This window comes from Leucobacter chromiireducens subsp. solipictus (assembly GCF_016758195.1).
GTDB classification, from domain to species: Bacteria; Actinomycetota; Actinomycetes; order Actinomycetales; family Microbacteriaceae; genus Leucobacter; species Leucobacter solipictus.
Window position 1 is genome coordinate 501,947 of sequence record NZ_QYAC01000001.1, and the last position, 113,851, is coordinate 615,797.

The 113,851-nt window shown below is 70.1% G+C and carries 101 protein-coding genes, 1 tRNA gene and 1 other RNA gene (2 of these 103 cut by a window edge); 24 read left to right on the forward strand and 79 right to left on the reverse strand.

Going from position 1 to position 113,851, the window contains the following annotated elements; all coding sequences use genetic code 11:
* From hisH to D3230_RS02370, 6 genes are all read right to left on the reverse strand, one after another.
* On the reverse strand, window positions 1-388 hold the 5' portion of the coding sequence (hisH, locus tag D3230_RS02345; RefSeq protein ID WP_202343380.1) for an imidazole glycerol phosphate synthase subunit HisH. It extends 251 nt beyond the left edge of the window; 388 of the gene's 639 nt are visible here — the first part of the coding sequence; its start codon is at window positions 386-388; its stop codon lies off the left edge, out of view.
* Entirely contained in the window at window positions 385-993 is a 609-nt protein-coding gene (hisB, locus tag D3230_RS02350; RefSeq protein ID WP_202343381.1) for an imidazoleglycerol-phosphate dehydratase HisB, read from the reverse strand. Before hisB ends, hisH begins: the two co-directional genes overlap by 4 nt.
* Window positions 994-1,002: 9 nt before the next feature.
* Window positions 1,003-1,851 carry a cytochrome c biogenesis protein CcdA gene (locus D3230_RS02355; RefSeq protein ID WP_202343382.1) on the reverse strand — a complete coding sequence of 283 codons (849 nt, stop codon included), beginning with the start codon at window positions 1,849-1,851 and terminating at the stop codon, window positions 1,003-1,005.
* Window positions 1,852-1,863: 12 nt separating this feature from the next.
* Window positions 1,864-2,625, reverse strand: a complete 762-nt coding sequence (locus tag D3230_RS02360) for a DsbA family protein (RefSeq protein ID WP_272928968.1) — start codon at window positions 2,623-2,625, stop codon at window positions 1,864-1,866.
* 68 nt (window positions 2,626-2,693) lie between these two features.
* Window positions 2,694-3,782, reverse strand: coding sequence for a histidinol-phosphate transaminase (locus tag D3230_RS02365; RefSeq protein ID WP_202343383.1), 1,089 nt, complete (start codon window positions 3,780-3,782; stop codon window positions 2,694-2,696).
* Between the two features lie 63 nt (window positions 3,783-3,845).
* Window positions 3,846-4,307, reverse strand: coding sequence for a hypothetical protein (locus D3230_RS02370; RefSeq protein WP_237466659.1), 462 nt, complete (start codon window positions 4,305-4,307; stop codon window positions 3,846-3,848).
* A 257-nt stretch (window positions 4,308-4,564) separates the two neighbouring features.
* On the opposite strand from D3230_RS02370, the gene lexA reads away from it, so the two are divergent.
* From lexA to lipA, 3 genes are all read left to right on the forward strand, one after another.
* Entirely contained in the window at window positions 4,565-5,230 is a 666-nt protein-coding gene (gene lexA, locus D3230_RS02375; RefSeq protein WP_202343384.1) for a transcriptional repressor LexA, read from the forward strand.
* A gap of 103 nt (window positions 5,231-5,333) precedes the next feature.
* Complete coding sequence (gene lipB / locus D3230_RS02380) at window positions 5,334-6,050, forward strand: lipoyl(octanoyl) transferase LipB (protein ID WP_202343385.1); 717 nt, start codon at window positions 5,334-5,336, stop codon at window positions 6,048-6,050.
* Window positions 6,047-7,066 carry a lipoyl synthase gene (lipA, locus tag D3230_RS02385; RefSeq protein WP_202343386.1) on the forward strand — a complete coding sequence of 340 codons (1,020 nt, stop codon included), beginning with the start codon at window positions 6,047-6,049 and terminating at the stop codon, window positions 7,064-7,066. Before lipB ends, lipA begins: the two co-directional genes overlap by 4 nt.
* A 37-nt stretch (window positions 7,067-7,103) precedes the next feature.
* Here the strand turns inward: lipA and D3230_RS02390 are convergent, their stop codons facing one another.
* From D3230_RS02390 to hflX, 4 genes are all read right to left on the reverse strand, one after another.
* The gene (locus tag D3230_RS02390; RefSeq protein WP_202343387.1) at window positions 7,104-8,009 is read right to left on the reverse strand and encodes a methylenetetrahydrofolate reductase; all 906 of its coding nucleotides are present in this window, start codon (window positions 8,007-8,009) and stop codon (window positions 7,104-7,106) included.
* On the reverse strand, window positions 8,006-9,148 hold the full coding sequence (locus tag D3230_RS02395) for a uroporphyrinogen decarboxylase/cobalamine-independent methonine synthase family protein (RefSeq protein ID WP_202343388.1): 1,143 nt from the start codon (window positions 9,146-9,148) through the stop codon (window positions 8,006-8,008). The genes D3230_RS02390 and D3230_RS02395 overlap by 4 nt, the downstream gene beginning before the upstream one ends.
* Window positions 9,149-9,152: 4 nt before the next feature.
* On the reverse strand, window positions 9,153-11,516 hold the full coding sequence (gene metE, locus D3230_RS02400) for a 5-methyltetrahydropteroyltriglutamate--homocysteine S-methyltransferase (RefSeq protein ID WP_202343389.1): 2,364 nt from the start codon (window positions 11,514-11,516) through the stop codon (window positions 9,153-9,155).
* Between the two features lie 126 nt (window positions 11,517-11,642).
* On the reverse strand, window positions 11,643-13,217 hold the full coding sequence (gene hflX / locus D3230_RS02405; protein ID WP_202343390.1) for a GTPase HflX: 1,575 nt from the start codon (window positions 13,215-13,217) through the stop codon (window positions 11,643-11,645).
* A gap of 100 nt (window positions 13,218-13,317) precedes the next feature.
* On the opposite strand from hflX, the gene D3230_RS02410 reads away from it, so the two are divergent.
* The 5 genes from D3230_RS02410 (at window position 13,318) to D3230_RS02430 (ending at window position 20,156) form a co-directional block, all read left to right on the forward strand.
* Window positions 13,318-13,932 (forward strand): class I SAM-dependent methyltransferase, encoded by a 615-nt coding sequence (locus D3230_RS02410; RefSeq protein ID WP_337249052.1) that lies wholly within the window; start codon window positions 13,318-13,320, stop codon window positions 13,930-13,932.
* Window positions 13,929-15,542 carry a PucR family transcriptional regulator gene (locus D3230_RS02415; RefSeq protein WP_202343392.1) on the forward strand — a complete coding sequence of 538 codons (1,614 nt, stop codon included), beginning with the start codon at window positions 13,929-13,931 and terminating at the stop codon, window positions 15,540-15,542. Before D3230_RS02410 ends, D3230_RS02415 begins: the two co-directional genes overlap by 4 nt.
* Before the next feature lie 105 nt (window positions 15,543-15,647).
* Window positions 15,648-16,982 (forward strand): type III PLP-dependent enzyme domain-containing protein, encoded by a 1,335-nt coding sequence (locus tag D3230_RS02420; RefSeq protein WP_337249053.1) that lies wholly within the window; start codon window positions 15,648-15,650, stop codon window positions 16,980-16,982.
* Between the two features lie 91 nt (window positions 16,983-17,073).
* The gene (locus tag D3230_RS02425; protein WP_202343393.1) at window positions 17,074-18,549 is read left to right on the forward strand and encodes a Na+/H+ antiporter NhaC family protein; all 1,476 of its coding nucleotides are present in this window, start codon (window positions 17,074-17,076) and stop codon (window positions 18,547-18,549) included.
* A 5-nt stretch (window positions 18,550-18,554) separates the two neighbouring features.
* Window positions 18,555-20,156: an N-acyl-D-amino-acid deacylase family protein gene (locus D3230_RS02430; protein ID WP_202343394.1), complete on the forward strand. Its 1,602-nt coding sequence runs from the start codon at window positions 18,555-18,557 to the stop codon at window positions 20,154-20,156.
* A 34-nt stretch (window positions 20,157-20,190) separates the two neighbouring features.
* Here the strand turns inward: D3230_RS02430 and dapF are convergent, their stop codons facing one another.
* Window positions 20,191-21,072 carry a diaminopimelate epimerase gene (gene dapF / locus D3230_RS02435; protein WP_202343395.1) on the reverse strand — a complete coding sequence of 294 codons (882 nt, stop codon included), beginning with the start codon at window positions 21,070-21,072 and terminating at the stop codon, window positions 20,191-20,193.
* Between the two features lie 45 nt (window positions 21,073-21,117).
* Complete coding sequence (locus D3230_RS02440; protein ID WP_202343396.1) at window positions 21,118-21,537, reverse strand: GNAT family acetyltransferase; 420 nt, start codon at window positions 21,535-21,537, stop codon at window positions 21,118-21,120.
* A gap of 64 nt (window positions 21,538-21,601) precedes the next feature.
* Here D3230_RS02440 and D3230_RS02445 point away from each other — a divergent pair, with 64 nt between their 5' ends.
* The 3 genes from D3230_RS02445 to D3230_RS02455 all read left to right on the forward strand — a co-directional run bounded on the left by D3230_RS02445 (window position 21,602) and on the right by D3230_RS02455 (window position 23,634).
* Window positions 21,602-22,105, forward strand: coding sequence for a nucleoside deaminase (locus D3230_RS02445; protein ID WP_202343397.1), 504 nt, complete (start codon window positions 21,602-21,604; stop codon window positions 22,103-22,105).
* A 111-nt stretch (window positions 22,106-22,216) separates the two neighbouring features.
* Window positions 22,217-22,549 (forward strand): PadR family transcriptional regulator, encoded by a 333-nt coding sequence (locus tag D3230_RS02450; RefSeq protein WP_202343398.1) that lies wholly within the window; start codon window positions 22,217-22,219, stop codon window positions 22,547-22,549.
* Window positions 22,546-23,634: a permease prefix domain 1-containing protein gene (locus tag D3230_RS02455; RefSeq protein ID WP_202343399.1), complete on the forward strand. Its 1,089-nt coding sequence runs from the start codon at window positions 22,546-22,548 to the stop codon at window positions 23,632-23,634. The genes D3230_RS02450 and D3230_RS02455 overlap by 4 nt, the downstream gene beginning before the upstream one ends.
* Before the next feature lie 2 nt (window positions 23,635-23,636).
* Here D3230_RS02455 and miaA read toward each other — a convergent pair whose 3' ends face one another.
* The 23 genes from miaA to D3230_RS02570 all read right to left on the reverse strand — a co-directional run bounded on the left by miaA (window position 23,637) and on the right by D3230_RS02570 (window position 50,458).
* Entirely contained in the window at window positions 23,637-24,566 is a 930-nt protein-coding gene (gene miaA / locus D3230_RS02460) for a tRNA (adenosine(37)-N6)-dimethylallyltransferase MiaA (RefSeq protein ID WP_202343400.1), read from the reverse strand.
* Window positions 24,563-26,104 (reverse strand): tRNA (N6-isopentenyl adenosine(37)-C2)-methylthiotransferase MiaB, encoded by a 1,542-nt coding sequence (gene miaB / locus D3230_RS02465; RefSeq protein ID WP_202343401.1) that lies wholly within the window; start codon window positions 26,102-26,104, stop codon window positions 24,563-24,565. Before miaB ends, miaA begins: the two co-directional genes overlap by 4 nt.
* 109 nt (window positions 26,105-26,213) lie before the next feature.
* On the reverse strand, window positions 26,214-27,128 hold the full coding sequence (locus tag D3230_RS02470) for a regulatory protein RecX (RefSeq protein ID WP_202343402.1): 915 nt from the start codon (window positions 27,126-27,128) through the stop codon (window positions 26,214-26,216).
* A 5-nt stretch (window positions 27,129-27,133) separates the two neighbouring features.
* Window positions 27,134-28,252: a recombinase RecA gene (gene recA / locus D3230_RS02475; protein ID WP_202343403.1), complete on the reverse strand. Its 1,119-nt coding sequence runs from the start codon at window positions 28,250-28,252 to the stop codon at window positions 27,134-27,136.
* A gap of 241 nt (window positions 28,253-28,493) precedes the next feature.
* On the reverse strand, window positions 28,494-28,715 hold the full coding sequence (locus D3230_RS02480) for a DUF3046 domain-containing protein (protein WP_202343404.1): 222 nt from the start codon (window positions 28,713-28,715) through the stop codon (window positions 28,494-28,496).
* A 135-nt stretch (window positions 28,716-28,850) separates the two neighbouring features.
* On the reverse strand, window positions 28,851-29,171 hold the full coding sequence (locus D3230_RS02485) for a helix-turn-helix domain-containing protein (RefSeq protein ID WP_202343405.1): 321 nt from the start codon (window positions 29,169-29,171) through the stop codon (window positions 28,851-28,853).
* Window positions 29,172-29,346: 175 nt separating this feature from the next.
* Window positions 29,347-29,940, reverse strand: a complete 594-nt coding sequence (locus D3230_RS02490) for a nicotinamide-nucleotide amidohydrolase family protein (protein WP_202343406.1) — start codon at window positions 29,938-29,940, stop codon at window positions 29,347-29,349.
* A gap of 4 nt (window positions 29,941-29,944) precedes the next feature.
* Entirely contained in the window at window positions 29,945-30,550 is a 606-nt protein-coding gene (pgsA, locus tag D3230_RS02495; protein WP_202343407.1) for a CDP-diacylglycerol--glycerol-3-phosphate 3-phosphatidyltransferase, read from the reverse strand.
* A 4-nt stretch (window positions 30,551-30,554) separates the two neighbouring features.
* On the reverse strand, window positions 30,555-33,440 hold the full coding sequence (locus D3230_RS02500; RefSeq protein ID WP_202343408.1) for an FtsK/SpoIIIE family DNA translocase: 2,886 nt from the start codon (window positions 33,438-33,440) through the stop codon (window positions 30,555-30,557).
* Window positions 33,441-33,539: 99 nt separating this feature from the next.
* A complete protein-coding gene (locus tag D3230_RS16300; RefSeq protein WP_202343409.1) occupies window positions 33,540-34,595 on the reverse strand; it encodes a peptidoglycan bridge formation glycyltransferase FemA/FemB family protein in 1,056 nt (351 codons plus the stop codon).
* Window positions 34,592-36,214 carry a murein biosynthesis integral membrane protein MurJ gene (gene murJ, locus D3230_RS02510; protein WP_202343410.1) on the reverse strand — a complete coding sequence of 541 codons (1,623 nt, stop codon included), beginning with the start codon at window positions 36,212-36,214 and terminating at the stop codon, window positions 34,592-34,594. The genes D3230_RS16300 and murJ overlap by 4 nt, the downstream gene beginning before the upstream one ends.
* Window positions 36,214-37,314: a peptidoglycan bridge formation glycyltransferase FemA/FemB family protein gene (locus D3230_RS02515; protein WP_202343411.1), complete on the reverse strand. Its 1,101-nt coding sequence runs from the start codon at window positions 37,312-37,314 to the stop codon at window positions 36,214-36,216. Before D3230_RS02515 ends, murJ begins: the two co-directional genes overlap by 1 nt.
* A gap of 3 nt (window positions 37,315-37,317) precedes the next feature.
* Window positions 37,318-38,994: an RNase J family beta-CASP ribonuclease gene (locus D3230_RS02520; RefSeq protein WP_202343412.1), complete on the reverse strand. Its 1,677-nt coding sequence runs from the start codon at window positions 38,992-38,994 to the stop codon at window positions 37,318-37,320.
* Between the two features lie 15 nt (window positions 38,995-39,009).
* The gene (dapA, locus tag D3230_RS02525) at window positions 39,010-39,987 is read right to left on the reverse strand and encodes a 4-hydroxy-tetrahydrodipicolinate synthase (protein ID WP_202343413.1); all 978 of its coding nucleotides are present in this window, start codon (window positions 39,985-39,987) and stop codon (window positions 39,010-39,012) included.
* Window positions 39,988-40,091: 104 nt separating this feature from the next.
* On the reverse strand, window positions 40,092-40,619 hold the full coding sequence (locus D3230_RS02530; RefSeq protein WP_337249054.1) for a dihydrofolate reductase: 528 nt from the start codon (window positions 40,617-40,619) through the stop codon (window positions 40,092-40,094).
* On the reverse strand, window positions 40,616-41,425 hold the full coding sequence (locus tag D3230_RS02535) for a thymidylate synthase (RefSeq protein ID WP_202343414.1): 810 nt from the start codon (window positions 41,423-41,425) through the stop codon (window positions 40,616-40,618). The genes D3230_RS02530 and D3230_RS02535 overlap by 4 nt, the downstream gene beginning before the upstream one ends.
* A gap of 13 nt (window positions 41,426-41,438) precedes the next feature.
* A complete protein-coding gene (locus tag D3230_RS02540) occupies window positions 41,439-42,365 on the reverse strand; it encodes a GGDEF domain-containing protein (protein WP_202343415.1) in 927 nt (308 codons plus the stop codon).
* A gap of 166 nt (window positions 42,366-42,531) precedes the next feature.
* Window positions 42,532-44,127, reverse strand: coding sequence for an APC family permease (locus tag D3230_RS02545; RefSeq protein ID WP_202343656.1), 1,596 nt, complete (start codon window positions 44,125-44,127; stop codon window positions 42,532-42,534).
* Between the two features lie 135 nt (window positions 44,128-44,262).
* Window positions 44,263-44,739, reverse strand: coding sequence for a tetratricopeptide repeat protein (locus D3230_RS02550; RefSeq protein WP_202343416.1), 477 nt, complete (start codon window positions 44,737-44,739; stop codon window positions 44,263-44,265).
* Entirely contained in the window at window positions 44,736-45,494 is a 759-nt protein-coding gene (gene dapB / locus D3230_RS02555; RefSeq protein ID WP_202343417.1) for a 4-hydroxy-tetrahydrodipicolinate reductase, read from the reverse strand. The genes D3230_RS02550 and dapB overlap by 4 nt, the downstream gene beginning before the upstream one ends.
* 59 nt (window positions 45,495-45,553) lie before the next feature.
* Window positions 45,554-46,927: a M16 family metallopeptidase gene (locus D3230_RS02560; protein ID WP_202343418.1), complete on the reverse strand. Its 1,374-nt coding sequence runs from the start codon at window positions 46,925-46,927 to the stop codon at window positions 45,554-45,556.
* Between the two features lie 37 nt (window positions 46,928-46,964).
* The gene (locus D3230_RS02565; protein WP_202343419.1) at window positions 46,965-48,071 is read right to left on the reverse strand and encodes an NYN domain-containing protein; all 1,107 of its coding nucleotides are present in this window, start codon (window positions 48,069-48,071) and stop codon (window positions 46,965-46,967) included.
* Between the two features lie 119 nt (window positions 48,072-48,190).
* Complete coding sequence (locus D3230_RS02570; protein WP_202343420.1) at window positions 48,191-50,458, reverse strand: polyribonucleotide nucleotidyltransferase; 2,268 nt, start codon at window positions 50,456-50,458, stop codon at window positions 48,191-48,193.
* A 279-nt stretch (window positions 50,459-50,737) separates the two neighbouring features.
* Here D3230_RS02570 and D3230_RS02575 point away from each other — a divergent pair, with 279 nt between their 5' ends.
* Complete coding sequence (locus D3230_RS02575) at window positions 50,738-51,100, forward strand: hypothetical protein (RefSeq protein ID WP_202343421.1); 363 nt, start codon at window positions 50,738-50,740, stop codon at window positions 51,098-51,100.
* On the opposite strand, the gene efeB is transcribed toward D3230_RS02575, so the two are convergent.
* From efeB to D3230_RS02605, 6 genes are all read right to left on the reverse strand, one after another.
* Window positions 51,084-52,382 (reverse strand): iron uptake transporter deferrochelatase/peroxidase subunit, encoded by a 1,299-nt coding sequence (gene efeB / locus D3230_RS02580; protein WP_202343422.1) that lies wholly within the window; start codon window positions 52,380-52,382, stop codon window positions 51,084-51,086. The two genes, D3230_RS02575 and efeB, sit on opposite strands and share 17 nt — an antisense overlap.
* Window positions 52,372-53,592 (reverse strand): iron uptake system protein EfeO, encoded by a 1,221-nt coding sequence (efeO, locus tag D3230_RS02585; protein WP_202343423.1) that lies wholly within the window; start codon window positions 53,590-53,592, stop codon window positions 52,372-52,374. Before efeO ends, efeB begins: the two co-directional genes overlap by 11 nt.
* A gap of 32 nt (window positions 53,593-53,624) precedes the next feature.
* Complete coding sequence (efeU, locus tag D3230_RS02590) at window positions 53,625-54,566, reverse strand: iron uptake transporter permease EfeU (protein WP_202343424.1); 942 nt, start codon at window positions 54,564-54,566, stop codon at window positions 53,625-53,627.
* 221 nt (window positions 54,567-54,787) lie between these two features.
* Window positions 54,788-56,380, reverse strand: coding sequence for a phosphoglycerate dehydrogenase (serA, locus tag D3230_RS02595; RefSeq protein ID WP_202343425.1), 1,593 nt, complete (start codon window positions 56,378-56,380; stop codon window positions 54,788-54,790).
* Window positions 56,381-56,501: 121 nt separating this feature from the next.
* Window positions 56,502-56,825 (reverse strand): hypothetical protein, encoded by a 324-nt coding sequence (locus D3230_RS02600; protein ID WP_202343426.1) that lies wholly within the window; start codon window positions 56,823-56,825, stop codon window positions 56,502-56,504.
* A gap of 2 nt (window positions 56,826-56,827) precedes the next feature.
* On the reverse strand, window positions 56,828-57,325 hold the full coding sequence (locus D3230_RS02605; protein ID WP_202343427.1) for a hypothetical protein: 498 nt from the start codon (window positions 57,323-57,325) through the stop codon (window positions 56,828-56,830).
* Window positions 57,326-57,419: 94 nt separating this feature from the next.
* On the opposite strand from D3230_RS02605, the gene D3230_RS02610 reads away from it, so the two are divergent.
* Window positions 57,420-58,268, forward strand: coding sequence for a hypothetical protein (locus D3230_RS02610; RefSeq protein WP_202343428.1), 849 nt, complete (start codon window positions 57,420-57,422; stop codon window positions 58,266-58,268).
* A 260-nt stretch (window positions 58,269-58,528) separates the two neighbouring features.
* Entirely contained in the window at window positions 58,529-61,096 is a 2,568-nt protein-coding gene (gene hrpB, locus D3230_RS02615; protein WP_202343429.1) for an ATP-dependent helicase HrpB, read from the forward strand.
* A 76-nt stretch (window positions 61,097-61,172) separates the two neighbouring features.
* Here hrpB and ilvC read toward each other — a convergent pair whose 3' ends face one another.
* The 5 genes from ilvC to D3230_RS02640 all read right to left on the reverse strand — a co-directional run bounded on the left by ilvC (window position 61,173) and on the right by D3230_RS02640 (window position 66,729).
* A complete protein-coding gene (gene ilvC, locus D3230_RS02620; protein WP_237466849.1) occupies window positions 61,173-62,189 on the reverse strand; it encodes a ketol-acid reductoisomerase in 1,017 nt (338 codons plus the stop codon).
* An 89-nt stretch (window positions 62,190-62,278) separates the two neighbouring features.
* Window positions 62,279-62,788, reverse strand: coding sequence for an acetolactate synthase small subunit (ilvN, locus tag D3230_RS02625; protein WP_202343431.1), 510 nt, complete (start codon window positions 62,786-62,788; stop codon window positions 62,279-62,281).
* Window positions 62,789-62,790: 2 nt separating this feature from the next.
* On the reverse strand, window positions 62,791-64,590 hold the full coding sequence (locus tag D3230_RS02630) for an acetolactate synthase large subunit (RefSeq protein WP_202343432.1): 1,800 nt from the start codon (window positions 64,588-64,590) through the stop codon (window positions 62,791-62,793).
* A gap of 86 nt (window positions 64,591-64,676) precedes the next feature.
* Window positions 64,677-66,368 (reverse strand): dihydroxy-acid dehydratase, encoded by a 1,692-nt coding sequence (gene ilvD / locus D3230_RS02635; protein ID WP_202343433.1) that lies wholly within the window; start codon window positions 66,366-66,368, stop codon window positions 64,677-64,679.
* Between the two features lie 118 nt (window positions 66,369-66,486).
* Window positions 66,487-66,729, reverse strand: coding sequence for a hypothetical protein (locus D3230_RS02640; RefSeq protein WP_202343434.1), 243 nt, complete (start codon window positions 66,727-66,729; stop codon window positions 66,487-66,489).
* A gap of 156 nt (window positions 66,730-66,885) precedes the next feature.
* Here D3230_RS02640 and D3230_RS02645 point away from each other — a divergent pair, with 156 nt between their 5' ends.
* The 3 genes from D3230_RS02645 to D3230_RS02655 all read left to right on the forward strand — a co-directional run bounded on the left by D3230_RS02645 (window position 66,886) and on the right by D3230_RS02655 (window position 68,638).
* On the forward strand, window positions 66,886-67,095 hold the full coding sequence (locus D3230_RS02645) for a hypothetical protein (RefSeq protein WP_202343435.1): 210 nt from the start codon (window positions 66,886-66,888) through the stop codon (window positions 67,093-67,095).
* A 155-nt stretch (window positions 67,096-67,250) separates the two neighbouring features.
* On the forward strand, window positions 67,251-68,447 hold the full coding sequence (gene nhaA, locus D3230_RS02650) for a Na+/H+ antiporter NhaA (RefSeq protein ID WP_337249055.1): 1,197 nt from the start codon (window positions 67,251-67,253) through the stop codon (window positions 68,445-68,447).
* A gap of 119 nt (window positions 68,448-68,566) precedes the next feature.
* A tRNA-Lys gene (locus D3230_RS02655) sits at window positions 68,567-68,638 on the forward strand.
* Between the two features lie 100 nt (window positions 68,639-68,738).
* Here the strand turns inward: D3230_RS02655 and D3230_RS02660 are convergent.
* Window positions 68,739-71,324, reverse strand: a complete 2,586-nt coding sequence (locus D3230_RS02660; RefSeq protein WP_202343437.1) for a right-handed parallel beta-helix repeat-containing protein — start codon at window positions 71,322-71,324, stop codon at window positions 68,739-68,741.
* Between the two features lie 294 nt (window positions 71,325-71,618).
* On the opposite strand from D3230_RS02660, the gene D3230_RS02665 reads away from it, so the two are divergent.
* Window positions 71,619-72,437, forward strand: coding sequence for an inositol monophosphatase family protein (locus D3230_RS02665; RefSeq protein ID WP_202343438.1), 819 nt, complete (start codon window positions 71,619-71,621; stop codon window positions 72,435-72,437).
* Entirely contained in the window at window positions 72,434-72,835 is a 402-nt protein-coding gene (locus tag D3230_RS02670; RefSeq protein WP_202343439.1) for a DUF3054 family protein, read from the forward strand. Before D3230_RS02665 ends, D3230_RS02670 begins: the two co-directional genes overlap by 4 nt.
* 92 nt (window positions 72,836-72,927) lie before the next feature.
* Here the strand turns inward: D3230_RS02670 and gap are convergent, their stop codons facing one another.
* On the reverse strand, window positions 72,928-73,929 hold the full coding sequence (gap, locus tag D3230_RS02675) for a type I glyceraldehyde-3-phosphate dehydrogenase (protein WP_202343440.1): 1,002 nt from the start codon (window positions 73,927-73,929) through the stop codon (window positions 72,928-72,930).
* 167 nt (window positions 73,930-74,096) lie between these two features.
* Window positions 74,097-75,038 (reverse strand): GlxA family transcriptional regulator, encoded by a 942-nt coding sequence (locus D3230_RS02680; RefSeq protein ID WP_202343441.1) that lies wholly within the window; start codon window positions 75,036-75,038, stop codon window positions 74,097-74,099.
* Window positions 75,039-75,210: 172 nt separating this feature from the next.
* On the opposite strand from D3230_RS02680, the gene hutU reads away from it, so the two are divergent.
* Both hutU and hutI read left to right on the forward strand, forming a co-directional pair.
* Window positions 75,211-76,908 (forward strand): urocanate hydratase, encoded by a 1,698-nt coding sequence (hutU, locus tag D3230_RS02685; protein WP_202343442.1) that lies wholly within the window; start codon window positions 75,211-75,213, stop codon window positions 76,906-76,908.
* Window positions 76,909-76,934: 26 nt separating this feature from the next.
* Window positions 76,935-78,137, forward strand: a complete 1,203-nt coding sequence (gene hutI / locus D3230_RS02690) for an imidazolonepropionase (RefSeq protein ID WP_202343443.1) — start codon at window positions 76,935-76,937, stop codon at window positions 78,135-78,137.
* Here hutI and D3230_RS02695 read toward each other — a convergent pair.
* The 9 genes from D3230_RS02695 to hutH form a co-directional block, all read right to left on the reverse strand.
* Window positions 78,134-78,919: an ABC transporter ATP-binding protein gene (locus D3230_RS02695; RefSeq protein ID WP_202343444.1), complete on the reverse strand. Its 786-nt coding sequence runs from the start codon at window positions 78,917-78,919 to the stop codon at window positions 78,134-78,136. The two genes, hutI and D3230_RS02695, sit on opposite strands and share 4 nt — an antisense overlap.
* Complete coding sequence (locus D3230_RS02700) at window positions 78,916-79,779, reverse strand: ATP-binding cassette domain-containing protein (RefSeq protein ID WP_202343445.1); 864 nt, start codon at window positions 79,777-79,779, stop codon at window positions 78,916-78,918. The genes D3230_RS02695 and D3230_RS02700 overlap by 4 nt, the downstream gene beginning before the upstream one ends.
* Window positions 79,776-80,633 (reverse strand): ABC transporter permease, encoded by an 858-nt coding sequence (locus tag D3230_RS02705; protein ID WP_202343446.1) that lies wholly within the window; start codon window positions 80,631-80,633, stop codon window positions 79,776-79,778. Before D3230_RS02705 ends, D3230_RS02700 begins: the two co-directional genes overlap by 4 nt.
* On the reverse strand, window positions 80,630-81,592 hold the full coding sequence (locus D3230_RS02710; protein WP_202343447.1) for an ABC transporter permease: 963 nt from the start codon (window positions 81,590-81,592) through the stop codon (window positions 80,630-80,632). Before D3230_RS02710 ends, D3230_RS02705 begins: the two co-directional genes overlap by 4 nt.
* A 99-nt stretch (window positions 81,593-81,691) precedes the next feature.
* A complete protein-coding gene (locus D3230_RS02715; protein ID WP_202343448.1) occupies window positions 81,692-83,203 on the reverse strand; it encodes an ABC transporter substrate-binding protein in 1,512 nt (503 codons plus the stop codon).
* A gap of 51 nt (window positions 83,204-83,254) precedes the next feature.
* Complete coding sequence (locus D3230_RS02720) at window positions 83,255-84,013, reverse strand: DUF1684 domain-containing protein (protein ID WP_202343449.1); 759 nt, start codon at window positions 84,011-84,013, stop codon at window positions 83,255-83,257.
* A 103-nt stretch (window positions 84,014-84,116) separates the two neighbouring features.
* A complete protein-coding gene (locus D3230_RS02725; RefSeq protein ID WP_202343450.1) occupies window positions 84,117-84,899 on the reverse strand; it encodes an IclR family transcriptional regulator in 783 nt (260 codons plus the stop codon).
* 9 nt (window positions 84,900-84,908) lie between these two features.
* Complete coding sequence (locus D3230_RS02730) at window positions 84,909-86,378, reverse strand: purine-cytosine permease family protein (protein ID WP_202343451.1); 1,470 nt, start codon at window positions 86,376-86,378, stop codon at window positions 84,909-84,911.
* 102 nt (window positions 86,379-86,480) lie between these two features.
* On the reverse strand, window positions 86,481-88,082 hold the full coding sequence (gene hutH / locus D3230_RS02735) for a histidine ammonia-lyase (protein ID WP_202343452.1): 1,602 nt from the start codon (window positions 88,080-88,082) through the stop codon (window positions 86,481-86,483).
* A 123-nt stretch (window positions 88,083-88,205) separates the two neighbouring features.
* Between hutH and D3230_RS02740 the strand changes: the two genes are divergently transcribed.
* On the forward strand, window positions 88,206-89,150 hold the full coding sequence (locus tag D3230_RS02740; RefSeq protein ID WP_202343453.1) for an arginase family protein: 945 nt from the start codon (window positions 88,206-88,208) through the stop codon (window positions 89,148-89,150).
* A 209-nt stretch (window positions 89,151-89,359) separates the two neighbouring features.
* Here the strand turns inward: D3230_RS02740 and D3230_RS02745 are convergent, their stop codons facing one another.
* Genes D3230_RS02745 through hemE form a run of 6 tightly spaced genes read right to left on the reverse strand, consistent with a single transcriptional unit; the run spans window position 89,360 to window position 96,043 of the window.
* Complete coding sequence (locus D3230_RS02745) at window positions 89,360-90,691, reverse strand: glutamate-1-semialdehyde 2,1-aminomutase (RefSeq protein ID WP_202343454.1); 1,332 nt, start codon at window positions 90,689-90,691, stop codon at window positions 89,360-89,362.
* Window positions 90,688-91,665 carry a porphobilinogen synthase gene (gene hemB, locus D3230_RS02750; RefSeq protein ID WP_202343455.1) on the reverse strand — a complete coding sequence of 326 codons (978 nt, stop codon included), beginning with the start codon at window positions 91,663-91,665 and terminating at the stop codon, window positions 90,688-90,690. The genes D3230_RS02745 and hemB overlap by 4 nt, the downstream gene beginning before the upstream one ends.
* Entirely contained in the window at window positions 91,662-92,435 is a 774-nt protein-coding gene (locus tag D3230_RS02755) for a uroporphyrinogen-III synthase (RefSeq protein WP_237466856.1), read from the reverse strand. The genes hemB and D3230_RS02755 overlap by 4 nt, the downstream gene beginning before the upstream one ends.
* 5 nt (window positions 92,436-92,440) lie before the next feature.
* Window positions 92,441-93,442 (reverse strand): hydroxymethylbilane synthase, encoded by a 1,002-nt coding sequence (gene hemC, locus D3230_RS02760; protein ID WP_202343457.1) that lies wholly within the window; start codon window positions 93,440-93,442, stop codon window positions 92,441-92,443.
* A 5-nt stretch (window positions 93,443-93,447) separates the two neighbouring features.
* Window positions 93,448-94,911 (reverse strand): protoporphyrinogen/coproporphyrinogen oxidase, encoded by a 1,464-nt coding sequence (locus D3230_RS02765; protein ID WP_202343458.1) that lies wholly within the window; start codon window positions 94,909-94,911, stop codon window positions 93,448-93,450.
* Complete coding sequence (hemE, locus tag D3230_RS02770) at window positions 94,901-96,043, reverse strand: uroporphyrinogen decarboxylase (RefSeq protein ID WP_202343459.1); 1,143 nt, start codon at window positions 96,041-96,043, stop codon at window positions 94,901-94,903. The genes D3230_RS02765 and hemE overlap by 11 nt, the downstream gene beginning before the upstream one ends.
* 110 nt (window positions 96,044-96,153) lie before the next feature.
* Here hemE and D3230_RS02775 point away from each other — a divergent pair, with 110 nt between their 5' ends.
* A complete protein-coding gene (locus tag D3230_RS02775; RefSeq protein WP_202343460.1) occupies window positions 96,154-97,383 on the forward strand; it encodes a glutamyl-tRNA reductase in 1,230 nt (409 codons plus the stop codon).
* 15 nt (window positions 97,384-97,398) lie between these two features.
* On the opposite strand, the gene D3230_RS02780 is transcribed toward D3230_RS02775, so the two are convergent.
* The 10 genes from D3230_RS02780 to yczR form a co-directional block, all read right to left on the reverse strand.
* Window positions 97,399-99,063, reverse strand: coding sequence for an amidohydrolase (locus D3230_RS02780; RefSeq protein WP_202343461.1), 1,665 nt, complete (start codon window positions 99,061-99,063; stop codon window positions 97,399-97,401).
* Complete coding sequence (locus D3230_RS02785; protein ID WP_202343462.1) at window positions 99,060-100,376, reverse strand: MFS transporter; 1,317 nt, start codon at window positions 100,374-100,376, stop codon at window positions 99,060-99,062. The genes D3230_RS02780 and D3230_RS02785 overlap by 4 nt, the downstream gene beginning before the upstream one ends.
* Before the next feature lie 86 nt (window positions 100,377-100,462).
* The gene (locus D3230_RS02790) at window positions 100,463-101,077 is read right to left on the reverse strand and encodes a TetR/AcrR family transcriptional regulator (protein ID WP_202343463.1); all 615 of its coding nucleotides are present in this window, start codon (window positions 101,075-101,077) and stop codon (window positions 100,463-100,465) included.
* 148 nt (window positions 101,078-101,225) lie between these two features.
* Window positions 101,226-101,597, reverse strand: a transfer-messenger RNA (tmRNA) gene (gene ssrA, locus D3230_RS02795).
* Between the two features lie 158 nt (window positions 101,598-101,755).
* On the reverse strand, window positions 101,756-102,346 hold the full coding sequence (locus D3230_RS02800; protein WP_202343464.1) for a TetR family transcriptional regulator: 591 nt from the start codon (window positions 102,344-102,346) through the stop codon (window positions 101,756-101,758).
* 4 nt (window positions 102,347-102,350) lie between these two features.
* Window positions 102,351-102,827 carry an SsrA-binding protein SmpB gene (smpB, locus tag D3230_RS02805; protein ID WP_202343465.1) on the reverse strand — a complete coding sequence of 159 codons (477 nt, stop codon included), beginning with the start codon at window positions 102,825-102,827 and terminating at the stop codon, window positions 102,351-102,353.
* A 114-nt stretch (window positions 102,828-102,941) separates the two neighbouring features.
* Window positions 102,942-103,856 (reverse strand): permease-like cell division protein FtsX, encoded by a 915-nt coding sequence (ftsX, locus tag D3230_RS02810; RefSeq protein ID WP_202343466.1) that lies wholly within the window; start codon window positions 103,854-103,856, stop codon window positions 102,942-102,944.
* On the reverse strand, window positions 103,853-105,094 hold the full coding sequence (ftsE, locus tag D3230_RS02815) for a cell division ATP-binding protein FtsE (protein ID WP_202343467.1): 1,242 nt from the start codon (window positions 105,092-105,094) through the stop codon (window positions 103,853-103,855). Before ftsE ends, ftsX begins: the two co-directional genes overlap by 4 nt.
* Before the next feature lie 81 nt (window positions 105,095-105,175).
* A complete protein-coding gene (gene prfB / locus D3230_RS02820) occupies window positions 105,176-106,285 on the reverse strand; it encodes a peptide chain release factor 2 (protein WP_202343468.1) in 1,110 nt (369 codons plus the stop codon).
* A gap of 25 nt (window positions 106,286-106,310) precedes the next feature.
* Window positions 106,311-107,747, reverse strand: a complete 1,437-nt coding sequence (gene yczR / locus D3230_RS02825) for a MocR-like transcription factor YczR (RefSeq protein WP_202343469.1) — start codon at window positions 107,745-107,747, stop codon at window positions 106,311-106,313.
* A 62-nt stretch (window positions 107,748-107,809) separates the two neighbouring features.
* On the opposite strand from yczR, the gene yczE reads away from it, so the two are divergent.
* Window positions 107,810-108,442, forward strand: a complete 633-nt coding sequence (gene yczE, locus D3230_RS02830) for a membrane protein YczE (protein ID WP_202343470.1) — start codon at window positions 107,810-107,812, stop codon at window positions 108,440-108,442.
* Between the two features lie 18 nt (window positions 108,443-108,460).
* Here the strand turns inward: yczE and D3230_RS02835 are convergent, their stop codons facing one another.
* The 5 genes from D3230_RS02835 to D3230_RS02855 form a co-directional block, all read right to left on the reverse strand.
* A complete protein-coding gene (locus tag D3230_RS02835) occupies window positions 108,461-109,876 on the reverse strand; it encodes an APC family permease (RefSeq protein ID WP_202343471.1) in 1,416 nt (471 codons plus the stop codon).
* 200 nt (window positions 109,877-110,076) lie between these two features.
* Window positions 110,077-110,877, reverse strand: coding sequence for an ABC transporter permease subunit (locus D3230_RS02840; protein ID WP_202343472.1), 801 nt, complete (start codon window positions 110,875-110,877; stop codon window positions 110,077-110,079).
* Entirely contained in the window at window positions 110,874-111,737 is an 864-nt protein-coding gene (locus D3230_RS02845; protein ID WP_202343473.1) for an ABC transporter permease, read from the reverse strand. Before D3230_RS02845 ends, D3230_RS02840 begins: the two co-directional genes overlap by 4 nt.
* Before the next feature lie 11 nt (window positions 111,738-111,748).
* The gene (locus D3230_RS02850) at window positions 111,749-112,930 is read right to left on the reverse strand and encodes an ABC transporter ATP-binding protein (RefSeq protein WP_202343474.1); all 1,182 of its coding nucleotides are present in this window, start codon (window positions 112,928-112,930) and stop codon (window positions 111,749-111,751) included.
* Window positions 112,931-112,932: 2 nt separating this feature from the next.
* Window positions 112,933-113,851, reverse strand: the 3' portion of a protein-coding gene (locus D3230_RS02855; RefSeq protein WP_202343475.1) for an ABC transporter substrate-binding protein. It continues 287 nt past the right edge of the window; the window shows 919 of its 1,206 coding nt (coding positions 288-1,206); the start codon falls outside the window, past its right edge — the gene reads right to left on this strand; it ends in the stop codon at window positions 112,933-112,935.

The following is a 113,851-nucleotide window of genomic DNA, read 5'->3' on the forward strand; positions in this document are numbered from 1 at the left end:
CGTCGACGGTGTTCCATCCCATGTGCGGCAGCACCGTGGCCTCGAGCTCACGCACCGTCCCGGGCCACTGCTCCAGGCCAGCGGTTTCCTGCCCCCGCTCAATGCCCGAATCGAACATGATCTGGAGGCCCACGCAGATCCCGAGCACGGGGCGGCCCCCCGCGAGCCGCCGGTCGATCAGTTCGTCGCCGCGCACCGCGCGAAGCTGCTGCATGACGGCGTCGAACGCTCCGACTCCCGGCACCAGGAGGCCGTCCGCCTCCTGCACCGCCCGCGGATCGCGCGTGAGCTCGGGTTCCGCCCCGGCCGCGGCGAGGGCCTTCACGACCGAGTGGACATTGCCCGAGCCGTAGTCGAGCACCACCACCCGCGGCGCGGTTGCGCTCACAGCGCGCCCTTCGTGGACGGGATCCCGGTGACGAGGGGATCGAGCGCCTTGGCCTGGCGGAAGGCCCGGGCAAATGCCTTGAACTCGGCCTCGGCGATGTGGTGCGGGTCCCGCCCCTCGATGAGCTTCAGGTGCACCGTCAGCCGGGCGTTCAGCACGAGCGCCTCGAAGAAGTGGCGCACCATCGAGCCGGTGAAGTGCCCCCCGATGAGGTGGAACTCGAAGCCGGCCGGTTCGCCGGAGTGCACCAGGTAGGGCCGGCCCGAAATATCAACGACGGCCTGCGCCAGCGCCTCGTCGAGGGGAACGAACGCGTCACCGTAGCGGGAGATCCCCCGCTTGTCGCCGAGCGCCGCGAGCAGGGCCTGGCCCAGCAGAATCCCCGTGTCCTCAACCGTGTGGTGCACATCGATCTCGACATCCCCCGTCGCGCGGACGGTCAGGTCCGTGAGCGAGTGCCGGGCGAAGGCCGTGAGCATATGGTCGAAGAACGGCACACCGGTCTGAATGTCCGAGGCGCCCGTCCCGTCAAGGTCAAGGCTCAGGCTGATCTGCGACTCACTCGTGGAACGCTCGAGGGAGACGGTGCGTGTGGCTGCGGTCATGAAGCCAGTCTATCCGGCTTCGCTCAGCTCCCGCGGCCCGGTCGTGCGCTGCCGGTCCCGGCGCCGTCGCGCGAGGGCGACGGCGAGCCAGACCCCCGCGAGCAGGAGGAAGAGGACGAGAACGATCCAGTCCGGCACGTTGGCGGAGAACCGCATGACCGCCGACTCGAGCCGGGCCTGGTCCGTCGCTCCGAGGATTCCACCCAGGGACGTGGTGCCCTGCGTGACCAGCAACAGCACGCCGATCCCGATGGTGATGATGCCCCCGACGATGTTCGTCCAGGCGTTGCGCCAGCGGCCGATCACGAGCTCCCTGGGGCGCACCCAGCGCCGCACCGCGGGAACCCGATCCCACAGCAACGCGAGCAGGACCAGCGGCACCGTCATCCCGGCCGCAAACACGAGCAGCACGAGACCGCCCGCGAGCGCGCTCCCCCCGAAGGCGGCGAACGTCAGCGCCGCCCCGAGCATGGGGCCGGCGCACACGCCGGCAAGCCCGTAGACCGTCCCGAGGGCGAACACCGAGGCGATCGAGGCGCTCTCGGCCCCGCGTTGCGGCAGCAGGCCGGGAAGCCGCACGCCGACGAGCATCGCCGCCCCCAGGATGATCACGAGCACGGCGGCGATCGTGACCAGGGTGAAGCGGTGCTGATTGACCCACGCACCGAGCGTGCCCGCGAGCAACCCCAGGGGAACGAGCGCGGTCGCGAGCCCCAGGAAGAACACGCCGGTGCGCGCGAGCAGCGCCCCCGGGCTCGAGAACGCGTACGCGAAGAACGCCGGGAGCAGCATGACCGAGCACGGGCTCAGCAGCGTCAGCACGCCCCCGAGGAAGGCTCCCAGCAGGCTCAGGCTCACTCGGTTGCCCCGTTACTGCGCGGCGGCAACGGCGTCGTCGAGCAGGGCGCGGAACGACTCGATCGGCTGCGCACCACTCATCGCCTGGCCGTCAACGACAAAGAACGGGACGCCGGTGACCCCCAGCTGCTGCGCCTGGGCCGTGCTGTCGGCCACGGCCTGCGCATGCTCGGGCTTGTCCATGTCCTGTGCGAATCGTTCCAGATCCGCGACGCCGGCGGTCTTCGCGAACGCGACGAGCTCGTCCTTCGGGAGTTCCGGGTGCCCGCTTTCCGGGGCTGCGGCATACACCGCCGAGACGAACTCGGCGTACCGCCCCTGCTCCCCCGCCGCACGCGCAGCCGCGGCGGCACGCGTGGACTCCTCGCCGAAGAACGCAACATCGTGGAACTCGATGCGCACCTTGCCGCTGTCGACATACTCCTGCACGACGGTGGGGAGCGTGTCTCGGGAGAAGACGGCGCAGAACGGGCAGCGGAAGTCGACCCACTCGCTCAGCACCACCGGTGCGTCGAGGTCACCGATCGCCATGGGGTCGCCCTCAACGCGCCGCTCGACGTTCGGGGCCCCGCCCCCGGTCTCGGTGCCCGCCTCCGCCGTGGTTCCGCCCGCGTCGGCGGCCGGTGCACCCGCGGAGTTCCCCTGGAACAGCTGCACGCCGCCGAACACGAGGCCGAGCGCCGCAACCGCGGCGAGCACGACATTCAGCGTGCGCGAGCGGCGCAGCTTGCGCTCCAGTTCGTGGCGGGGCAGTGTCTCCGGAGGCTGAGTCATAGCTCCAGGCTAGCGGGGCCGTCGTCGCGTGAGCAGCGTGGGTTCACAGATTGAGTACCGCGGTCGCGTTACGCCGCGGCACCGCCCGGGCCCAGCGCCGCGATGGCGTCGATCACAGCGCTCGTCTCCGCTGCCGTGCCGGCGGTGATGCGGAGATGGCCGGGGACGCTCAGGTTCCGGATCAGGATGCCCTGCGCGCGCAGCGCCGCAAACGTGGCTTCCGGATCCGTGAAACCGCCGACGAGCAGGAAGTTCGAGCCCGACTCGTGGACGGTGTACCCGAGTTCGGTGAGCGCGACGCCGAGCCGGTCCCGTTCCGCACGGATGTCATCCACGGCGCGGAGCATCGCGCCCGAGTGCCGCAGCGCCGCGAGCGCCGCCGCCTGCGTGAGTGCGGACAGGTGATAGGGCAGCCGGACGAGGCGGAGCGCATCGATGATCGCGGGATCCGCGGCCAGATACCCGAGGCGCACGCCGGCAAAGGCGAAGGCCTTACTCATGGTCCGGGAGACCAGGAGGCGCGGCCGGCCGGGAAGCAGGGTGACGGCGCTCTCACGCTCGGCGTCGAACTCGTGGTAGGCCTCGTCAACGATCAGAATGCCGTCGAACGCATCATAGGCCGCGACGATGACCTCACGGTCGAGCGGCGTCCCCGTCGGATTGTTCGGTCCGCAGAGGATCGCGATGTCGGGGGCGTGCTCGCGCAGCGCCGCGGTCACGCCCGCGGCAGTCAGCGCGTAGTCGGCGGGGCGCGGGACATCGATCCACGCCGTGTCCGTACCGGAAGCGAGCAGGGGGTACATCGAGTACGTCGGCGTGAAGCTCAGGAGCGACCGGCCCGGGCCACCAAACGCCTGCAGCACCTGCTGCAGAACCTCGTTTGACCCGTTTGCGGCCCAGAGCTGCTCCGCCGTGAGGCCGTGACCGAGGTAGTGCGCCAGCGACTCGCGCAGCTCCAGGAAGTCTCGGTCGGGGTAGCGGTTCACGGAGCGCACCGCCGCGGCGAGCGACGCCACGATATCCGCGACGACCTCGTCGGGGATCGGGTGCGTATTCTCGTTCACGTTCAGACTCACGGGAACGGGGTCCTGCGGGGCGCCGTACGGCAGCTTCCCCACAAGGTTTGCGCGGAGGGGGAGATCACTCAGGCTAGTCACCGCACCAGTCTATGCTGCGGTGCGCCGACTCAGCGAAGCCTGCCCTCGGGGGCACACGGGGGCCTACAGGGGCAGACCGAGCTCCTCTGCGGAGATCGTCACGGGGTTCTCGGAGTAGCGCAGCGGCACGGCGAGCGGCTGCCCGGCGTCGACGCCCGAACCGCCCAGCTGGTTGAGGTGCACGATCTCGGCGACCAGATCCCGCGGGTCCATCGACGGGTCAAGCTCGGTCGCGACCGTCCAGAGGGACGCCCCCGGCTCGACCACGACGTAGTGGAACTCCTGGGTCCCCTGCTGCTCCCCCGCGGCACGCGCCTGCGGCGCCGCCAGGGTCGCCACGAAGGCCAGGACCGCCGCGACCAGCACCGTCGCCAAGCCGCCGAGCACCACACGGCCGCGCCGCGTCAACCGCAGCCGAGTCGCCGACGGCGCATCGCCGACGGGAGCCGCCGCGTCACGAACCACGCCGAGCTGCAGGACGCCCGACTGGCGAACGTCCGCTGACAGAACCGCTGCTGCACTCATGGGAACTTCCTCTCGTCGCGATGAACGCGAGCCGCGGCCTGTGCGAACATCTGTTTCGAATATATATTCGAAGAAGCTGTTTTGCAAGCGATTCTTCGAAACTGTCTTTCGCACCATTTCCGCGACACTCGAACACATGTTTGCCCGCGTTCGAGTACCAGCGTTAGGGTTTCGGACAACGAGATCACTGAATCAGGGACCACTGACATTCAGGATCCCCACCGCCGCAACCGCCTCCGGGCAGGGAAGGATCAGCGATGAGCGACGCCGCCACGCCCCAGTCCACGAAGCCGCTCAGCGCGAAGCAGCAGGCCATCCTGGAGTACATCTGCCACTCGGTCGAGTCCCGCGGGTACCCGCCGAGCATGCGCGAGATCGGCGATGCGGTCGGGCTCTCCTCCCTCTCCAGCGTCACCCACCAGCTCAGCCGCCTGGAGCTTGGCGGATACATTCGGCGCGACCCGAATCGCCCCCGGGCGCTCGAGATCCTGATCGAGGTTGCCTCGGAGCGGGCACCGCTCGACCCCGAGACCGCACTTCGCCCCGAGGAAGCCACCTACGTCCCCCTGGTCGGCCAGATCGCGGCCGGCGTCCCGATCACCGCGGACCAGCAGGTGGAGGAGATCGTGCCGCTCCCCCGCCAGCTCGTCGGCGAGGGCCAGCTCTTCATGCTGAAGGTGGTCGGCGAGTCCATGATCGACGCCGCGATCTGCGACGGCGACTTCGTGGTGGTGCGCCAGCAACGCGAGGCCGAGAATGGCGACATCGTCGCCGCGATGCTCGACGGCGAAGCGACCGTCAAGGTGTTCCGTCGGCGCGATGGCCACACCTGGCTCCTGCCCCGCAATAGCGCCTTCGAGCCCATCCTGGGCGACCACGCCGAGGTGCTCGGCCGCGTCGTCGCGGTCCTGCGCTCGGTGTAGCGCGCCGAACCCGCACTCGCACGAGGCCTGGTCACCACGTTGGCGACCAGGCCTTTCTGCGTCCCAGTTGATTTGTTGAACTCGGTCTATTTAAGATTGGGGCATGTTGCCTCAGACCGAGCCCCGCTCCGCGCCTCCCGCGGCCCCCGTGCCCGCCGCGGCCACCCCCGTCCCCGCACCGCCACGATTTGTCACCGCAGGCCTCGCCCCGCACCTCGTCCCATACACGGCAGGATTGGCCCTCCAAGAGCGGGCCGCCGATCGCGTGCAGCGCGGTGTCGACCGGGGCACGGTGTACCTGCTGGAGCATCCGCCGGTCTACACCGCGGGCCGCCGTTCGGACCCCGCCGAGTACCCGCAGGACGGCACCGAGGTCGTCGCCGTCGACCGGGGCGGCAAGGTGACCTGGCACGGGCCCGGACAACTCGTGGCCTACCCCGTGGTGCGGCTCGCTCAGGGCCGCGGCGTCGTTGACTTCGTGCGCGCCCTCGAACGCATGCTCATCGCGGTCATCGCGGAGCACGGCGTGCAGGGCGTCCAGGTGGCCGGCCGATCCGGCGTCTGGACCCACGCGGACCACGGCCCGCTCGCGAAAATTGCGCAGATCGGATTGCACGCGAGCGCCGGCATCATCACGCACGGCCTCGCGCTGAACTGCAGCAACGAGCTCGACGCGTTCGACACCTTCGTCCCCTGCGGGATCACCGATGCGGGGGTCACGTCGCTCTCCGCGCTCGCCGGTCGCACCATTTCTCCCGCGGACGTGGTCCAGGGGCTCGAACGCCACCTGGCCGCGACGCTCGCGGAGTTCGCCGCATGAGCGCCCGGATCCTGCCCTCCACCGGCACGCGCCCCGAACCCGAGGGGCGGAAGCTGCTCCGAATCGAGGCGCGCAACGCCGAAACCCCGATCGAGCGCAAGCCGCCGTGGATCAAAACCCGCGCGCGCTTCGGGCCCGAGTATCAGGAGGTCCGCGAGCTCGTGAAGGAGGGCGGGCTGCACACCGTCTGCCAGGAGGCCGGCTGCCCGAACATCTCCGAGTGCTGGGAGGACCGGGAGGCGACGTTCCTGATCGGCGGCTCGATCTGCACCCGGCGCTGCGACTTCTGCATGATCTCCTCCGGCAAGCCGCTCCCGCTCGATCTCGACGAGCCACGCCGGGTCGCCGAGTCGGTCCGCACGATGGGGCTGCGCTACGCGACGATCACCGGGGTCACCCGCGACGATCTCCCCGATACCGGGGCCTGGCTCTACGCGGAAACGATCCGGCAGATCCACGAGCTCAATCCGGGTTCCGGCGTCGAGGTGCTCGCCGACGACCTCGGCGGCCGCCCCGAGGACCTCGCCCAGGTGTTCGAGGCGGCGCCGCAGGTCTTTGCCCACAACCTCGAGACGGTGCCCCGCATCTTCCGGCAGATCCGGCCGGGCTTCCGCTACGAGCGCTCGCTCGGCGTCATCTCTCAGGCGCGCGCGGCGGGCATGGTCACAAAGTCCAACCTGATCCTCGGGATGGGCGAGACCCGGGCCGAAGTCACCGCGACCATGCGGGAGTTACGGGATGCCGGGTGTGACATCCTCACCCTCACGCAATACCTCCGGCCCACGCAGCTCCACCACCCGATCGACCGCTGGCTGCGCCCGGAGGAGTTCGTCGAGCTGAAGGCCGAGGCCGACGCGCTGGGCTTCGACGGGGTGCTCGCGGGGCCGCTCGTGCGCTCCTCGTACCGGGCCGGGCGGCTCTGGGCCGAGACCATGGCGAAGCAGGGCCGCGAGGTGCCCGAGGCGCTGCGCCATCTCAGCGAGCGCGCCGCCGCGGACTTCCCGCAGGCCGTGTAGGGGTTGCGTAGGGGGTGCGTCCGCACGCACGCACCCCCTACGCCACGGGGTCCGGGGTGAGGAGGTGGAGTTCCCGCAGCACCGCAAGCACCCGCTCGTGGCGGTTGAAGGTGTACAGGTGCAGGGAGGGCGCACCCCCGGCAAGGAGCTCCCGAGCGAGCTCGACCGTGTGCTCGACGCCCAGCTCGGGCGCGTACCCGCCGGCTTCGTCGAGCGCCCGCGTGAGCTCGGCCGGTGCCGGCCGCCCGGCGAGCTCCGCAACCTTCCGCAGCTGCGCGCTCGTCGCGACCGGCATGAGCCCGGGCAGCACGGGCATGCGCAGCCCCGCGTCCTGCGCATCGCTCACGAACGACAGATACTCCTCCGCGCGGAAGAACAGCTGCGTGATCGCGAACTGCGCCCCGGCTTCCTCCTTCGCGATCAGCCACTCGATATCGGCGGCGCGGGATCGCGCGAGCGGGTGCCCGTTCGGGTAGGCGGCGACCGCGGTGCGGCCCACGCTCGTGAGGGCCGGGCGTTCCGCTCGGGCCTCGGCGATCAGCTCCACCAGATCGCGCGCGGAGAGCGATCCCACGACCTCCGGCGACGCCTCGGTGAGGCCCCGCGGCGGATCGCCTCGGAGCGCGAGGAAGTCGTGGACCCCGGCGTCCATGATCCCGTGGATCGCGGCGCGCACGGCGTCGCGATCCTCGCCCACGGTCGTGAGGTGCGCGAGCGGGAGCGCATCGGTGTGATCCCGCAGATAGCGCAGCAGGTCCACGGAGGCGTCCCGGTTCGAGCCGTTCGCCCCGTACGTCACGGAGATGAAGTCCGGGCCGGCCGCGGACAGGTGCTGCACCGCGTGCCCGAGGGCGAGGGCCGCCGCCCCGCTGCGCGCGGGGAACACCTCGAAGGAGAAGCGGGCGCGCGTGGGGGCGCTGCCCGTGAGCAGGGTCGGGGTCATCGCGCCGCCCCCGCAAGCTCGGCCGAGGCGAGCGCCGTCCCTCGCACGCGCGCCGCGATCTTCGCGAAGGCCACATCCCGGGCGAAGTCCGGTGAACCGTGGCGCGGCTTCTCGTCGATCAGGTACGGCGAGAAGCCGCAGTCGTCGGTCGAGCCGAGCAGCTCGGGCGGGATGAACCGGGCGGCCCGCACCAGCTGGTCTCGGATCCCCTCCGCGGTTTCGAGCTTCGGGTTCGTGGGGTTCGTCACGCCGAGCAGCACGCGCGGTGCCGGACGCCCGGCGCGGCCGCGCGCCCGGAGCTCCCGGCCCACGAGGCGGGCCACCCGATCCGGCTCCCGTTCCCCCGCCGCCTGCACCAGGAAGTAGCCGGCCTCGATCTGGAACAGCTCCGGCAGCAGCTCCGCGTAGTCGACGTCGGCGCTGTGCGCGGAGTCGTTGTCGTTTCCGGGGCAGGTGTGCACGCCCACCGCGGCGCGCTGTTCGGCGCTCAGCCGATCCAGCACCCGATTGATCAGGGCGATGAAGCCGGCAAGCGCCGTGGGGCCGGCCCAGGGGGCGCGGAGGTCGCGGCGGAGCGCCAGCCGGCCCTCGGTGAAGTCGATCGACACCCGGGTCGCGCCCGCCGCGAAGCAGCGCCGGATGTCCTCGGCGCAGCCCGCGACGACGTCCTCCAGGAAGTCCTCACGCGAGTACTCCCCGAGTCCCGTCTCCGGCACCATCAGCGAGAGCATCGACGGCGAGATCACCGCCTGCTTCAGCGGCAGTTCGGTCAGGGTGCGGGCCGCCGCCACATCGGTGGCGGCCCAGTCCCGGAAGGCGAAGGGTCCCCGAGCGAGGCTCGGGATCACCCGGTGGTGTCCGTCCGCGAACACGGCGAACACGGGCCCGACCGACACATCGGCGCTGCCGAGCGGATAGCTCGCGAAGCTCTGCCGCCGCTGCTCGCCATCGCTCACGATCGGCGACCCGGTGGCGGCAAAGCGCTCCAGGGTGTCGGCGACCGCGTGCTCCTGCTCAGCGCGCAGTTCCGCGGCCGAGGCAAGCCCGGTCTCCGCGTCCAGCACGGCGCGCTGCAGCCGGGAGGGGCGGGGCAACGACCCCACCGCCTCCGTCGGCAGCTCGCCCGTCGGCCAGGCCATCGCGCTACGCTCCGCGGACGGTGCGCGCCGCCTGCACGAGGTTCGTGAGGCTCGCCACCGTTTCCTCGTAGCCGCGGGTCTTCAGGCCGCAGTCCGGGTTCACCCAGAGCTGCTCTCCCGGAATGCGCGCCGCGGCGATCCGGATCAGCTCGGCCTGCTCGTCCACGCTCGGCACGCGCGGCGAGTGGATGTCGTAGACGCCGGGGCCGATCCCGCGGGAATAGCCGTGATCCCCGAGGGGTGCCACGACATCCATCCGGCTGCGCGCGGCCTCGATGCTCGTCACGTCCGCGTCGAGCCCGTCGACCGCGTCGATGATCTCACCGAACTCCGAGTAGCAGAGGTGCGTGTGGATCTGGACCTCGTTTGCGGCCCCGCTCGTGGCGAGCCGGAAGGAGCCCACCGACCAGTCGAGGTAGTCCGCCTGACGGTCGGCGTCGAGCGGCAGCAGCTCGCGCAACGCGGGCTCGTCGACCTGCACGATCGAGATGCCCGCCTCGACGAGGTCGTCGATCTCGTCCCGCAGGGCGAGGGCCACCTGCTCGGCGGTGTCGGCGAGCGGCTGGTCGTCGCGCACAAACGACCAGGCGAGGATCGTGACGGGGCCCGTGAGCATGCCCTTCACCGGGCGCTCGGTGAGCGACTGCGCGTAGGAGGACCAGGCCACGGTCATCGGGGCGGGCCGCGACACATCGCCCCACAGGATCGACGGGCGCGTGGCGCGGGTCCCGTAGGACTGCACCCAGCCGTGCTCGGTCACCGCGAAGCCGTCGAGCAGCTCCGCAAAGTACTGCACCATGTCGTTGCGCTCGGCCTCGCCGTGCACCAAGACATCGAGGCCGATCTCCTCCTGCAGGCGGATCACCCGCTCGATCTCCGCGCGGAGGAAGCCGTCGTAGGCGTCCTGATCGATCTCGCCGCGGGTAAACGCGGCGCGCGCCTTGCGGATCTCGGTGGTCTGCGGGAACGACCCGATCGTGGTGGTGGCGAGCTGCGGGATCTCGAGGCCGCGCTGCGCCTCGCGGCGCTCCGCCTCGGCGGCACGGCTGCGATCAGCCTCGGTGACGCCCGCGGCGCGCTCGCGCACCGCACCGTCGCGCACCCCGGGGGCGGCGGCGCGATCCGCGAGCACGGCGTCGGCGGCGGCCAGCTCGGCCTCGACGGCGGCGGTACCGTCCTCCAGGCCGCGCGCCAGGATCGCGACCTGCTCGACCTTCTGATCCGCGAACGCGAGCCAGCTCCGCAGGCGGGCGTCGAGCTGCGTCTCGTCCGCGACGTCGTGCGGCACGTGCTGCAGGCTGTTGCTCGTGCCGATTCCCGTGGCGATCCCCGCGTCATGGAGACGGGTGGCCGTGGCGAGTGCGGCGCGGAGGTCCGTGCGCCAGATGTTCCGGCCATCGACGACGCCTGCGATCAGCTGGGTGCCGGCATAGGCGGTGGCGAGGGTGCCGTCGGCGAGCGCGGACTCGGGGAGGCTGCCGCGGACGAGGTCCGCGTGCACGGCCTCGACGGGCAGCGCCCCCAGGCGAGCGAGCGCCTGCGACGAGTCGCCGTACGGCGCGGTCAGGAGGATCGCGGGGCGCGCGGTGCCCCGGGCGGTCCCGCCGAGCGTGGCGTAGGCGCGCTCCACGAGCTTCAGCACCTCCGCGCGGGGCACGGGCAGCGAGTCGGACACGAGGGCGGGCTCGTCCAGCTGCACCCAGCTGGCCCCCGCTGCGGCGAGCGCGGCGAGGAGCTCTGCGTAGACGGCGACGACCTCGTCGAGGCGGTCGAGGGGACGGAAGCCCTCCCCGGCCTCGGCGGAGGCCTTCGCGAGGAGCAGGTAGGTCACCGGGCCGACGAGCACCGGGCGGGACTCGATGCCCTGCGCGCGCGCCTCTGTGACCTGCGCAACCAGGGCGGCGGGGTTCGCGGCGAGCGGGGTACGCTCGTCAAACTCGGGAACGCTGTAGTGATAGTTCGTATCGAACCACTTGGTCATCTCGAGCGGCTGGTGGTCCTTGTCGCCCCGGGCGAGGGCGAACAGCACGGCGAGATCGCTGCCGGCCGCATCGGCGACGGCACCGGCGAAGCGGTGCGGGATCGCGCCGAGCGCGATCGTCGCGTCCAGCACCTGGTCGTAGAAGCTGAAGCTCTCCGGCACGGCCCCGCCTGCGGCGGGCAGCCCGAGCTCGACGAGGCGAGCGCGCGTCGCGGCGCGCAGCTCGCGCGCGGTGTCCTGCAGCTGCGCTTCGGAGCTCGCGCCCTTCCAGAACGCCTCGATCGCGCGCTTGAGCTCGCGGCGACGGCCGATCCGCGGGTAGCCGAGGATCGTGGCGGGGGGCAGCGTGGGGGCCTCGGGTGCAGCGGCACTCGGGTTCGCGGTCATGGGGGATCCTCCGGTTCGGGCGGTGACTGCCCGGTGGGAACCCCGGGCAGTCACACGCTAACCGGCGGACGCCGCGCGGCGCCGCTGTGTTGCGCTATGTGAATGACGCCGTGTTACGGCGCGCGGTTATGCGAGGTACGGTTCGAGCTTCGCGAGCATCTCGGCCGTGACAAACGCACGCACCCGAGTCCCCGCTTCCACGTACTCGGTGTCCATGACGCGGTTGCGTTCGTGCAGCTCGGCGACAAGCTCGCCGTGGCTGTAGGGGATCACCACGATGACCTCCTGATCCGGCACCGGCAGCGCCGCGAACACGCGCCGCCCGAGCTCCTCGATGCCCTCGCCCGTGCGGGCCGACACGAAGACCGCGTCGGGAACCAGGCCGTGCAGCACGAGCCGCTGCGAGTCGTCGATCAGGTCGGACTTGTTGAAGGCGACGATCTCCGGGATGCCTTGCGCCCCCACCTCGGAGATCACCTCACGCACCGTGCGCAACTGGGCGCTCGGGTCCGGGTGCGAACCATCCACGACGTGCAGGATCACGTCCGCGTCGCCGACCTCCTCGAAGGTGGAGCGGAACGCCTCGACGAGCTGGTGCGGCAGCTCCCGCACGAAACCGACGGTGTCGGCGTAGGTGAACTGGCGGCCGTCGTCGGTTTCCGCGTGGCGGATCGCCGTGTCAAGGGTGGCGAAGAGCTGGTTCTGGACGAACTCCTGCGTCCCCGTGAGCCGGTTCAGCAGGCTCGATTTGCCCGCGTTGGTGTACCCGGCGATCGCGACCGATGGCACCTCGCCGCGCTTGCGGTTCGCTCGCTTCGCCTCGCGCGCGGGCGCCATCGCCTGAATCTGCTTGCGCAGCTTCGCCATGCGGGTGTGGATCTTGCGTCGATCCAGCTCCATCTTGGTCTCACCGGGGCCACGCGAGCCCATGCCGGCACCCGCGGAGCCGACCTGGCCGCCCGCCTGGCGGGACATCGACTCGCCCCACCCGCGCAGTCGCGGCAGGAGGTACTGCAGCTGCGCGAGCTCGACCTGGGCCTTGCCCTCGCGGCTCTTCGCGTGCTGGCTGAAGATGTCGAGGATCACGGCGGTGCGGTCGATGACCTTCACCTTCACGACGTCCTCCAGCGCACGGCGCTGCGACGGCGCGAGCTCCGTATCCGCGATCACCGTGTCCGCGCCGACCGCGGCGACGAGCTCCGCGAGCTCCTGCGCTTTGCCCTTCCCGAGGTAGGTCGCGGGATCCGGCTTCGCGCGACGCTGCAGCAGGCCGTCCAGTACCTCGGCCCCGGCGGTCTCCGCGAGCGCGGCCAGCTCGCGCAGCGAGTTCTCGGCGTCCTCCGTGGACTTCTCGGAGTAGATCCCGATCAGTACGACTTTCTCGAGGCGCAGCTGGCGGTACTCGACCTCCGTGACGTCCTCGAGCTCGGTGGAGAGGCTGCCCACGCGGCGCAGCGATGCGCGGTCCTCGCGCTCCATCCGGATCGCGTCGAGATCCGCGTCCAGATCGTGGGTCTCGGCGTCAAGCGCCTGCGCGCCGCCCGTGAGGTCACGAATCACGGTCGCGGATTCGGAGCGACCGGCGCGCGACAATACCCGATCGAGCGCATCGTCGATGCGCGATCGCGTCGCCACGGGCTGGTCCTGCACGTCTGCGTCGGAAAACACCTGGTCTGAGTCTGCGGGTACACGTTTCGTCATGTGGCTTCCAGTGTACTCCGGGCGCGTCGGATTGTGCTGGCGCGTTCGCCGTGGGCGTGTGGCGGCGGCGCGGGTGTGCGCAGCCTGGGATACTGGTGCGGTGACTGAGCACTACTTCTCCGAGACTCCCTCCGGCGACCTCCGGCCCCGCGACATCGAGGTGGTCCTCGCGGGGGCGCCGCGCCAGGTGCGCACCGCGGGCGGCGTGTTCAGCCCCGAGCATCTCGACCGCGGCACGGAGATCCTGCTCCGCACGCTCGACAAGCTCGGCGACACTCAGCCGGGGCCGGTGCTGGATCTCGGCTGCGGCTGGGGCCCGATCGCGCTCGCCGCAGCCCTCGAATCCCCCGAGCGGGAGGTCTGGGCGATCGACATCAACGAGCGCTCCCGCGAACTCACTCGCGGCAACGCCGCGGCGCTCGGGCTGCCCGGCATCCGCGTCGCCGCCCCCGAGGAGGTCCCCGCAGAGCTGCGCTTTGCCGAGATCCGCTCGAACCCGCCGATCCGGATCGGGAAGGACGCGCTGCACGCGATCCTGCGCCAGTGGCTGCCGCGCCTCGCCCCGGGCGGGATCGCGCACCTCGTCGTCGCCAAGCACCTCGGCGCCGACTCGCTGCAGCGCTGGATCGCCGCCGAGTTCCCCGAGCTCAGCGTCGAACGGATCGCCCGCGACAAGGGCTTCCACATCATCCGCGCCGCGCGAGAACCGGCATGACCGTGCCGGATCCCGAGGACATATCCCTCGCCGCGTTGCTCGCCCCGCTCGCGGATATGCTCGGTCCGATTCCGGACACAGCCGCCGGCGCGGTGCCCGTCACCGCGGTGGACATGTATGACCCCGCCAGCCCGCCGGGCGAGGCCGGCGCGCTCCTCCTGGCCGTGGGCGTGGCCGCTGGCACGCTCGAAGCCGAGCAGGCGCTCGACTTCGCACGACGCCACGGTGTCGCCGGCATCGTGTTCACCCCCGGACGCGCGGAACCCGAGCCGCAGTCTCCCGACGCCACCGGGCCCGCGGTGCTGCATCGCTCGCGCTGGGCGAGCTGGGCGGAGCTCTTTGTCCAGTTGCGGCGCGCGCTGAGCGATCACCGCGCCACGGCGGGCACCGAGACCGCCGCCGGATATCACTCGCTCTCGCACCTCGCGAATACGCTCGCCACGATGACGGGGGCGGCCATCACCATCGAGGATCTCGACAGCCGTGTGCTGGGGTTCTCGACCGTCGAGGGCCCGGTCGACAGTCTCCGCCAGGAAACGATCCTGGGCCAGCGCGTGCCCCGTTGGCGGGTCGACGAGCTGCGCCGCAGCGGCTTCCTCACCGAGCTCTGGGCCTCGACCGGGGTGATCTACCGCCCGGCGGACGGGGAGCGGCCCAGCCGGCTGGTCATCGCGGTGCGCAACGAGGACGAGGTCTTCGGCTCGATCTGGGCGGCCGAGACCGGGGTGCCATTCTCCCCCGCGAGCCACGAGGCGCTTCGGCTCGCCGCCCAGGTCGCGATCCCCCTGTTCATCGAAGCCGCTCGGGCGGGCGGCATCCGAGATCGCGCCCGCCAGGCGGCGCTGCACGCGTTGCTCTCCGGCGAGGCATCCGCCGCCGCCTCGGCGCGGGCCCTGGAGCTTGCGCCCGAGCAGTGCTCCCGGGTGCTGTGCTGCCGGCTCGGGCGTGAGCTCGACGCCCGGCGGGAGGACGCGCTCATGCTGCGCATTCTCGCCGAGCTTCCCGGGAGTCTCAGCCTGGCCCAGGACGGGACGCTCTCCGTGCTCGCACCCGCTGCTCCGGACGAGCCCGAGGCGACGCTGCTCGCGCGGCTCCGCGTTGCGCTCGGCGGGATCGCTCCCGCCGGCGAGGTCCTGTACGTCGCCGTCGGTCACATCGCCCCGCACCTCGGAGACGTGCCCGCGTCGGCCGCTGAGGCTCGGCTCGTCCTCCGCGCGCTTGAGGCGAGGCAGACACGCGGGGCGGACGACGTCCGGGTCGCGGCGCTTTCGGCGGTCGAGGACGACGTCCGGGTGCAGCAGCTCGTCGACCTGGTCCGAGCGGATCCGGAACCGTTCACACGGCGCGTGACCACGCTCCTGGAGTACGACCGAGAGCACAACGCGTCGCTGACCCGCACCCTCGCGGTGTACCTGCACACCCACGGCAGCATCGCCGAGACTGCGCGGCGGATGCACCTGCACAGCAACAGCCTGCGGTATCGCCTGCAGCGCCTGGCGGAGCTCAGCGGAATAGACCTCGCGGACCCGCACTCCCGGCTGGTGACGGAGCTCGGTCTGCGACTGCTCGGCGTCTCGGGTGCCGCGCCCGAGACCACCTCGGGTTCGTGATAATCACCACAAACCTGGGCTCATCTCCTCATTTTCTGCGTCGAAACGGGGGAAACAACCGAAATATGGTGGACGGGACCCATCCGCCCCACCCCGAAGGTTCCCGTGACCCAGCGCAGCGACCCCCGTTCCCTAGCCATTACCGCTCTCGTCTCCGATGGGCTGGTGACCGAGGACTCCCCGGTCGTCGGCCTCGTCGACACCGACGCCGTGCTCGAGCGCGTGCAGGCCCTGCACGCGGCGTTCCCCGCGGACGTCCGCGCCCTCCACACCGTCGCCGCGAAGGCCGCGAGCCTCACCCCCGTGCTCGGCCTCCTGGCCACCGCGGGGATGGGGTGCGAGGTCGCCAGCCCCGGCGAGCTCGCCCTGGCGGTGGGCGCGGGGTTCCCCGCTGACCGGATCGCCTTCGACTCCCCGGCGAAGACCCCGGCCGAGCTCCGGGAGGCGCTGCGCCTCGGGGTCGCGCTGAACATCGACAACCGCGAGGAGCTCGAGCGCGTTGTCGCCCTCGTGGGCGCGCAGCCCCCGACCTCCCCGATCGGATTCCGCATTAACCCGCAGGTGGGCGCGGGCGGGATCGGTGCGATGAGCACCGCGACCGACACCTCGAAGTTCGGCTTCCCGCTCCGCGACCCCGGGGCCCGCGCGGCCATCATCGACGCCTACCTCGCGCACCCCTGGCTCACGCAGATCCATTGCCACGTCGGCTCGCAGGGGTGCCCGCTCCCGCTCATGGCGACGGGTATCCGAGACACGTACCTGCTCGCCGAGGAGATCAACGCGGCTGCGGGCCGCGCGCAGATCACCCGCATCGACCTCGGCGGCGGGCTGCCTGTCAATTTCGACAGCGACGAGATCACCCCCGATTTCCCGGACTACGTCGCGGCCCTGACCGCCGCCGTGCCGGAGCTCTTCGACGGCCGCTATGAGCTCGTGACCGAGTTCGGGCGCTCGCTGCTCGCGAAGAGCGGGATGATGGTCAGCCGTGTCGAGTACGTCAAGGAGTCGGGCGGCCGCCCCATCGCGATCACTCACGCCGGGGCCCAGGTCGCGACGCGCACCGTGTTCATGCCCGAGTCCTGGCCGCTCCGGATCGGAGTGCGCAACCCGGACGGCTCCGAGAAAACAGGCCCCCGGGTGGTCCAGGACGTCGCCGGCCCCTGCTGCTTCGCCGGCGACGTGATCGCGCGCGGCCGGGAACTGCCGCGGTTCAGCGCGGGGGATCTCGCCGTCGTGTACGACACCGGGGCCTACTACTTCTCCACCCACTTCGCCTACAACTCGCTCCCCCGCGTGCCGGTCTACGGCTATCGCGTCCGGGAGGACCGCGTGGAATGGAGCCTGATCCGCCGACAGCAGACCATCGCGGAGGTCGTCCGCGAGAGCGGCGTCGCCGACGCCGCCGCGCTCACCGCCCGCCACGAAGCGATCACCCCGTGACCACTGGGTGTCGGTGCCGTGGGGCACCGACACCCAGCCCCGCGCCCTGCGCACCGACCATTCCCCGATCCACGAACCCGAAGGACACTCCGTGACAAAGTCGTCATCCTCACCCACTCCCCCGATTGATCAGCGGCCTCCGGTCGCAGCCCAGGCGGACGCCGCCACCGGCACGCTCGATGTCGTGGTGTCGCCCCGCCGCACCCGGATCCTGAACATCCTGGCGCTCGCGGGCATCGGCCTGTCGATCGTCGGCACGTTCTTCGTCGACGGCCCCACGCTGTGGGGCCTGTTGCCGATCGTGCTGTACGCAGTGCTCTGCCTGCTCGGCATGGACATTCTCCTCGGCACCATTTACGCGCTCGTGGCCGGGCTGATCCTCGCACAGCTCCCGCTGGTCGAGGTGGCCAACCTCCTGGGCGCATCGCTCGCGGAGCAGATCACGATGATCGGTCTGATCATCATGTTTGGCGCGGGCGTCGGGGAGATCCTGAAACTGACAGGCGTCGACCGCTCGATCGTCCTCGGCGTCATGCGCGTCTTTGGCCACCGCGGCCAGACCGCCGTGATCTTCGGCGTGATGCTGGCCTGCCTGATCCTGGTCATGAGCCTCGGCACGCTCGCGGGTGCGCTGGCGATCGCGGCCCCGATCCTGCTGCCGATCTGCTCCCGGATGCAGTTCACCCGCTCCGCCACGGCCTCGATGATGTTCATCGGCGGGTGCGCCGGCCTCGCGCTCGCCCCGTTCGCGGGCTCCAACGTCGCGATCATGGACGCCGCCGAGGTCAGCTACGGGCAGTACGTGCTCTACGGCGCGGGCCCCCTCGCGATCCTCTCGCTCGTCGCCGGACTCGTGCTCGTCCCGTGGATGCAGCGCCGCACCGCACGGCAGAACGACTTCTACACCGCGGAGGAGGCCGGAGTCGAGGACGACAGCCGCGTGCCGAAGCAGGGCCGGGCCACCACGTTCTTCCTGATCGCGCTCCTGGGTGCCGTGATCTACGCCACCGTCTCCGCGGCCGGCACCAGCTTCCCGCTGCTCGCGCTCCCCCTGCTCGGGATCGTCGCCGGGCTCGCCGGCGGTCAAAGCATCCGCCGGATCACCGCGGCGTTCTACCGCGGCCTCGCCAGCATGGTGAGCCTCTTCCTGCTCTTCTGGCTGCTCGCGGCGCTGTTCTTGATCATCGACGTGCTCGCGCCGTTCGACGTCATCAAGGACGCGGTCGGAGCCGAACTCGCGGCCGCAAGCCCCCTCGTGTTCGCGATTGTCATCGCGCTGCTCGGCTGGGTCGGCGTGCCGGGCGCGACGGCCGCGCAGGTCGTCCTGCTCGACAAGGTGTTCGGCGAGATGGCCGCCGCGGTCGGTGTCCCCGCGAGCGCCTGGGTCATCGTCCTGCTGTTCGCCTCCAAGGCGGACACCTATGGCCCGTTCCCGAACGGCAACATGGTCGGCGCGATGGGGCTCGCACGCTCCACGAACCTCAAGAACATGATGATTACGGGGTGGCTGCTCCTCATCCCGGCCTGCATCATGTATTTCGGAATCCTCTTCTTCGAAACCCGGTGACCCCCATGACTGTGACATTCGACCTCCTGATCACCAACGCCACCGTGATCGACGGGACCGGGGCGCCCCGGTTCCTCGCCGACGTCGCGGTCACCGGCGAGCGCATCGCCGAGGTCCGCCGCGTCACCGCGGCGGGCCCGGTGCCGGACCGCCCCACCGCCGAACGCGTCATCGACGCGTCGGGCTTGGTCCTGAGCCCCGGTTTCATCGACCTCCACTCGCACGCGGACTTCAGTATCCAGGGCCACCCGCAGGCGACCACGCAACTCATGCAGGGCGTCACCACGGCGCTCACCGGCAACTGCGGTTCCACGCCCTTCCCGACGCGCGACCTGGAACTCATCCGGCAGGAGAACGCACACCTCAGCCCCGATTTCGACGGCGACTGGACCGACGCGGCCGGCTTCCATCGCGCCCTGACCGGGGTGTCGCCCGGCATCAACATCGCGACCCAGGTCGGTTTCTCCTCGATCCGCGCCCACATCGTCGGCTTGGAGAATCGCGCTCCGTCCCCGGCGGAGCTCGCCGCGATGCAGGACGAGATCCGCCGCGCGGCAGACCAGGGTGTTCGCGGGTTCTCCAGCGGACTCATCTACACCCCGGGCAGCTACTGCACGCCCGCAGAGATCGCGGCGCTGGCGCGGACGGCCGCGGAGTGCGGGCTGCTCTACTCCACGCACATTCGCAACGAGTCATTCACCATGATCGAGGCGGTCGACGAGGCGATCCGCGCCGCGGAAGACAGCGGGGTGCGGCTTGAGATCTCCCATCTGAAGGCAATGGGGCCCGAGAACTGGGGCGCCCCGGCCCGCGCGCTGGAACGGATCGACGCCGCGCGAGCCCGCGGCCTCGATGTGGCCGCCGACGTCTACCCGTACACCGCGTCGAGCACTCGCCTGACCTCGCGGTTGCCGGACTTCGCCATGGATGGCGGCAAGGACGAGCTGCTCCGCCTCCTCGCCTCGCCCGGCGACCGCGCCCGGGTGGCGCAGGGCCTGGCCGCCCGCTTCGGCCGGGACGTGGATCCCGACGGGATCGTGATCGCGGAGCTCGCGCCCGCCGGTGCCGAGGATCTGAGCTGGACGATTGGCCACTCACTCACCGAAATCGGGGAACGACTCGGCACCGATCCCGCGGAGGCGGCGATGCGGGTGCTCGCCGGACACGACGCGAGCGTCGCGATCGTGAACCACGCCATGCACCCGGATGACGTGGCCGCCGTGCTCCAGCACCCCTGGGTATCCGTCGCGAGCGACGGCTGGACGATGCAGCCCCGCGGTGCCGGCAAACCCCACCCCCGGTCATTCGGGACGTTCGCGCGGGTGCTCGGGCACTACGTGCGCGAGCAGGGGGTCCTGAGTCTCGAGGAGGCCGTGCGCAAGATGACGGGACTCCCGGCCGAGCGGCTGCGGCTCGCAGACCGCGGGCGCGTCGCCGCGGGGTGGATCGCCGATCTGTCGCTCTTCGACCCCGCGACCGTGACCGACCGCTCCACCTTCGACGACCCGTGGCAGCTCGCCACCGGGGTGCGGGCCGTCTTCCTGGGCGGCCGCGCGGCGGTGCTGGACGGCGCGCTGACCGGCGTGCGAGCCGGCCGCGTGCTGTAGGCGCGCGGGCGTGGGCTTCCCGTGGCGTCGCGCGCTACGCCGCGGGGAGCTCGATCTGGCCCGAGTAGACGAGCTCCGCGGGACCGTTCAACGAGACGTGCTCGCCCTCCTCAGTGGGGAACATCCGCACGGCGAGCCGGCCGCCCGGCACGTCCACCCGCCAGTGGTTCGGCATGCCCTCGCCACCCCAGTGGCGGAACGCGAGCGCCGCAGCGGCGGTGCCGGTGCCGCAGGAGAGCGTCTCCCCCACGCCGCGCTCGTGCACGCGCATCCGGATGCGGGCCACACCGTCCACCACGAGCGGATCCTCGGGCACCACAAACTCGACGTTCGCGCCCGAGGCGGGTGCCGGATCGAGCGCTGGGGCGCGATGCAGGTCCAGGCCCTCGAGCTCGCCCGGGTGCGCGAGCGCGGTCACGACGTGCGGATTGCCGAGGTCGATCCCGAGCCCGGGACGCGCCACGTCGAGCCCGTGGGCGGCGACGAGCCGCTCCGGGGCCAGCCGCCACCGGCCGAGGTCGACCGTGTAGCCGGTCTTTCCGGCGAGCACATCCTTCACGCCGGCCCGCGTGCCGATCGGCAGGGTATCGCTGCGCTCGGGGGCCACGAGCCCCTCGGCGATCAGGTAGTGCACGTAGACGCGGATGCCGTTGCCGCACATCTCGGCGGGCGTGCCATCCGCGTTCCAGTAGTCCATGAACCACTCGGCCTCGGGCTCGATGGCGAGCACGTCGGCCCCCTCCGGGAGCGCGCGGGATCGGACCGCGCGGATCACGCCGTCCGCCCCGATGCCCGTGTGCCGGTCGCACAGGAAACGGATCTGCGCGGGGGTGAGCTCCAGGTCCCCGTCCGGGTCGGTGAACAGTACGAAATCGTTGCCTGTGCCGTGACCCTTGGTGAACGTGAGCGTCGTCATGCCCTCAGTCTACGGGGGCGCCCGGTGCCGGTTCCCAGCCGCTCATCAGCCGTCGAGGCGCTTCCCCAGCACCGTGACGCTCGCGTCCGCATAGCCGAGTTCCGCATAGTAGGCGGCGACGCGGTGGTTTTCCGTGCGCACCATGAGCTGCACCTTGGGACACCCCCGGGCGCGCAAGCGGCGCTCGACCTCCGCCACGAGCGCACGGCCAATTCCTTCGCCGGCTCGCGCGGCGGCGCTCGCGAGATAGTAGATCCACCCGCGGTGTCCGTCGTCGCCACCCATCACGGTGCCCACGATCTCCCCGCGGTCCTCAGCCACGAGCAGCAGGGTGGGAAATTCGCGGTATGCGCGGGCCACGTCCGCGTGCGGATCGTTCCAGGGGCGGGTGAGATCGCGGGCGCGCCACAGCGCCACGACCGCGGCTTCGTCGGCGGGGGTGTACTCGCGAATCTGGATCGGCATGGGGCACTCCTTCGGTCAGGCCCCGAGCCTATCCGCCCGCGGCGGCCGCTGTTACGGTGAGGCTATGAGCCCAGACACGACCGCAGAACTCACGCCCAACGACCTTACGCACCTCCGCCGCTGCATCGCACTCGCGGAGGCCGCGCTCGCCGCCGGCGACGAGCCGTTCGGCTCCGTACTCGTCGACGCGGGCGGCACGGTGCGCTTCGAGGACCACAATCACGTCGCGGGCGGCGATGCGACCCAGCACCCGGAGTTCGCGATTGCGCGCTGGGCGGCGGAGCACCTCTCCCCCGCGGAGCGCGCCGCGGCGACGGTCTACACCTCCGGCGAGCACTGCCCGATGTGTTCCGCAGCGCACGGCTGGGTGGGTCTCGGCCGGATCGTCTATGTCGCGAGCGCGGCGCAGCTCTCGGCCTGGCTGACGGAGTGGGGCGCGCCGCCCGCTCCCGTGGCCGCGCTGCCCGTCCAGGTGGTCGCGCCGGAGGTGCCGGTCTCGGGACCCGCGCACGAGCTCACCGCCGAGATTCGCGCGCTGCACGCCCGGCACCGGGGGATCGCGCGCTGACGACGAACGCGGGCGACGCCGGATCGGGGGGCGAGTTGATTCGCTTGACGTACTATGCGTGACGTAGTACGTTTGACGAAGAAAGCCACCCGACCCACCATTGGAGGACCCATGATCGGAGCCGACGCGATCCGCGGCTACGTCGATCTCATGGTGCTCTCGCTGCTGCGGAGCGGCCCCTCGTACGCGTACGAGCTCGCCCAGCGCATCAACGACATCACCGGAGCCGACTACACGATCAAGCAGACCACCCTGTACTCGGCGGTGAAGCGGCTCGAGACCAGCGGCTGGGTGAGCTCGTTTTCGAGCCTCTCACCGAGCGGCAAACCGCGGACCTACTACCAGGTCACGGACGCCGGCATCGAGCATCTGCAGCTCAAGGTCACCGAGTGGCATCACACGAAGTCCGTCGTCGATCGATTCATCAAGGGAGTCGAAGCATGAACATCATCATCAGCTATCTCGAGACCATGTTCAGCACCTACCCGCAAACACCGCGGCTCCTCGAGGCCAAGGCTGAACTGCAGGGGATGATGGAGGACGCCTACGCCAACCTCGTCGCACAGGGCCACTCCGAGAACGAGGCCGTGGGACAGGTCATCCGCGACTTCGGCAATCTCGCCGAGGTCGCCCCTGAGCTCGGCATCACCGCCGAACTCGGGGCGGCAGCCGCCCCCGCGACTCCCCCGGCCCCGGTGGCTCCGCTGACCACGGCGACACCGCCGCAGCCGCGGGCCCCGCAGCACCCACCGGTCACCCTCGATGAGGCACGCGGCTACGCCGAGGCACAGCAGCGGATCCGGTATCGCGTCGCCATCGCCGTCGCGTTGTTCGTGCTGTCCCCGGCCGTCCTCATCTTCCTCCCGGCCGCCGCCACCGCGGGCACCGTGGCACTCAGCGCGGGTACCGCGACCATGATCGGCATTTTCACCCTGCTCGTCATCGTCGCGTGCGGCGTCATGACGCTCATGAGCACCGCGCGCGAGCTCGCGCCGTACGGCCGGATCGAACAGGGACGGTTCACCCCCGTCGCGGCGGTCACCCAGTGGGCTGAGGAACTCGCCCGCACCCACGAGCCCGCCCGCACCCGCGCGCTGCAGGTCTCGGTGCTGCTGTGGATCCTCTCGCCCGCACCCCTGCTCGCGTTCGCGTTCCTCGACGACACGAACCCGAACAAGCAGCTGTGGGTCCTCGTCGGCGTGGTGCTGATCCTCGGCATCGTGGCTGCGGGCCTGCTCGTCCTGCTTCCCACCGCGTGGGCCGAATCGGTACGCCACCGCCTCGCGCACGGGCAGCCTGGGGCGGCGGGGCGGCTCACCGAGCCCGACGATGCAGAGCACAGCGTGGTCGGCGTGATCGCGGCCTTCTACTGGCCGCTGCTCACGGCCATCTACCTCGGGTGGAGCTTCATCGGGAACGCCTGGGGGCACTCGTGGATTCTCTGGCCGGTCGGCGCGGTGCTGTTCGGGGCGATTGCCGCGGGCGGGGGCGCCTGGGAGTCCTACCGCAGGAGCCGTCGCACGCGCTAAGTTCAGGTGGCCGGCAGCTCCCCCGGGCCGCGCCACTCGACGCCCGGATACCGGCGGAACCAGCTGACCTGCCGTCGCGCATAGCGCCGGGTGAGCGCCTGCGTCTCGGCGATGGCCTCGGCCTCGCTCAGGCGACCGTCGAGCTGGGCGAGCGCCTGCGCATAGCCGATCGCTCGGGAGGCCGTGGGTCCCTCGCGAACCCCCTCGGGGATCAGCGCGCGGACCTCGTCGAGGAGCCCGGCTTCCCACATCCGCTCCACGCGCCGATCGAGCCGAGCCACGAGCTCCGCCCGCTCGCTGTGCACACCGAGGATCCGCGTGGCCTCGTGCCACCGCACCGGGTCACTCGGCAGGGTGGTCTGCGCGTCCCCACCGAGCAGCGCCACCTCGAGCGCGCGAATGACGCGTCGCGGATTCTGCGTGTCAACGGACGCCGCGACCGCCGGGGCGAGCTCCGCGAGCCGGGCCACGAGGGCGGGCACCCCCGTCGCCGCGGCGTCGGCCTCCAGCTGCGCCCGAAGCGCCGCGTCACGCGGCGGAAACTGGAAGTCAAAGATCACGCTCGAGACATACAGCCCGGACCCACCCACGAGGATCGCATCGTCCCCGCGACCGAGGATCTCCGCGATCACGCTCCGCGCGGCAGGCTGGTACCACGCGACCGTCGCCTCGGTCGCCGGGCTCAGCACGTCGAAGAGGTGGTGTGGGATCCCGCGCCGCTCCGAGAATGGCAGCTTCGCGGTCCCGATGTCCATGCCGCGATAGAACTGCATCGCGTCGGCGTTCACGATCTCCGCGCGGCGGCCGGACGCCGCCAGCGCCTGCGCGAGATCCAGCGACAACTCGGATTTACCCGTGCCCGTCGCGCCGACGATCGCCCAGAGCGTCGGGGCCTGCGCGGAGCTGCGCGTGTCCGTCGCGCCGGGATTCATCGCGTGCGAATCGTGGGCAGCCCGAGGCTCACCGCGCGCGGCGCGGTGTCTCCCGCGGGCGCGGGCACCCCGCAGCTCTCCGCCTGGCGGCGATCCCACGCGTCGCCCGCGCGGGTACGGCGCAGCGCGTAGACGCCCGGCACGTCGTCGGCGATGAGGAAGTGCGGGGCCGCCGCCGTGATCTCGACGGTGACCACGTCGCCGGGCCGCGGCTCCTCGGCGCCCTCGGGCAGCGCAAAGTGCACGAGCCGGTTGTCTTCGGCGCGCCCAGACAGCCGGCTGCGGGCCGAGTCCTTCCGGCCTTCGCTGCTGGCCACCAGCACGTGAGCGCGCGTCCCCACGAGCGCCTCATTCTCTTCGAGGGACAGGCGGTCCTGCAGGGCCATCAGGCGCTCGTAGCGCTCTTGCACGACGGCCTTCGGCAGCTGCCCGTCCATCGTCGCCGCGGGCGTGCCGGGCCGGATCGAGTACTGGAACGTAAACGCGCTCGAGAAGCGCGAGGCCTCGACGACACGCATCGTGTCCTCGAAGTCCTCGTCCGTCTCGCCCGGGAACCCGACGATGATGTCGGTGGTGATCGCGGCGTGCGGGATCCGGTCCCGGACGTCGTCGAGGATCCCGAGGAACTTCTTGGACCGGTACGAGCGGCGCATCGCCTTCAGCACCGTGTCCGATCCGGACTGCAGGGGCATGTGCAGCGACGGCATCACGTTGTGAGTCTCCGCCATCGCGGCGATCACGTCGTCCGTGAACGCTGCCGGGTGCGGGCTCGTGAAGCGCACGCGCTCGAGCCCCTCGATCTCCCCCATCGCACGGAGCAACTTGCCGAACGCCTGGCGATCGCCAAACTCGACCCCGTAGGTGTTGACGTTCTGGCCGAGGAGCGTGATCTCAATCACCCCATCGTCGACGAGCGCCTGGACCTCGGCGAGAATATCGCCGGGGCGACGGTCCTTTTCCTTGCCGCGAAGCGCGGGAACGATGCAGAAGGTGCAGGTGTTGTTGCAGCCCACGGAGATCGATACCCAGCCACTTGCAGCGGAGTCGCGCCGCGTCGGCAGCGTGGAGGGGAAGACCTCCAGCGCCTCGAGGATCTCGATCTGAGCCTCCGCGTTGTGTCGGGAGCGCTCCAGCAGGGCGGGGAGGGAGCCCATGTTGTGCGTGCCGAACACCACGTCGACCCAGGGCGCCTTCTCGAGAATCGTCCCCTGATCCTTCTGGGCGAGGCAGCCCCCCACGGCGATCTGCATGCCCTCGCGGCCGCGCTTGACGCCGGCGAGGTAGCCGAGGTTCCCGTACAGCTTGTTCGCGGCGTTCTCGCGGACGGCACAGGTGTTGATGACGACCACGTCGGCGTCTTCCGGGTCCGTCGCCGAGACGTAGCCGGCCGCGTCGAGGGAGCCGGAGAGGCGTTCCGAATCGTGGACGTTCATCTGGCAGCCGAGCGTGCGCACGGTGTAGCTTCGCGGGCTGCCGTCGGGGCGCACCGCCGCGGGCGACGGGGCGATCACGATGCGTTCAGCGGGTGCAAGACTCATGAGCCCCAGTGTATCGAGGCTTCTCCGTCACCCCGCGCGGTCCACACGGGGTGACGGAAAACACGGCCGGTCCTGAGTAGTCACGGGAAGGAATTGAGGTCCCGCGACCCTAGTGGAAGCGCACCCCGCTGCCCGAGCGGCCACTCCCGGAGCTACCTCGCGCCGTGCCATCGAGCGCTTCTCGGGCGATCCGGCTCGCGGCCTCTCCTGACCAGCCGCGGCGTGCGAGGAATCCGAGCAGTCGGCGTTCCGCCACGTGGCGCTCGAGCCCGCCGAGCTTGCTCGCCCGCGCCACGGCGGCGTCGCGGAGCAGGGAGAACTCTTCGTCGGCGTCGAGCTCTCCGAGGGCCTCGTCGATCACCGCGTCCGGGAGCCGGCGTTCGCGCAGCTTGATCCCGATTTGCGATCGACTGGCTCGCTTGGTGGTGCGCAGCTTCTCGACCACGGACCGGGCGAGGCCGAGATCGTCGAGGTAGTGGCTCTCGCGGAACTCCTCGATGAGCACGTCGACCTCGTGCGCGGAGTGTTCCAGGCGCAGCAGCTCCTCGCGGAGTTCGCCGCTCGAACGCGCCCGACGCGCCAGGAGCTTCACGCCGTCGTCGTACACCGGGCGCGGCTCCGGCGCCTCGGAAACCGAGGATTCCTCCCGCGCCTGCACGGTGCCGGCGGGGGCGCGCAGCGCACTCGCGGGGACGAGGCGGTCGTGCAGCGCCGTCACGACCGCGGCGACGGGGGCCGATTCCTCGGGGGGAGACTCGGCCCACGCCTCGGCGGGTGCCTCAGCCTCAACCTCAGCCTCAGCTTCGGCATCGTCCGCCGACTCGGCCTCGTCCGCCGGTTCGGCCTCGCCCGCCGGTTCGGCCCAGGATCCCATCGGCACCCCGCGGCCCAGTTCCTCGGCGGAGCCGCCCCAGGGGCGCTGGGGCAGCTTGCCCCGGAGTTGGATCACCTCGGCCAGGTCCTCGCGGTCCGGGCCGCCCCCGGGTTCGGATGCTCCCGGGGGCGGGAGGAAGCGCACAGCCATCGGCGTTAGGCGCTCGCGCGCTGCGCGTCCGCCGCCGCGGGGGCGGTCTCCGCCTTGCCCTTGGCGGCACTACTCGCCACTGCGGGTGCGGCCTCCGGCGCGGCCTCAGGGGCCGGCTCTTCGCTGCGGCCGTTCACGCCGAGCTTCGTGAGGATCTTCTCCTCGATCTCGGCCGCGATGTCCGCGTTCTTGATGAGGAAGCGACGCGCGTTCTCCATGCCCTGGCCGAGCTGATCGCCGTCGTAGGTGAACCAGGCGCCGCTCTTCTTAATAAAGCCGTGCTCCACGCCGTAGTCGATGAGCGAGCCCTCACGCGAGATCCCGATCCCGTAGAGGATGTCGAACTCGGCCTGCTTGAAGGGCGGGGCCATCTTGTTCTTGACCACCTTCACGCGCGTCCGGTTGCCGACCGCATCGGTGCCGTCCTTGAGGGTCTGGATGCGCCGAATGTCGAGTCGCACGGAGGCATAGAACTTCAGCGCCTTGCCGCCGGAGGTCGTTTCGGGGCTCCCGAAGAACACCCCGACCTTTTCGCGCAGCTGGTTGATGAAGATACACGTGGTCTTCGTTGCGTTCAGGCTGCCCGTGATCTTTCGGAGCGCCTGCGACATCAGTCGCGCCTGGAGCCCGACGTGGCTGTCGCCCATCTCGCCGTCGATCTCCGCCTTCGGGACCAGCGCGGCGACCGAGTCGATCACCACGAGATCCACCGAGCCGGAGCGAATCAGCATGTCGGCGATTTCGAGCGCCTGCTCCCCCGTGTCCGGCTGCGCGACCAGCAGCGCGTCAATGTCGACGCCGAGCTTCTTCGCGTACTCCGGATCGAGCGCATGCTCGGCGTCGATAAACGCGGCGATGCCGCCCGCGCGCTGCGCGTTCGCGATCGCGTGCAGGGTGAGCGTGGTCTTGCCCGAGGATTCGGGGCCGTAGATCTCGACCACGCGACCCCGGGGCAGCCCGCCAATGCCGAGCGCGACGTCCAGTGCCACCGAGCCGGTCGGGATCACCTCGACGGGTGCCCGCTCCTGGCTGCCCATGCGCATCACCGCGCCCTTGCCGAAGTTCTTGTCGATCTGGGCGAGGGCGGCTTCGAGGGCCTTCTCGCGATCCTTGGGTGCTGCCATGGTGTGCTCCTTGGGTGTATGCGGGCGTCGCCGCGGGGTTGCTGCCTACGGACTGTCTCGGCCTCGGAAGAGGCAGACAAGGCACGGTGTCTGTGTGCTGCTCACCCTAGAACGGACCACCGACATTCCCGCCGCCAGCTTCCCGATCTGTGGATTCGCGAGCACCAAACTCACCTGTGCACGAAGTTAGCACCCTTCGAACACACTTTCGAACAGAGTGTCGGCGTGTTGCGGGTTTGCGCTATTCCTGCGGCTCGCGCAGGCCGCGCCCGTAGCGACGCTCGGGTGGCACCTGCAGATCCGCGCAGAGGGCGTCCCACACCTCGCGCGCCGCCACACCACGCTCCAGGGCCTCGGCCGGCGTGCCTCCAAGGGCCGCCAACCAGTGATCGCGGATCAGCACCCCGGCGTAGTCGGCACCGAATTCCTCGGCGCACGCTCGACGGAACTCACTCAGTTTCATGCACCCCTCCCCGGCACTGCGCCGACACCGACGCGAGCCGTCGCGCGCGAGGCAACGGCGAAGCGCCCAACCCCTGACGGGGCTGGGCGCTGCAGCCGCACCTCAGCGGTGCGGAGAAATTTCCGCGGCACTCGCCTACGAAACAAGCTCGGGCGTGAACCCCGAGACCAGGTCCGCGGGGACGGTGTCCGGGACACGATTCGCGAGGGGAAGCGCCAGCCCCTCCACAATCGCGAGACGCTCACTCACCTCACCCATAATGACCGAGAGCGGCGTATCGAGCGCATCAGCGACGGCGGCGAGGATCTCGCTTGACGCTTCCTTCTGTCCGCGCTCCACCTCACTCAGGTACCCGAGCGCGACGCTTGCGTCTCCGGCAACCTGGCGCAGCGTGCGACCCTTTTGCTGACGGAAGTCACGAAGCACATCGCCGATCTCTTGACGCATCAGCACCATGTGGACCCTCCTTCATTCGCACAGCCACCGGCTGTGCGTCCACCCTACCCGCATGCACGTGGTGTGCGAGTGCGGGAACGCCACCTTATCCCGGTGGTGTCATTAGGAACAACCCCGACACTACCCCGTCTATTCCTGAAACTTCGCTGAACCTGAGTCACCACGACTCAAGTATTCAGGAATTCCGCACCGGATCCACAGTTTGCCCGCCGCCGAGCTGCCCCGCATCGGCCACCGCATCGAGGAGCGCTGCGAGCGCGGCGCGCACGGACGCACCACGAATCTGCGGCCGATCCCCCGCGAGCGCAAGCGGGAACGCCGTGTCGCGGGATCCCACGCTCAGCCCGATCCACACCGTCCCGGCGGCCTGCCCCGTCTGCGGGTCGGGATCCGGCCCTGCGACGCCGGTCGTGGAAATCCCCACGTCCGCGGGCTGCAGCTCGTCCGGCGACGAGCCGGGCACGGCGCACGCCGTGCGCGCCCCGCGGGCCATTTGCCGGGCCACCGCCGCATCAACGGGGCCGCGAGCGGCGAGCAGCGCGGCGTCCACGCCGAGCAGCGAGTGTTTCAACGCCGTGTCGTAGGCGACCACGGCGCCGGAGAACACCTGGGACGCACCCGGCACCGCGACGAGCGCTGACGCGAGCGCGCCCCCGGTCAGCGATTCCGCCACCCCGATCCGGAGCCCGCGCGCCGCGGCAGCGGAGACGACCGCCGTCGCGAGCTCCGCGGTGGCGTCCGGCGCTTCGCGCGCCTCGGAGCTGTGCACCGCGTTACGCCTGAGTCCCGGCGGCCCTGCGGGCGCGGAGGTAGCCGAGCACGTAGTCGATCCCACTCAGCACGGTGAGGGCGACCGCGATGGTCATCGTGATGATGTTCAGCCAGACCGCCACGGGGGCGGCCGCGCCCATCACGCTGGCGAGCGGGAGCAGCGCGAGCGTGATGGCGACAGACTGGGCCACCGTTTTGAGCTTGCCCATCCACGCGGCGGCCATCACCACGTCGTGCACGATCGTGAGGCGGTGAATGGTCACGCCGACCTCGCGCACGAGCACGATGATCGTGATCCACCAGGGAAGCTCTCCGAGGATGGACAGGCCGACGAGCGCGGCACCCGTGAGGAACTTATCCGCGATCGGGTCGAGCAGTTTCCCGAGATCCGTGATGAGGCCCCGCGAGCGTGCCAGGTGGCCATCCCACGCGTCGGTCGCAATGGCGAGGACGAAAAACACGGCGGCTGCCCAGCGGAGCGGGCCGTTCTGCCCGTCGTCCGCCAGCAGCATCCACACGAAAAACGGTGTCGCGAGGATGCGCACCCCGGTGATGATGTTGGGGGCGTTCCAGTTGCTGACGCGCGCGCCGGCCTCGTGCTCGCTCATGTGATCAGTCCCGTCCCGTGAGGCTCCAGGCGTCCTCGTCGGTGTCCCCGTCCACTTCCTCGAGCGTGGACTGGTACTTCGCGACGGGGTCGTCGTAGCGGTCGTCGTGCGTGTCGGTGTGCTCCGGCGTGGCGGCCGGCAGCGCCGCCGTCGGCGCGTCCGCGAGCGCGGGCAGTACCGCAGTCTCGGGCCCCGCGGGAGGTGCCTGCGGTGCCGCGGCCGGTGCCGCAGCGGCCGCAGCGGGCGCGGGCCCGCCCTTCAGCTGGGCAAGCACCCCCGCGAGCTGCTCGGGTGCGACGAGCACGTCGCGCGCCTTCGACCCTTCCGAGGGGCCGACGATGTCGCGCGACTCCATCAGGTCCATGAGCCTGCCCGCCTTGGCGAAGCCCACGCGGAGCTTGCGCTGCAGCATGGAGGTCGAGCCGAACTGCGAACTCACCACGAGTTCGACCGCGGCGAGCAGCACCTCGAGGTCGTCGCCGATATCCTCGTCGATCTCCTTCTTCTCGGCCGCCTGCGCAACGTCCGCGCGGTACTCGGGCTGGGCCTGCGCCTTGACGTGCGCCACCACCTGCGCGATCTCGGACTCATTGACCCAGGCACCCTGGACGCGCATCGGCGTGGATTCGCCGTTCAGCAGGAGCAGGCCGTCGCCCTGGCCGATCAGCCGCTCGGCGCCGACCTCGTCGAGGATCACGCGGGAGTCCGTACCGGAGGCCACCGCGAAGGCGTAGCGGCTCGGCACGTTCGACTTGATGACGCCCGTGACGACGTTCACCGAGGGCCGCTGGGTTGCGAGCACGAGGTGGATTCCCGCGGCGCGGGCCAGCTGCGTGATGCGCTGGATCGAGTCCTCGACGTCACGCGGAGCGATGAGCATCAGGTCCGCGAGCTCGTCAACGACCACGAGCAGGTAGGGATAGGGCTTGAGCACGCGCTCGCTGCCCGCGGGCAGCACAATGCTGCCGGCCCGCACCGCCTCGTTGAAATCGTCGATGTGGCGGAACCCGAAGCTCGCCAGATCGTCGTACCGCATGTCCATTTCCTTGACGACCCACTGCAGCGCCTCGGCGGCCTTCTTCGCGTTCGTGATGATCGGCGTGATGAGGTGCGGTACGCCCTGGTAGACGGTGAGTTCGACGCGCTTCGGGTCGACAAGCACCATGCGCACCTCGGAGGGGGTGGCGCGCATCAGGATGCTCGTGATCATCGAGTTGATGAAGCTCGACTTCCCGGAGCCGGTCGCGCCAGCCACGAGAAGGTGCGGCATCTTCGCGAGGTTCGCGACCACAAAGCCACCCTTGACGTCCTTGCCGACGCCGATGGTCATGGGGTGGGTACTGCGCTGCGCGCGGTTGGAGCGGAGCACGTCGCCCAGCGCCACGTTCTCGCGGTCCTGGTTCGGGATCTCGATGCCGATGGCGCTCTTCCCCGGGATCGGCGAGAGAATTCGCACCTCATTCGACGCCACGGCGTACGAGAGGTTTTTCGAGAGCGCGGTCACCTTCTCGACCTTCACGCCCGGGCCCAGCTCGACCTCATACTGCGTGACCGTCGGACCGCGAGAGAAGCCGGAGACGCGGGCGTCCACTTTGAACTCCTCGAACACGCGCGCGAGCGCCGCCATGATGACGTCGTTCGCCTCGGTGTGGGCCTTCGGCGCATCACCGGCGGAGAGCGCCCCCTGGTCGGGCAGCCGGTAGGCGGCCTGCTGGGCGGGTTCATGGGCGGGCGCGACCACAAAGGGAGCGCTCGCGGCGGCGTCGACCTCCGGTTCGGACGCCGCGGGCGTCGCGGCGAAGTCGTCCCAGGAATCGTCACCCAGCCCGGAGGCGGGTGCCGGGGTCACCGATTCCACGGCCGCCTCGGCGTGGGCGAGCTCGTCGAACAGCGCCGAGGGGAACACGTCGGTCGCGGGTTCGGGATCGGGGGTCAGCGCGGATTCGAAGGCCACCTTGCGTGCGGGCGCGTCGGCCTCGGCTGGCGCGTCGTCGCCGCCGTCAAGCATGCGCTCAAGCGCGTTCGCGTCCTCCGCGTACGCGGGGTCTTCCTCCCGGCCGGATGCGTTGCGACGCCACCAAGGCAGGGCACCGGGTTCCGATTCCTGATCCTCGATGTCGAACAGCGGGGTCTGCACACTGCCCCGGTCGCGCTTGGCCGGTTTGGGCTCGGCCGGGGCGTCGCTTTCGACGACGCCGAACAGGAACACGTAGGCCTCGCGGAGCCGCTGCACGATGCGACCCGGCGGCGTCTTCGTGACGATCAGCACGGACAGCAGCAGCAGGAGCGAGAGCACGGGCGTGGCGAACCACAGGGTGAGCGCCGCAAGCGGCGTGCCCACCATCCATCCGAGCAGGCCGCCCGCTTCCGCGAGCGCGGGCATGCCGTCGCGCGGGTTCGGCTGGCCCCCGTAGACGTGGGTGAGCCCCGCGATCGCGGTGATCGCGAGGAACAGGCCGATCGAGATGCGGCGATTGTCGGTCACGCTCGAGGGATGGTTGAACAGCCAGAGGGCGAAGCCCATCATGATGATCGGGAGTCCGAACGCGACGCGACCCAGGAGCCCCCCGAAGGTCCAGGCGTCGAGCTGTACGGCAACCGGCTGGCCGATCAGGAACCACTCGATCACGGCCCCCGTGACCGCGAGCAGAACGAGCAGCAGCGGGATCCCGTCCCGCCGGTCCTCGGGAGCGAGCGGTTCAACCCGGAACGCGCGCGCGGCACCCCCGACGGTGTGCGCCAGGCCGTTCCAGGCGCGCACCACCACGCCCTCAGTGGGCTGGGCTTCGACCAGCACCTTCGTTTTTGCGGTCGCTCGCGTGCCCGAAGCGCGGGAACCCCGAGCCGCAGTGCTCCCCGATTTGGAGCGCGACGAAGCTTTACTGGCCATACTGAATACGGTACAAGACACCACTGACACTCGGGGTGTGGGCTGGCGGCGCGCCAAATATCGGGGCGATCACCGGCCCCACTCCCCCGCGCGTCACCGTTAGCGCCGCCGCAGCGAGCGCACGATCTTCTTCGCGAGCGGCAGCCCCTCGGTCCAGATCGTGTACCCGGGCCCGGGCCGGTCCCAGGAGCCGGCCAACAGGTTCTCGTGCGAGGCGAAGCCGGTCTTGAACGTGGTCACGCCGTCGTTGATCAGCCCGCCGAAGTCGTACCGCTCGATCCCGATGGACTTCATGTGGCGGATCACGTGCCACTTCAGCGCGTAGTTCGCGCGGAGTCGCTGCCCCGTGTCGTTCATGCCGCCGTAGAGCTCGAAGGCGGTGCGGTCCGACTTCGCCATGTACAGGAACGCGACCGGCTCGCCCGCGACGTACGCCGCCCACACGGGAGCGTCGTCGCCGAGCATCGTGAACGCGTCGTGGTAGTACGAGTCCTCGTGCAGGCCGAAGTCGGCCCGTTCGCTCGTCTCCCGGTATACCTCGAGGCACGCATCGAGCTGCGCGATCGTCTCGACCGGACGGATCTCGAGCGTCTCCTCGCGCCCCGACTTGCGAATGTACTGCCGGTGCTTCTTCGACATGTCGCCGATCAGCTCGTCCTCGGACTTGCGCAGATCGAGGATCAGCGTGCGTGCGGGCAACACGGGAGTCTTCGCCTCGCGCCACTTCGGGCCGAGCGCGAACTGTCCCGCGTCCTCGTCGGGCTCGATCGACACGGCCACGGCCCGGCGCGAACCGTGCACGTAGGCGGCGACCGCGTCGGCGACCTCCCCCGGGGCCGGGACCGCGGCGGGAGCGTCGGAGTTCCCGGCGTCGCGGGCGACGACCGGGCCGCGCGGCGCGTAGACGAAGCCGCCCAGGGGGCCGGGAAGCGCGCGGGTGAGCAGCTGGCAGGCGCCGACGACGGGCGCGCCGGCGCCGGATCCGGCGCGCACGAGGACGCGCTCCGCGCTCCAGCGGTGCGCGGACTTCAGCTCCCCCCACCCCCAGAGCTGCAGCGGGTGTCCGCCGAGCTCGCGAACGGTCGTGTCCCAGAGGGCACGATCAGTGCAGGGGGTGACGGTGAGCGTCGCGCCGGGCTGAGCCGAGGAGGTCACGAACGAGTCCTTCCGAGTTTGCGAGCCACGAAGCCGGTCAGCTCCGCGAGCTCTGGAGAGCGCATGAGGCGCAGGCAGATCAGATACACCACGCCGCAGACCAGGGCCACGACGACGGCGCAGAGCACCGCGACGACCGCGTTGACCTGACCGGCCGCACCGCGGATCAGCCCCGTGGCCACCATCCCGAGCAGCGCGGCCGGAACGGCGGCGAGCACGAACCGCACCACGCTCTGCGTGATCCGGAGCCCGTCGATGGAGCCGATCTTCCGGCGCAACAGCAGCGTGGCAAGCACCGCCTGCACAATCGTCGCGAGCGACCACACGAGCGCGTACGCCATCCCGATGAACTCCGCCGGCACGAAGCTGGGCAGCAGCAGCGAGAACACAATCACGAGGCCCATCTGGACCGAGGTGAAGAGGAACGGGGTGCGCGTGTCCGACAGCGCGTAGAACGAGCGCTGCACCACGAACAGGAAGCTGTACGCGGCGAGGCTCAGCACGTAGGCCTGCAGCGCGAGCGCGAACTGATCCACCTGGAGCTCGGTCGCGCGGATGTTGATGATGCGCGCCACGAACGGGGCTGCCGCGAACAGCGCCACCGCGGCGAACATCATCACGAGGCTGATCTGGCGCGCCGAGGCGGAGAAGTCCTCGCGGAACTCCGCCATGCGGCCCGTCTGTCCCCACTCGCTGAGCCGCGTGAAGTACGCCGTCGCGAGCGACACCGCGATCACGGAGTGCGGCATCATGAAGATCAGCCACACGTTCCCCATCGCGCTCGTCGAGGGTCCCGCGCCACTGCCGATGGCGACGACGTTGTTCGTGATCAGTCCGCCGAGGTTCATGACGACGATCGTCGCGAGGCTCCACACCGCAATCTTCGCGGTGCGGCCCAGGCCCACCCCGCGCCACACGAAGTCCGGGCGGTAGCGGATGCCCGCGCGCCGCCAGGAGACGAACAGGATGAGCCCCTGGGCGACCACGCCGAGCGTCGCGCTGCCCGCGAGTACCGCGATCGCGAGTGCGTCCCAGTCCACGACCGAGCGCAGCTGGCCCGTCGGGTCCGCGCCGTACATCAGCATGAAGACGACGATGCCCGCGATCGCGATCACGTTGTTCAGCACCGGGGCCCAGGTGAACGGGCCGAACACGCTACGCGCGTTCAGCACCTCCCCGAGCACCGTGTAGAGCCCGTAGAACACGATCTGGGGCAGGCACCAGTACGCAAACGCCGTGGCGAGCGCGAGCTGGTCATCCGGCCACGTCACCGCGGTCAGGCGCACGATCCACGGCGCGCACAGCATCGCGATCGCCGTGATCGCCACGAGCGCGACCGTGATCAGCGTCAGGATCTTGTTGATGTAGGCCGCGCCGCCGTCGGGGTTATGCGCCGCCTTCACGATCTGCGGCACGAGCACCGCGTTGAGCATCCCGCCGAGCAGGATCATGTACACGATGTTCGGCAGTAGGTTGCCGTTCTGGAACGCGTCGGCGGAGGTCGATCCGACGGAACCGATCGCGATCGCGAGCAGCATGGCCTTCGCGAGCCCGAGAATCCGCGACACCATCGTGCCGGAGGCCATGACGGCGCTCGCGCGCATGAGTCCAGCAGCCATTAGTAGTACGGATCCTTTCGCACCGCGAGCGACCAGCGCCGGGCCAGTCGGTCCCCCAGCTTGACCCAGAAGGCGAAGGCCCATGGCTTCAGCGGGAGGTCAAATGCCCCAGCGTAGTCCACGATCTCGGGCGCAAACGAGCGCTTGAACTGCCCCACGCCGTGCAGCGGGTGCGTCGTATCGTCGACCCGATCGGACGGCGGGGCCCCGCAGAGATCGTGCAGCACCGCGCCGCGCTCGATGGCCCAGCGGATCACTTCCCACTGCAGCGCGTGGGAGGCCCCGTAGGCGCTCTTCGCACGCACGGAGGCGCCGTCCTTGTAGGTGGTCTTCTGCCCCAGCGCCATCGCGAAAGCGCCGGCGACGAGCTGCGGCGCACCTGACTCGTCCGGGCGGTGGGCGAGGAAGATCTGCCCCGCGTCCGCGGCCGCGAAGGTCTGCCAGAACGCCCGGTAGTAGGACTCCGCGCGCAGCACAAAGCGCCCCTCGGCGGTCTCCTGGAGCAGCCGGAACAGGGCGGCGCAGTGCTCCTCGGTGGCGGGGACCCGCGTCACGACGATGCCGTCGCGGCCGGCGCGCGAGATCGAATTCCGGGCCTTCTTGCCGATCCGCTTGAACACCTCGTCCTCGGTGCCCGAGACATCGACAAGGATCGTCGAGGGGTTCGGAATGATCCGCACGGTGTCGCGGTAGCCCGCGGCGTGGAACGCCGCCCGGGAATCGCGGTCCGTGCGCGGCTCCACCTTCAGGAGGAACGCGCCGCGGGATCGCGCGAGCGCGGCGACGGCCGCGGCGACCTCGAGCACGCGCGCGGCGTCCTCCCCCGCGGGCCCCGCGGGCAGGTGCCACCACTCCCCGAGCAGCGGCACGCGTTTCGCGAGCACGCCGACGGCGACCGGGGTCGCCCCGGGCCGCTCCACGATCACGCGGTGCGCGCGGTAGCCGCCCTGCGCGCACTTGACGCGCAGGTAGGGGTCGCCCGACCACACCTCGCCGCCGCCGGGGTTCGCTGCGCACAGCGCATCCCAGTCGGCGATCTCGGTGTCAGAAGCAAGGCGGGCGACGGCCGGAGCCGCCGCCGTGCCTGAGCCCGGAAGCACGCGCTACACCACCACCACGACGGGGACGATCATCGCCTTGCGACGGAGCTTGGTTCCCACCCAGCGGCCGACGGTGCGGCGCACGATCTGCTGGAGCTGGTGGTGGTCCGTGACCCCGTCACGCATCGCGTCCTCGAGCGCCTTCGCCACCTGCGGCTTGATCTTCTCGAAGACATGCCGCTCCTCGGCGACGCCCTTCGCGTGGATGTCCGGGCCGGACACGATCTGGCCCAGGGTGGTTTCCACGACCGTGATCACGGAGATGAAGCCCTCTTCCGCCAGCGTCCGCCGGTCACGCAGGTCGTCCTCGGTCACGCGGCCGACGCTCTTGCCGTCGACGTAGATGAACTCGATGTCGAGCTGTCCCACCGGGCGAGCCACGCCGTCGACGAGGTCGACGACCGTGCCATTCTCGGCGATCACGGTGCGGTTCTGCGGCACCCCGGTCTCGATCGCGAGCGCAGCGTTCGCGACGAGCATGCGGTGCTCGCCGTGGATCGGCATCACGTTCTTGGGGCGCACGATGTTGTAGCAGTAGAGCAGCTCGCCCGCGGAGGCGTGGCCGGAGACGTGCACCTTCGCGTTGCCCTTGTGCACCACGTTCGCGCCGAGCTTGATGAGCCCGTCGATCACGCGGTACACGGAGGTCTCGTTGCCCGGGATGAGGCTCGACGCGAGGATGACCGTGTCGCCCTCGCCCACCTCGACCTGGTGCTCCCGATTGACCATGCGGCTGAGCACCGCCATCGGTTCGCCCTGGGATCCGGTCGACATGTACACGATCCGGTGGTCCGGGATGTCGCCGCTCTTCTTGAGGTCCACGAGGACGCCCTCGGGCACATCGAGGTAGCCGAGATCGGAGGCGATCTTCATGTTGCGGACCATCGAGCGGCCGAGCAGCACGACGCGGCGGCCGTTCGCCTGCGCGGCGTCCAGCACCTGCTGCACCCGGTGCACGTGGCTCGAGAAGCTCGCCACCACCACCTTGCCCTTGGTCTTCGCGATGACCTGTTCGATCACGGGGCCGATGTTCTTCTCGGGCGAGGTGAAGCCCGGAACGTCGGCGTTGGTCGAGTCCGTCATGAAGAGGTCGACGCCCTCTTCGCCGAGCCGTGCAAAGGCGCGCAGATCGGTGATGCGGCCGTCGAGCGGCAGCTGGTCCATCTTGAAGTCACCCGTGCCGATCACGAGTCCGGCGTCGGTGCGGATCGCGACCGCGAGCGCGTCGGGGATCGAGTGGTTCACGGCGATGAACTCGAGGTCGAACGGCCCGAAGGTGATCTCCTCGTCCTCGGCGACGACGTGGGTGACCGGGCGGATCCGGTGTTCCTTCAGCTTCGCCTCGACAAACGCGAGCGTCAGCTTGGAGCCCACCAGCGGGATGTCTTCCCGCATCTTCAGGAGGTACGGCACGCCGCCGATGTGGTCCTCATGACCGTGGGTGAGCACGACCGCGACAATGTCGCCCAGGCGGTCCTGGATCTTCGTGATGTCCGGGAGGATCAGGTCCACGCCGGGGTGCTGGACCTCGGGGAACAGCACGCCGCAGTCGACGACCAGCAGCTTTCCGTCGATCTCGTAGACCGTCATGTTCCGGCCGACCTCACCGAGGCCGCCGAGCGGGGTAATGCGAAGGGTGCCCTCGTCGAGAGCGGGTGGTGCGTAAGCGGGGTTGGGCACAAAGCCTCCTGTTTGTTAGCGGGTGGTGCCTGCGATCTGGGGCAGGGCACCGCCGGCAGCCGCATTGCGGTCCGGCCTGAAGTTTGAGAGGTCGACGCCCGGAACGTTCGAGACGAGGGCCAGCTCGTCTTCGATCAGAGCGGCCTCCCACTCTTCCGGGCCGACGAGCGGGAGCCGCACGCGCGGGCTCCCGATACGGCCGAGGCCGTGGAGGATGTACTTGGCGGCAACCGTGCCGGGCACGTGCGTCATCACGGCGCGCACGAGCGGCTCAAGGTTCTGGTGTGCCTCGCGCGCGGTGTGCAGATCGCCCGCGTTGACGGCGTCGACGATCACCCGGTACGGGGCGGCCGCGATGTTCGCGGTGACCCCGATGAGTCCCGTCGCCCCGATGGAGAGGTGCGGCAACACGTTGGGGTCGTCGCCCGAGAAGTACATGAGATCCGTCTGGTTGAGCACGCGGCTGACCTCGCTGAGGTCGCCCTTGGCGTCCTTCACCGCGAGGATGTTCGGATGCTTGGCGAGGCGCAGGATCGTCTCGTACTTGATCGGCACCCCGGTGCGGCCGGGGATGTCGTAGAGGATGACGGGCAGGTCCGTGGCGTCCGCGACCATGCGGAAGTGCGTCAAGAGGCCCGCCTGGGTCGGCTTGTTGTAGTACGGCGTCACGATCATCACGCCGTCCGCGCCGGCCTTCTCGCTGGCCTGGTAGAGCTCGATCGCGTGCGCGGTCTCGTTCGAGCCGCCGCCCGTAATGATCTTCGCGCGCCCGCTGGAGACCGACTTGGCGACCTCCACGAGCTTCAGCTTCTCAGGGTCGGTCAGGGTGCTCGTCTCGCCGGTCGTGCCGGTGACCACGATGCCGTCGGCACCGCTGACGATGCATTCGTCGATGTGTTTCTCGACGGCAGGCCAATCGACTTCGCCGTCCGCCTGGAACGGCGTTACGAGCGCGACGAGTACCTGTCCGAAAGGATTCTCCTGATTTGCCACCTCACTAGGGTACCGGACACGGCCGACTCTCACTCATTCGGCGCTCGCCGGCGGGGTGAATTCGGGGGCAGAACGCGGAATCCGAGGGGTGTGGACGCGAGAAATTACGCCGCGTCACGCCGCCAGCGCTCGATGTGGAAGTGCAGCCCGGTGGCCGAGACCTGCTCCGGCCCGGCCTCGACGCGCTGCCACTCGGCCCCGATCTCGGGGGCAAACGTGTCGGCGTCCGGGACCTCCAGTGCGATCCGGGTCACCACCAGCTCCGTGGCCACGGGCAGCGCCGCGCGGTAGAGCTGGCCGCCGCCCATCACCCAGGCGTCAACGTCCCCGGCCGTCGAGTGCCGCAGCTGCGCGAGCGCCGCCTCGAGCGATTCGGCGAGCCGGGCCCCCGGGGCGGCATACTCCGGGGTCCGCGTGACGACGATGTTGTCGCGCCCCGGGAGCGGCCGCACGCGCGCGGGCAGCGACTCCCAGGTGCGCCGCCCCATGATCACGGGAGCGCCGAGTGTGGTGCGTTTGAAGTGTGCGAGGTCCTCGGGCAAGTGCCACGGCATGTCGCCGTCACGCCCGATCGCGCCGCCCGCGGCCTCGGCCCAGATCAGCCCGATCCGGGGTGCCTCGGCTGCGCTCACACGGCCACCGGGGCCTTGATGCCCGGGTGATGCTCGTAGCCGAGCACCTCGAAGTCATCGAGCGTGTAGTCGAGGATCGAGTCGGCCTTCCGGATCGCGATCTGCGGGTACGGGAAGGGCTCGCGCGCGAGCTGCGTCTCGACCTGCTCCACGTGGTTGTCGTAGATGTGGCAATCGCCGCCGGTCCACACGAACTCGCCGGGTTCCAGCCCGGTCTGCTGCGCGACCATCAGCGTGAGGAGCGCGTAGGAGGCGATGTTGAAGGGCACCCCGAGGAACATGTCCGCCGAGCGCTGGTACAGCTGGCACGACAGCTTGCCATCCGCCACGTAGAACTGGAAGAACGCGTGGCACGGGGCCAGTGCCATCTGGTCGAGCTCCGAGACGTTCCACGCCGAGACGATCAGCCGGCGCGAGTCGGGCGTGTTCCGGATCTGTTCCACGACCTGGGTGATCTGATCAATGTGTTCCCCGTCAGGCGTAGGCCAGGAGCGCCACTGCACCCCGTACACCGGGCCGAGGTCGCCCTGTTCGTCCGCCCACTCGTCCCAGATGGTGACACCGTTCTCCGTCAGGAAGGCGGTGTTGCTCTCGCCGCGCAGGAACCAGAGCAGTTCGACGGCCACGGACTTGAAGTGGACGCGCTTCGTGGTGAGCAGGGGGAACGACTCCGCGAGATCGAACCGAATCTGCCGGCCGAACAGGCTGCGCGTGCCCGTTCCCGTGCGATCAGACTTGGGAGTGCCGTGCTCGTACACTTCACGAAGCAGGTCCTCGTAGGGGGTCGGAATCGAGTTCGCAGTCACCCCACCAGTGTACCTACCGGCGGTCCTGTTTCGCTGTCAGCATGAGCAGGTCGGCGCGCGAGATAAACGCCGCCGAGGTCTCTCCGGGCTGCCACTCGGCGACCCCAAAGGACCAGCCGGGATCGGGCACTGCGCGCCGCAGCCGATCCCCCGTCTCGGTGCCGGCTCGCGCGTCCGAGTCGATCAGCAGCAGCGCGAACTCGTCGCCCCCGAAGCGCGCGAACACGTCCTCGGGCCGCGTGTGTTCCTGCAGCGCGCGCGCAAAACTCTGCAGCACCCGGTCCCCCTCGGCATGCCCCAGCTGATCGTTGACGGATTTGAAGCGATCCAGATCCAGGTAGAGCAGCGCAATCGGCTGGCCGCTCCGCTGCGCGGCGGCCACGGCCTTGCCCAGCAGCCGCTCGAAACCACGCCGATTCCACACGTCGCAGAGCGGATCGGTAATCGAGGCCCGCTCCAGCCGCCCCTTAAAGCGGCCGATGAGCTCTCCGATGACGATCCCAGTGACCGCGAGCGTGAGCAGGATCGGCAGGATCTCCTCCCCGAAGCGCACCACCATGATGACGCCGTAGACGGTGATCCAGATATACCCCAGCACCCGCGCGAACCACATGGGCAGAAACCACACGAGCAGCAGGAAAAAGGGGAGGAACAGCAGGCCCAGATTGACGGCGCGCAGCGCGTTCGGAGCGAAGTACACGGTCGGAACCACCGCGAGCATCACCGCGATCATCAGGAGCCCGGCCGCGGCGGGCCGGAACCGCCGCCCCGCCCAGAGCACGATCCCCGCCGCTACGAAGCAGGCGATCATGGTCGCGATCAGGTCCGGGCGCGGCGCGGCCCCGATGCGGAACACGGAGGCGTTCAGCGCGGCGAGCGTGCCGCCCGAGAGCAGGAACAGGGCGGTCGCGATCGACAGCTCGCTCTGGCGTCTGCGCATGATCCGTCCCCTTCCGCACCACCGACTCGCGTCTTCGGAGTCGCACGGTTCCCCGCAGCGGGTCCCCCGAGTGTAGAGCACAAGGGGAGCCGCGGCGAAACCGAGAACGGCGCGGGGCCGAGGATCTCACGATCCTCGGCCCCGCGCGTCACAACGAAGCTGAGGTCTACCCCAGGCCGTCATCGAACACCGGCATCGCCGAGGTGTCCGATCGCGCGTCCGCCTTCGCGAGCACCTGGCCCCGGAAGAAGGCGGGCTTCGCCTTGGCCTGCAGCAGCATCAACACGACGCCGAGGCCCAGCACCACGACCCCGATGATTCCGACGAGGCCGACGCCGCCGATGTTGCTGCCGGAGCCGAATTCGGGATCCATGCTGTCCACCGTGGTCTGGACGAACACGATGAGCAGCAGAATGCCGCCGAGACCCGGGAGCACAAGCTTCGACATCACCGAACCGAACCCCTCCTTGATCGCGGTCTTGCGGAAGTACCACGGGCTCGAGAGCGCGGTGATCCCGTAGTAGAAGCAGACCATCATGCCGAGGGCGGTAATCGTGTCCCACAGCACGTCCTCGCTGAGGAACCGCATGAGCGCGTAGAACACCGAGGCGACGATCGAGGACAGCATCAGCGCAACATACGGCGACTTGTACTTCGGGTGGATCTTCTTGATCGCGGGCGGCAACGCGCCGTAGTGCGACATGGCGAGCAGCGTGCGCGCCGGGGAGATCGCGGTGGAGTTGATCGAGGCCATCGCGCTCACCAGGATCGCGACGGAGAGCAGGATCGCGGCCGGTCCCATGACGGGGTGCGCGAGGGCCGCAAACACGTTCTCCGCGATCGCGGGGTTGTTCAGCCCCGTTCCGGTCTCGCCGAGGCCCGCGTAGGCGACGGTCGCGGCGGCGGTACTGACGTAGAGCACGACGAGGATGAAGACCAGAATCATCGCGGCCTTGCTCTCCGTGGAGAGGCGACCCTTCGACGGCTTCGTTTCCTCGCCCATGGTCAGGACGGTGTCCCAGCCCCAGTACACGAAGATCGAGACCGCAATTCCGGCGGCGAACGCGCTGAAGCTGTCCACCTCGAGCGGGTTAAACCAGGACAGCTCGGGAATCCGACCCGCCTCGTTCGCGGGATCCGCGGCACCGATGAACATCGCGACGATGAACCAGATCATGATCGCCATCTGGAACACCACGGTGATGTACTGGAAGATCTTGGTCGAGGTCATGCCCCGGTAGGAGATGAACGTTGCCACGGCCATGAAGCACAGGCACACGAGGATGTTGATGAACTTGTTGCCCGACAGCTCGGCGATCGAGGGATCGTTCGCGACGATGCTGATCGACTGGAACAGGAACTCCACCGCGATGCCCGCGAGGTTCGAGAGCACGAGCACCGTTGCGGCGATGAGCCCCCATCCGGCCATCCAGCCCACCCAGGGACCGAACGCGCGCGACGCCCAGGTGAAGGAGGTCCCCGAGTCCGGCATCGCGGTGTTCAGCGCGCGGTACCCGAGCGCCACGAGCAGCATGGGCAGGAAGCCCATGAGGAAGATCGCGGGCGTCTGATACCCGACCTCGCTCGCGGCCGGCCCGACCGCGGCGGTCAGCGTGTACGCGGGCGCGCACACCGACAGCCCGATCACGAGCGCCCCCATGACACCCACGGTGCCCGACGGGAGGCCCTTCTTGCTGATTCCGGTAACCGAGTCGAGGGTCCGAGTTCGTGGCTCGGGGGCGTTGAGGTCGTACTTCGCCATCACAACCGTGCTTTCTCGCGCGAGGTGGTGCGCATCGTCGGCGACAGGAGATTCGTTACTGAATCCGCGCGAGGTCATCTTGGCCCCGATCCCTGGCTTTCGGGCATCGAGTCTATGCAGCAGATGCCGATTTCCCTAATCCTTGGGAGGAATCCCACCGATTTCGTGTTTTTCGCGTCGAATTGCTTCGCGAATCGCTGCTCGGGCCCGCTTTCGATCCCCACATGCGTCGTACACGATGCCGAGCCGCATCCAGGACTGCCAGCGCTCGGGGGCGGCCTCCGCCTCGGCCCGGTAGCGCGGAAACGCCGCGTCGGCATCGGCGCGCTCGGGGCGGCCGGACGGCCGGGTGGCGACCGGCTCGTCCGGCATCTCACCGGCCGCGGCCAGTGCATCCGCAAGGCGCGTCGCCTGGCGCCCGAACATCAGCTCTCGCACCAAGGCCCAGACCCCGAGCAGGGGCAGCACGAGCATCGCCACCCCCATGACGATCGGGAGCAGCTCGCCCGAGCGCAGCAGCCCGATCGCGCGGATCCCGGCGAACACGAAGTACAGCACGAGCAGGGCGCTCATGATCGTGACGCCGACGATGGCGCGAAGCCGCGCGCTCATGCCCGGTCCCCCGCCGCGACCGTGCCGAGCTCCGAGAGCCCCAGCACGCGATCGAGACCCACCGTCAGGCCGGTCGCGCTCGTCGCAAACTCGAGCGCCGCACGGATCCCCGCGCGATACGCGTCGTTCGAGTGGGTGTCGTGGACCACGCTCAGCACCTCGCCGGGGCCGCCGAAGCGCACCTCCTGCTTCGCGACCACCCCCGCCAGACGGAGGCTGTGCACGGGGATGCCAGCGACACGCTGCCCGCGCGCGGGCTGTTCCGCGAAGGGCGCGTCGACGGGCGCACCGCCGCGCGCCTCGGCCATGAGTTCCGCGGTGCGCACGGCCGTTCCGGACGGCGAATCGACCTTGTTCGGATGGTGCGCCTCGATCACCTCGATCGCGTCGAAGTACGGGGCCGCGATCCGCGCGAGCGCCGTGCCGAGCACCGAACCCAGCGAGAAGTTGGGCACCACGAGCACCCCGCCCTGCGCGGCAGCCACGCGTTCGGCGAGCGTCGCGAGCCGCTCCGCGGACCAGCCACTGGTCCCCACGACCACGCGCTGTCCCCGCGCCAGCGCCCGATCGACGATCTCCGCGGACGCGTCCGGGTGACTCACGTCAACCAGCAGATCCGCGTCCGCGCCTTCCTCCGGCGCGGACGCGCTCGTGAGGCGCGCGACAAGCTCGAAGTCCGGATGCGCTTCGACCACCTCGCACACGAGGGTTCCGAGTCGGCCAGTGGCCCCGGTGACGGCAACGCGTTGTGACATGCCCTCTAAACTACCGCGTCCGCGCGGCCCGGCGTGCCGAACCGTCCGGCCCCCGCAGGCTACGCGTTCGGCTGCAGTCCCGAGCGCGCGACGTCGCCGACCGCGACCACGGTGAGCGGCCGACCCGCGAGCGCCGCAGCGACCTCGCGCACTTCCTCGCCCGTGACCGCGTGGATGAGCGCCAACGACGTGTCGAGATCGTAGAGCTCCCCCGTCCCGATCTCCGCGCGGGCGAGGCGTCCCATCCGGGTCTCGGAATCCTCCAGTGCCAGCGCGGAGGATCCGGCGATCTGGCCGAGTGCCCGCTCGTGTTCCTCGGCGGTGATGCCGGAGTCCGCAAGCTTCTGCAGTTCGAGCTGGCTGAGCTCCAGTACCTCGCTCGCCTTCTCCGGGGCCATGCCGGCGTACATCCCGAAGACTCCCGTGTCGGAGTAGCTCGCGCCGAACGAATAGGCCGTGTACGCGAGTCCGCGCTTCTCGCGGATCTCCTGGAAGAGCCGGCTGGACATGCCGCCGCCGAGCACGGAGTTCATGATGCCGAACGCGAAACGGCGCGGGTCCGTGGCGCGCAGCCCCGGAGTGCCGATGAGCAGATTAATCTGCTCGCTCGGACGCTCGGTGACACAGATCCGCGGGGACGCACTCGCGGCGGTGACCGCGAGCTCATCACTCGCCTGCGCGCGCCGGCGCGGGGCCGCCTCGCGGTCGGTATGCCAGCGCTCCTCCGGCGAGGCGTTCAACGCGGCGAGCACCTGCGCCACCAGGGCGTCGTGGTCCACGGCCCCGGCGGCGGTCACCACGAGCGTGCTCGGATCGTAGCGGTCGCGGTAGTGCCGATCCACGTCGTCGCGTCGCGCGCCACGGATCGTCTCGGGCAACCCGCCGATCGGGCGTCCGAGCGGATGATCCCGCAGCACCTCAGCGAACAGCTGCTCGCTGGCCACGTCCGCGAGATCGTCCGCCGCCATCGCGAGCTCCTCAAGGATCACGCCGCGCTCGGTCTCAAACTCCTCCGGATCCAGCACCGAGTTCGTCACCATGTCCGCGAGCGCCGCGACGGCCTCCGGCAGGTCCGCGTCGCGCACCTTCGCGTAGTAGCAGGTGTACTCCTTGGCCGTGAGCGCGTTGTGCTCGGCCCCCATCTGGTCGAAGGTGGTGGCGATCTCGTAGGCGTTCCGCGTGGGCGTGCCCTTGAACAGCAAGTGCTCGAGGAAGTGGGTGGAGCCGAGGCTGCCCGGCGCATCGTCGCGATCCGCCTGCTCGTCCCGCGACCCGACGCCCACCCAGAACCCGATCGTGGCGCTGCGCGCACTCGGCATCAGTTCGGTGAGGACCCGCAGGCCGCTCGGGTGCACCGTGCGCCGCATCAGACTCCCATTGAGGTCTACGGTGAGTTCGGCCTGGTCCAGGGGCAGGAGGATCGGTTCGCGCATCCCCCCAGCCTATCCGGCGCGGATGGGGAGCTTCCGCTTAGGCGCTCTGATCGCGCAGCCGCACGAGCCGTTCGTGGCCGGTCTCCTCGAGCTCCGCGATGTCGGAACGGGACTTCAGGAAGTCGGAGAAGGATCGGAACCCCAGCGCGCGTTCGGAGAACGAGGGATCCATGCGGCGCATCTGCTGCTTCACCGCGGAGCTGTACAGCCAGCCGGAGTCGTCCTTCTCCTGCCCGAGCCACAGCGCCCGAATGAGCAGGCCCGTCGCCTCGATCTCGGGATCGCCGTCCTCATCGTCCACGTCATCCGCGTCGACCTGCGCATCCAGCACCGCGCCGAGTGCCGCGAGTGCGGGATCCTCCGCGCCCGTTGCGGGATCCGGCACCGTCTGCTGCCGGCGACGGCGGCCGCGCGTGGTCGGTGCCGGAGTGGCGGATTCCGCCGCGGCTTCTGCGGCCTCCGCGGCCTCCGGGGTGGCTTCGTTCGGAGATTCGCTCGCGGCTTCGCTCGGCACGTCGCTCGCGGCACGCCCACGACGCCCGGAACCGCTCGCCTGGGCCCGCTCCGGGCGCTCCGGGAGCTCGACGCCCGGCAGCGCGTCATAGCTGGCAAACTCGTCACACGCGGCCTTCAGAGACTTCGCGGTCGAGCCCGCGACGCCGATCCCCACGACGTAGCGTCCCAGCCGCTTGCACCGCTGCGCGAGCGGCACATAGTCGGAGTCGCCCGCGACGATCACCACGTGGGTGAGATCGTCGAGCCGGAACATGTCCTCGACGGTGTCGACGGCGAGCCGAATGTCCGCGCCGTTCTTCGCGTAGGCGGCGGCGGGGAACAGCTGCACGAGATCGACCGCCCGCGCGACCAGCTGCGAGCGATACACGGCGTTGATGGGGGCGGACCAGTCCGCGTATGCCCGGGTGAGGACCAGGGTGCCAAAGGAGGAGGCGTAGTCGATGATCGCGCCCACGTCCACGGCCGCGGCGCGCATCCGCTCGGCAACATCCGGCGCGGTCGGATCCTCGGCGATGCGCTGCCGATCTCGCGAAAACGAGTTGCGCCCGTGCACCCGGTCGTACCAGGAGAGCACGATGTTGTCGAAGTCGAGGTAGACCGCGACGCGGCCGTTCTGGGTATCCGCCATGCGCCCAGTCTGTCAGGCTCGGGGCCCGCTGTCACCGCGCAGACGCGACCGCGCCCGCCGCTCCCCTGCTGGGGTGCGACGGGCGCAGTGTCGAGCCGGGCGCTGCCCGGGCGCGGCGGTTACTCCGCTGCGGGGGCCTCGGCCTCGGCCGCGGGGGCCTCGGCCTCAGCGGCCTGCTCCTCGATCACGGGCTCCAGCGAGAGCTTGCCGCGATCGTCGACCTTCGTGATCTTCACGAGGATCTTCTGGCCCACCGAGAGCACGTCGTCCACGCTCTCGATGCGCTTGCCGCCGGCAAGCTTGCGCACCTCGGAGATGTGCAGCAGGCCGTCCTTGCCCGGGAGCAGGGAGACGAACGCGCCGAAGGCGGCGTTCTTCACGACCGTGCCGAGGTACTGCTCGCCGACCTCGGGGTTCTGCGGGTTCGCGATCGCGTTGACCTGCGCGCGCGCAGCCTCGGCCGCGGGGCCGTCGGTCGCGCCGATGTAGACGGTGCCGTCGTCGTCGATCGAGATGTCGGCGCCGGTCTCGTCCTGGATACCGTTGATCGTCTTGCCCTTGGGGCCGATCAGCTCACCGATCTTGTCGACCGGAATGTTGACCGTGATCACGCGGGGCGCGGTCGGGGCCATCTCGTCCGGCGCGTCGATCGCCTGGTTCAGCACGCTGAGGATCGTGAGGCGTGCCTCGTGAGCCTGCGTCAGCGCACCCTTCAGCACGTCGGCGGGCAGGCCGTCGAGCTTCGTGTCGAGCTGGATCGCGGTGATGAACTCCGAGGTACCGGCGACCTTGAAGTCCATGTCGCCGAGCGCGTCCTCGGCGCCCAGGATGTCGGTGAGCGCCGCGTAGCGGGTCTCACCGTTCAGCTCGTCGGAGACGAGGCCCATCGCGATACCGGCGACGGGTGCGCGCAGCGGCACGCCCGCGTTCAGCAGCGACAGGGTCGAGGCGCAGACGGAGCCCATCGAGGTGGAGCCGTTCGAGGACAGCGCCTCGGACACCTGACGGATCGCGTACGGGAACTCCTCGCGGCTCGGCAGCACCGGCACGAGGGCGCGCTCGGCGAGGAAGCCGTGCCCGATCTCGCGACGCTTCGGCGATCCCACGCGACCGGTCTCACCGGTCGAGTACGGCGGGAAGTTGTAGTGGTGCATGTAGCGCTTGCTCGTGATGGGCGAGAGCGAGTCGATCTGCTGCTCCATCTTGAGCATGTTCAGCGTGGTGACACCGAGGATCTGGGTCTCGCCGCGCTGGAAGATCGCGGAGCCGTGCACGCGCGGGATGACCTGCACCTCGGCGTCGAGCGCACGGATGTCGCTCGTGCCGCGGCCGTCCATGCGGACGCCCTCGCTGAGCACGCGGTTCCGGACGATGTCCTTGGTGACCGACTTGTACGCGGCAGAGACCTCAGCGTTGGCGGACTCGGGAAGCTCCCCCGCGTCGACCTTCGCGGCGATCTGTTCCTTGACGCGCGCCTTCAGTGCGTCGTCAGCGTTCTGACGCTCCTGCTTGTCCGCGATCAGGTAGATCGGGGCCAGCTCCTCGCGGGCGAGCGCGTCGACGGCGGCAAGCACCTCGTCGGTGTAGGGCAGGAACACCGGGTACTCGGCGATCTCCTTCGCCGACTGCGCGGCGAGCTCCGACTGCGCCTTGCACAGCTGGGCGATGAAGGGCTTTGCGGCGTCGAGACCGGCGGCCACCACGGCCTCGTTCGGCTTCGTCGCGCCGCTGCGGATCAGGTCCCAGCTCTGCTCGGTGGCCTCGGCCTCGACCATCATGATCGCGACGTCGTCGTTGCCGTTCGAGTCGGTGACCACGCGGCCGGCGACCACGAGGTCGAAGACCGCGTCCTGCAGCTGCTCCGCGTTCGGGAACGCGACCCACTGATCGCCGATGAGGGCGAGGCGCACGCCGGCGATCGGGCCGGAGAAGGGCAGGCCGGAGATCTGCGTCGACGCCGATGCGGCGTTGATCGCGAGCGCGTCGTAGAACTCGCCCGGAGCGATCGAGAGCACGGTCACGACAACCTGGACCTCGTTGCGCAGGCCGCTCACGAAGGACGGGCGCAGGGGGCGGTCGATGAGGCGGCAGACGAGGATCGCCTCGGTCGAGGGGCGGCCCTCGCGACGGAAGAACGAGCCGGGGATCTTGCCGGCGGCGTACGAGCGCTCCTCGACGTCGATCGTGAGCGGGAAGAAGTCGAAGTGATCCTTCGGCTGCTTCGATGCGCTGGTGGCCGAGAGGAGCATCGTCTCCTCGTCCAGGTACGCGGCAACCGCGCCCTGTGCCTGCTGTGCGAGGCGCCCGGTTTCGAACCGGATCGTCCGCTTACCGAACTTGCCGTTGTCGAGGACAGCCTCGGCGAACTTGATTTCAGGACCCTCCACGGGTTCTCCTTTACTTCTGGCGAGCACGCAGCAACCGCTCGCAGACGCCGACGGCCTGCGAGTGCTGATCAACAGTGGAAGGCCACTCCCGAGATCCCAGAAACGAACTGGGAGGGATCCACCACCGAAGACCAGCCACCGTGTGCTCGGTTCATCGTTGGTGCGGGCAGACGCCCGCGTTTCTCAGGATAGCACCGCGGCCCTCAACGGCGGGTGAAATCCCTGGTGCCGCTTAGACTGGAGCGCACATTTCCGCAGCACCGAACGGAGCCCAGGCGCATGCCAGTAGATCAGGATCCCGCGATCCGGCGCAGGGCTCGCCGCGACACCGCGATCATCGTGTCGCCCCTCGCGGTCGGCGTGCTCCTCAACGCGATCGTGCGGCCCTGGCTCGCCACGCTCATCGATGCGGAGGAGATCCGGCAGGCTGGATCGGTGCGCGGCTCGAACCGGTGGTGGGAGCCGACCCCGCAGTCGGTGGCCGAGCACCCCGTGATCTCCTGGTTTCTGAGCGTCAGCGACGGCGCGCTCGCCGGGGTGCTCCTCGCGAGCTGCGGGCTCATCGCGATCGCGATGTGGCTCCGCGGACGCAGCGCGCGGCGTCGCAGCGAGCGACGCCGCGCAGCTACGCAGACTCCGTGAAGAGGGCCTCGCCCACGTACTCCCCCGGCTGCATGCCACCCGGAACCGCCCACAGGCCCGAGCCCACGTGCCGCAGGTACTCGTTCATCGCGTCGCCCTTGAGGCTCTGCTGCACGCGCACGAACGTCTCGGGCGTGCGCTGATAACTGATGAAGAAGAGCCCGGCCCCCAGCTGGCCGAGCGGGTTCGACCCGTCAACGTAGTTGTAGCCGCGGCGCAGCATGCGCAGCCCGCCGTTCTGCTCGGGGTGCGCCAGCCGCACGTGCGCGTCCACGGCGATCGCGGGGCCGCCCGCCGTCGACTGCGCCGCGAAGTTGGGGGCGTCGAACTCGGCGCCCCCGGAGAGCGGGCCGCCCTCGCCCTTCGTGCGGCCAACGATCTGTTCCTGCTCAGCAAGCGAGGCGCGATCCCAGGTCTCGATCGTCATCGCGATCTTGCGCGCGACGAGGTAGCTGCCGCCGCGCAGCCACGCCTGCGGGTGATTCTTCGGCACCCAGATGTACTCGGCGAGCGCGTCGCGCTCCTCCGCCATGACGTTCGCGGTGCCGTCCTTGAACCCGAACAGGTTGCGCGGCGTGTCCTGGTTGAGTGAGGTCGAGGAGGTGCGACCGAAGCCGAGCTGGCTCCACAGGATGCGCGCCTTCCCCATGGCAATGCGGCTGAGGTTGCGGATCGCGTGCACGGCGACCTGCGGGTCATCGGCGCACGCCTGCACGCACAGATCCCCGCCCGTCGTCGCGGGATCGAGCAGATCAAACGCGAACGCGGGCAGCTCCGTGAACTCCGCGGGCCTGCGGTCCGCGATCCCGAACCGATCGATGCCCTCCGCGTTCGCGAACAGCGAGGGCCCAAACCCGAAGGTCAGGGTGAGCCCTGCGGCACCCAGGCCGAGCGCGTCCCCCGTGTCGTCGGGCGGAGCGAGCGGTGGGCCGTCAACCGCGCCGGCCGCGGTGACGTCCTCGCCGCGCGTCAGCCGCTCGGCCGCCGCCGTCCAATCGCGCAGCAATTCGATGAGCGCCTCGCGGTCGACCCCGCGCAGCAGCTCGAAGCTCGCGAAGTGCAGGCGATCCTGCGCCGGGGTGACGATTCCGGCCTGGTGAGCGCCGTGGAACGGGATCACCCGGTCGCCGGCTCCCGGGCCGGAGCCGCCGCCCAGCGCGCCATGTCCGGCGGCGTGCGCGAGCGCAGCACCGCTGGCACCGCCGACCGCGAGGCCGGCGGTGCCAGCGCCGAGCAGGCCGAGGAGCCCGCGTCGGCTGACGCGACGCTCGCTATTCGGCACTGATCCCGAGCACCGTGTGCGTGAGGCGGGACATCGGCTCGCTCAGCGCGTTCAGCTGTGCGCCGAGCTCGCCGCGGGCACGCTGATCCACCGTCGAATAGTCGACGAAGCCGGCCTCGAAGTCGCCGTAGCTGGCGAGCAGCTCAAGCATCCCGGCAAACTGCGCGTCGAGCGTCGTCGTGAGCTGGGCCCCATCGTCGCCCTTCGCCGCGGCGATGTCGCGCACGGCCTCGTACGCGACCCGCGCGCCCTCGACGTTCGCGCGGAAGTCGTAGAGGTCGGTGTGGGCGAACTCGTTCTCCTCGCCGGGCAGCTTGCCGTCGGGTGCGGCAATCTCGTCGAGCAGGCCGATCGCGCCGTTCGTGATGTCGCTCAGCGTCAGCGAGAAGTCATCCGAGTGCACGAGGTCGTAGAGGGAGGTGATGTCGGCAACGAGCTTGTCGCCCACCTCGGCGCGCTCCGCCGGCGTCAGCGCGACGAGCTGCTCATCGGGGTAGTTCTGCTTCGCCGCGTCGAGCCAGAGGTCCATCTCGATGCGGTGGAAGCCGGTGAACGGCAGGCCCTCGGCTTCGGCACCCGGCTTGCGGTAGTCGATCGCGGGGTCGAGATCGCCGAACTGCTCCGCGGTGGGCTCGATGCGCTCGTAGCTCACGCGTGCGAGCGGGAAGAGGCGCCGCGCCTCGTCGTCGTTGCCCGCGGCGTACGCGTCGACGAAGGCCTGCACCTGGGGCACGAGCTCCGCGGCCTGGCTCTTCACGTATGCCGTGTAGCTCGTCACGGCAGCCTCCTCGGCCGCCGCGTCATCGGCGCTCGCCGCAACACTCTCGCCGGTGACGGTGAACGCGGTCTGGCCGATCCCCGCGCCGACCATGCCGGGCTTACACACGGTGAAGTACTCGCCGGGCTGCGCCACGAGCGTGAGGTCGCGGCTCGAGCCCGGCGCGATGTTCTCCACTTCCCCGACGATGCTGAGCTCGTTCTCCGCGAGCACGTAGAACTCGGTGACCTGCTCGCCCGAGTTCGTCACCGTGAAGGTGATGGGGCCGCTCGGAGCGGTCGCCGCGCTGACCGCACAAGCGGCGGCACTGGAATCGACGGTGAGGGCGGTCGTGGCGGCGGAGCCAGCCCCCGCATTGAGGACACATCCCGTCACCGTCAGGGCGCCGGCCGCCACAACGGCGGCGAAGGTCAGGGGGGAACGAAGCTGCACGGTGGTCTCCTCGAGAGTGCGGAAAGTGCGGGTTACGGACGTGCGGACGGCACGGCCGAGGGGGAAGGGATGTCGGAATCGGGGGCCGGGCGCGGTGCCGGGGTTCGGGCGGGAGCACGGTGCCGGGCGCGCCGCACAAACAGCGTCATCGTGGGACCGAGGTACAGGGCGTAGGCGAGCAGCTCGAGTCGGGTCATCTCGGGCGTGAAGCCGATGGTGCCCTTCAGCAGGCTGCCCAGAATTCCGTCGGGCGCGATCACCTGGGGAACGCGAAACGCCCAGGCGGACTCCCCGTACCAGGACTGGACCCACGCGCTCGCACCCTCGGGTGCCAGGGCAAAGGGCCCGGGCAGCACCGCGGCTTCCTGGAGATCGTGAATGGCGTAGGCCACAACCCCCGCGGCGAACACGATGAGCAGCGCCCCAGTCCAGGTGAAGAACCGTGCGAGGTTGACGCGCAGCAGGCCGCGGTAGATCAGCCACCCGAGCAGCGCGGCGACGACGATACCCGCGACCGCCGCGGCGAGCCCGAGCAGGGGGCCGTCCCCCGAGGCGCGGGTGGTCGCCCAGATGAACAGCGCGGTCTCCAGGCCTTCGCGCCCCACCGAGAGGAAGCCGACGGCCACGATCCCCCAGCCGGATCCCGCGATCGCGTCACCCAGCTGTCCTTCGAGCGCGCCGCGCATGCCCCGGGCGGTGCGGAGCATCCAAAACACCATCCAGGTGACGAGCGCCACCGCGAGCAGTGAGAGAGATCCGCCGATGATCTCCTGCGCCTGGAAGGAGAGGCCATACGCCCCAAAGGTGAGCACCGCGCCGACGGTGAGCGAGACGCCCACGGCGAGGGCCACCCCGGCCCAGATCCGCCAGGCGACGTCGCGGCGGCCAATCCGCTGCACGTACGCGAGCAGGATCCCGACCACGAGCGCAGCTTCGAGGCCTTCGCGCAGGCCGATCAAGAAGGTTCCGAGCATGGAGTGCGGCCTTACGTTCAGGGATGGTGTGATGATGGTTAGGCTCACCTCAGCGGAACCGGGGATCACATTACTCCTGCGCGCTCCCCCATCGCAAGCCCACATCTGATGTGATCGGGGAATTAGCGGGGGCCCGTTCCACGCCGCGCACCCCACGCCCGCACACCAGAAACACCGCAGCCCCCGCCGAATCGGCGGGGGCTGCGGTGCGCGAGCGTTGACTAGAGGGCGTCGACGTCGATCGTGTGCACGGCCTCGGTGCCGATCGCCGCGGCGAGGCGCTCGATCACGTCCGGCGCGACCGGGGCGTCGATGGAGAGCACCGACAGCGCGGTGCCCTTCTTGTCGTCGCGCGCGATCTGCAGACCCGCGATGTTCACGCCGGCCTCGCCGAGCACGCTGCCGTAGGCGGCGACAATGCCCGGCTGATCCGTGTAGCTGAACACGATCAGGTGCTCGGGGATCGGGAGCTCGACCTCGTAGCCGTTGACCTCCACGATCTTCTGGACCTGCTTCGGGCCCGTGAGCGTGCCCGAGACGGAGATCACCGTGCCGTCGGTGAGGCCGCCGCTGATCGTGATGACGTTCCGGTAGCTCTCCGAGGTGCCGTCCACCGAGAACTGCACCTCGACGTTGCGCTGCTCGGCGAGGAGCGGCGCGTTCACGTAGGAGACGGGATCGCTGACGATCTTCGAGAACACGCCCTTCAGTGCGGCGAGGCGCAGCGCCTCGACGTTGCGCTCGGCGAGCTCGCCGTGGACCTCGATATTGATCGAGGCGAGTCGCCCGGCGGCGAGGCCCGCGAAGACCTGGCCGAGCTTCTCCGTGAGCGGGAGGCCCGGGCGCACGTACTCGTCGATGACGCCACCGGCGACGTTGACCGCGTCGGGAACCAGGTCACCCGCGAGCGCCAGGCGCACGGACTTCGCGACCGAGACGCCGGCCTTCTCCTGCGCTTCGGCGGTGGAGGCACCGAGGTGCGGCGTGACGTTGACCGTCGGCAGCCCGGTCAGCGCGGTGTCGGCCGGGGGCTCCTGGACGAACACGTCGAGCGCCGCACCGGCGATCTCGCCCGCGGTCAGCGCCTCGGCCAGTGCGGCCTCGTCGATCAGGCCGCCGCGTGCGACGTTCACCACGTAGGCGGTCGACTTCATCGCGCGCAGCTGTTCCGCGCCGATCATGCCGAGCGTCTCGGGGGTGCGGGGCATGTGGATCGTGAGGAAGTCCGCGCGCGCCACGAGCTCGTCGAGCGTCACCAGCTGCACGCCGAGCTGCTGGGCGCGCGCCGCGGTGACATAGGGATCGTAGGCGACAAGTTCGACGCCGAAGCCGCGGAGGCGCTCGGCGACGAGCGCGCCGATCCGGCCCAGTCCGATAATGCCGATGGTCTTCTCGTAGAGCTCGGTGCCCGTGAAGGACGAGCGCTTCCACTGCCCCACGGAGAGCGACTCGTGCGCTCGCTGCAAGTGGCGTGCGAGACCGAGAATGTGGGCGACGGTGAGCTCAGCGGCGCTGATCACGTTCGAGGTGGGGGCGTTAACGACCATCACGCCGGCCTGAGTGGCGGCCTTGATGTCGACGTTGTCGAGACCGACGCCCGCGCGGGCGACGACCTTGAGCTTCGGTGCCCAGCTGAGCGCCTCGGCGTCGATCTGGGTGGCGGAGCGCACGAGCACCGCATCGGCGGTCGCGAGCGCCGAGCGCAGCGCGTCGCGATCGGTGCCGTCGACGTGCACCACCTCGAAGTCGGGGCCAAGCGCGGCGATGGTGGCGGGTGAGAGTTGTTCGGCGATCAGCACGACCGGCGCAGACATCAAGCGAATCCTTCGGGTCAGCGACAGGGAATCTGCGTGAGGCACACGCAGACCTCTACCCTACCGCCGCATCGGGCGTGTCCGGTGCGCGCAGCAACAATCCGTCAGGGAGCTTCCGCCGCTACTGGGCGAAGTAGGAGGACTCCGGGATCACGTGCATGAGATCGAGCTGCAGCACAGCAACCGCCGCAATTCCTGCCGCGAGCAGGAGAATTCGAGTCCATGCGCCGCGGCCTCGACCGATCAGCAGGGCTCCGGCGAGCACCACGAGCGGCAGCACCACCCCGGCGATCAGCCACAGCCAGCCGGACACGCTCAAATCCATGCCGAGTGCCCCGCTCAGGCCGAGCATGCCCGTCAGGTTCCCGACCCCGGTGATCGTCGCATACACATACAGGCCCACGAGCGCCAGGCCCGCCACCCACGACAGGATACGTTTCGCCACGGCTATGCCCCCCGGGTAATCAGCATGGGCAACGGCAGCAGCACCACCGCGCCAATCGCGAGCAGGATCGCCAGGCGCGCGGTGCGGTTGCCCCGGCTGAGCGCCAACGCCATGAAGAACCACAGGGCCGGGGCGAACGGTGCCGCCCAGAAGACGATCTGCTGCAGGATCCCGCCGATCGACCCGCTGCCCGCCGCGGTGAGCGCGTTCACGGCAGAGTACGCCTGCGCGACGATGAACCAGCCCACCGTGTAGAGCAGATAGATGCCGCCAAAGACGCCGAGCGCCACGAGCGCCCCATTGGACACCTGCGGCCGCGCGTCGTCGGCGTCGTCCGCGTGCTCCGCCGCACTCGCGTCAGCCGCGTCGAGCTCGGCGCCCGCGAGCAACTCGGGTGCCGGATCCGCCACCGCTTCCGGGGCCGGCTCAGCCGCCCCCTCCACTGTCCAACCGCTCGCCAGCGCGCTCTCCCGAGGCACCCGAACCGACTTCTTTTGCATCCCTCTAGCCTAGCTTCGGCAGGCTCGGAGACACCCGGGAAGACGATGATCCCGCTATATTCGAAGTGACCCCTCCCCTTGGAAGAGAGCAGCCATGACCGAAACTCCGAAGAAGAAGGTTGTCCGCGTCGAGCAGCCCCAGTCCGCCGAGCCGGCCGCGGCGCGCGCGTCGAACGATTCGGGTCCCGCATGGACCCCCTCCGCCGAGTCGAAGGCGAAGGCCACGCGCCTGCGCATTATCGCCTGGGTCGCGTGGATCCTGGCCATCGGCGTACAGGCCTTCGCGATCTTCTGGATCCTGAAGCAGGTTCCCGTCAACATGTGGCTGCTCATCGGCGCCATCGTCGTGACGGGCGTGCTCTCGGTCGCGGGTTCCCTGTGCTGGAAGCAGGCGAACCGCCTCGATCCGGCGTCTGAACGCGACAAGGTCAAGTTCTTCATCCAGAACCAGCTCGGCGCGATCATGTCGATCGTGTCGTTCCTGCCGCTCATCATCATGATCTTCCTGAACAAGAACATGAGCGGGAAGCAGAAAGCTCTCGCTGGCGGCATCGGCATCGTCGTGCTGCTCATCGCCGCGGCCTTCGGCGTCTCGTACCAGTCCCCGTCGCAGGAGCAGTACGCCGCGGAGACCAACATCATCGAGCAGCTCACCGGCCAGGACGAGGTGTTCTGGACGAAGAGCGGCGGCGTCTTCCACGTCTGCGACGCGGTCCCCGACGTGAACAAGGAGTCGAAGGACGGCACGATCTACCGGGGCACCGTCGCGGCGGCCCACGAGGCCGGGAAGGACCGCCTCACGCTGAAGTGGGAGAGCGAGGCCACGAAGTACTGCGGATTCACGCAGGAGCAGGTCGACGCGGTGAACGCCGCGGTCGCTGCCCCCGCGCTCTCCGAAACGCCGGCCGAGGACGCGCCCGCCGAGGAGGTTCCTGCCGAGTAGCCCGCGTGCCCTGCGAGGCCCCGCACCCGCCCGGGTGCGGGGCCTCGGTCGTTCGTTCCGCAGGAGATTCACGGGCCAGGTGCCGGATCCGGGTCGAAATCTCCTGTGCGTTCGTGAATCTCCGAGTCGTTGGTGAACGCGCGCGGGGCCGCCTGGTCCCGGGGCGCCCTCGGCGTCCCGGCGTGGGCGCACCGCCGCTGGCGTCCCGGCGTGGGCCGCGGTCGTCCCGCCACGCACCGCCCGGCGCCTAGGATGGACGGGTGACCCCGCACCTTTTCGACCTCGCCGCGATCGGCGCGGGGCTGCCCGTCGCCGCGGCACACGACGAGCTGACAGACGCGATCGCGCGCGGGGCCGCCGTCATCACGGCGCCGCCCGGCACGGGCAAGACCACGTATGTGCCGCCGCTCGTCGCGAACCTCCTGGCTGATCGAGCGGACGGCCAGGGGCGCATCCTGGTCACCCAGCCACGGCGGGTCGCGGTGCGCGCAGCGGCCCGGCGGCTCGCAGAGCTCGATGGAAGCCCGACCGACGGCCCCGTCGGCTTCACGGTGCGCGGCGAACGCGAGGTCAGCGCACGTACCCGGGTTGAGGCGCTCACGCCGGGCGTGCTCCTGCGGCGGCTCCTCGCCGATCCCGCGCTCGACGGCGTCAGCGCGGTGATCCTCGACGAGGTGCACGAGCGCTCGGTCGACGGCGATCTGTTGCTCGGCATGCTCGCCGAGCTGCGGGAACTGCGGCCGGAGCTCACGGTGATCGCGATGTCGGCCACGCTCGACGCGGCCGGGCTCTCCGAACTGCTGAACGCGCCCGTCGTCGCGGTTCCGTCCCCGCTCCACCCACTGGATATCGTGTACGCGCCGGGGGCCGCTCCGCGGCTCACCGAGCGCGGCGTGACGCGCGAGTTTCTCCACCACGTCGCGCAGCTCGCCGTCACCGAACAGCGCGCGGCCGGCCACGACGCCCTCGTGTTCGTTCCCGGGGCACGGGAAGTCGACGACGTGGTGCGTCACATTCAGGCGCTCACGGCGGCCCTGCGGGGCGACGCCGCAGTGGAGGCGCTGCCCCTGCACGGCCGCATCCCGGCGCGGGACCAGGATCGCGCGGTGTCTGGCCGCCGCCCCGGGGACCCCCACCGCATCGTGGTGAGCACGTCCCTGGCGGAAAGCTCGCTCACCGTGCCCGGGGTGCGGCTCGTCGTCGACGCCGGCCTGGCGCGCGAGGTGCGCCGCGACCGCGCCCGCAGCATGACCGGCCTCGTCACCGTGAGCGCAGCTCGGGCGAGCGCCGAGCAGCGTGCGGGGCGCGCCGCCCGACAGGGCCCTGGCAGGGCCGTCCGAGCGTACTCGGAGACGGAGTTCGCCCGAATGCCGGCGGCAGCGCAACCCGAGATCCTCTCCGCCGACCTCACTGACGCCGCGCTGTTGCTCGCCGCGTGGGGCACGCCGGGCGGGGACGGACTCCCCCTCCTCACGCCCCCGCCGCGCGCGGCGATGACCGAGGCCGTCGCCGAGCTCCATGCCCTCACGCTCACCGACGAGACAGGCCGCCCCACCGCCCTCGGCACCCGAGTCGCCGGACTCCCGGTCCGTGTCCGCGAAGCCCGCGGCCTGCTCGCCGGGACCGCGGAGCTCGGCGACCCCCAGGCCGTGGCCGAGGTGATCGCCGCGATCTCCGATGACTTCCGCGAGCCAAGCGGCGACCTGAGCGCGCTGCTCCGCGCGCTGAGAGACGGCCGCGCCCCCGGTGCCGAGCGGTGGCGACGGGAGAGCCGCCGCCTCGCGCTGATCGCGGCGGCAGAGCAGAGAACCGGTGCCGGATCGGGCACCGGATCGAGCGCCGGGGTCGTCACCGCGCTCACCCGCCCCGAGTGGATCGCGCGCCGCACCGCCGAGCATTCCCGAAGCTACCTGCTCGCGAGCGGAACCCGCGCGGCCCTTCCCGAGGGCAGCCCCCTCCTCGCACACGAGTGGCTGGCGGTGCGCGAGGTGCAGCGCGTCGAGGGTCGCATCGGCGACGGGACCGGCGCCGTCATCCGGCTCGCGGCAGGGCTGACGGAAGCGGATGCGCTGCGCGTGGGCGCACCGCTCAGTCGCACCGAGCGGATCGCGCGGGTCGCCGACGGCCGGGTCCGCGTCCAGGAACAACGCCGCCTCGGCGCAATCGTGCGCAGCGCAAGCCCGGTGCGAGCCACCCCCGAAGACACCGGTCCGGCGCTCGCCGCGCACCTCCGCGAGGTCGGGCTCGACGCCCTCCGCTGGAGCGAGGCGGCCACGACGCTGCGCGGCCGCCTCGGACTCCTCCACCGGGAGCTCGGCACCCCCTGGCCCGACGTCTCGGACGCCGCGCTGCTCGACGGGATCGACGGGTGGTTGGGTCCGGATCTCGCACGGCTCACCCCGCAGTCCTCGCTCCACGGGATCGACGTGACCTCGGCGCTGCGCCGGCTGCTCCCCTGGCCTGAGGCCGCGCAGATCGACGCGCTTGCGCCGGAGCATCTCGCGGTACCGTCCGGCTCTCGGATCCGCATCGCGTACCCTGCCCCGGACGACCCGGACGCCAGGCCCATCGTCGCGGTGAAACTGCAGGAACTCTTCGGCTTCGCGGACACCCCGCGCCTCGCGGACGGCCGGGTGCGGATCCTGTTCCATCTCCTCTCCCCGGCCCGGAAACCGCTCGCGGTGACGGACGACCTCGCCTCGTTCTGGAGCGGCCCGTACCAGGACGTTCGGAAAGAAATGCGGGGGCGGTACCCGAAGCACCCGTGGCCGGAGGATCCGTGGACGGCGGAGGCGACGGCCCGCACAACGCGCGCCGCACGGGGATAGCCGCGCGGAAACACCGCAGGCCCCGGGGAAACCCCCGGGGCCTGCGGTGTGTCAGGCAGTGTGTGTCAGCCTGGCTTTAACGCGCGGCGCTGCCGTCGACGTAGTCCTCGTCGGTCGACTTCCACGCGAACAGCTTGCGGAGCTCGCGACCGGTGGTCTCGATCGGGTGGGTCTCGCCCTTGGCGCGAAGCTCCAGGAACTCCGTGCCGCCGTTGTCCTGATCCTCGATGAAGCGCTTTGCGAAGGCACCCGACTGGATGTCCGCGAGCACGGCCTTCATGTTCTCCTTGACGGAGGGATCCACGACGCGGGGGCCGGAGACGTAGTCGCCGTACTCAGCGGTGTCGGAGACCGACCAGCGCTGCTTGGCGATGCCGCCCTCCCACATGAGGTCCACGATCAGCTTGAGCTCGTGCAGCACCTCGAAGTAGGCGATCTCGGGCTGGTAGCCCGCCTCGGTCAGCGTCTCGAAGCCGTACTGGACGAGCTGCGAGGTGCCGCCGCAGAGCACGGCCTGCTCGCCGAAGAGATCCGTCTCGGTCTCCTCGGTGAAGGTCGTCTTGATGACGCCCGCACGTGTACCACCGATGGCCTTCGCGTAGGACTTCGCGGTCTCCCACGCGGTGCCCGAGGCGTCGACCTCGACGGCGATGATGTCGGGGATGCCACGGCCGGCCTCGAACTCGCGGCGCACGGTGTGGCCGGGAGCCTTCGGTGCGACGAGGATCACGTCGACGCCCTCGGGCGCCTCGATGTACCCGAAGCGGATGTTGAAGCCGTGCGCGAACGCGAGGGTCTTGCCCGCGGTCAGCTGATCCTTGATCGAGTCAGCGTAGATCGCGCGCTGGTGCTGATCCGGCGCGAGGATCATGATGAGGTCCGCCCAGGCCGCGGCGTCGGCCACGGTCTTGACCTCGAAGCCAGCCTCTTCCGCCTTCTGGATCGACTTCGAGCCCTCCTTGAGGGCGATGACGACCTCGACACCGGAGTCACGCAGGTTCATGGCGTGTGCGTGTCCCTGGGAACCGTAGCCAACGACAGCTACCTTCTTGCCCTGGATGATCGACAGGTCGGCGTCTGCGTCGTAGTACATCTCAGCCACGTGGACTTCTCCTTTGATTTGCGGTTCATGTGTGCGCGGGTCGCGCACAGGTTCGGGTGCGCGGTACGGTGACCGCGCGGTTAGTTCTTAAATACGCGCTCGGAGATCGACTTCGAGCCGCGGCCCATCGCGATGAGCCCCGACTGGGCGATCTCCTTGATCCCGTACGGGTCAAGCACCTTGAGGAAGGCCTCGATCTTGGCGGAGTCACCCGTGACCTCAATCGTGAGGGCCTCGGGGACCACGTCGACGACGCGCGCCCGGAACAGGTTCACTGCTTCGAGGACGTGCGAGCGTGACTGGTTGTCCGCACGCACCTTGATGAGGACGTGCTCGCGCTGCACGGAGCTGGTCTCATCCAGCTCCACGATCTTGATGACGTTGACGAGCTTGTTCAGCTGCTTCGTCACCTGCTCCAGCAGGGTTTCGTCCTCGTCGACGACCACGGTGATGCGGGAGAGTCCGCGCATCTCCGTCGGGCCGACAGCGAGCGACTCGATGTTGAAGCCGCGGCGGGCGAACAGCCCCGCCACACGGGTCAGCAGACCGGGCTTGTCCTCGACGAGGAGGCTGAGAACGTGACGAGCCATGGTTACTCTTCCTCCCACTCGGGGGCGTGCTCAAGGGCGTACTGGATATCGCTGTTCGACGTGCCCTGGCGGACCATCGGCCACACCATCGCGTCGGCGCTCACGACGAAGTCGATGACCACGGGCCGATCGTTCGTTTCGAGCGCGAGCTTGATCGCGTCGTCCACCTGGTCTTCGCGCTCCACGCGGATCGACAGGCACCCGTAGGCCTCCCCGAGCTTGACGAAGTCGGGGATGCGCTGCGAACCGTGCCCGGTGTTGAGCTCGGTGTTCGAGTAGCGACCGTCGTAGATGAGAGTCTGCCACTGGCGCACCATGCCGAGCGAGGAGTTGTTGATGACCGCAACCTTGATCGGAATGTTGTTCACCATGCAGGTGGCAAGCTCCTGGTTGGTCATCTGGAAGCAGCCGTCGCCGTCGATCGCCCACACCACGCGGTCGGGTTCGGCAACCTTCGCGCCCATCGCCGCGGGAACGGCGTAGCCCATGGTGCCGGCACCACCGGAGTTGAGCCAGGCGTTCGGGCGCTCGTACTTGATGAACTGCGCAGCCCACATCTGGTGCTGGCCCACGCCCGCCGCGTACACGCCCTCCGGCCCGGTGAGCTCACCGATGCGCTGGATCACGTGCTGGGGCGAGAGCAAGCCGTCGCTCGTCTCCTGATAGCCGAGCGGGTAGCGCTCCTGCAGCATCCGCAGCCGGTCCCACCAGGCGCTCGTGTCGGCGCAATCGCGACCGATCTTCGCGGTGGACACGGCGGCGATGAGGTCGGCGATCACGTCGGCGGCGTCACCCACGATCGGGACGTCCGCGGCGCGAATCTTGCCGATCTCGGCCGGATCGATGTCTGCGTGGATCACCTTCGCGTCCGGAGCGAACAGCGCCGCCTTGCCGGTGACGCGATCGTCGAAACGGGCACCGAGGGTGATGAGCAGATCGGCCTCCTGCAGCGCGAGCACCGCCGGGACCGTGCCGTGCATGCCGGGCATGCCCATGTGCTGCGGGTGCGAGTCGGGGAAGACGCCTCGGGCCATCAGCGTGGTCACGACGGGGGCGCCCACGAGCTCGACGAGCTGCTTCAGCTCCTCCGCGGCACCGGCGCGGTTGACGCCGCCGCCCACGTAGAACACGGGGCGCTCGGCGGCCGCGATCAGATCGGCCGCGGCCTGAATCTGCTTGCTGTTCGCCTTCGTGATGGGCCGGTAGCCCGCCAGGTCCACCTGCGGATCCCAGACGAAGTCAAGCTCGCCCTCCTGGGCGTCCTTCGTGATGTCCACGAGCACGGGGCCGGGGCGGCCGGTCGACGCGAGGTGGTACGCCGCGGCGATCGCGCCGGGCACCTCCTCGGGCGACTTGACGAGGAAGGAGTGCTTCGTGATCGGCATCGTGATGCCGACGATGTCCGCCTCCTGGAACGCGTCGGTGCCCATGAGGTGTGAAAACACCTGGCCGGTGATCGCGAGCAGCGGCACCGAGTCCATGTAGGCATCCGCGATGGCCGTGACGAGGTTCGTCGCGCCGGGGCCCGAGGTCGCGATGCACACGCCGACCTCACCCTTCGCCGCGGCATAGCCCTCGGCGGCGTGGCCGCCGCCCTGCTCGTGCCGGACGAGGATGTGCCGCAGCTGTTCGGCGTCCATCAGGGCGTCGTAGAGCGGGAGCACGGCACCGCCGGGCAGCCCGAAGACGCTGGGCACACCCAGCGCCTCAAGGCTGCGCACGACAGCCTGGGCACCCGTCATCCGTTCGCCGCGCACCGCCGCGGAGGGATTGGGGAAACTTGCACTCGAATCCGAGGTCATTGATTGCTTTCCTGATCGGAGGTATGAGGCGAAAACACGGGAGTGAACTCCGTGGCCGGGACGCACGGAGTCACCACCCTCGCGGCTTAGCCGGTGACGGCACCTTCAGAAGCCGACCGCACCAGCTTGGAGTACTTCGCGAGTACGCCACGTGTGTAACGCGGGGGAAGCGGGGCCCAGTCTGCTCTGCGGGCCTCGAGCTCAGCGGGGTCTACCAGCAGATCGAGCGTTCGTGCGACGATGTCAACCCGAATCAGGTCTCCGTCACGAACCAGCGCAATCGGACCACCGTCCGTTGCCTCTGGCGCAATATGGCCGATGCACAGGCCGGTTGTGCCGCCTGAGAATCGTCCGTCCGTCAATAGTAGTACATCTTTTCCGAGCCCCGCGCCCTTGATCGCCGCGGTGATCGCGAGCATCTCGCGCATGCCCGGCCCGCCCTTCGGGCCCTCGTAGCGAATCACGACCACATCGCCCTTGCCGATCTTGCCCTCGGTGAGGGCATCCATCGCGGCGCGCTCGCGATCAAACACGCGTGCCGGGCCCTCGAACAGCTCGGCGTCGAAGCCGGCCGTCTTCACGACGGCACCCTCGGGAGCGAAGGTGCCGTTCAGGATCGTCAGGCCGCCGTTCGCGTGCAGCGGGTTCTCCAGCTCGCGGATCACCTTGCCGTCAATCGGGGTCTTCACATCGGCGAGGTTCTCCGCCATGGTGCGCCCGGTGACGGTGAGGACGTCCCCGTGCAGGAGGCCCGCATCGAGCAGCGCCTTCATAACGACGGGCATGCCGCCGACGCGGTCAAAGTCCTGTGCCACGTACTGGCCGAACGGCTTCATGTCCGCGAGATGCGGGGTCTTCGCCCCGATCCGGGTGAAGTCGTCGAGCGTCAGCTCGACCTCGGCCTCGCGGGCGATCGCGAGCAGGTGCAGCACGGCGTTCGTGGAGCCGCCCAGCACCATCGCGACCGTGATCGCGTTCTCGAAGGCCTTCTTGGTCAGGATGTCACGCGCGGTGATCCCCTGGCGCAGCATGTTCACCACGGCCTCGCCCGAGCGGTGAGCGAAGTAGTCACGGCGGCGATCCGCAGACGGCGGCGCGGCCGAACCGGGCAGGCTCATGCCGAGCGCCTCGGCGACGCAGGCCATCGTGTTGGCGGTGTACATGCCGCCGCAGGCGCCCTCGCCCGGGGCGATCGCGCACTCGACGCGGTGCAGATCTTCCTCCGACATGGTGCCGGCCTTGCACGCGCCGACGGCTTCGAAGGCGTCGATGATCGTGACCTGCTTCTCGGTGCCGTCCTCGAACTTCACCCAGCCGGGCGCGATCGATCCGGCGTACAGGAAGACGCTCGCGAGATCGAGCCGCGCCGCCGCCATGAGCATGCCGGGAAGCGACTTATCGCAGCCCGCGAGCAACACGGTGCCGTCGAGGCGCTCGGCCATCACGACCGTCTCCACCGAGTCCGTGATGACCTCGCGGGAGACGAGGGAGAAGTGCATGCCCTCGTGGCCCATCGAGATGCCGTCGGACACGGAGATGGTGCCGAACTGCAGCGGGTACCCGCCGCCCGCGTGGACGCCTTCTTTGGCGCCCTGGGCAAGCCGGTCCAGGCTCAGGTTGCACGGCGTGATCTCGTTCCAGGAGGACGCGATCCCAATCTGGGGCTTATCCCAGTCTTCGTCGCCCATGCCGACCGCGCGGAGCATACCCCGAGCTGCGGCCTTCTCGATCCCATCAGTGACGTCGCGGCTTCGCGGCTTCATGTCAATCTCTGCCATGCGACAAGTCTATGCCCTCACTCATGCCGCACGCGGCCTGGCCGATGATCCTGCGGCGGTCCGGGGACGCGAAAAGCGCCGCGAGCCTGAGCCCGCGGCGCTTTCCAGGTGTGACGCGTTACTTCCCGAGGGCGGGCAGCAGCGTAAACGGGAGGACGAAGCCGATCGCCGACGCGACGAGGCCACCGATGAACATCCCCAGCTCAGCGGAGACCTCCATGGTCGGGTTGAAGCCGTAGCTCATCAAGACCATGCCGCCGAATGCGAGCACGATCGAGATCACAAAGACAATCGCTGTCACGGCACCGACGCCGCCGCGCGAGCTCTCCTCGAACAGTGCACCATTTTCCTGCGAGCTCATATCCGCTCTGCTCCTTCACCCTCGGTTGTGCGCGGGGGCCTCCCGCGAAACGTGACGCCCCGCCGCGCGGAGTTCTCCGACTCAGACTATCTCACTCACCCATTCTTCGCCGCGCCCCCAGTAGGCTGAACAGCACACACCGAGAACGGAGGCCACGTGTCGATCGGAAAGTACCTCACCAACCCCGGAGTCCTCGGGGCCGCAGTCGGGGCCGTCGGGACCGCTCGACGAGCCGGATCCATGCGCCGAGACTGGCGCCGGTTCCTCGTGTGGGGCGTGTGGCTCCTCGGGCTCGCCCTCGCCGTCGCAAGCGTCGCCATGCAGGAGCAGGATCGCGAAGACGAAATCGCGCGCAAGGAATCCTGACGCGCAGGGCTGCAAGCCGGTAGGCTGGTCCACGGTGCGTCGGGAAGTCTGGTCGACAATGTCGTTGACCGAACCCGAGTGAAAGCGAGCCCATGAGCCCGACTTCTTCTGTTCCCCCCGCCCAGCGCCCGCGCCGGCGTCGCATCCTCTCCCTCGTGAGCAAGCGCGAAGCCGCCCGCGTCAGCCGCCTCCTGCGTGCCGAAGTGATCGGCGGCGTCATCGTCATGATCGCCGCGCTCCTCGGCTTCCTCGCCGCGAACAGTCCGCTCGCCGAGGGGTACTTCACCCTGCGTGAGACGAAGATCGGCCCCGAAGCGCTGGGGCTCCACCTGAGCGTGGGGCACTGGGCGTCCGACGGCCTCCTCGCGATCTTCTTCTTCATGGTGGGCCTCGAACTCAAGCGCGAGTTCGTGGCCGGGGCACTCAGCCGGTTCTCCACCGCGATCGTTCCCGTGGCCGCAGCATTCGGCGGCGTCGCCGTACCCGCCCTGCTCTACATCTCCTTCACCTCGGGCACTCCGGGGGCGCACGGCTGGGCGATCCCCACGGCCACGGATATTGCGTTCGCGGTTGCGGTGCTTGGCCTCATCGCCCCGCGCATTCCGCCCGCGCTGCGCATGTTCCTGTTGACGCTTGCCGTCGTCGATGATCTGATCGCGATCACCATCATCGCCGTGTTTTACACCGATAGCATCCAATTCGCCCCCCTCGCCCTCTCGGTCATCCCGCTCGCCCTCTACGCGTTCATCGCCCGCACGTATGCGGCGCAACTCGCCCGCTCGACGTGGGGCCCGTGGCTCGTCATGCTGCCGATCGGGATCGTGGCCTGGGCGCTGTTCTACGCGAGCGGGATCCACGCTACGATCGCCGGCGTGCTGCTCGCGTTCCTCGTCCCCGTGAACGGGAAGCAGGGCACGCAGCTCGCCGAAACCTTCGAGCACCGGTTCCGGCCGCTCTCCACGGGCATCGCGGTGCCGATCTTCGCGTTCTTCGCGGCGGGCGTCGCCGTGGGCGGGGCCTCCCGCTTCCCGCTCGACCCGATCGCACTCGGCATCATGGTCGGGCTCGTCATCGGGAAGCCCGTCGGGATCGCACTGACCACCTGGGTACTCACGCGCTTCACCCGGGCCGAGCTCGATCCGGCGGTCTCCTGGCGTGAACTGATCGGCGTGGGGGCGCTCGCCGGCGTCGGCTTCACCGTGTCCCTGCTCGTGACCGAGCTGAGCTTCTCCGACCCCGGGGATGCCGACACCGCGCGCCTCGCGGTCATGGCGGGCTCCGTGATCGCAGTGGCCGTTGCCGCCGGGTTCCTCGTGCGGCGGGATCGGCCGCGCCGCCGCGCAGCGCGCTGACACCGCGCACCTCCCGTTTCGGCCCCGTTCAGCCGCGTGACACGCGCGAGCTGCGGGGCCGAATTTGGGTGGCGGGCGGGGCCCGTGCTAACTTATATCTGTTGCCGCAAGCGCAGCGAGCACCTCTAGCTCAATGGCAGAGCAGCTGACTCTTAATCAGCGGGTTCCCGGTTCGAGTCCGGGGGGGTGTACAAATGAGGCCCGAGATCATGACGATCTCGGGCCTTTCTTGTGTGCACAGGGCCGCACCCGGTGCCCGGGGCGGCCCTGCGGCCGCCCCGGGCACTCTGGCTAGGCGTCCGTCGAACGCCGCGCCCGGCGCCCCATCAGGAGCGCGGCACCGAGCAGCAGCGCGGCACCGCCGAGCAACGCCGGCCACACGGCACTGCTCCCGCCGGTTGTCGCGAGCGCGCCGCCCGTGCCACCGGTCGTACCCGGGGTCGGGCCGCCATCGGTCGCGCCGTCGGTGCTGCCGTCCGTTGCGCCGTCGGTGGTCCCATCCGTCGTACCGTCGGTGGTCCCGTCTGTCGTTCCCTCGGTGGTCCCGTCCGTCGTCCCCTCGTCGCGGTCGGTGATCGTCACGGTGACGCGCTCGGGCGAACCGACGACGTCGCCGTCCGCAACCGCGGCGACGGCAACGGTGAACGTGCGAGGACCCTGGGTTCCCGCGCGATCGATCGTGGGCACGGTGAGCGTTCCGGGCTGCGCCGCGGCCGCGGCCGCGTCGCCCGCGCCGGCAGCGAACTCCACCGTGCCGTCGGCAAAGGTGAAGTCGGTGTCGCGCACCGCGCTCCCGTCCGTCGCCTCGAGCGTGGCGGAGGCGGGCCCCGCGAGCTCCGGCACGTCCGGGGCGTCCCGCACCACGGGGAGCACGGCGTCCTCGCCCTCGACAACCGTCAGGTCGGCGACGAGCGCGACGACACCGACCGCGCGTTCCACTGCGCCAACGTCGGCAGCCGCTCCCTGGGGCCGCGATACGCCGCGCTGGTCCGCCGCAACCGGGGCCGTACCGGCCGCATCCACCAACACGGAGTCGCCCGCGGGGAGGTGCGTGGGGGTCGGGCCGCCGTGCTCACCGAGCGCGCCGAGCGCGAACTCGGCGCTCGTCGCGGACACGGCACCGGGGAGCAACTCGGACGCGGTGCGCGTCACCGTGGCCTCGTGCTGTACGGGCGTCTCCCCGACCACCACCTCGAGCGGATCCGCCGGTGCGTCGAACGCCGTCCCACGGACGACGATCGCGTCGGCCGCGCCGGGCAGCGCCTGGGCGACCCGGACGCCGCCGCCCACAAAGGTGTTGTGCGTCAGCGCGAGCTGCGACTCGTCCCCAAAGAATCCGACGCCGAGGAAGGGTGCCCCGTCATCGCTGCCGCTGAACGTCGAGTTTTCAACCGATACCCTCGCGCCGAGGAGATCCAGCATCGAGACCGACCGCCCGGTCTCGGCATTGCCCGCGGGGTCCGCAAATGTGCTGCCGGTGATTTCGAGCCGTGCATCCCCTTCGGAGGATTGCACGGACACGAGCGCCAGGTCAGCCGCGGTGCTCGCCGAGGTGTTCGCGCGGAAGGTGGAGTCCCGGACCGTGAGGCCGGCGCCGTCCGGCGTTGCGAACCAGCCCGGGGCGGAGATCGCCCCGGCCCCCTGGCCGGTCGAGCTGTTGCCCTCGAAGAGCGAGCCGGTCACCGCGAAGGTGTGGTCAGTGTAGTCCGATGCCGCGTTCTGATTCGCCTGGATGGCACCCGCACTGTTGATCGCGCTGTTGCCGGTGAACCGCGAGCCCTCGACAGTGAAGTCGGCTACGGGCCCGGTGATGAGGACGGCGCCGTCGTAGGATTCGTTGTCTGCCACGACCATGTCCCGCAGCACGAGGCTGGAGCGCCGGGTCTCGTCCGCGCTCACCGACACGATCGCGTCGCCCTCGTTCTGGGTGATCTCGGTCCGCTCAAGCGTGACCGTCGACACGCGCTGCGTCGAGATAGCGCCGTACCCGGCACCGCTGATGTGCGAGTCCGCGAGGCTGAGGCGGACGTCGGCACCTCCGCCGTTCATCACCGTGAGCGCCGCCTGCTCGGGCGCATCGGTGAGCGTCAGCTCCGACAGTTCGAGGGTGTTGCTCACTGACGCGTGAGCGTCAACGCCGAGCGGCGTGTTCGTGAAACTACTGTCCGAGAGCGTCAGCGCGTACTCCCCCGGGACGCTCTGCCCGTTTTCGACGCCAACCTCGAGGTTCACCCGCGAGTCCGTGGCGGTCACGCCCGTGATCGTGTCCTGCGCGGTGCCCCCGAGGCGCACCGACTCGACCCGATCGAACGTGACGTTCGACCAGCTGCCGGCGGTCGATTCCATCTCCCGCGCTTCGAAGCCCATGCCGTTCTGGACGGTGAGGTCCGCGACCGCGAAGGCGTCGACCCCGGCGGACGCGCGCAGGTAGACGCCGTTGTCCGCGAGGTCGAGCACGGAGTCGCCGCCGGCCGCGCCGGTGATCGAGAGGCTCTGCGCCTGCTCCCCGACCTCGAGTTCAAGATAGTCAACGAGGGCGATGTCGCCGATGCCGGGCTGAATCTGAATCTCGAAGGCGGTCGGTTCCGCGGCAGCCTGAGACGCGGCTTCCACCTCCGCAAACGCCGCGCGGAGCGACCCCGGCGTGGTCGGATCACCGAACGGCGTATCGAGGTTCGTGGTGACGGTGAGCACCTGCGGCGCCGCGGCCTCAGCGTGGGCGGCCTGCGAGACCGCGAGCCCGCCCCCGCCCAGCGCGCCGAGTGCGATCGCGGCGGTCCCGGCGATGCCGCGGCGAGCCCGCCGCAGTGCCCAGCCCTCGGGCCGCTCTCCGGCCCCGTGCGATGCACTGGCCCTCCGACGAATCTGTACCCCCATGTGTTGCCTCCGCTTCGATAGACGTTGGTCTTGCCGGCCCAGGGGTGGGTTACACCAGTTCAACGTCCACGCGTCACTGCGCAAGAAGCGGTGCGTACCCCCACGGCGCACACGCCTCAGGCTATACACCCGCCATGCGTTTGTACATTGTTTTCCGTAAAGTTCATGCCCGCTCCACCCGCGCCCGTGACACCGCGCCGATAGACTGGGCGCACGCGCGGCACGGGCACGACACGTGCCGACCCTCCCGTGCGGGGCGCGCGGATCCGACCTCGAATTTCCCGGAGCAGCCCGATGATTCCTCCCACCCCGTCCGCCGATCTCGCGTTCGCGCTCGAGCTCGCCACGCTCGCCGATGCCGTCTCGCTCCCCCGTTTCCGCGCCGCAGACCTGGCGATCTCGACCAAGCCCGATCGCACGTACGTGACGGACGCCGATCAGGCGGTCGAGCGCGCGATCCGGGAGCGGATTGAAGCCGCGCTCCCGGAGGACAGTTTCTTCGGGGAAGAATCCGGCACGGCAGACCGGGGCACCCGGCGCTGGATCATCGACCCGATCGACGGAACCTCGAACTTCCTTCGCGGCGTCCCGAACTGGGCGACGCTGATCGCGCTCGAAGTTGACGGCGTGCAGACCGTCGGCGTGGTGTCGGCGCCCGCGTTTGGCGCGCGGTGGTGGGCTGAACTCGGAGGCGGGGCCTGGGGACAGCAGGCGGGCGAAGCGCCCCGCCGACTGCGCGTGTCCGGGGTCAGCGAGCTCGAGCACGCGTCCCTGAGTTTCCAGAGCATCGAGCAGTGGGATCTGGCGGGGTACCTCTCGCCGCTGATCTCCCTGAGCCGCGCGGTGTGGCGCGATCGCGCCTACGGCGACATGTGGTCGTACATGCTCCTCGCCGAGGGGCTCGTGGACATCGTCGCCGAGTTCGATGTGAAGCCCTACGATCTCGCGGCGCTCGTCCCGATCGTGCAGGAGGCCGGCGGCCGCTTCACCGACATCACGGGCGCGGACAGCGCGTGGAACGGCAGTTCGCTCGCCACCAACGGCGCGCTCCACGACGCGGTGCTTGGCGTCGTCTCCGCCGCGCACGCGGCCGCCGGGGGCGAGGACTCGTGAACGGCGACGCACGGTCCCGCACCCCTGCGCTCGTCCCGGTGCTGGCGTTCGTCGGTGACGCGGCGCTGGTCATCCTGTTCGCGGCGCTCGGCCGCGGCAGTCACGCGCGCGAGGCCACGCTGCTCGGCCTCGTCGATACCGCCTGGCCGTTCCTTGCGGCACTCGCCGTGTCGTGGGTCGTGGCACGCGCGTGGCGACGCCCCGCGGCGCTCCTCGGCACCGGGCTTCCCGTGTGGCTCGGCACCGTCGTGCTCGGGCTCGGGCTACGGTGGGTGAGCGGGGGCGGCATGGCACCCGCGTTCATGCTGGTCACGCTGCTCACGCTCGGGCTCTTCCTGCTCGGCTGGCGCGGGATCGCGGCGCTCGCCATGCGGCTGCGACGCCCGCGCGGCGCGTAGCCCGCGCAGCGCGTACGCCGAAAACCTCGCCGCAGGCCGGGCACAGCCCGCGGCGAGGTGGTTTCGGGAGAGTCTCGGAAGTGCTGGGCCGCTTAGCCCGCGGCGAGCATCCGCAGCGCGGCAACCGCGCGGTTGGAGAAGCCCCACTCGTTGTCGTACCAGGCGACGACCTTCACGTGCTTCCCGGAGACGTGGGTGAGCTCGGAGTCGAAGATCGACGAGTGCGGGTTGCCCACGATGTCGGTGGACACGAGCGGCTCCTCGGAGTATTCGAGCACACCGTCGAGACGGCCGTCGGCGGCGTCCCGGTACGCGGCGAGGACCTCGTCACGAGTCACGTCGCGGGAGACGGTGGCGTGCAGTTCAACGATCGAGCCCACCGGCACGGGCACCCGGAGCGAGCTGCCGGACAGTTTGCCGTCAAGCTGCGGGAGCACGAGGCCGATGGCCTTCGCCGCACCCGTGGAGGTCGGCACGATGTTGAGCGCCGCGGCCCGGGCGCGACGCAGGTCGGCGTGCGGGGCGTCCTGCAGACGCTGGTCCTGCGTGTACGCGTGCACGGTGCTCATCGAGCCGTACTCGATCCCGGCGAGGTCGTCGAGGACCTGGGCCAGCGGGGCGAGCGCGTTCGTGGTGCACGAGGCGTTTGACACGATCGTGTGCTGGGCGGCGTCGTAGCGGTCGTCGTTCACGCCGACGACCACCGTCAGGTCGGCCCCCTTCGAGGGTGCGCTCACGAGGACGCGGCGAGCCCCGGCATCGATATGCTGCCGGGCGTCCTCCGCGGCAGTAAAGAACCCGGTGGACTCGAGAACGGCGTCGATCTGCAGTTCAGCCCACGGGAGCTTCGACGGCTCGCGCTCCGCGAACACCCGGATGCGGCGTTCACCGACCACGAGGTGGTCGCCGTCCACGCTGACCTCGACGGGCAGCGTGCCGTAGAGGCTGTCGCGCTTCAGCAGATGCGCGAGGGTGGCCGGATCGGTGAGATCGTTGATCGCGACCACGTCCAAGCCGCTCTCGCCGTCCAGGATCGCTCGGAGTACGCCGCGTCCGATGCGCCCGAACCCGTTAATTGCTACCCGACCAGTCATTTCCTCGCGTTCTCCATTCCGTCGCACTGTGCGAACCCTCTGGTACCACTCTGGCCGGACTCACGAAGCTCCGCGAGTGGCGCTATAGCCACTCTTCGCACGGATCATGCCAACTTGGGGCGAAGCTCGGGCCGGGGCACCGGGCCGAGCCGCCCAGGACCGGGCGGTCAGCGCTCTCGGGAGAAGGTACTGCGGTAGTCAGTCGGCGTGGTGCCGAGCACGGCGCGGAAGTGGCGGCGCAGGTTCGTGGCCGAACCGAGCCCGACCGTCGCGGCGATCTCGTCCACCCCGAGATTCGTTTCCTCGAGCAGTTCCCTGGCGCGGTCCACGCGCGCCCGCATGATCCATTGCATGGGGGAATACCCGGTCTCATCGAGAAAACGCCGGGAGAAGGTGCGGGATGACACCCGGGCGTGAGCGGCGAGCTGCGCGATACCGAGCGGTTCGGCGAGGTGCCGCAACGCCCACTCGCGGGTCTGGGTGAAGCGCTCGCCGTGCGGGGCGGGGACGCCCTGCGGGAGGTACTGGGCCTGTCCCCCACTCCGGTACGGGGCCGCGACCAGACGGCGCGCGGCGTGATTGGCGATCGCCATTCCGGCTTCTTTGCGCAGGATGTGCAGGCACAGGTCGATCCCGGACGCGGCACCCGCGGAGGTGAGGACGGAGCCCTCATCCACGAAGAGCACGCGCTCGTCCACCTGGACCTCGGGGTAGCGCTCCGCGAGGATGCGTGAATAGTGCCAGTGCGTGGTGGCGCGCTTGCCGTCGAGCAGCCCGGTCTCGGCGAGCGCGAACGCCCCGGTGGAAATCGCGGCCAGCCGCGCTCCCCGGGCGTGCGCGGTGCGGAGCGCCTGGGTGAGTTCGAGGGGAGGCGGGTCTCGGTCCGGGTTGCGGGTCCCGGGAACGAAGATCAGGTCTGCGCGTTCGAGCGCGTCGAGCCCGTGCTCAACGTGATACGAGAGGCCGTCCCCGCCCGCGATCAGGCCCGGCCGCACGCCGCACACGTCCACCGTGTAGGGCATGCTCTTGCGCTGGGTGAAGACCTGCGCGGGGATGCCCACGTCCAGGGGTTTTGCTCCTTCGAGCACCACGACCGCGACTCGCCTCATACCCTCCAGCGTACGGCCTTCGGGGCGCGTTTTCCCAGCCAGTGAGACCGGCGCATGCCGTCTGGGATCCCGGACAGTGACCCGGTGTCTCGCGTTGTTCGCCCCCGCTCCGCACGATGAGATGGAGTCATGCGTTGCACGGTCGCAACGCCTCTCCCGAAAGGACCCGAGCATGACTCTCCCCGGCGCACGCCCCGTCCGCGCACCTCGCGGCACCGACCTCTCCGCCAAGAGCTGGCAGACCGAGGCTCCGCTCCGCATGCTGATGAACAATCTCGACCCCGAGGTCGCGGAACGCCCCGACGATCTCGTCGTCTACGGCGGGACCGGACGTGCCGCGCGCAGCTGGGAGGCCTACGACGCCATCGTCGACACGCTCCGCGATCTCGAGGAGGACGAGACCCTGCTCGTGCAGTCGGGCAAGCCCGTGGGCGTGTTCCGCACGAACGTGTGGGCCCCGCGCGTGCTCATCGCGAACTCGAATCTCGTGGGCGACTGGGCCACCTGGCCCGAGTTCCGCAAGCTCGAGGCCGAGGGCCTGATGATGTACGGGCAGATGACCGCCGGATCCTGGATCTACATCGGCACCCAGGGCATTCTGCAGGGCACCTTCGAGACCTTCGCTGCGATCGCGCGCAAGCGCTTCGGCGGCAGCCTCGCCGGCACGATCACCCTCACCGGCGGCTGCGGCGGCATGGGCGGTGCCCAGCCGCTCTCGGTCACCCTCAACGACGGTGCCTGCCTCATCGTCGACGTCGACGAGTCGCGGCTGCAGCGCCGCGCGGGCAAGCGCTACCTGGACGAGGTCACGAGCGATCTCGACGAAGCGCTCGCGAAGGTGCAGCAGGCGAAGGATGAGCGTCGCGGTTGGTCGGTCGGGCTCGTCGGCAACGCGGCCGAGGTGTTCCCCGAGATCCTGCGCCGGCATCGCGCCGGCGAGATCACGATCGATATCGTGACGGATCAGACAAGCGCCCACGATCCCCTCTCGTACCTGCCGATCGGCTACGACGTGGCGGATCGTCTGGCCCGGGCCGAGGCCGACCCCGAGGGCTTCACCCGCGACGCCCGGGCGGCAATGGCCGCCCACGTCCAGGCAATGGTGGAGTTCCAGGACGCCGGTGCCGAGGTCTTCGACTACGGCAACTCGATCCGCGATGAAGCCCGGCAGGGCGGCTACGACCGCGCCTTCGAGTTCCCCGGGTTCGTCCCGGCCTACATCCGGCCCCTGTTCTGCGAGGGCCTCGGGCCGTTCCGCTGGGCAGCGCTCTCGGGCGATCCCGAGGACATCCGCGTCACGGATGAGGCGCTGCTCGAGCTCTTCCCGGAGAACGCCCACCTGCACCGCTGGATCCGCGCGGCCCAGGAGCGCGTCGAGTTCGAGGGACTCCCCGCACGCATCTGCTGGCTCGGCTACGGCGACCGCGCGAAGGCCGCGGTCCGCTTCAACGAGCTCGTCGCCGAGGGCAAGATCAGCGCGCCGATCGTGATCGGCCGCGACCACCTCGACTCGGGATCCGTCGCCTCGCCGTACCGCGAGACCGAGGCCATGGCCGACGGCTCCGATGCGATCGCGGACTGGCCCCTGCTCAACGCCCTCACGGCCGCATCCTCGGGTGCGACCTGGGTCTCCCTGCACCACGGCGGCGGGGTGGGCATCGGCCGCTCGATCCACTCCGGCCAGGTCTCCGTCGCAGACGGCACGCCGCTCGCTGCGGAGAAGCTGCAGCGTCTGCTCACCAACGACCCTGGCATGGGCGTCATCCGGCACGTCGACGCCGGCTACCAGCGCGCGGTCGATGTCGCCGCGGAGCGCGGGGTCCGCGTTCCGATGACGCCGACCATCCGCAACACCGACGAGGCGTGGTAGAAACAAGGCATGGGTGAACCGACATCATGACGCACACACTGCTGATCGACAATATCGGCGAACTCACGACCAATGTGGGTGAGCGGCTCCGCGATGCCGCGGTAGTCGTCGCCGACGGGGCGATTGCGTGGGTGGGTGCGTCCGCCGACGCACCCACCGCGGATGAGCGCTTCGACGCAGCCGGGCGGGCACTCCTGCCCGGCTGGGTCGACTCCCACTCGCACCTCGTGTTCGCCGGCGACCGCACCGCCGAGTTCGAGGCCCGGATGGCTGGCGAGGCGTACGCGGCCGGGGGAATCAATGTCACGGTAGCGGCGACCCGAGCCGCCTCCGACGCGGAGCTCGAGGCGAATCTGACGCGCCTCGTGGCCGAGGCCCGACGCGGTGGCACGACCACCCTGGAGACCAAGACCGGCTACGGCCTCACCACCCCAGATGAGGTGCGCGCGGCCCAGATCGCGGGCCGCCACGCCGACGCGGTGACGTTCCTCGGTGCCCACGTGGTGCCCGCCGGATCGGATCCGGACGCGTATCTCGATCTCGTGACGGGGCCGATGCTCGACGCGGTCGCCCCGTTCGTGAGCGCCGTGGACGTGTTCTGCGAGGAGGGCGCCTTCGACCGCGCGGCGTCAGCCCGCGTGCTCGATGCCGCGCGCCGGCACGGCCTGGCCACCCGCGTGCACGGGAACCAGCTGGGCCACGGCCCCGGGGTGCAGCTCGCCGTGGAGTACGAGGCCCTGAGCGTGGATCACGTCGGATTCCTGAGCGACGCGGATATCGCGGCGCTCGCGGGCTCCTGGGCGGACGGTCGCCGCGGCACGGTCGCGACGGTGCTGCCCGCCTGTGACCTCTCCACGCGGATGCCGCTGGCACCCGCCCGGCAGCTCCTCGACGCCGGGGTCACCGTCGCGATCGCGTCGAACGGCAACCCCGGGACCTCGTACACGAGCTCGATGGCGTTTTGCGTCGCGACCGCCGTGCTGCAAATGGGGCTCACAATCGCGGAGGCCGTGCGCGCGGCAACGCTCGGCGGCGCCATCGCCCTCGGCATGCACGAGGACGGGTGGCGGGACCCGAGCGGCGCGATCCAGCGCCGGGTCGGCGTCATCGAGCCCGGGGCGCGGGCCGACCTCCACCTGCTCGACGCCCCCGCGGCGACCCACCTCGCCTACCGCCCAGGCATGCCGCTCACCGCGGCCGTGTGGCGGGCCGGGACGCGCGTCGTTTAGCCGCGAGCGCCCGGGAGCTCCGGGCTGCGTCGCCGCAACCGCGGCACCGCGGCCACGAGTTCCCGGGCGTACTCCGTTGCGGGGCGCGTGAGGATCTCTCGCGTGGGCCCCTGCTCGACGACGCGGCCCGCGCGCAGCACGACGGTGCGCTCGCAGACCGCCGCGACGGCGCTCAGATCGTGCGACACCATGACCAGCGCCAAGCCACGCTCCGCACGCAACTCAGTGAGGAGATCGATGACCTGGGTGCGCGTCGTGACATCGAGCGCGCTCACCGGCTCGTCCGCGAGCAGCACGCGGGGATTCGACACCGTCGCCCGCGCGATCGCGATCCGCTGCCGCTGGCCGCCCGAGAACTCGTGCGGGTAGCGCTCAGCGGTATCCTCGGGCAGGCCGACGGCGGCGAGTGCCGCCGCGACGCGGTTCCGGGCCTCATCCCCCGTGGCAAGCCCGAGCGATCGCAGCGGCTCCGCGACGATGCGGTCGATCCGCTGCCGCGGGTCGAGCGAGGAGTACGGGTCTTGAAACACCGTCTGCACACTCGCGCGGAAGCGCCGCATCTGCGCGCGATCCCGCAGCATGAGCGGTGCGCCGTCGAAGCGAAGCTCGCCCGTCTGCGGTGCGCGCAGGCCGAGCAGCAGCGACAGGATCGTGGATTTGCCGGATCCGGACTCCCCCACAAGCCCGACCGTCTCGCCGGCCGCAACGCTGAGGGACACGTCGTGCACCACCGTGCGTTTTCCGTAGGCGAAGCTTGCCTGGTGCAGTTCGAGCAGGCTCATCGGTTCTCCTCCGCGGCAGAGGGGGACGACGCGGGCGCGGCCCCGGGGGCGACGTCGAGCGCCGCGTCGAGCGCCCGGGCGCTGGCGACGAGCCGCTGCGTGTACTCGTGTTCGGGGGCCCACAACACCCGTTCGGTCGCGCCGGTTTCCACCGCGCGGCCCCGCTGCATCACGGTGATCCGGTCCACGATCTGTGACACCACGGCGAGGTCGTGGCTAATGAAGAGCAGTGCCATGCCGCGCTCGCGGACGAGTCGGTCGAGCAGGGTGAGCACCTCCTGCTGCACCGTCACGTCGAGCGCCGTGGTGGGCTCGTCCGCGATGAGCAGGCGCGGCTCGGCTCCCAGGGCGATCGCGATGGCGATGCGCTGACGCTGGCCGCCCGAGAGTTCGTGCGGGTAGGCGCGCGCAATGCGCGGCTCGGTGAGGGCGACCTCGGCGAGCGCGTCGCGCACCGCCGCATCGAGCGCGGCCCCGGTGAGTCCCCGGTGCCGCCGGATCGGCTCGGCCACCTGCCTGCCCACGCGCATCAGCGGGTCGAGCGCCGTCAGCGGCTCTTGGAACACGATCGAGGCCACCGGCCCGCGCAGGGGCCGGAGCACGGCGTCCGTCGCCCCCACCGTCTGCGTCCCCGCGAGGAGCACGGAGCCGTTCGCCGTGAGCCCCGGGGCGAGCAGCCCGGTCAAGGCCAGTGAGGTCACCGACTTGCCGGATCCGGACTCGCCGATCAGCCCGAAGCGCTCCCCCGCGGCGATGTCGAACGAGATGTCCGACACGAGCGGGGTGCCGTCGGCGGTCGTGACGGTGAGATCGCGCACGGTGAGCAGCGGTGCAGCGTGTGTCGCGGGTGCGGCGGTCATCGGGCCCTCCGGGTTGTGGGGTCGGTGAACGCGCGCAGGCCGTCCGCGATGAAGTTGACGCCGAGCACGAGCACGACGAGCGCGAGACCCGGCACGATCGCCCCGAGCGGTGCGGTGAGGACGGTGCCCTGCGCTTCCTGCAGCAGACGCCCCCAGGAGGCGTTCGGCGGTGGGGCCCCGAGGCCGAGGTAGCTCAGGCTGGCTTCCGCGAGCACCGCGATCCCGAACTGCAGGGCGAGCGCCGAGGCGAGCATGGGGGCAATATTGGGCAGCACGTGGCCGAACACGATCCCGAGCCAGCGCGTGCCGCTCGTGCGCGCCGCCGTGATGTACTGCTCCTGGAGCACGCGCTTCGCGAGCACCCGCGTGAGGCGCGCGATCACGGCGGACATCCCGAGCCCGATCGCGAGGATCACGGACCCCAGCGAGGCACCCTGCACCGCGACGATGAGCATGGCGAGCAGCAGCACCGGGAACGCGATCATCACGTCCAGCCAGGCGGAGAGCGTGTCATCGAGCCAGGGGCGCGCAAAGGCCGCGACGAGCCCGAGCGTGATGCCGAGCACGGCGGCGATCGCGACGGATCCCGCTCCCACGCTGAGGGCGATCCGGGCCCCGATCATGAGCTGGGTGAAGAGGTCGCGGCCCAGCTTGTCCGTGCCGATCCAGTGCGCGGCGCTCGCGCCCTCGAGCCGGCCACCGCTCGTGTCCCCCTGCGCATACGGGAGCCACACGAGTGACACGAGTGCGAGCACCACGACCACGCCGGTGAGCGCGAGGCCGAGGATGAGGGTCGCACGGCTGGACGTGCCGCGGGAGCCGCGGCGACGCGGAGCGAGGATCTCTTGACTCATCGGTTCCCCGAAACACTCTGGCGCAGTCGCGGGTCGACGATGCGCTGCACCACGTCGGCGGCGAAGCCCACGAGCAGGACGAACAGGGTGCTGACCACGAGGACCCCCTGGATAGTGACGTAGTCGTGTTGGGTGATGCCGCCGAGCAGTAGGCTGCCCAGCCCGGGCAGGCTGAACACGCTCTCGACCACGACCGCGCCGATCAGCGCCGTGGACAGCTCGATGCCGAGGATCGCGATGACCGGCACCGAGCCGTTGCGCAGGCCGTGCCGGATCAGCGCCTCACCGAAGCCGGCCCCGTGCGCCCGCGCGGTGCGCAGGTAGTCGCTCCCGAGCACGTCGAGAGTGGCGGTGCGGACGTAGCGGGCGAGGGAGGCGCTCATCACGATCGCGATGGTCAGCACCGGGAGGATCAGCGAGGTGAGTGCCTCAGCCGGATTCGCCCAGTCCCCGCGGGGAAACCCGCCCGAGGGGAGCCAGCCCAGGCCGAGGGCGAACAGCCAGACCAGCAGGATACCGACCCAGAACGCGGGCACCGCGATCCCCAGCTGCGAGAAACCGGAGAGCAGCGTGCCGAGCCAGTGATCCGCCTTCACGGCCGCGGTAATGCCGATCACGAGGGCGAGCACGACCGCCAGCAGAAACGCGAGCACGGTCAGCGGCAGCGTGACGACCAGCCGGGCCGCGATCTCGGGGCCCACGGGAAGCTGGCTGATGAGCGAGGTGCCGAAGTCGAAGCGCAGGATCTGCCCGGCCCACAGCGTGAACTGATTCCACAGCGGCAGGTTCGAACCGACCTGCTCCTGGGCGGCCGCGATCTGCTCCGGGGTGGCGTTCACCGAGAGCAGCGCGTTCGCCGGATCCCCCGGCAGGAGCCGGAGCAGCACGAAAATCACGATCATGGCGACCGCGAATGACCCGAGCAGGAACCCGAGCCGGCGTGCGAGGTACCGAGTCATATCTGTCATTCTCTCGCGGGGCCGTCCCCCACGCGCGGACCCGCCCGGCGCGTGTTCCGTGGGGGAACGCGCCGGGCGGGTCAGGATGTGCGGTGTGGCTTAGCCCTTGACGATGTCGTAGGCGAAGAACTGCGAGTTCAGGCCGTTGACCGGGTAGCCGGTGACGTCGCTCGCGGACACGACGATCTGCGGGAACAGGTACAACCAGGCGCTGGCCGCGTCCTCCGCGATCTGCCGGTTGACCTGCTTCAGGAGCTCGGTCTGCGCGGCTTCGTCCGGAGCCTGCTCGGCCTCGGTCACCCAGCGCTGCACGTCGGCGTTGTCGTAGCCCCAGTAGAAGTCCGGGTTGCCGTACCAGACCACGTCGCGGTCGTTCACGTGTTCCTGCAGCGTCGCCTCGAAGTCGCGCTCCTTAAACACCTTGGAGTACCACTCGTCGGCGCTGATCGTGTTGATCGTGACGGTGACGCCCACCTTGGCGAGCTCCGACTGCACGAACTCGGCGACGACCGGGTGCGGATCGTAGCTCGGGGTGTCGAGCGTGAAGGCGAAGCCGTCGGCGTAGCCGGCCTCCGCGAGCTGGCGCTTCGCGAGCTCCGGATCGTACGGGTTCACCCCGGTGAGATCCTCATACCAGGGGTCGGTCGGCGGCACCATCGAGCCGATCAGCGTTCCGTAGTCGCCCCAGATCGCGGAGAGCAGCTTGTCACGGTCGATCGCCGAGGTCAGCGCTTTGCGCACGAGCGGATCGGAGAACGGCTCGACCCGGTCGTTGAAGGCCAGCACCTCCTTCGTCGTGGAGTTGCCCGCGCTGATCGTGTAGTCCGCGTTCCCCTCGAACTGCTCCAGCAGATCCGGGCTCTGCACGCTCGTGATGAGGTCCAGCTTGCCGGTCTGCAGTGCGTTGTTCTGGGCCGTCGCGTCGGTGAAGTAATTGAACTCGACGCCGGCGTTCGTGGCGGGCTCGCCCCAGTAGTCGTCCCACCGGGTGAGCGAGAGGCTGCTGCCGCGCTTCCACTCGTCGAGCGTGTACGGGCCCGTGCCGTCCTCGGAGCTCATGAGATCCGTCGCTTCGCTGTTCACGATCCAGACGTAGCTGAGGTTGTACACGAAGGAGATCGACCGGTCGTTCAGGTGGAACACCACCGTCTGCTCGTCCGGCGTGTCGATCGATTCGATCACCGCGAAGCTCGACTTGCGCGCGGACTGCGACTCCTCGGCGGTGACCGCCTCGACGCTCGCCTGCACATCGGCCGACGTCAACGCCTTGCCGGAGTGGAAGGTGACGCCCTCGCGCAGCGTCACGGTCACCGTCAGGCCATCGGCGCTCGTTTCGACGTCCTCAGCGAGGAGGTTCTCGACCTCGCCGTCGTCCGTGAGCTTGAACAGCCCCTCGTAGACGTTGCCGGTGAGCGCTTCCGTGACGCCCTGGCCGCCGCCCGCGGTATTCGACAGGTTCACCGGCTCGTAGAGCGAGCCGACCGAGATCACGGCGTCCGGGCCCGCGGCACCGGTGCCGCCGCCCGCGCAACCGGCGAGGAGCAGGGCTGCGGCGGCGACCGCCGCGATCGCTGAGGTGGTGCGCTGCGCGCGACCGAAGGGATGCTTCACGTACGTCTCCTGGGTGAGTGAGGGATCAAGCTCGGGATCGGTTGGGGCGCGTCAGAGCGCGTAGATATCGAAGTCGCCGGTGAACACCACCTGCTTCTCACCGGCAAGGACGGGCTCGGGGAAGCGATTCTGCGCCGGCGGCATCGGGCAGTTGTACTGCACGGAGAACCCGCAGGGCGGCACGAAGGCGCGGTTGAAATCGAGGAGCACGGTGCCCGGATCACCGAAGGAGGCACCGTCGGCGCGCTGCACAAACAGGAAGCGGCCGGCCCCGTACGTGGCGTCCTCCCCCTGCGCGGTGTTGGTTGGGTCGCCGAACACGAGCAGCAGCGTGCCGCCGTCGTCGAACGCGGCGAAGCGGTACTCGACTCCGTTGCGGGTGAAGGTGATATCGCCGGGAACGACGAGGTCCCGGCTGCCACCGTTGTCGCGGATGTGCTCGAACGGGACGGTGCGATCCGCCGCGACGGGCGTGAACTGCGCGGTGATCACCCATTCCGGGGCGAAATCGAAGGCCGTGATGCGGTCGAAGGCGCGAATCGCAGGCGAGGCGGCGTCCCACACACGGACGCCGTGCTCCGTCTCCCCCGTGTCGATGTTCGTGCGGGCAAGCGCGGTGACGGTGATGCCCTCGCCCGCGGCGGCCTGCTCGGCCGCGGTGTCGGGGACCTCGCCGGCGGGCAGCCACCGGGTTTCGACCAACGACAGGTTTCCGGTGGGCCCGGTCACCGCGGCGGCACGATCCTCGCGCCAGGCGTCGTGGGTATCTCGGGAGGCGGCGATAGCCTCGGTCAGCGCAGCATCACTCATAATGATCACTATTCAATAATATAACGCGAGCGAATGCCAAACTGTGACGGCAGATGACGGGGCACCCCGCGCGGGCGCCGCCTCAGCCGCCGCGGGCGTCGACTCAGCCGGCGCGCCCGTGGATCCGAGCGGAGAGCAGCTCGGCCGTCGCGCGCAGCTCGGTCACGAGCCGCGCTTCCTCGCCCGCCGCGACGTCCTCGTCGCGGTAGGTCAGCGCCACCGCCGCGACCGGCCAGCTCCGATGATCGAGCACGGGCACGGCCACCGAGGAGATCCCCTGGGTCACGGCCCCGCGTTCGACCCCGTAGCCGCGCGTCTGCGTCTCGTCGAGCACCGCGCGCAGCTTCGAGTAGCGGTCGATCCGCGCGTCGCCCTCGATCTCATGACGATGCACGAACGCGTCACGGTCCGGGTAGAGCGCCCGCACCTGCGCCTTCGGGAGCGCCGCGAGGATCGAACGCCCGCTCGCGGTCAGGTGCATCGGCAATCGCACGTCCACGTCACTCACGAGCGCGGGCCCGCCGCTCAGGCGCTGCTCGATCAGGTAGACGATGTCCCGGCCGTGCGGCGCGGCGAGGTGCCCATTCGCTCGGGTCCGCTCGACCAGGGCCGCCACGAGCGGACGTCCGATCCGGGTGAGCGGTTCCTGCCGCGAATACGCCGACCCCAGCTCAAGCGCCGCGATCCCGAGCCCGTAGCGCTGTTCCTCGGGCAGGTGCATCACGAAGCCGTGCCCCTGCATCGTCGACAGCAGGTGGTAGACCGTCGAGCGCGGAAGTTCGAGCTGCGCGGCGATCATCGAGGCCGGCAGGGGCCCGCGCGCGGTCGCGAGCAAGCGCATGATGCGCAGCGTCTGATCCGCGGCGGGCACCTTGACCTCGTTCATAGGGGAACTCTAGCCCGAGACCGCGCCGTCGGACGACGCCGCGGCGCGCGCGTCCTCGTCGCCGGTGATCAGGTGATCCGGCACGTACTGGGTGCGCTTGGCGAGCGGGTAGTACACGAGCGCGGTCGCGACGATCGCGACGATCCACGAGATGTCCGCCCCGCCCATCGCCTTCGCGAGCGGCCCCTCGTAGAGCGCCTGGTTCATGAACGGGAGCTGCACGAGCACGCCAAAGAAGTAGCAGCCGATCGCGATCCAGTTGAAGTCCTTGTACGGCCCGTTGTCCTCGTACAGCGCGGGAATGTCGACGCGCTCTTTCGAAATCAGGTAGTAGTCGACCAGGTTGATGACACTCCACGGCACGAACACCGACAGCAGCGCGAGCACGAAGTTCTTGAACACGTCGAGGAACCCGATCTCGTTCGCAACGATCGCGAACACGAGCGCGAGCAGAGTGAACGCCACGATGATCCCGGTGCGCACGCGCTGCGAGATGTGGCGCTGCTTGGTCCATCCGGTGATGATCGTGAGGATGCACATGAATCCGCCGTAGGCGTTCAGCGAGTTCACCGAGAGCTTGTTCACGACGATCACCACGTACATCAGCGTGGCGATGACCCCACCGCCGGCGATCGTGCCCACCGTGCCCACCTGGTTTCCGAGGAAGACGTCCGTGCCCACCGTGCCCGCGATCAGCACGCCGAGCGTCATCGCGATCTGTCCGCCGAGGACGGTTCCCAGAAGCGTCATCCAGAAGGTCGACCGGACGGTGGTCTTGCTCGGGAGGTACCGCGAGTAGTCAGCCACGTATGGGGCAAAGGTCATCTGCCAGCCAGCGGCGAGCGCGACCGCGAGCAGGAAGGACGCCGAGCTGAACTCGACCTGGCCGAACGCGCCGGAGACGTCGTAGCCGAGGAACAGCCGGATCGCGACATAGCCAAAGCCCACGGCCCCGACCACGGCGGCGATGCGTCCGATGACGTGGATCAGCCGGTAGCCGACCACCGCGATGACCGTGGTCATGAGGCCGAACACGATCATCCCGACGATCGGGATGTTCCACCCGAAGATCAGGTTGATCGCCTGGCCGCACAGCACGATGCCGGTCATCTGGAAGCCGAGATACATGAGCACCGAGAGGATCAGCGGGAGCGCCGCGCCCTTCACCCCGAACTGCACGCGGCTCGAGATCATCTGTGGCAGCCCGAGCCGGGGGCCCTGGGCCGAGTGCAGCGCCATGGTGATCCCGCCGAGGAGATTTCCGATGAACAGGCCGATGATCGCCGCGAGCGCTTCGGTGCCGAACGTGACCGCGAGCGCGCCGTCGACCACCGCCGTGATCGTCATGTTCACCCCGAACCAGAGCGTGAACTGGTTCGAGGGGCGTCCGTGACGTTCGCGCTCGGGGACCCGCTCAATCGTTCTGATCTCGCGCGTCATCAAGCCTTCGGCTGAGTTCGCTGGCTGTCCGGTCGTCATAGTCCGTCTCCAATTCGTGTGCGCCATTGCAATACCGGGTGTGTCGTGCACACCCCCTCCGCGCGGGGCGCGAAGTGTCTGAGGTCCCCGTGGGGGCCGCCGCTACCCGAGCGGCTCCGCGACCGCGCCGGTCACGGCGGCCAGCACCGCCCCGCTCGCGACAAAGTCGTGGGCGGCAGTGAGATCGGGTGAGAGGAACGCGTCCACGTCGGGGGCCGCGATCCGGGTCCGGAACAGCGCGTGCACCGCACCGGTCGCGGGGCTCGGCGTGCCCTCTCCCGCGGCGATGCGGAAGTCGAGGGCGCGCGTCGAGGCGAGCAGCTCGATCCCGAGCACACGGGTGAGACCGTCGACCGCACGGCGGAGCTTCCGGCCCGCGTGCCAGCCCATCGACACGTGGTCCTCCTGCATCGCGGAGGACGGGATCGAATCGACGCTCGCGGGGACCGCCAGCCGCTTCAGCTCGGAGACGATGCCCGCCGCCGTGTACTGGGCGATCATGAGGCCGGAGTCGAGGCCCGCGTCGGCCGCGAGGAACGGGGGCAACCCGTGGTTCCGGGCCACGTCGAGGAAGCGATCGGTGCGGCGCTCGGACATGCTCGCGAGATCCGCCACCGCGATCGCGAGGAAGTCGAGCACGTAGGCGACCGGCGCCCCGTGGAAGTTTCCGTTCGATTCGACGCGGCCGTCCGGCAGCACAACGGGATTATCGACGGCGGAACGCAGCTCGGCCGCGGCGACGCGGGACGCGTGCTCCGCGGTGTCGCGGGCGGCCCCGTGCACCTGGGGTGCGCAGCGGAGGGAGTACGCGTCCTGCACGCGCGTGAACTCGCCTTCGGAGGGGCGCTGCACCAGCCCGGACCCCGCGAGCACGGCGCGCATGTTCGCGGCGGCCGCGGCCTGGCCCGGGTGCGGGCGGAGCGCCTGGAGGTCGGCGGCGAACACGGTGTCGGTGCCGGTCAGGGCTTCCACGCTCGCGGCGGCGGCGACATCGGCGACGGTCAGGAGCGCCGCGAGATCGTGGAGGGCGAGGCAGAGCATGCCGAGCATCCCGTCGGTGCCGTTGATGAGGGCGAGGCCCTCCTTCTCGGCGAGGACCAGGGGCTCAATGCCGTGCGCGGCGAGCGCCTCGGCCGCCGGCACGGGAGGCGCGACCGGGTCGTCCGTGGGGCGCACCTCGCCCTCCCCCATGAGCGTGAGCGCGCAGTGCGCGAGCGGGCTGAGGTCGCCGGAGCAGCCGAGCGAGCCGTACTCGTGCACCACGGGCACGATGTCGGCGTTCAGGATCGCGGCGTACGTCTCCGCGACGATGGGGCGGACCCCCGTACGGCCGCTCGCGAGCGTGTTCAGGCGCAACAGCATCAGCGCGCGCACCACCTCCCGCTCCACCTCGGGGCCGGTGCCCGCCGCGTGGGAACGGATCAGGCTGCGCTGCAGCTGCTGCCGCTTCTCGCTCGGGATCTGCACCTTCGCGAGGGCGCCGAAGCCGGTCGAGACGCCGTAGTGCGGGCGGGTGTCGTTCGCGAGGCGTTCAATGTCCGCGCGGCTTGCGGCGAGCGCGGTGCGTGCCGCCGGGGCCAGCTCGACGCGGGCACCCTCGCGGGCGACGGCGACCACGTCGGAGATCGTGAGGGGCGCGGCCCCCAGGACGACGGCGGGACGCTCGGAGGCGGCGGCGCGCTCCGGAAGGCTGCTCTGTGACATACCTCGATTCCAGCGCATCGGCCCTTCCCGCGTCCGCTCCGACACGCCGCAACCGTCTGGGATCCCAGACGCGGCTGGTCTCCGCACTCGGCGGATGGAGTCCGTGCTTGCTAGCGTCGGGGTATGAGCACCGTTGCCCTCTCCCACGATCCGTCCTGGCCGCGCACAGGAGCCTGGCCCGCACTCGACCAGAGCGAGGTGGATCTCGCCCTCATCGGTATTCCCACCTCGGCGACCTCGCTGTCCCCGACGAACGCGCACCTCACCCCCGCCGCGGTGCGCGAGGCGCTGCGCCGCTACTCCAGCCACATCGTCGCGTCCGGGATCCCCGGGGCGCGCGGCACGGAAGCCGAGCTGGTGCTCGACGAGGCCCTTCGCATCGCGGACGCCGGGGACGTGAGCGATCCCGACACCGTCGCCGGCGAGGTCGCCGCGACGACCCGGGTCGCGTCGGTCGCCGCCCGCGCCGAGCTCGTCGTGGCGCTCGGCGGCGACAACGCGCTCACCGTGCCCGCCGCGCTCGGCGTCGCGGGCGAGCGGCTCGCCGACGCCGGCCTCATCACTCTCGACGCCCACCACGACCTGCGCGACGGGCGCAGCAACGGCTCCCCCGTGCGCCGCCTCGTCGAGGCCGGACTGCACCCGCGCCGGATCGTGCAGATCGGCATCGCGGACTTCGCGAACTCGCGCGCCTACCGTGAGCGGGCGAAGGAGCTCGGGATCACCGTCATCCACCGGGACGAGCTCTTCGAGCGCAGCATCGCCGAGGTCGCCGCGGAGGCACTCGACATCGCCGGGGCGGGAGGCGGGCCGATCCACGTGGACCTCGACGTTGACGTGTGCGACCGCAGCGTAGCCCCCGGGTGCCCGGCCTCGATCCCCGGCGGTATCCAGGCGCACGAGCTGCGGCGTTTCGCACGCGCGTTCGCCGCCGATGCGCGCGTGCGTGGCGTCGACATTGCGGAGGTCGACGCCACGGCCGACGCGCCCGACGCCCGCACGGTGCGCCTCGCCGCGCTCCTCGTGCTGGAGTGCGCGGCCGGCCTCGCCCACCGCCTCGGCCGCTAGCCGGCCCGCCTGTCTGGCTGTCTGCGCGCCCCAGCCACGCCGCCGGTCACGAACACCACGGAGATTCACGAAAATCGCGGAGATTTTTCCCCGAATACCCGACGCGGGCGCAGGATCTCCTCGTGAAACGTGACAGGCAGGCAGGCAGGCAGGCAGGCAGGCAGGCAGGCAGGCAGGCAGGCAGGCAGGCAGGCAGGCAGGCAGGCAGGCTACGCCCGCGCGGCGGCCGCCGCCGCAGCCGGGAGCACCGCGGCGATCCGCTCGAGCGCCGCGTCGTCGTGGGCCGCGGTGACGAACCAGGCCTCGAACGCGCTGGGCGGCAGGTTCACCCCGCCCTCAAGCATCGCGTGGAAGAACGCGCGGTGGCGTAACACCTCCTGGCGTTGCATGTCGGCGTAGCTGCGCGGCGCCTCGGCGAAGTCACCGAACACGACGCTGAACAGGGTGCCCGCGCGCCCGATGCGGTGGGCGACCCCGGCCGCGGTGAGCGCCTCAGACACGGCAAGCGCGAGCGTGTCCGCGGCACCGGCGAGCCGCGCGTACGCCGCCGCGTCCGCGTGCCGGAGCGTGGTGAGCCCGGCCGCGACTGCAAGCGGGTTTCCGGAGAGGGTGCCCGCCTGATAGACGGGGCCGAGCGGTGCCAGCAACTCCATCAGATCCCGCCGCCCGCCGAGCGCGGCGAGCGGCAGGCCGCCGCCGACGACCTTCCCGAAGGTGACGAGATCCGGCGCGACCCCCGCGGGAAGCTCCTCCCCGGTGCTCCCGGCCGACTGCAGACCCCAGTACCCGGAGGGCCCCGCCCGGAACCCGGTCAGCACCTCGTCGAGGATCACGAGTGCGCCGTGCCGGTGCGCGAGCTCGATCATGCCCCGGGTAAACCCGGGCTCCGGCGGGAGCACCCCCATGTTGCAGGCGGCGGCCTCGGCGATGACGCCCGCAATCCGCGCACCGTGTTCGGCGAACGCCGCTTCGAGGGCGGGCAGGTCGTTGTAGGGCAGCACGAGGGTTTGCGCCGCGGTTTCGGCGGTCACCCCGGCGGATCCCGGCAGCGCGAGCGTGGCAAGCCCGGACCCGGCCTCGGCGAGCAGCCCGTCGGAGTGGCCGTGGTAGTGCCCGGCGAACTTCACGATGAGCGGCCGCCCGGTCGCGCCGCGGGCGAGCCGGATCGCGGTCATGGTGGCTTCGGTGCCCGTCGACACCAGGCGCACGCGCTCGACGAGCTGCACGCGGCGCACGATCTCCTCGGCCAGCTCGGCCTCCTCGGGCACCGAGGCACCGAATCCGAGGCCGCGCGCGGCGGCGGCCTGCACGGCCTCGACCACGGCAGGGTGGGCGTGGCCGAGGAGCGCGGGGCCCCACGAGGCGACCAGGTCGACGTACTCGTTCCCGTCGACGTCGGTCACAAGCGCCCCGGAACCCGAGGTCACGAAGCGCGGCGTGCCGCCGACGGCACCGTAGGCGCGCACGGGCGAGTTCACACCGCCCGGAATCACGTTGGCGGCGCGCGTGGCGAGCGCCGCGCTCTGCGGGGTCGCGCTCATCGCAGCCACCCCGCGAGCTCGACGGCGTAGTAGCTCAGGATCGCATCGGCCCCCGCCCGCTTGATCCCGGTCACGGATTCGAGGATCGCGGCGCGGCGGTCGATCCAGCCGTTCGCGGCGGCGGCCTCGATCATGGCGGCCTCCCCCGACACCTGGTAGGCCCACACGGGCACCGGGCTGATCTGGGCGACGTCGGAGAGCACGTCGAGGAAGCTCATCGCGGGCTTCACCATGACGACGTCCGCCCCCTCGGCGATGTCGAGTTCCGCCTCGCGCACCCCCTCGCGGCGGTTCGCCGGATCCTGCTGGTAGCCCCGGCGGTTCCCGGTGAGCTGCGAGTCGACCGCCTCACGGAACGGCCCGTAGAAGGCGGACGCGTACTTCGCGGAATAGGCGAGCACGGCGGTGTCCGCGTGCCCCGCCGCGTCGAGTGCAGCGCGCACCGCGGCGACCTGGCCGTCCATCATCCCGGACAGGCCGAGCAGCGCGGAGCCCGCCTCGGCCTGCGCGATCGCCATCGCCGCGTAGCGCTCGAGCGTGGCGTCGTTGGCAACTTCACCTGCGGCATCGAGCACGCCGCAGTGGCCGTGGTCGGTGAACTCATCGAGGCACAGATCGGTCTGCACCACGAGCGCGTCGCCGACCTCCGCGGCCACCGCGCGGGTGGCGACGTTCAGGATCCCGTCCGGGTCGTCGGCGGCGGACCCCACCGCGTCCCGCGTTTCGGGGATCCCGAAGAGCATGACACCGCCGACGCCGGCCTCGGCGGCCTCAGCGGCGGCGCGGCGGAGCGAGTCGAGCGAGTGCTGCTGCACCCCGGGCATCGCGGCGATGGCTCGGGGTTCGGTGAGCCCTTCCCGCACAAAGGCGGGGAGGATCAGTTCGGCCGGGTGCAGCCGGGTTTCGGCGGCGAGGCGGCGCAGCGCCGGGGTGCGGCGCAGCCGGCGGGGCCGGATCGCGGGGTGGAAGCTCATGCGGGTTCTCCTGTGTGGTGTGGCGGGATGCTGTGGGGGCGGGCGGCGGCGAGTGCGTCGAGCATGCCCGCGATCGTGTGGCGCTCGGCGACGACGTCGGGCGTGAGCCCGAGCTCGGCAAGCACCCGGGCCGTGGGCGGGCCGATCGCGACGAGGCGCAGGCCGGCGGGCAGGGGCAGGAAGCGGACGGCCACCTCGCGCGCGACGGACCCGCTCGTGACCAGGATCGCGTCGACGTCGTCGACGACCCGGTCACGCGCGGGATCGCGCGGCGCTGGGACGGTGCGGTACGCGGCGACGCGGGTCACGAGGTGCCCCGCGTCGCCGAGCGCGCGCTCCAGGTCGGTGCCCGCCCCCTCCGCGAGGGCGAGGAGGACGCGCCTCGGGGCGGCGGGCGCGCTCCGCAACTCCGCACCGAGCGCGGCGCCGAGCGCGGCACCCGTGAACTCGTGGTCGGGCCGCAGCGTGGCGGTGAGTCCGCCCGTCGCGAGCGCCGCGACCGTGGCCGGGCCGACGGCGGCGATCCGGCCCGGGTGTGCCCCGGCCGCGATCACCGCGGCAGCACCCGCGGCGCTGGTCACCGCGAGCCAGTCGAACTCCCCGGCGTTCCATGCGGCGATGGCCGCGGCGAAGGCGTCCGGATCGGCGGGCGGCACCGTCGCGATGAGGGGCACGCGGACGGACACGCCGCCCCGGGCACGGATCTCCGCTTCGGCACGCATAGCGGCGTCGCCGTCCCGGGGCACGAGAATCCGGCACCCCGCGAGCATATCGCTCACCGCGCACCGCCGAGGGGGGCGAGTTCGGCGGCCCCCCGGTCGAGCAGGTCTCGGGCGGCCTCGCGTCCGAGCACGAGCGGGGTGTGCGTGTCCCCGGCCGCCCAGTCCGCCGCGAGTTCGACGGTCAGCTGCTCCGCGCCATCGAGCCGGTACACGACCGCGCGGAGCGTCAGCCGCCCGTCGTGCAGCGCGGCGCTCGCACCGACCGGGGCCGCGCAGCCCGCCTCGAGCGTCGCGAGGAGCGTCCGCTCCGCCACCGCGCACGCGTGCGTCTCCGGGTCGTCGAGCGCGGCGAACGCGGCAGCGTAGGGTTCGTCCGCAACGTCGGCGGCGCGGCACTCGATGCCCAGGGCCCCTTGCCCGGGCGCGGTCGGAACCGTGTCGAGTGGGAATCGCTCGGTGATGGCGGCGCTCAGCCCGGAGCGATCGAGGCCCGCCGCGGCGAGCACCACGGCGTCCAGGTCAGAGCCGACCCGCCCCAGGCGGGTATCGACGTTGCCGCGGAGATCGTGCACCCGGAGATCGGGTCGGGCTGCGCTCAGCTGCGCGGCTCGGCGCGGTGAGCCGGTCCCGACGTGCGCGCCGGCGGGGAGGTCGGCGAGCCCGAGGCCGTCGCGGGCGCAGAGCGCGTCGCGGGCGTCCGCGCGCTCGGGGATGGCGCCCGTCGCGATCCCCGCGCACGGGCCCGTCGGCAGGTCCTTCAACGAGTGCACGGCGAGGTCGCACTCCCCCGCGAGCAGCGCCTCGCGCAGGGCGCTCACAAACACCCCGGTGCCGCCGAGCTGTGACAGCGATTCGCGTGAGACGTCGCCGTGGGTGGTGATGACCACGAGGGCCACGTCGCAGCCGGTCGCGGCGGCGACGGTCTCCGCGACCGTGGTGGTCTGCGCGAGCGCGAGCCGGCTGCCCCGGGTCCCGATCCGCAAGAGCCCCGCGCGGGCATGGATCGGTCCGGCCGCTCGGAAGACGCGGCCGGCGGGGGTCTGTGGGTGCAGCATGAACGTTATGCCTGTTCTGTGAGGGGGTGGGTGGTGGGAGGCGTGGGGAGGCTCAGTGCGACGCTCCGCGCGAGCTGGCGCGCGGCGGGGACGAGCGCGGCGAAGCCGGCACCGGTGCGCCAGTCGCCAAGCAGGTGCACCCCGCTCGGGAACTCCGGGGGCAGACGTGTGCCCCGGAGCGGCATGTCCCAGGCCTGGCGGCCGAAGCCGCGCACGGCGTCGGCCGGCACCGGGGTACCGAGGATGCGGGCGGCGTCCTGCAGGGCGAGCGCGAGTGCGGCGGCGTCGTCGAGAGCGGCCGTGACCGGGGGTGCCCCGGCGCGTCCGTAGGAGAGCCGGATCACCTCACGCCCGGGCGGGACGGCCCCCGGCCATTTCCGGCTGACGTGGGTGAGCGCCTTCGCCGCGATCGGTGGCACCGCCGCGGAAGCCGCCGCGGAACCGGCTGCGGAACCGGCTGCGGGCCCCGAGACGAGCGCCCCGGTGCCGCGCGGAGCGTGGGCGAGGGGCGCGAGCGCGGCGTGGCCGGCATCGAGCACGAGCGCGAGCACCTCGACGGGGGTGCTCACCGCCGCCTCGGGGGTGTCCGCCGTCAGCAGCTGTCGGATCGGGCCCTCGGGAAGCGCGAGCACCACGGCGTCGGCGTGGAGCTCGGACGCCCCACCGTGAAGCGCGAGCCCGCCGGTCGGCCTGGGGGTCACGCCCGTGACGGGTGCCTCGAGCTCGATCGCGACGCCGAGCTCGCGGCAGGCCGCCGCCAGGGCATCGACGAGCGCCGACATCCCGCCGCGGAGCCCGAGCACGGCACCGCCGGCGGCCGCGGCGCTGTCCCGGAGTCGGCGGGCGGCCCCCGTCAGCGAGCCAGTCCGGGCGCGGGCGGCGGCCAGCTCGGTGAGATTCGCGAGCGGCATGCGTTCCGGCTCCGTCGCGGCGACGCCGAGCGTCACGGGTCGGACCAGCCGATCCAGCACCCGCGCCCCCATGCGCGCCCGGACGAGGTCAGCGAGCGTCTCGCTCCCGGATCCGATCCGCCGTGGCAGGAGCGGTTCGACCGCCGCGCGGATCGCGCCCGACACCCCGAGCGCGCGCCGGGCGGCCCGGCCGAGCGGCGCGGCAGGGATGCCCATCGCCCCGGCCGGCGGCAGCGGCACGGCGCTGCCGTCGACCCCGGCCACGAGCCAGGACCCGAGCGGGGCGGGCGCGATGACGCGATCCGCCAGCCCGAGCTCGGTGATCAGTTCCGCGACCGCACCGCCGCGGGTGGCGAACGCTTCCGCGCCGATCTCGACGCGGACGCCCGCGATCTCCGTCGCACGCACGCGCCCACCGAGCCGGGCTGCCGCCTCGCGCAGCGTGACGCGGAGGCCCGCGCGCGCGAGGTCCCGCGCCACGACGAGGCCGGCGACGCCGCCTCCCACGATCGCGACGTGGGCGCGCACGGCACCGGATTCCGGGGGCTCAGGAGGCATGCGCGAGTTCGACGATCCGGGTGAGCACGGCGGGATCCGCGTCGGGCGGCACCCCGTGGCCGAGGTTGAGGACGTGCCCGGGCGCGCGCGATCCGCGCGCGATCACGTCGGCCACCGCGGCCTCCAGCACCGCCGCGGGGGCACCGAGCACGGCGGGATCCAGATTGCCCTGCACCGGCACCCGGTCGCCGAGGCGGCGCGAGGCCTCGTCGAGCGGGGTGCGCCAGTCGATCCCGAGCGCCGAGGTGCCGAGCTGCGCGGTTTCCTCGATGAGGTGGCCGGATCCGACCGCAAAGTGGATCGTGGGCACCGTCGGCGCGGTACCTCCGCCGATCCCCTGCGCCGCATCCAGGGTGCGCCGGGAGGCGGGCGCGACGTGCGCCCGGTAGTCCGCGACGCTCAATGATCCGGCCCACGAGTCGAACAGCTGCACGGCGCTCGCCCCGGCCTCGACCTGCGCTTCCAGGAACACGCCGCTGAGCTCGGCGACCCAATCCAGCAGCTCTCGCCAGGTGTCCGGATCCGAGCGCATCAGCGTTCGCGCCCGGAGATGATCGCGGGAGGGGCCCCCCTCCACGAGGTACGCGGCGAGCGTGAACGGGGCACCCGCGAAGCCGATCAGCGGGGTCGTCCCGAGAGCGCTCACCGTGCGGCGCACGGCCTCGCGCACGGGTTCGAGTGCCGCGCGGAGCCGCTCCGGGGTGAACTCCGCGCGGCAGCGCGCCACGTCGGCGGCGGTGCGCACGGGCTCCGCGAAGACCGGGCCCCGGCCCGCGACCAGGTCGACGTCCACGCCGGCGAGCAGCGGCGGCACCACGATGTCGCTGAAGAACACGGCCGCGTCCACGCCGTGGCGGCGTACCGGTTGCAGCGTGATCTCGCTCGCGAGTTCCGGGTCGAGGCAGGCGTCGAGCATGCGCGTGTGCGCGCGGATCTCGCGATACTCGGGCAGCGAGCGACCCGCCTGGCGCATGAACCACACCGGCGTGGTGTCCGGCCGGTCGCCGCGAAGTGCACGGATCAGCGGCGCGGCCGTGGTGCGTCCGTCGACGAGCGGGTGCTCGGCGGGCAGGACGTTCCCTGGCAGGGCATTCTCAATTTCGGAAGCGCGGGGGGCGGTAGTCTCGTTCATCGGATGTGATGCTACCGCACACATCTGATGTGAAAGATCAGATGTGTCAGCTACGATGCTGATGTCCCCCGCGGACCGCCTCCGATTCGACCAGGAAGCCTCCCCACCACATGCTGTTGTGCATCTCCCTCCACCACCGCGCCGCGGCGTTTCCGCTCCTTGAGGCGGCCACCCGGCACGCAGACTCCGTCGCGCGGCAGTTCCGCTCCTGGGGTCCGGGATCGGTGGTGCTCTCGACGTGCAACCGCTTCGAGCTGTACCTCGACGCCGCGCAGCTCCCCGAGACGGACGAGCGCGCGTTCGGCGAGGCCGCGCTCCGCAAGCTCGCGGAGGCGACCGACATCCCGCTCGGGGAGCTCACCGCGGCCGCGGAGGTCTCCGCCGGTTCCGATGCCGCCCGGCACCTGTTTGCGGTGACGAGCGGGCTCGAATCCGCGGCGCTCGGCGAGGAGGAGATCGCGGGCCAGGTGCGCCGGGCCCACACCCGCGCACGCACGGAACAGACGGTCACCGACGGCCTCGAACGCCTCTTTCAGAGCGCCACGCGCACGTCTCGCGCCGTGCGGGAACGCACGGGCCTGCGCTCGGCGGGCCAGTCGCTCGTGCGGCTCGCGCTCGTGCTCGCGGAGCGCCGGATCCCGGACTGGCAGGACGCCACCGTCCTCCTCGTCGGCACCGGGGCCTACGCCGGCGCGACCGTGGCAGCACTGCGGGATCGCGGGGTGCAGCGGATCCGGGTCCACTCCCCCTCGGGCCGCGCTGCGGCCTTCGCCGCGTCCCACGCACTCGAGCCGCTGCACGCGGACGAGCTGCCGGCGGCCCTCGCGAGCTCCGAGCTGATCATCGCGTGCAGTGCGACGCAGGATCCCCTCCTCGACGCCGCGGACTTCGCCGCGCCCGCCGACCGGACCCGCCTCGTGCTCGACCTCGGGATGCCGCGAAACATCGACGCAGCCGTCGCGGACATCCCGGGGGTTGAGCTTCTCGACATCGAGACGATCTCGGTTCACGCCGCGGTGCCCGAGCTCAGCGCGGAGGACGAGGCGCACATTCTCGTCGACGCCGCGGCCGCCGAGTTCACCACCAACCAGGCCGAGCGCATCATCGGGCCGACCCTCGCGAACCTGCGCGGGCACGTGCTCTCGATCCTCGAGGACGAGCTGTGCCGCGCGCGGCGCGGGACCGCCACACCCCAGACCGAGGACGTGGAGGCCGCGCTGCGCCGCTTCACCGGTCGGCTCTTGCACGAGCCCACGACCCGGCTGCGGGCGCTCGCCCGCGAAGGCCGGGCCGCGGAGGCCCAGGCCGCGGCCCGCACCCTGTTCGGCGTCGAGGCGTAGCCGCCCGGCTGCGCGCTAGGCGCCCCGCCGGTCCGCCACGATCCGGCCGCGACGCAGGGTGAGCACGTTCCGCGTGCGCCAGATCTCCGACGCCGGCCCCGCGAACGGATCGCGGTCGGTCAGCGCGAGATCCGCCACCGCGCCGGCCTCCAAACGCCCCGCCCCGCCCGGGGTCCCGAGCAGCTCGTGCGAGCCGCGCGTGTAGCCGGTGAGCGCGGCTTCGAGGCTCAGTGCCTCCGCCGGCAGCAGCGGTTCCGCATCCGGCTCCCCCGGTGCCCGGCGGTTCACGGCGACGTGGATCGCCTGCCAGGGGTCCGGCGTCGACACTGACCAGTCCGAGCCGAACGCGAGGGCGGCCCCGGCGCGCTCCAGCGACGCGAAGGGGTACTGCCACCCCGCCCGCTCCTCGCCCAGCACGGGGAGCGTGAGCTCGACCATCTGCTGCTCGAGCACGGCCCAGAGCGCCTGGCAGTTCGCCGTCACGCCCAGCTCCGCGAAGCGCGGCAGCTCGACCGGGTCCACGACCTGCAGGTGCGCGATGTGGTTGCGGATCCCCGCCCGGTCCGCGGCCGGGACCGCGGCGACGGCGTCGAGCGCGATGCGCGTCGCCCGGTCCCCGATCGCGTGGAAGTGAGCGTGGAAGCCCCGGGCATTGAGCTGGGGAACAAGCTCGGCGAGATCCTCCGCGCTGAAGTATGCCAGGCCGCGATTCGCTTCCCCGCCGGCGCAATCGCAGCCGTCCACATAGGGCTCCGTCATCGCCGCGGTCAGGTTCTCCGCCACCCCGTCGACCATGATCTTCGCGGTGTCCGCGCGGAAGCCACGCGCCGCAGCAGCGGCCCGCCGGCGCTCAAAGTCGGCAACGATCGCGTCGGCGTCGACCGGCGATTCCGGGTTCGAGAGATCCCGCACCACCCAGAGCGCGCCCGACACGTCGGCGTCGATCCCGGTGGCCATTTCCGCCAGATATGCCTCGGTCACATCGGGGTAGCCCGCGTACTCGCCGAGGATCGCTTCCTGCCACGCGGTCACCCCGTAGCCGTGCAGCAGTTCCTGGCCGCGCAGCAGTCCGGCGCGGCACTCCGCCACGGTGGTGGGCGGGAGGACGTGCGCGAACAGCTCCTGCGCGCCCTCGTGCATCGTTCCGCTCGGGGTGCCGTCGGCGTGCCGCTCGAAGCGCCCGTCGTCCGGATCCGGCGTCGCCGCGTCGATCCCGGCGAGCGCAAACGCGCGGGAGTTCGCCCACGCCCCGTGGTGGTCGGCGTTCACGAGGAACACGGGCCGATCGGGCACCACACGGTCGAGCTCCTCCCGACTCGGGGCACCGCCCGGGAAATGCGCCATGCTCCAGCCGCCGCCCAGGATCCACTCGCCGGGGTGCGCCGCGGCGTAGGCGGCGATCCGGGCGAGCGTGTCCGCGGCACCGGTGCTCTCGCTCAGTTCGAGCCGCCCGAGTTCCACGCCACCGAACACCGTGTGGACGTGCGCGTCGGCGAAGCTCGCGTGCAGGAGCCCGCCCGCTGCGTCGATGTGGTGCGCGCCGTGGGCCTCCGGGAGGGCCGCGATGCGCGCGCTGTCGCCGATCGCCGCGATCACGCCGTCGGCGATGAGGATCCCGCGGTCGGCGACGGGGCCACCGCGCAGGAAGGCGGTGGCGCGGGTGATGAGGGTGCGGGTCATGCGGAGACTCCGTTCGTCTGAGGATTCGAGTGGTTCGAGGTGCGAGACCGGCTGCGCTCCGCGAACCGCGAGGCGTACACGATGAGGGCACCGGTCACGACCGCGAGTGTCGTCATCACGGTGGCGAGGACCGGGGTGCCGAAGCGATCGAACAGCTGCGTGGCGACGAAGGGACCGAGGGCCACCCCGATCACGTACACGCCGTTGACGAGCACGCTGACCCCACCATCGCGGGAGAGCGAGGCGGCGAGGCCGAAGATCAGTGGCAGCATCGCGCCGAACACGAAGCCCCACACGGCGCTCGAGACCGCATACATCACCGGGGTGGCGAGCACGATGAGGCCCAGCTTTGCCAGGGCGCTCACCGCGAGCAGCGCGCACAGGGTTGCGGTCCGCCCGAACCAGCGGTGCAGGAACGGGGCGATGAGCGCGCCGCCCAGGCCGCAGAACACGGACAGTGCGAAGATCATCGGCACGAAACTGTCGGAGACGGGCATGTCGCTCTCCCCCACGATGACGCCTACCAGGCCGTAGACGCCGTCATCGGTGATGGACCACGCCCCGAAGCCGAGGGCGAGCAACCAGCCGATCCGGCGCGTGCGGCGCGCCGGGGCGGTGACGTGTGCGCCGGCGGTGCTCGCCGCGTGCGCGTCGTGCTCGGCGCGCACGCTCGCCGGGGCGGGCGGGGCGGCGTCTCCCGCAGAGGCCGCAGCAGCGGCGGTGCCCACCACGGACACCATCGCGGTGTCCTCGGGGAGGCGCGGCAGCCACTGCGCACCGATGAAGCCGATGATCCCGGGGATCGCAAGAATCAGGAACAGTTCGCGGACACCGCCGCCGACGAGCGGAATCGTGAGGAACGCGACCGCAACGAGAAAGCGGTTCACGATCATCACGAGGCTGGTGGCGCGATCCGGATCCGGGGTGGCGGACACCGCGGCCGTCGCGGCGGAGATGACGAGACCGGAGCCGACGCCGCCCGCGATGAGCGCGGTCATGCTGACCCCGGCGACCGGCCAGAGGGCACCGGCACCAAAGGCCAGCATCATGATGGCGAGGCCGATGCGGGCCACACGCACGCGATCGCCACGCTGCACGATCCGGCGCGAGCCGAGGACCGCCGCGGCGTTCGCGAGGGTCATCCCGGTGGCGACGAGCCCGGCGGTGGTGACCGAGACGCCGAGCTGATACACGAGCTTTTCGATGATCGAGGGGACGAGGTTTGCGGGGAGCAGCGCAAACACCCAGGTGGTGATGAGCGCGGTCATCGCGGGCGCGCCCGCGCGCCCGCCCGTGCCGAGGGGTCGAGTCATATCAGGAAGTTCCTCTTCGTTGGGGGCTACCGGGATAGGAAATGCGAGGTGATGCTGTGGTGGTGCGGCGTGGATGGTGCGTTGATTCAGGCGGACGCGTGGCCGGGGGTGTGACGGAGCAGGCCCGCGAGCAAGTCGTCGAGCGTGCTGTGCAGGTGCTCGCGGCGGTCGAGGTCCTCGGGCACCGTGCCGAGCGCGGCTGCGAGCCGCGGGTGAGCCTCCGGCGACACCTCGCTGGCCTGGAACGGTGGTGCGAGCAGGTCGAACGCCGCGCCGATCACGATGGCGTCGATCGTGCCGATGAGGGGCAGGATCCGCGTGTCCGGAACGCCCAGCGAGTGCAGGGTGCGCGCCAGGTCCTCGTACAGCCACCGCAGTTCGTCATCTTGGAACGGCTCGGTGATCAGGACGGGCACGAGTGCCGGGATCTCCCCGGCGAACTCGGCGTAGGAGTGGACGATCCGCGAGAGCCGCTCGCGCCCGGCACTGTCTCCGAGCTCGGTCCGCAGCCGCAGGATCCAATCGCGGCGCAGCAGGTGGACGATCGCGGCCTTGGACGGGACGTGATGGTAGATCGAGGAGACTCGCACGTCGAGCTCGCGCGCGAGCTGGGCGAGGGTGAAGTCGCCGTCGCGGGCGAGCCGCCGCACGGCGTCGAGGATCCGCGCCTCGCTGAGGATGGGGGTGTGTGGTCGCGCCATTGCTGTCCAATCGGAAGGGTGATCTCACCATAACCGAGCGGCATTCGGTTTGCAAACCGAGCGGCATTCGATTCACCGAGGCACAAAAAATGCCCCGAGCTCGATCTGAGCTCGGGGCACCTGCTGCCAGTGCGCGCAATATGAAAGCTGGTGGAGCCGCGGGGAATTGAACCCCGGTCCACTTCGACGATTCCATGCCTTCTACGGGTGTAGTTCGTGTTAGCGTTCTACTCGGCCTCGCTCTTTGCCACGAACACCTAGTGCGACAGGCCCAGCCTCAGAAAAAGTCCCCGCACGCCCTGAGGCGCGACGTACGAGCAAGCCCCCTAAATGACGCCAGGAACCGGGGCGGAGGCACACCCGGCCTGACGGACTCGGTCTCGTGCTTAGGCAGCGAGAGCGAAGTCGGTGCGCTTAGAAGTGGCACCTATTGGTTTGCGAAGGGCGTTAACGAGATAACTTCGCGTCCTCGACCCGCTTCTCACAGTCTCAAACCGACGTGTCGAAACCGATCGGCCCCTGAATGCACCGGATACCCGGTACACAGCGAGGCATTCACATTGCGCGCTCTGGAATTATCACTCCGGTTCACACCGGATCCGACCGGCCGAAGCCGGAACACTCATTCTAGCACCCGGGCCGCCACCGTGCCAGGCGCCGGAGCCCGGAACGGTCCGCTCACAGCGGACGATCGAGCCCGAGAGTCCACCGGCAGGCGTCCGCGACGAACCCCGCATACGCGGGCTCGGAACGCACCGCCGGGCTGTTCGCATACGCCCCGAGCCCGTCCACCGCCATCCAGATCCGGATCGCGGCGTCACGCGGCGCCGCCGCGATAAACTCGCCCGCCGCCACCCCGGCCGCGATCAGCGCACTCAGCCGATCCTCATCCAGTGCCTCCTGCTGCGCGATCGCATCGGCGAGGCGGGGCTGGAAGCGGGCCAAATGGCGCGCGTTCAGCCACAGCCGCCCGAGCACTCGCGCCTCGGCACTCTCGACGCGCGCCACAAATGCCGCGAGCCGCTCCCGGGGCGTCCCGGTCGCCACAAACAGGCGGTCGCGCTCCCCGGACACCGCCCGCGCAAACGCCTCGGCGACGAGCTCGTCGACGGCCGGAAAGTAGTGGCTGATCAGCCCCGGTCGCACCCCGAGACGCTCGGCGATCTCCCGCAGGGTGATCCGCTCCAGGCCGGCGTCGAGGGCGGTCTGCGCCGCGGACTCGAGGATCTCGGCACGCCGCTCCTCCGGGGCTTTCCGCACCCGGCTCACGGGGTCACTCCCCCGTGCGGTTGCGCTGGCGCATGGCGCGCTCGGCCTCGCGCGCGTCCTGCTTCTCGCGCAGCGTCTGCCGCTTGTCGTATTCCTTCTTGCCCTTGGCAAGCGCGATCTCGACCTTGGCGCGCCCGTCGAGGAAGTAGAGCCGCAGCGGCACGATCGTCATGCCGCCCTCGCGGGTCTTCTGGTACAGCTTGTCGATCTGCTGCCGGTGCAGCAGCAGCTTCCGCTTGCGCCGGGGCCGGTGGTTGGTCCAGGAACCGTTGAGGTACTCGGGGATATAGGCGGCGTCGAGCCACGCCTCCCCGTTCTCGATGAACACGTACCCGTCCACGAGCGATGCCCGCCCCATCCGGAGCGACTTCACCTCGCTGCCGGTGAGCACCATCCCCGCCTCGTAGGTATCGATGATGTGATACTCATGCCGAGCCTTCTTGTTGGAGGCAATCAGCTTCTCGCCGGTTTCCTTGGGCATGGTCACATCCTCTCGGGACGGGGTCGGGCGGGGCAGTCGCAGCACGTGCCGCGGAAGGCTCTAGCCTAGCGGATTTCTGCGGCGGCGCGCGTGAACCCACGCGCCGCCGCAGCGCTACACCCGGAGGTAGCGGGTGATCGCGATCTTCGCGGCGATCGCGGACAGCACGACGCCCACGAGGATCAGTACCGGCGGCACGATCAGCGATTGCTCCACCGTGATGTAACTGGTGAACGGGATCTCACGCGCGAGGAAGCCCTGCACGAAGAATTTCACGATCGACACCGACGCCGCGCTCGCGAGCACCGCCCCGATCAGGGCGGCGATGATGCCCTCGAGAATGAATGGCGTTTGGATGAACCGGTTCGACGCGCCCACAAGACGCATGATCCCGATCTCTCGGCGGCGCGAGTATGCCGAGAGCCGGATCGTCGTCGAAATCAGGAGCATCGCCGCGACCAGCATCAGGCCGGCGATCGCGATCGCAGTGTAGCTCGCGGCGCCGAGGAACAGGAAGATCCGGTCGAGCAGACTGCGCTGATCCGAGACGCTCTGCACGCCCGGGATCCCGCTGAACGTCTCGGTGATGATCTCGGACTTCGAGGGATCGGTGAGCTTGATCCAGAACGTCTGGTTCAGCTGCTCCGGTTTCGTGATGTCGACGATCGGGTTGCCCTCGAACTGCTTCGTGAACTCGTCGTAGGCCTCGTCGTGATCCACGAAGAAGTAGTCGTCGACGTACGGCGTGAGGGTGTCCGACTTCAGGGCGTCCTCGACGGCGGCGATCTCCGCCTCCCCCGCGTCGGTGCCCGCGCAGGTCGCACTCTGGTCGTAGTCCGTGCACAGGTATACCGCGACCTGGGCGCGGTCGTACCAGAAGGTCTTCATCTGCTGCACCTGCAGCTGCATGATGATCGCGGCCCCCACGAAGGTGAGCGACACGAAGGTTACGAGGATCACGGAGATCACCACGGACATATTGCGACGGAGGCCGTTCCAGACCTCACCGAGCACGAGTCCCACTCTCATCGTACGGGCCCCACATCTGTCTGCTCATCGTCGTTCCGGTCCAGTCCCAGGTGCTCCGCGAGGCTGCCGGTCTCCGACATCTGCACGGGGTCCATGGGGCGCCCGGGATCCAGGAACCCGGGAATGCGCTTGGCGTGCGGCCCCCCGTCGGCGCGGACGGTGTCGTCCCAGTCGTCGCCGTCGATCGCCGGATCGTGCTCCCCAAACGGACGCGGCTCCTCGTACACCGATGCCTCGGGCGTCGCGTCCGCGGCGGGGTCCGTGGATCCCGCGGCTTCCGCCCCGGATCCAGGGTCCGCGGCAGCCTCGGTCACCGCTGCGGCGGCCGCTCCAGCCGCTGCGGCGGCGGCCGCGCTGACGACGCGGGCCTCGGTCGTCGCAGCGGCTACCGCGGCCGCGCTGCCCGCGCCGTCCTCGACCGCCGCGGCGCCCGCGGCGGCTTCCGCGTTGGCCCGCGCGAGTTCTTCGGGCTCCAATGCGGCCCGCACCACGGCCTCCGTCGTGCGGAGCACGCGAACGCCCTCCGCGGAAAGGTCGGCGACCGGGATCGACGCGGTCTCGCCGTAGCCGCCGCCCTGCTCGTCGCGAACGATGACGCCCTGCGAGAGCTCCACGACACGCTGCTGCATGATGTCCACGAACGTGGCCTCGTGCGTGGCCATCACCACGGTCGTGCCCGCCGCGTTAATGGCGCGAAGCAGCTGCATGATCCCGAGGCTGGTCGCCGGGTCCAGGTTTCCGGTCGGCTCGTCAGCGAGCAGAATGGCGGGCTTATTCACGATGGCGCGCGCGATCGCCACGCGCTGCTGCTCGCCGCCGGACAGCTCGTGCGGGAACCGCTTGGCCTTGTTCGCCAGACCCACCATTTCGAGCGTGTCCGGCACCGCCTCCTGGATAAAGCCGCGGGACTTCCCGATGACCTGCAGCGAGAACGCGACGTTGTCGTACACGGTCTTGTTCGTGAGGAGCCGGAAGTCCTGGAACACCGTGCCCAGGTTGCGCCGGAAATACGGCACCTTCCGCGAGGAGATCTTGCTGAGGTCCTGCCCCAGCACGTGGATCTTCCCCGAGCTCGGCTGGTCTTCGCGCAGGATCAAGCGCAGGCAGCTCGATTTGCCGGATCCGGAAGCGCCCACGATGAACACGAACTCGCCACGGTCGACCTGCAGGTCGATACCGTCGAGCGCGGGTTTCGCGGTGCCCCGGTACTTTTTAGTGACGTTCTCAAAGAGGATCATGACGCTACGACCCTACGCCCCACGCCCAGCTGCGGGCTGCAGGCGCGCTGGGATATGCGGGCTTCCCCCAGCTTGGGGCGCCTACTGGGCTTTCTCGAGGGATCGCCACCGGATGCCCGCGGCGATGAAACCGTCGATCTCGCCGTCAAACACCGCGTCCGGCTGGGAAGATTCGAACCCGGTCCGGAGGTCCTTCACCAACTGCTGGCCGTAGAGGAAGTAGGAGCGAATCTGATCGCCCCAGCTCGCGGTGACGCTGCCGGCAAGCTCCTTCTTCTTCGCGGCCTCCTGCTCGCGCTGCAACAGGAGCAGGCGGGTTTGGAGCACGCGCATCGCCGCGGCGCGGTTCTGGATCTGCGACTTCTCGTTCTGCATGGACACCACGATCCCCGTCGGGATGTGTGTCAGCCGCACCGCGGAGTCGGTGGTGTTCACGGACTGCCCGCCGGGCCCCGAGGAGCGGTAGACGTCCACGCGAATATCCGTTTCGGGGATCTCGACCGAGGTCGCCTCCTCGAGCAGCGGGATCACCTCGACGCCCGCGAAGCTCGTCTGCCGCTTGTCCGCCGAGCCGAACGGGCTGATCCGCGCGAGCCGGTGGGTGCCGGCCTCGACCGAGAGCGTGCCGAAGGCGTAGGGGGCTTCGACCTCAAAGGTCGCGGACTTGATGCCCGCGCCCTCCGCGTAGGAGGTGTCCAGCACCTTGGTCTTGTAGCCGCGGTGCTCGGCCCAGCGGAGGTACATGCGCAGGAGCATCTCCGCGAAGTCGGTCGCGTCGTCGCCGCCCGCGCCAGATCGGATCGTGACCACGGCGGAGCGCTCGTCGTATTCCCCGGAGAGCATGGTCTGCACCTCGAGGTTCTGGATCACGCCCTCCAGCGCTTCGAGCTCGGCCGTGGCTTCCGCGCCGGACTCCTCGTCTTCCATCTCGAGCGCCAGCTCCACCAGCACCTCGAGATCGTCGAGGCGGGACTCGACCGCGCGCAGCCGCTTGACGTTCGCCTGGCGGTGCGACAGCCCGCTGGTGACGAGCTGCGCGGCCGCGGGATCGTCCCACAGATTCGGTGCCGCCGCCTGCTCTTCGAGCTCGACGATCTCGCGCTCGAGGCGCGGCAGATCCATCACGGCTGCGATATCGGCGTAGGTGGCGCGCAGCGCGCGGATCCGGGCACTGAAGTCAAGTTCGAGCATAATCCTGACAGTCTATCGCCCGGGACTAGATCACCGCGCCGCCCGGCTCGGAGACCGCCGCCCCCTGGGCGCGGTCGCCCCACGCCGACGCAAGCACGCCGATGGCCCGGTCGAGCTGCGCGGGGGGTGCCGTGAACGGGAGGCGCACGAACCGCTCGAAGACCCCCGGACTGCCGTAGCGCGGGCCGGGCGGGATGCGGAGGCCGAGCCGCGCGGCCGCCCGGCTCAAGCGGGTGCTCTCGGGCACGCCCAGATCCGCCCAGACCGCGACGCCGCCTCCGGCCCGCGACAGCTCCCAGTCCGGCAGCTGGGCCGCGACCGCCTCGACGAGGACGCGATGGCTCGCGGTCAGTTCCCCGGAGCGTTCCGCCAGGATCTCGTCGTAGCGCTCCAGTGCCAGTTGCGCGAGCACCTGTTCCCAGGCCCCGGTGCCGAGGTCGCCGATACGTCGGGCCGCCTCCAGCTGTGCGATCAGGGCGGAGCTTGCGCGGATCCACCCGATCCGCAGGCCGCCCCACACGGTCTTCCCCAGCGACCCGACCGTGAGGATCTGATCGCGCTGGTGCGCGTGGTCCGCGAACGCGGCGAACGGCCGGATCGTTCGCGCCCCGCCGAGCGTCAGTTCGGCGGTGGTCTCGTCGACGACGATATAGGCGCCCCGACTCGCGAGGGCCCCGATGAGCTCCGCGCGGAGCTCACCCGGCATGCTGAGGCCGGTCGGATTCTGGTGATCCGGAATCAGATAGGCGAGGTGGGCCGCGCTCTGCGCCGCGATGCTCAGCATGCTCGCCGCGTCGTATCCCCGCCCGTGCACGGGCAGCTCCGCGACGGGGCCGCCGGCCGCGGCAAGCGCCTCGCGGGCGTGGGGGTAGCTCGGCGATTCCACGAGGCTCCGGTCGCCGCGCCGCAGGATCGTCCGCGCGATCAGGTAGATCGCGTGCTGGGCACCGAGCGTGACCATGATCTGCCCCGGATCGGTGGGCAGCCCGCGCGCGGTGTAGCGTGCGGCGAGCGCGGCGCGGAGCTCGGGCCGGCCGATCGTGTCGTAGCCGTCGAGCTGAAACACGTCGCCGTGCTCCGCGAGCGCCCGCTGACTTAACGCGGGCAGGCCGCCCCAGGGGCCGGGCGAGGCGCGGGTCAGGTCGAGGGACTCCTCGTTCGGCTCCGCCCAGGCGCCGGTCTCGGAGGACCGCGGCGCGCGGACCACGGTGCCCGACCCCCGCCGTGACACCGCGGCACCGGCCTCGCGGAGCTGCTGGTAGGCCGCCGCTACGGTGGTGCGGCTGACCCCGAGCTCCTCCGCGAGCGGGCGTTCCGCCGGTAGCGCTGATCCCGCGGGAAGGCCGCCGTCGCGCACGAGCAGCACGATGCTCTCGCTGAGCTCGTGGTAGCTGTGGCTGTCGCCGCGCCACTGGCCGAGGAGCTGGTGCAGGCGACGTGCCGAAACTCGCTGGGCGATCATGAGGCCACTATAGACAGATTGGCCTGTTGCGCACCAGGCCACTTTCAGGTGGACTGATTACCGTGACCCTTCGACTCCTGAGACTCATCCCCGGCCTGCTGCTCTACGGCATCGCCGACGCGTTCATGATCCGCGCCGCCGTCGGCGTCGACCCCTGGACGGTGTTTGCGCAGGGCGTTTCGCTGCACACCCCGTTGAGCATCGGGATCCTCACGAACATCATCGGACTCACCGTCCTCCTGCTCTGGATCCCGCTGCGACAGCGCCCGGGCCTCGGCACGATCCTGAACATCCTGCTGGTGGGCCCCGGCATCGACCTCGGCCTCTGGCTGCTGCCGGTCCCCGAGTCGATGTGGCTGCGCATCGCGTTCTTCACGATCGGGATGCTGCTGCTCGCCGTCGCAAGCGGCATCTACATCGGCGCGCGCCTCGGCCCCGGCCCGCGGGACGGCCTGATGACGGGCATCCACGCCCGCTTCGGCACCCCCATCTGGATCGCCCGCACCGGCGTCGAGCTGACGGTGCTGGTCATCGGCTGGATCCTCGGCGGCAACGTCGGCCTCGGCACGGTGGCCTTCGCCCTGCTCATCGGGCCGCTGTGCGGGATCACGCTCCCCCTGTTCGACGCGGAGCTGCGACGCGAACGCCGGGCGGCGGATTCCGCAGAACCCCAACGCCCGGCGCTCACCCACTAGCGTTCGCCGCCCGTCGGTTTAGTCGTCGACCGGCACCTTGTTGTAGCCGGTCACCGGCTGGCTCTCATCGAAGCCCGCGACCTTCCGCCGGAAGCCGCGCGTGAGGTACACGAGATATGCGAGACCGATCAGCGTCCAGGCAACACCGCCGATGAGCGCGTCCACGTGCAGGTTCGCCCAGAGCACGCCGGTGAGCAGCGTGCCGATGCCCGGCATGATGATGAACCAGAAGATGTCCTTCGGGGTGCGGCGGCGGCCCTGTCGGATCGCGAACCAGGCGATCACCGAGAGGTTCACGAACGTGAAGGCAATGAGCGCGCCGTAGTTGATGAACGCCGCGATCATCTCGAGCGTGAAGGCGATCGCGAGCAGGCAGACCGCGCCCGTGAGCACAATGTTGAAGGTCGGGGTGTGCGTCTTCGGGTTGATGTAGCCGAAGAACTTCTTCGGAAGCACGTTGTTGCGGCCCATCACGAGCAGCATGCGCGACACCGAGGCGTGCGAGGCGAGGCCCGAGGCGAGGGTCGCCGCGAAGCCCGCGGCCGTGAGCACCGCCTGGAGCACGGGGCCGCCAACGAAGTTCCCGATCAGCGGCAGGGTCGAATCCTCGACGTACTGCATGTCGCCGCCGGGCGCGAACACGTTCCAGTCCGGGAAACGCAGCTGCGTGAAGTAGCCGGCGATCAGGAAGATGGCGCCACCGATGACCACCGTGAGGAGGATCGCGCGCGGCATGATCTTCGGGCTCTTCGCCTCCTCGACGTACATCGTGACCGCGTCGAAGCCGATGAAGGAGAAGCACACGATCGTGGCACCCATGAGCACCGCGCCCATCGTGACCCCGTCGTGGATAAACGGCTGCATCGAGGCGACCGTGCCGACGCCCTCGCCGCCCGCGAGCTGCGCCCACACCATGACCACGAACACGGTCATCACGACGATCGAGAACACGAGCAGCAGCATGTTCAGGTTTGAGGTGCCACGCATCGTGAAGTAGATCACGCCCGTGACGAGGATGCAGTACAGCACCACCCAGATCCAGCCGGGAATCCCGGGGAACACCGCCTCGAGGTAGCTCCGGATGATGAGGCAGTTCACCATCGGCAGCAGCATGTAGTCGATCAGCGAGGTCCAGCCGACCATGAAGCCAACGTTCGGGTGCATCGACTCCTTGACGTAGGTGTAGGCGGATCCCGCACTGGGGATCGCCCCCGCCATCTTGCCGTAGCTCACCGCGGTGAAGATCATCACGATCAGCGCAACAAGGTAGGCGAGCGGCACCACGTTGGCGGTGTCCCGGGCGACCATGCCGAAGGTGTCAAACACCACCGTGGGGGTCATATAGCCGAGTCCGAGGCCGACGATGGCCCACAGCCCGAGGTTGCGCTTCAGAGACCCACCGCGCTTGGCGGCCGGCATCAACGTCTTTGTCATGTGCTCTCCTCAACAGCGAGAGTCGCACCGGGCCTGTGCGCCCCGATGCGACATGCAGTTCGGCGGGATCGTGCCCCGCCACGGGAGACATCATCCTCCGGATTCGGCCCCCACGCCAAAACCCGCACCCCCGGACCGAAGAATCTTCGGCGGGAGCGCGGGTTTCTCGTCCGTCGGCCGGCTGCGGCGCCGGCCGACGGTCACTGCCTGGCGAGCCGTCTCTGTTTGTTGATGTTGACCATCTGCACGATGATCACGAGCAGCAGCGCCCCCACAAACACGATCGAGGCGAGCACATTCGCCTGCGCGGGAACGCCCTTCAGGGCGGACACGTAGATGAACTTCGGGAAGGTCGTCGCCGTGCCGGAGTTGAAGTTCGTGATGATGAAGTCATCGAACGACAACGCGAAGCTGAGCAGGGCCGCACCGATGATCCCGGGCATCAGCATCGGGAGGGTGATCCGCCAGAACACCTGCCCCGGGGAGGCGTAGAGGTCCCGCCCCGCCTCCTCGATCGCCGGGTTCAGGCTCGCGACCCGCGCCTTCACCGCGACCACCACGTAGGAAATACAGAACATCGTGTGCGCGAGGATGATCGTGCCGATCCCCTTCTCCACGCCCGCGAGCAGGAACTGCGCCGCGAGACCCGCCCCGAGCACCACCTCGGGGGTCGCCATGGGCGTGAACAGCAGCAGGCTGATCGTGGAGCGGAACTTGAAGCGGTAGCGGACGAGCGCGAGCGCGATCATCGTGCCGAGTACCGTCGCGATCACGGTCGCGACGACACCGACCAGGATGGAGTTGCCAAACGCAGTGCACACCTGCGGCGCCCCGCACGGGTTCTGCCAGTTGTCGAGCGTGAAGCCACGCCAGATGATGTTGTTGCGCCCCGCGTCGTTGAACGAGAACAGGATGACGTGCGCGATCGGCAGCAGCAGGTACACGAGCGCGATCGTAGCGACGACCGGCACAAACGCTTTTCCGAGAGTGAAGCCCTTCACAGCAGATCCTCCGCCCCGCTCTTGCGCACATACGTAGCCACGATCACCAGGATCACGATCATCAGGATGATCGACAGCGTCGCCGCCATCGGATAGTTCTGGGTTTGCAGGAAGTTCGACTCGATCACGTTGCCGATCATCGTGGTCGACGTCCCACCCAGGAACTCCCGCGACGCGTTCACGTAGTCGCCCGACATCGGGATGAAGCTGAGTAGCGTCCCCGACACCACGCCCGGCATCGACAGCGGCAGGGTCACCCGCCGGAACGTCGTCACCGGTGAGGCGTACAGATCCGACCCCGCTTCGAGGAGCCGCAGATCGAGCGCCTGCAACGAGGAGAACATCGGCAGCACCATGAACGGAATGAAGTTGTAGACCAAACCGAAGATCACGGAGAAGTGCGTGCCCACGAGCTCGCTCGGCAGGATCGACTTCCACGCGAGGGTGCGCAGCAAGAAGCTAATGAAAAACGGAGCGACGACGAGGATCAGCAGGATCCCCTGCAGCATCGGCCGCGACCGCACCTTCACCCCGATGAGGTACGCCACCGGGTAACTGATGCACAGCCCGATGATCGTCGCCACGATCGCATAGATAAAGGAGCGCAGCAGGTGCGGCCAGTACTCCTGCATCGCGACCCAGTAGTTCGAGAACTGCGCGGCCGCCACGTACTGCCCGATCCCACCGCTGTCCGCGGGGGCCTGGAGTGACGTGATCGCGAGCTGCACGAACGGTGCCACGAAGAACAGCAGCATGTAGGCGATGCCCGGCGCGAGCAGCAGCAGCGCGATCCAGCCCCGCTTGCGCGGTGCCTGCTCAACCACTTTCGTCGGGCCGCCGGAAAAGGCGGTAAAAGCCATGGTCGCCTCCCCTACTCCGCGAGCGCGGCCTGGGTCGCGATGGCCCGCGTCGAGTACTCGGTGGTCAGCGCGCCCGTGTCGAGCCGGTCGTCCGCCAGGCCGAAGGTGTGCTCCGTGAACCAGCTGAGCCATACCTCGTCGCCCAGCTGGGCGGCCGGGCCCGCCTGCAGGTTCTGCGCGAACACGTGCACGGGATCCGAGCCCGGGACGTGCACCGTGTATTGGGTGCTCACGCCGATAAACGACACATCCGTGATCCGGCCGGGACCGACCACGTTCCGGGCCGGATCCGCCGCGGGTGCCTCCCGGCTGAGCATGAGCTTCTCCGGCCGTACGCCGATCGTGATCGTGCCGCTGTCGCGCTCGCTCCGGCTCCGCGGCACCGACAGCCGCGTGCCCGCGAGATCCGTGTGGATCACCTGGTCGGTGCTCCCCACCACGTCGACCTGGAACAGGTTGGACTGTCCCAGGAAGTTTGCGACGAACACGGTGCGCGGCAGCTCGTACAGTTCCTCCGGCGCCCCCATCTGCTCGATCCGCCCCTTGTTCATCACCGCGACCGTGTCGGCCATGGTCATGGCCTCCTCCTGATCGTGGGTCACGTGCAAGAAGGTCAGGCCGACCTCCTGCTGGATCTGCTTCAGCTCCTGCTGCATCTGGCGCCGCAGCTTCAGGTCCAGCGCGCCGAGGGGTTCGTCGAGCAGCAGCAGCGCCGGCCGGTTCACGACCGCGCGGGCCAGCGCCACGCGCTGCTGCTGCCCGCCCGAGAGCTGGGCCGGCTTGCGATCCGCCACGTGATCCAGCTCGACCAGGCGCAGCGCCTCGTGCGCCTTGCCGACCGGGTCGCCCATCTTGCGCCGGCGGAGCCCGAACGCGACATTCTCCAGGATCGTCATGTGCGGGAACAGCGCGTACGACTGGAACACGGTGTTGACCGGGCGCTTGTGCGGCTTCAGCGCGCTCACGTCCGTGCCGCCGATCAGGATCTTGCCCGCCGAGGGCTCCTCCAGGCCCGCGACCAGCCGCAGGGTGGTCGTCTTGCCGCAGCCCGAGGGGCCGAGCAACGCGAAGAACGATCCGGCGGGGATCGTGAGATCGAGGTGTTCGATGGCGGTAAAGCCGGGGAAACGCTTCTGGATGCCGACCAGTTCGAGGTCGGCACCGGATTCAGCAAAGGTGCCGTGTGCTGCCATGTCTACAGTCCCAACACATTCTGGAAGGCCGTCGAGTACTTCTTGTCCTCTTCGGCGGTGAGCGTACGGAAGTTGTGGAGGTGCTCCCAATCCTTGTCGTCCGGGAAGATCAGCGGGTTGTCCGCGTTCTCCGGATTGATCTTGCGCATTTCCTCCTGCGTACCCTTCACCGGGGGCACAAAGGTGACGTAATTCGCGACCTCCGCCATGACCACGGGGTCGTAGTAGTAGTTGATGAGCTCTTCGACCTGCGCCTTTGCCTCGGCACTGGTGCCGTTCGGCACGGTGAACGAGTCGGCCGCGATCATGCCGCCCGACTCAGGAATCTCCAGCGTCCACTGGTTGTCGTTCTCGGCGTTCAGCATCACCACGTCGCCGGTCCACGCCATCGCCGCGAGCGCGTCGCCCGTGATGAGGTCCTGGGTGTAGCTATTGCCCTTCACGTTGCCGATCTGGCCGCTCTTCAGCGCGTCGTCGAGCCAGGCAAGCGCCGCGTCGAACTCGGTGTCGCCCCAGTCGCTGTTCGGGTCCGTTCCCAGTCCGGCCATCACCATGCCCATCGTGTCGCGCATCTCGCTGAGCACCACGACCTTACCCTTCAGCTCCGGGCGCAGGAAGTCGTCGAGCGTCTTAATGCCCTGCGGCACCGCCTCCGTGTTCCACACCCAGCCGGAGGCCGGGAGCTGCCACGGGATCGTGAACTTGCGGCCCGGATCCACATCGAGCGCGTCCCACTGCGCGTCGACGAGGTTCGCCTCGACGTTGGGGAGATTCGCGTAGTCGAACTCCTGCACTTGCGTGTCGTTGATCAAGCGACCGTTCATCCAGTCGGTGAAGGTGACCGTGTCGTAGCCCGTGAACTGCCCGAGCTTCAGCTGATCCTTGATCTTGCCGTAGAACGTGTTGTTGTCGTCAATATCC

Excerpts from the sequence above, each read along its gene's own strand:
- ilvD (WP_202343433.1), bottom strand. The coding sequence starts at position 66,368 with ATGGCAGAGATTGACATGAAGCCGCGAAGCCGCGACGTCACTGATGGG.
- D3230_RS02440 (WP_202343396.1), bottom strand. The coding sequence starts at position 21,537 with ATGCCGATCCAGATTCGCGAGTACACCCCCGCCGACGAAGCCGCGGTC.
- D3230_RS02725 (WP_202343450.1), bottom strand. The coding sequence starts at position 84,899 with ATGAACGAGGTCAAGGTGCCCGCCGCGGATCAGACGCTGCGCATCATG.
- hemE (WP_202343459.1), bottom strand. The coding sequence starts at position 96,043 with ATGAACGAGACTACCGCCCCCCGCGCTTCCGAAATTGAGAATGCCCTG.
- D3230_RS02765 (WP_202343458.1), bottom strand. The coding sequence starts at position 94,911 with ATGCCTCCTGAGCCCCCGGAATCCGGTGCCGTGCGCGCCCACGTCGCG.
- D3230_RS02455 (WP_202343399.1), top strand. The coding sequence starts at position 22,546 with ATGAACATCATCATCAGCTATCTCGAGACCATGTTCAGCACCTACCCG.
- smpB (WP_202343465.1), bottom strand. The coding sequence starts at position 102,827 with ATGCCCAAGGAAACCGGCGAGAAGCTGATTGCCTCCAACAAGAAGGCT.
- D3230_RS02370 (WP_237466659.1), bottom strand. The coding sequence starts at position 4,307 with ATGAGTGCAGCAGCGGTTCTGTCAGCGGACGTTCGCCAGTCGGGCGTC.
- pgsA (WP_202343407.1), bottom strand. The coding sequence starts at position 30,550 with ATGAGCGAGCACGAGGCCGGCGCGCGCGTCAGCAACTGGAACGCCCCC.
- D3230_RS02550 (WP_202343416.1), bottom strand. The coding sequence starts at position 44,739 with ATGAGCGCGCGGCTTCGCGCCATCGTCGGCGTCACGATCATGAGCGCC.
- D3230_RS02755 (WP_237466856.1), bottom strand. The coding sequence starts at position 92,435 with ATGCTCGCGGGGTGCCGGATTCTCGTGCCCCGGGACGGCGACGCCGCT.
- D3230_RS02545 (WP_202343656.1), bottom strand. The coding sequence starts at position 44,127 with ATGGCGAAGTACGACCTCAACGCCCCCGAGCCACGAACTCGGACCCTC.
- D3230_RS02680 (WP_202343441.1), bottom strand. The coding sequence starts at position 75,038 with ATGAGGCGAGTCGCGGTCGTGGTGCTCGAAGGAGCAAAACCCCTGGAC.
- dapF (WP_202343395.1), bottom strand. The coding sequence starts at position 21,072 with ATGACGACGCTCACGTTCACCAAGGGTCACGGCACAGGCAACGATTTC.
- D3230_RS02665 (WP_202343438.1), top strand. The coding sequence starts at position 71,619 with ATGATTCCTCCCACCCCGTCCGCCGATCTCGCGTTCGCGCTCGAGCTC.
- dapB (WP_202343417.1), bottom strand. The coding sequence starts at position 45,494 with ATGTCACAACGCGTTGCCGTCACCGGGGCCACTGGCCGACTCGGAACC.
- D3230_RS02445 (WP_202343397.1), top strand. The coding sequence starts at position 21,602 with ATGAGCCCAGACACGACCGCAGAACTCACGCCCAACGACCTTACGCAC.
- D3230_RS02640 (WP_202343434.1), bottom strand. The coding sequence starts at position 66,729 with ATGAGCTCGCAGGAAAATGGTGCACTGTTCGAGGAGAGCTCGCGCGGC.
- lipB (WP_202343385.1), top strand. The coding sequence starts at position 5,334 with ATGTTGCCTCAGACCGAGCCCCGCTCCGCGCCTCCCGCGGCCCCCGTG.
- D3230_RS02565 (WP_202343419.1), bottom strand. The coding sequence starts at position 48,071 with ATGGCGGATACCCAGAACGGCCGCGTCGCGGTCTACCTCGACTTCGAC.
- efeU (WP_202343424.1), bottom strand. The coding sequence starts at position 54,566 with ATGCTCGGAACCTTCTTGATCGGCCTGCGCGAAGGCCTCGAAGCTGCG.
- D3230_RS02695 (WP_202343444.1), bottom strand. The coding sequence starts at position 78,919 with ATGAGCCTGCTCGAACTGCACCAGGCAAGCTTCGCCTACGGAAAACGC.
- yczR (WP_202343469.1), bottom strand. The coding sequence starts at position 107,747 with ATGATCGCCCAGCGAGTTTCGGCACGTCGCCTGCACCAGCTCCTCGGC.
- D3230_RS02540 (WP_202343415.1), bottom strand. The coding sequence starts at position 42,365 with ATGCGCAGACGCCAGAGCGAGCTGTCGATCGCGACCGCCCTGTTCCTG.
- hutU (WP_202343442.1), top strand. The coding sequence starts at position 75,211 with ATGACTCTCCCCGGCGCACGCCCCGTCCGCGCACCTCGCGGCACCGAC.
- hemC (WP_202343457.1), bottom strand. The coding sequence starts at position 93,442 with ATGCTGCACCCACAGACCCCCGCCGGCCGCGTCTTCCGAGCGGCCGGA.
- serA (WP_202343425.1), bottom strand. The coding sequence starts at position 56,380 with ATGTCTGCGCCGGTCGTGCTGATCGCCGAACAACTCTCACCCGCCACC.
- D3230_RS02415 (WP_202343392.1), top strand. The coding sequence starts at position 13,929 with ATGACCGTGCCGGATCCCGAGGACATATCCCTCGCCGCGTTGCTCGCC.
- D3230_RS02450 (WP_202343398.1), top strand. The coding sequence starts at position 22,217 with ATGATCGGAGCCGACGCGATCCGCGGCTACGTCGATCTCATGGTGCTC.
- hutH (WP_202343452.1), bottom strand. The coding sequence starts at position 88,082 with ATGTCACAGAGCAGCCTTCCGGAGCGCGCCGCCGCCTCCGAGCGTCCC.
- D3230_RS02785 (WP_202343462.1), bottom strand. The coding sequence starts at position 100,376 with ATGACTCGACCCCTCGGCACGGGCGGGCGCGCGGGCGCGCCCGCGATG.
- D3230_RS02575 (WP_202343421.1), top strand. The coding sequence starts at position 50,738 with ATGCCAGTAGATCAGGATCCCGCGATCCGGCGCAGGGCTCGCCGCGAC.
- D3230_RS02605 (WP_202343427.1), bottom strand. The coding sequence starts at position 57,325 with ATGCAAAAGAAGTCGGTTCGGGTGCCTCGGGAGAGCGCGCTGGCGAGC.
- D3230_RS02470 (WP_202343402.1), bottom strand. The coding sequence starts at position 27,128 with ATGGCTGTGCGCTTCCTCCCGCCCCCGGGAGCATCCGAACCCGGGGGC.
- lexA (WP_202343384.1), top strand. The coding sequence starts at position 4,565 with ATGAGCGACGCCGCCACGCCCCAGTCCACGAAGCCGCTCAGCGCGAAG.
- hisB (WP_202343381.1), bottom strand. The coding sequence starts at position 993 with ATGACCGCAGCCACACGCACCGTCTCCCTCGAGCGTTCCACGAGTGAG.
- gap (WP_202343440.1), bottom strand. The coding sequence starts at position 73,929 with ATGACTGGTCGGGTAGCAATTAACGGGTTCGGGCGCATCGGACGCGGC.
- hflX (WP_202343390.1), bottom strand. The coding sequence starts at position 13,217 with ATGACGAAACGTGTACCCGCAGACTCAGACCAGGTGTTTTCCGACGCA.
- D3230_RS02360 (WP_272928968.1), bottom strand. The coding sequence starts at position 2,625 with ATGACTCAGCCTCCGGAGACACTGCCCCGCCACGAACTGGAGCGCAAG.
- D3230_RS02745 (WP_202343454.1), bottom strand. The coding sequence starts at position 90,691 with ATGAGCGCGACCCCGCAGAGCGCGGCGCTCGCCACGCGCGCCGCCAAC.
- ftsX (WP_202343466.1), bottom strand. The coding sequence starts at position 103,856 with ATGAGAGTGGGACTCGTGCTCGGTGAGGTCTGGAACGGCCTCCGTCGC.
- D3230_RS02710 (WP_202343447.1), bottom strand. The coding sequence starts at position 81,592 with ATGACTCGGTACCTCGCACGCCGGCTCGGGTTCCTGCTCGGGTCATTC.
- D3230_RS02835 (WP_202343471.1), bottom strand. The coding sequence starts at position 109,876 with ATGACAAAGACGTTGATGCCGGCCGCCAAGCGCGGTGGGTCTCTGAAG.
- D3230_RS02610 (WP_202343428.1), top strand. The coding sequence starts at position 57,420 with ATGACCGAAACTCCGAAGAAGAAGGTTGTCCGCGTCGAGCAGCCCCAG.
- D3230_RS02500 (WP_202343408.1), bottom strand. The coding sequence starts at position 33,440 with ATGGCCAGTAAAGCTTCGTCGCGCTCCAAATCGGGGAGCACTGCGGCT.
- metE (WP_202343389.1), bottom strand. The coding sequence starts at position 11,516 with ATGACCGCGAACCCGAGTGCCGCTGCACCCGAGGCCCCCACGCTGCCC.
- hemB (WP_202343455.1), bottom strand. The coding sequence starts at position 91,665 with ATGAGCTTCCACCCCGCGATCCGGCCCCGCCGGCTGCGCCGCACCCCG.
- prfB (WP_202343468.1), bottom strand. The coding sequence starts at position 106,285 with ATGCTCGAACTTGACTTCAGTGCCCGGATCCGCGCGCTGCGCGCCACC.
- D3230_RS02630 (WP_202343432.1), bottom strand. The coding sequence starts at position 64,590 with ATGACCTCGGATTCGAGTGCAAGTTTCCCCAATCCCTCCGCGGCGGTG.
- D3230_RS02845 (WP_202343473.1), bottom strand. The coding sequence starts at position 111,737 with ATGGCTTTTACCGCCTTTTCCGGCGGCCCGACGAAAGTGGTTGAGCAG.
- murJ (WP_202343410.1), bottom strand. The coding sequence starts at position 36,214 with ATGGCTGCTGGACTCATGCGCGCGAGCGCCGTCATGGCCTCCGGCACG.
- D3230_RS02730 (WP_202343451.1), bottom strand. The coding sequence starts at position 86,378 with ATGACGACCGGACAGCCAGCGAACTCAGCCGAAGGCTTGATGACGCGC.
- D3230_RS02390 (WP_202343387.1), bottom strand. The coding sequence starts at position 8,009 with ATGACCCCGACCCTGCTCACGGGCAGCGCCCCCACGCGCGCCCGCTTC.
- miaB (WP_202343401.1), bottom strand. The coding sequence starts at position 26,104 with ATGAGTCTTGCACCCGCTGAACGCATCGTGATCGCCCCGTCGCCCGCG.
- recA (WP_202343403.1), bottom strand. The coding sequence starts at position 28,252 with ATGGCAGCACCCAAGGATCGCGAGAAGGCCCTCGAAGCCGCCCTCGCC.
- D3230_RS02705 (WP_202343446.1), bottom strand. The coding sequence starts at position 80,633 with ATGAGTCAAGAGATCCTCGCTCCGCGTCGCCGCGGCTCCCGCGGCACG.
- D3230_RS02700 (WP_202343445.1), bottom strand. The coding sequence starts at position 79,779 with ATGACCGCCGCACCCGCGACACACGCTGCACCGCTGCTCACCGTGCGC.
- D3230_RS02485 (WP_202343405.1), bottom strand. The coding sequence starts at position 29,171 with ATGGTGCTGATGCGTCAAGAGATCGGCGATGTGCTTCGTGACTTCCGT.
- ilvN (WP_202343431.1), bottom strand. The coding sequence starts at position 62,788 with ATGGCTCGTCACGTTCTCAGCCTCCTCGTCGAGGACAAGCCCGGTCTG.
- D3230_RS02430 (WP_202343394.1), top strand. The coding sequence starts at position 18,555 with ATGACTGTGACATTCGACCTCCTGATCACCAACGCCACCGTGATCGAC.
- hutI (WP_202343443.1), top strand. The coding sequence starts at position 76,935 with ATGACGCACACACTGCTGATCGACAATATCGGCGAACTCACGACCAAT.
- D3230_RS02850 (WP_202343474.1), bottom strand. The coding sequence starts at position 112,930 with ATGGCAGCACACGGCACCTTTGCTGAATCCGGTGCCGACCTCGAACTG.
- miaA (WP_202343400.1), bottom strand. The coding sequence starts at position 24,566 with ATGAATCCCGGCGCGACGGACACGCGCAGCTCCGCGCAGGCCCCGACG.
- D3230_RS02775 (WP_202343460.1), top strand. The coding sequence starts at position 96,154 with ATGCTGTTGTGCATCTCCCTCCACCACCGCGCCGCGGCGTTTCCGCTC.
- D3230_RS02660 (WP_202343437.1), bottom strand. The coding sequence starts at position 71,324 with ATGGGGGTACAGATTCGTCGGAGGGCCAGTGCATCGCACGGGGCCGGA.
- D3230_RS02720 (WP_202343449.1), bottom strand. The coding sequence starts at position 84,013 with ATGAGTGATGCTGCGCTGACCGAGGCTATCGCCGCCTCCCGAGATACC.
- ilvC (WP_237466849.1), bottom strand. The coding sequence starts at position 62,189 with ATGTACTACGACGCAGACGCCGACCTGTCGATCATCCAGGGCAAGAAG.
- D3230_RS02560 (WP_202343418.1), bottom strand. The coding sequence starts at position 46,927 with ATGCGCGAACCGATCCTCCTGCCCCTGGACCAGGCCGAACTCACCGTA.
- D3230_RS02395 (WP_202343388.1), bottom strand. The coding sequence starts at position 9,148 with ATGGCCTGGCCGACGGGCGAGCTGCCGACGGAGGCGGTGGGGTCGTTG.
- D3230_RS02480 (WP_202343404.1), bottom strand. The coding sequence starts at position 28,715 with ATGAAACTGAGTGAGTTCCGTCGAGCGTGCGCCGAGGAATTCGGTGCC.
- lipA (WP_202343386.1), top strand. The coding sequence starts at position 6,047 with ATGAGCGCCCGGATCCTGCCCTCCACCGGCACGCGCCCCGAACCCGAG.
- D3230_RS02740 (WP_202343453.1), top strand. The coding sequence starts at position 88,206 with ATGAGCACCGTTGCCCTCTCCCACGATCCGTCCTGGCCGCGCACAGGA.
- ftsE (WP_202343467.1), bottom strand. The coding sequence starts at position 105,094 with ATGATCCTCTTTGAGAACGTCACTAAAAAGTACCGGGGCACCGCGAAA.
- D3230_RS02790 (WP_202343463.1), bottom strand. The coding sequence starts at position 101,077 with ATGGCGCGACCACACACCCCCATCCTCAGCGAGGCGCGGATCCTCGAC.
- D3230_RS02780 (WP_202343461.1), bottom strand. The coding sequence starts at position 99,063 with ATGACCCGCACCCTCATCACCCGCGCCACCGCCTTCCTGCGCGGTGGC.